We start from the raw sequence: 112,414 nt of genomic DNA, 5'->3' as shown, positions 1-112,414 counted from the left end.
GAACGGATGTCGATGGCCATGCGGGCATCGGGCGCGATGGTGTTCACCGAGGTGCCGCCGCCCACGGTGCCGACGGTGAAGGTGGTCTTGGGAAAGCTGGGCGTGCGGACTTCCGCGATCTTGGCAATGGCGCGGCCCATGCCGTGGATCGCGCTGGGCACCTGGCCGAACGCGGCAAAGCTGTGGCCGCCCGGGCCCTTGAACGTGACTTCGTAGCGGTGGCTCGCCGTGCCGAGGACCAGCACGTTGCCGTCCGGCGAAGGCTCCAGTCCCACCATGCCGTCGATGTCGAGGTGGTCGCGGAAGATGGCCTTCATGCCGCGCAGGTTGCCGAGCTCTTCCTCGCCGACATTGGCAACGAAGAGCAGGTCGCCCGCGGTCTGGATCTTGTTGTCGTTGAGCACCTTGAGCCACGACAGCAGCACCGACAGGCCGCGCGTATCGTCCGCGATGCCGGGCGCGTGGAGCTTGCCGTCGCGCTCCTTCACCTTCACATCGGTGCCGGCGGGGAACACGGTGTCCAGATGGGCGGAGACCAGCAGCTTGGGGCCGTTGCCGGTGCCCTTGCGCAACCCGATCACATTGCCTTCGGCATCGATCTTCGCGTCGGCGAGCCCGAGCGCCTTCATGCGCGCAAGGAAGGCTTCGGCGCGCTTGCTTTCCTTGAACGGGGGCGCTTCGATCTCGGTCAGCATCTTCAGGTCTTCGACCGAGCGCTCATGGTCGGCCTTGACCGCGTCGAGCAGCTTCTGGATCGCGGGCGCCGCCATCAGCTGCGTGAAGGTCTTTTCCACCTCGGGCGCGACCTGCGCCGGCGTGGGAGCCACCGCGGTGTTCTGGGCCTGCGCGCCCGGTACGGCGCAGAGCAGGGCCAGAACAAGGGGCGCGAGGGGGGCGAGCCGGAGGGCGCGTGGCGAACGAGGCATGGCGTGGAGATCCTTTTCTTGTGATGGGGATGGGGTGGGCGGGCCGTTGCGGAAAGCGCCGCTCAAGGGCCGGCGAGCAATACCAGTGCGGCAAGCGCCGCGGTTTCGGCGCGCAGCACGCGCGGGCCGAGCGTGACCGGCGCAAAGCCGCATGCCAGCGCTTCCTGCTCCTCGGCGCTGCTCAGGCCGCCCTCGGGTCCGCTCAGCACCAGCACGCTGCGATCGGCCGGCGCCGAGGCGGTGGCATCGGCCAGGCGCCGCGTGCCTTCGGCAAGGCTCAGGACAAGGCGCAGCGGGGCGTCGCCGGCATTCGCGCCGAGCCAGGCCGCGGGGCTCGAGAATGGCCGCACCGGATGGATCCGCGGCACGCGGTTGCGGCCGCATTGCTCGCAGGCGGCAATGGCAATCGCTTCCCAATGCGCCCTCTTCTTCTCGGCGCGCTCGCCCGAAAGGCGCAGCACGCCGTGGGCCGTGGCCAGCGGCTGGATGCTCGCGACGCCCAGTTCGGTGGCTTTTTCGACCAGCCAGTCCATGCGCTCATTGGCTGGCATGCCGACGGCCAGGTGCACCGCGCGCATGGCTTCGCGCTCTGCCGGTGCATGGGCGCCGACCGACACCGACACATCGCTGCGTCCCATGCGCTCCACGGTTGCCGCATATTCGCCGCCCGAACCGTCGAACAGCGTGAGCGCGTCGCCGGGCTGCATGCGCAGCACCTGAACGTGGCGCGCCGCGCCGGGTGGCAGTTCGAGTGTGGCGCCCGCGCTCAAAGGCACTGAACAATGGAAACGGGGCATCTAGACCCTGCCGTAGGCAAAGCCGGTCAGCGCCGAAGTGCCTTCGATCTCGTCGATCACGCGCAGCAGCGGCGTCAGCTCCATGTAGCGGCTGGCAGTGGAGCGGATGTAGGCGATGAAGCGCGGCGTGTCCGCCAGGTAGCGCGGCTTGCCGTCGCGCAGCGTGAGGCGGGCGAAGATGCCGGCCACCTTGAGGTGGCGCTGCAGCCCCATCCATTCGACGGAGCGATAGAAGGCGCCGAAATCGGCATCGACCGGCAGCCCGGCCTTGCGGGCGGCTTCCCAGTAGCGGATGGTGATGTCGAGCACGAATTCCTCGTCCCAGCTCAGGAACGCGTCGCGCATCAGGCTCGCGATGTCGTAGGTGATCGGACCGTAGACCGCGTCCTGGAAGTCGAGCACGCCCAGATCGGCAGCCGAGCCGCCGCCGGGCCGCCCCAAGGCGGCGAGCGCCCCCTCGGGGGGCAGCGAGGACACGCCAGTGCCGAGCGTGGGGGCCACATTGACCATCAGGTTGCGCGGCATGAAGTCGCGGTGTACATAGACGCTCGGCGAAGCCAGGTTGCTCTCGACGATGAGCCTGAAGCTGCGTTCCAGCCGCTCCTTGAGCTGGCCCTCGACCGCGATGCCGCGGTGGCGCCCGATGTACCACTCGGGAAAAAGCGCCAGTTCGCGCTCGAGCAATGCACGGTCGTAGGGCGGCAGCACGCCCGGCCTGGAGGCCAGCTGCCAGCGGATCAGCGCATCGATCGCCTGGTCGTAGAGCGGGCGGCTGGCGTCGGGCCGGGCCGGGTCGATCACGTCGAGCATGGTCTCGCGGCCGAGGTCGTCGAGCAGCAGGAAGCCGTGGCTCCGGTCCCACTCGAGCACCTGCGGCGCGGTCACGCCGGCCTCGGCCATCAGGCGGGCGACCTGCACGAAGGGCTCGCTGTTTTCCTTGTCGGGCGGCGCATCCATCACGATGCGGCTGGCCGCGTTCCCCGTGGCGTCGATGCGGAAGTAGCGGCGAAAGCTCGCATCGGCGGACGCAAGGCGCACCGTTTCGGGCAGCAGGCCGTGCGCGGCGCCGATGCCGGTCAGCCAGTTCTGGAACGCCGCGGCCCGCTGCGGATCTGCCCAGAGAATGGCGGTGGCGGAGGGTGTGGGCTCGGAGGCCGGGAGCGGGGGTGCTGTCATGGATAATCGATTCTACAAATCCGCCTGGCGCGGCAACTCCTGCGGTCCTCCCTGGTCGAACCGAGTTGCCGCCGGCTCCTGCAACCTGCCGGCCTGCCGCGCCGTCCTCCCGACGATCCTTCGTTCCTGACCGATGCCTACGACCCAAAGCCCCCACGCTTGGCACCCTGTGCACTCGCAGCCCTCCTCGGGAAGACTGCGGACCTTCTCCGGAACGATGCGGCGGGAGGCCTGATGAGGCGGCGCGTTGCCTTGCGGCGTTCCGGCCCGCCCCTGCCACTGGCCCTGTTGGCGCTGGCGCTGCTGCATGCGCACGGCGCCTCGGCCCAGCCGGCCGGGGGCCTCGATGGCCCGCTCACGCTCAAGCGCACGCCGCAGCTGACCGAAACGCTGCCGCCCGCCGAACGCAGCCAGTTGCCCAGCCTCATCACCGGCGACCGCCTGTCGGGCCGCCAGGACCTCGAGACCGTGGTCGAAGGCCATGCCACGCTGCGCCGCGGCGAAGTCGCCATCACCGCCGACCGGCTCGAGTACTACCAGCCCGACGACCGCGCCAGGGCGCGCGGCAACGTGCGCGTCAACCAGGCCGGCAATGTGTACGAAGGCCCCGAGCTCGAACTCAAGCTCGAGACCTTCGAGGGCTTCTTCAACAACGTGCGCTACTCCTTCCTTGCCACCGGCGGGCATGGCGAGGCGCAGCGCATCGATTTCGTCGACAGCAACGTGTCGGTGGCCCGCACCGCCACCTACACCACCTGCCGCCGCGAGGACTACCCGGGCTGGATGCCGGCCTGGCTGCTGTCCGCAGCCACGCTGACCACCGACACCGAGGAAAACGTCGGCGTAGCCACCGACGCGCGGCTGAGCTTCATGGGCATCAGCACGCCGCCGCTGCCGAGCGTGAGCTTTCCGCTGTCGAACGAGCGCAAGAGCGGCCTGCTGCCGCCCACGATCGGCATCGACAACACCAACGGCATCGAGATTTCGCAGCCGTACTACTGGAACATCGCGCCCAACCGCGACGCCACCTTCACGCCCACGCTGATGAGCAAGCGCGGCCTCAACCTGGGTTCGGAATTCCGCTACCTCGAGAAGGAATACAGCGGCAGCATCCGGCTGGACCTGATGGGCAGCGACCGCCTGGTGGGCCAGCGCTACAACGAAACGCGCGCCGCGCAGCTGCAGCAGCTTGCCAACGGGGAAATCCAGGCCTCGGCCCTGAGCTTCGGGGCGCCGCCCAGCAGCAAGCGCTGGGGCATCTGGGCCAATCACCACCAGGACTTCAACGCCAAGGCGCTCGGGCTCGATTCGCTCTCGGCCAGCATCAACATCAACCGGGTCAGCGACAACGACTACTGGCGCGACTTCACGCGCACGCCCACGCTGGCGCAGCGCCAGCTGTCGAACGACGCCTCGCTCAACTGGAGCAAGGGCGACTGGAACGGCGGCATCCGCGCGCTGCGCTATCAGACCCTGCAATACAGCCTGTCGCCGATCGTGCCGTCCTATGACCGGATGCCGCAGATCACGGCCAACTACAACAAGTACGACTGGCACGGCTTCGATGTTTCGCTGAACCTCGACTACACGCGCTTCCGCGTCAACACCATCCTGGCCGGCCAGCCGGGCTTCGACGTCAACCAGCAGTCGCAGCCCGACGGCGACCGCGCCCTGGCCATTGCCACGATCAGCCGGCCGTTCATCACGCCGAGTTCCTTCGTCATCCCGAAGCTGCAGCTGAACACGGCTTCGTACAACTACTACCTGCCGCAGTCCGACGTTCCCAGGCTCACCGTCAACGGGACCCAGTACGTCAACGGCGTGCCCTACAACCCGAACGCGCTGTATTTCTTCCCGACTTCGAGCAACCGGACGGTGCCGACCTTCAGCCTCGACAGCGGCCTGATCTTCGAGCGCGACGCGAACTACTTCGGCCGCGCCTTCCGCCAGACGCTGGAGCCGCGCGCCTACTACGTCTACACGCCGTTCCGCAACCAGAGCATGCTGCCGAACTACGATTCGGCGGCCAACGACTTCAGCTTTGCGACCATCTACACCGAGAACGCCTTCTCGGGCAACGACCGCATTTCCGACACCAACACGCTCACGCTCGGCGTGACCTCGCGCCTGATCGACCCCGACACCGGCGTCGAGGCGGCGCGCTTCGGCGTTGCGCAGCGGCTGCGCTTCAGCGACCAGAGGGTCACGCTGCCGGGCGGCACGCCGGTGACCGACCGTGCGAGCGACCTGCTGCTGGGTGCCCAGATCAACTGGACGCCCAAGTGGAGCCTGGACACGGTCGTCCAGTACAACCCCGACACGCGCAAGTCGGAGCGCTCGGCCATCACCGCGCGCTACAACCCGGGTCCGTACCGCAACCTGAGCGCGGCCTTCCGCTACCAGGCGCCCACCACTCCCCTCGCCACCGACGGCAACAAGTCCTTCGACGTGGGCTGGCAGTGGCCTCTCAACGACCTGTGGGGCGACAAGGGCAAGGACCTCGGCCCGGGCAAGGGCCAGGGCGGCGGGCGGTGGTACGCGGTCGGCCGGCTCAACTACAGCCTGCAGGACAAGAAACTCACGGACGGCGTGCTCGGCTTCGAGTACGACGGCTGCTGCTGGATCGGGCGCGTGGTGCTGCAGCGCATCACGACCGGCACGGTGACGGCCAACACGCGCATCATGTTCCAGCTCGAATTCGTCGGGTTCTCCAGCATCGGCTCGAGCCCGATGCAGACCTTGCGGACCAACATCCAGCGCTACCAGCCCCTTCGCCAGCCCACCGAAGGGCCGAGCCGCTTCACCAATTACGACTGAGACGATTGAGCAACGCCATGAAACACATCCGTTCCATCCTGACCCTGGGCTGCCTCGCGGCGCTGGCCGCAACCTCGGGCGCGCAGGGCCTGCGTCCCGGTGGCGGCAGTGGCATCACCGACATCATGCGCGCCGGCCCCCGCCTGGCGCCGCCGGTGCCGCGCACCGCGCCTTCCACCGCTGCTCCGGTGCAGCGCGCGGCCGAATACATCGTTGCACTGGTCAATTCCGAGCCCATCACCAACACCGAGGTGCAGTCGCGCGTCACGCGCCTGATGCGGGAAAATGCCGAAGCCGAGCGCGTGCCGCGCGCCGAACTCACGCGCCTCGTGCTCGAACGCCTGATCTCGGAGCGCGCACAGCTCCAGCTGGCCAAGGAAAACGGCATCAAGGTGGACGACGTTGCCATCGACCAGGCCGAGCAGACCGTGGCGCGCCAGAACCAGGTCAGCGTCGAGGAACTGCGCCGCCGCGTGGTGGCCGAGGGCCTCTCGCTGCGTGAATTCCGCAACGACCTGCGCGACCAGCTGCTGCTCACGCGCCTGCGCGACCGCGAGGTCGAGTCCAAGGTCAAGATCAGCGACTCCGAGGCCGACGAATACCTGCGCGACCAGCGCAACGCCCCCACCAAGGACGCGGCACTGCAGAACATCAACCTCGCGCACCTCCTGGTCGCCGTGCCCGAGAACGCCACCGAGGCGCAGGTCGCCACCTTGCAGCAGCGGGCCCAGGGCCTCGCACAGCGCGCCCGCTCGGGCGAAGACTTCGCCAAGCTGGTGCAGGAAAACTCCGATTCGCCGGACCGCGCCAATGGCGGCGCCGTCGGCATGCGCAGCGCCGACCGCTATCCGTCGCTGTTCGTCGAAGCCACGCAGTCGACGCCGGTCAACGGCATTGCCGGCCCGATCCGCTCGGGTGCGGGCTTCCACGTGCTCAAGGTGCTGGCCAAGGCCCAGATCGGCGCCGCCGACGCCACCGTGACCCAGACTCAGGTGCGCCACATCCTGCTGCTCAACGACCCGAGGCGCACCACCGCGCAGGCCGTTGCGCAGCTCGCGGAATTCAAGCGCCGCCTGCAGGCCGGCAACGCCGACTTCGCCGGCCTGGCGCGCGACAACTCGCAGGACGCCAGCGCCAAGGAAGGCGGCGACCTGGGCTGGTCGCGCCCGGGTCAGTTCGTGCCCGAGTTCGAGGAAGCCATGGACCGCCTGGCGCCCGGCCAGATCAGCGATCCCGTGGTGTCGCGCTTCGGCGTGCACCTGATCCAGGTGGTCGGCCGGCGCGAGTCCAAGCTCACCCAGGCCGAGCAGCGCGAAGCCGCGCGGGCCGTGCTGCGCGAGCAGCGGGTCGAGGAAGCCTTCAGCACATGGGTGCAGGAAGTGCGCGCGCGCGCCTACGTCGAATACCGCGAGGCGCCCCAGTCCTGATGGCACACATCGCCAGGAAGCGGTTCGGGCAGCACTTCCTGTCCGACGGCGGCATCATCGATGCGATCGTGCAGGAGATCGCGCCGCAGCCTGGCGACGCGATGGTCGAGATCGGTCCGGGCCTGGCGGCGCTCACCCAGCCGCTGGTCGAGCGGCTCGGGCGTCTGACCGTCATCGAGCTCGACCGCGACCTGGCCAAGCGGCTGCGCGAGCATCCGCAGCTCGATGTCATCGAGTCCGACGTGCTCAAGGTCGATTTCGCCGAGTTGGCCGCCAGGTTCGCGGCGCCGCTGCGCGTGGTCGGCAACCTGCCCTACAACATCTCGACGCCCATCCTGTTCCATCTGCTGGGCTTCGCGCACCTGATTGCCGACCAGCACTTCATGCTGCAGAAGGAAGTGATCGACCGCATGGTCGCGCGGCCCGCCACGTCCGACTACAGCCGCCTGAGCGTGATGCTGCAGTGGCGCTACAGGATGGAAAACGTGCTGTTCGTGCCGCCCGAGAGTTTCGATCCGCCGCCGCGCGTCGACAGTGCCGTGGTGCGCATGGTGCCGCTGGCCGAGCCGCCGGCCGTCGATGCCGCCCGCCTGGGCGAGATCGTGCAGGTCGCCTTCAGCCAGCGCCGCAAGATCATGCGGCACACGCTGGGCAAATGGCTCGACGAACACGGCTTCGAGGGCCAGTTCGATGCCCAGCGCCGGGCCGAGGAAGTGCCCGTGGCCGAATACGTCGCCCTGGCCCAGGCCGTCCCTCCGCGCCCATGAAAAAGCCCGCCTTGGCAAAGGCGGGCTTTTGGATTTGATTCGTGAACACCGCGGAACCGGCTTTGCCGGGCCGCAGGTGTTGCCCCCTCGAGGGGGAGGCGGCTACACGAAGTGAGCCGCTTCGGGGGTGGGCTCGTTCAGGCCGCCGCGAGCCAGTAGCCCGCGTTGAAGGGGCTGCTCATGCGCAATGCGAGCGGCGAGACGTCGACCAGTTTGTCGGTCGGCATCTTCTCGCCTTCGGGTTCCGTGCCGGCTGCCGCATTGGCGGTGTTGCCGTTGATTTCGATGCCATCGAGTGCTGCGCCGTTCGGCTGAGCCTCGTTCGCCCGTTCTGCTTGGCTGGTGTGTGCAGAACGGGCTACAGAAAAGAATAGAAGCAGCGGAACGGGACTTTTCGGTCGCCCCAGTAGTCGGAGGCGTCGCGGAAGATGTCGAGCAGCTGCTCGCGCGCTTCCTTGTCGAACTTGGCGTTGGCCGGGATCTGCTCGAGCACGATCACGAAGCCGGGCTGCGGGCCCGATTTATGCAACGGGTCGGTCATGCAGTCGTACAGCGCGTCGAAATTCTTGCCGAAATGCGCCGGAAAGGTGAACTGCTGGGCGATCAGGTCCAGAACGTCCTGCTTGGTCTGGGCATTCCCCAGATTGGCGTACAGGAAATGCTGGCCCGCGGCATTGGCGGCTTCCTGCAGGTCGTTCACGCGGAACGCACGAATCGACTGCACGATGTTCGGGCGTACGGCACGAAGGGATAAAGTCATCTCCGCTGGTCTTTCCATAGTCATCATCATTTCTTCGGGGCGCTTCGGGGCCCCGCTCAAGTCTTTGTCATCGCTCATGGTGCAATCCGTCTGAAACTCGCGTAGTGGTCTGCCGTGTACCAGCAGGCCTCGGGTGTGGTGCGCTGTTCTCCGCCGCAGACAATGCGCCGTGCACCGCGATCGCGCGAGCCGGGCGTTGCCACCGTGTACTCGCGGTAGTGACCGCGCCGCGCGGGCGGCAAAAGACGCTCGCGGTTGCCAAATACCGTGCCGTCCTTTTCGTATCGGAAGGGGCCGCCACTCAGGATGGCTTCGTAGGTTCGCTGGCCCTGAACCGGCAAGTCGGACAGTGCGATCGATTCCTGGGCGGGCTTTCCGGTGCCGAACCATCCGCGGGCCTCGGCCCCCGTCGCCAACGCCGCCAGCATCAAGCCGGTGAGCGCAAACTTAGTGACAGAGGACGTGATCGAGGCGTAAGCCGCCATGGGGCACCACAAGAAAAGAGCGGGGTTCCGAATTGGCAGCCAACCCTGGGGTTAACCCGCAAATTCAAGCCCGCGAGTGTGCACCACGCTGGCGAAAATAGCAAGCGACTGCCCAAAGTTTGAGCAGTCGCAAGGGGATCGAGTGGCGCTTTAAGTTGGCGGCCACTCTCGCCAAATGGCTTATCGCTCTGCGTTTGCGTCGGCGACTGTCAAAGCTGTCATGTTCACGATGCGCCGAACTGTTGCGCTGGCCGTGAGAATATGCACAGGTTTGGCGGCGCCGAGCAGCACCGGGCCGATCGCGATGTTGCCGCCGGCCGCGGTCTTGAGCAGGTTGTAGGAAATATTGGCTGCGTCGATGTTCGGAAAAACCAGCAGGTTGGCGTCGCCCGCCAGCGCGCTGTGCGGCATCACGACTGCGCGCTGCTTGCTGTCGAGCGCCACGTCGCCGTGCATTTCGCCGTCCACCTCGAGCCAGGGCGCCTGCACGCGCAGCAGGTCGAGCGTCTTGCGCATCTTGATGGCGCTGGGCTCGTTGCTGGTGCCGAAGTTGGAATGCGACAGCAGCGCGGCCTTGGGCTTGAGGCCGAAACGCATCATTTCCTCGGCCGCCATGGTCGTGATCTCGGCCAATTCCTCGGGCGAGGGGTCGTAGTTGACGTGGGTGTCGACCAGGAACACCTGGCGGTCGGGCAGCAGCAGGCCGTTCATGCAGGCGTACACCGGCACGTCCTGCGGCGTGCTTTCGCAGCCGCCGGGGCGCTTGCCGATCACCTGGTCGATGTAGTGCAGGTGGATCAGCGTGGTGCCCCAGGTGCCGCAGATCATGCCGTCGACCTCGTCCTTGTGCAGCAGCATGGCGCCGATCAGCGTCAGGCGGCGGCGCATCTCGATCTTGGCGGTCTGCACCGTCTGGCCCTTGCGTTCCGTCATGCGGTGGTAGGTCTGCCAGAAGTCGCGGTAGCGGTGGTCCTGCTCGACGTTGACGATGTCGTAGTCGAGCTCTTCCTTCAGGCGCAGGCCGAACTTCTCGATGCGCTGCGCGATGATGGCCGGGCGGCCGATCAGCGTGGGGCGCGCAATGCCCTCGTCGACCACGATCTGGGCGGCGCGCAGCACGCGCTCTTCCTCGCCCTCGCAGTACGCCACGCGCTTCTTCTGCGCGCGCTTGGCGGCGTCGAAGATCGGCTTCATCGTGGTGCCCGAGGCGTAGACGAAGCTCTGCAGGCGGTCGCGGTAGGCGTCCATGTCCTTGATCGGGCGCGAAGCCACGCCGCTTTCCTCGGCGGCCTTGGCCACTGCCGGCGCGATCTTCATCATGAGACGCGGATCGAAGGGCTTCGGAATCAGGTATTCAGGCCCGAAAGTCAGCTTTTCGCCAACGTAGGCGGCAGCAACGCGCTCGCTCTGCTCGGCCTGGGCGAGATCGGCAATGGCACGCACCGCGGCAATTTCCATCTCGTCGGTGATCGTGGTGGCGCCCGAATCGAGCGCGCCGCGGAAGATGTACGGGAAGCACAGGACGTTGTTGACCTGGTTCGGGTAGTCGGTGCGGCCGGTGGCCATGATCACGTCGGGGCGCACGGCGTGGGCGTCCTCGGGCGAGATTTCCGGGTTCGGGTTGGCCAGCGCGAAGATCACCGGGCGCGGCGCCATGCGGGCCACCATGGCGGGCTTGAGCACGCCGCCGGCCGACAGGCCCAGGAACACGTCGGCGCCCTCGATCACCTCGGCCAGCGTGCGGGCCGTGGTTTTCTGCATGTACTGGCGCTTGTCGTCGTCCATGAGCTCTTCGCGGCCTTCGTAGACCACGCCGGCCAGGTCGGTCACGAACACGTTCTCGCGCTTCAGGCCCACCTTGAGCAGCAGGTTCAGGCAGGCCAGCGCCGCGGCGCCTGCGCCCGAGGTGACCAGCTTGACCTCGCTGATGTCCTTGCCAGCCACCTTGAGGCCGTTGAGCATGGCCGCCGCCACGGTGATGGCCGTGCCGTGCTGGTCGTCGTGGAACACGGGAATCTTCATGCGCTTGCGCAGCTCGCGCTCGACGTAGAAGCAGTCGGGGGCCTTGATGTCCTCCAGGTTGATGGCGCCGAAGGTGGGCTCCAGCGAGGCGATGATCTCGACCAGCTTGGCCGGGTCTTTCTCGTCGATCTCGATGTCGAACACGTCGACGCCGGCGAACTTCTTGAACAGCACGCCCTTGCCTTCCATCACCGGCTTGGAAGCCAGCGCGCCGATGTCGCCCAGGCCCAGCACGGCGGTGCCGTTGGTGATCACCGCCACCAGGTTGCCGCGCGCCGTGTACTTGAAGGCGTTGGCCGGGTCCTTGACGATTTCCTCGCAGGGCGCGGCCACGCCGGGCGAATAGGCCAGCGACAGGTCGCGCTGGTTGACCATCTGCTTGGTGGCGGCAATGGCAATCTTGCCCGGCACCGGAAGCTCGTGGTACTCGAGGGCGGCGCGCCGCAATTCGGCGCGCTTGTCTTCGGGCGTGGGGGTCGATGAGATCGTCGAATCGGACATGGGCCGTTGCTCCTGGTGGCGCTTCTTCTGGGGGCGCCGATTGTAGACCTCGGCCCATGACGCCATAGGCCGCATGGCGGAGATCGGCCATGCCAAAAGCACGAAGACCCGTCAAGACGATGTGGCAATATGCACAGTCCGGAAAAAAATCGACGAGGAGCGGCCATGGCCCTGATGGATTTCATCAAGAAACAGTTCATCGACATCATCCAGTGGACCGAGACTGGCGACGGCACGCTGGCCTGGCGCTTCCCGATGGCGGAAATGGAAATCCAGAACGGCGCCTCGCTCACCGTGCGCGAGTCGCAGGTGGCGGTGTTCGTCAACGAAGGCCAGGTGGCCGACGTGTTCGGCCCCGGCATGTACAAGCTCACGACGCAGACGCTGCCCGTGCTCACGTACCTGAAGAACTGGGACAAGCTGTTCGAGTCCCCGTTCAAGAGCGACGTCTACTTCTTCAGCACGCGCCAGCAGGTCGACCAGAAGTGGGGCACGCCGCAGCCCATCACCATCCGCGACAAGGACTTCGGCGCCGTGCGCCTGCGCGCCTTCGGCAACTACAGCTTCCGCATCGGCGATGCCAAGCTGTTCCACACCGAGATCTCGGGCACGCGCGACATCTACGGCGTGGCCGACCTCGACGGCCAGCTGCGCGGGCTGGTGCTGCAGAACATCAGCAACGCCATCGCGTCCAGCGGCGTGCCGTTCCTCGACCTTGCCGCCAACCAGATCCAGTTCGCCCAGGCATTGGCCGCGCAGCTGGTGCCCGAGTTCGAGAAGATCGGCATCAAGCTCGAGAACATCACGGTCCAGAACGTCTCGCTGCCCGAAGAGCTGCAGAAGATCCTCGACCAGAAGATCGGCATGGGCATGGTCGGCAACGACATGGGCAAGTTCATGCAGTACCAGACTGCGCAGGCCATTCCCAAGTTTGCCGAAGGCGCGGGCGGCGGCAGCGGCATCGCGGGCGATGCCATGGGCCTGGGCGCCGGCGTCGCGCTGGGCCAGGTGCTGGCGCAGAACCTCGCGCAGGGCCTGAGCCCGAGCGCGGCAGCGCAGGCCGCGGCGACCCAGCAGCAGCCGGCCGTGGCCGTGGTGAGCCCGGCCGACGTGATGACCACGCTCGAGAAGCTCGGCGAGCTCAAGACCAAGGGCATCCTCACGCAGGAAGAGTTCGACGCCAAGAAGGCGGAACTGCTCAAGAAGCTGGTCTAAGCACCGGCAATGGCTGAGCAAGCAGGCGCCCAGCGCGCCTACCGTGCGCCCTGCCCTGGCTGCGGCGCACCGGTCGAATTCAGGTCCGCGCAGTCGGCCTTCGCCGTTTGCCCCTACTGCCAGAGCACCGTCGTGCGCCAGGGCGAGACGCTCGCGCGCATCGGCAAGATGGCGGAGCTGTTCGACGATTTCAGCCCGCTGCAGCTGTTTGCCGCGGGCCGCATCCAGAACCAGCCGTTCACCATCGTCGGCCGGCTGCAATACAGCAACCCCGGCGGGCGCTGGACCGAGTGGATCGCCGCGCTCGATGGCGACCGCACCGGCATCCTGAGCGAGGACAACGGCGCCTACGTCTTCGCGCTGCCCTTCGAGCTGCAGCGCACCGCGCCGCCGCCCACGGACCTGCGCGTGGGTGCCACCAGCGCATTCAACGGCCAGGGCTACACCGTTTCGTCGAACGAACAGGTGGCGCTGCTGTCCGCGCAGGGCGAACTGCCGCACCTGCCCGAGCTGGGCCGCCCGTTCCCGATGGTCGAGCTGCGCAGCGACAAGGGGCTGGTGCTCAGCATCGACTACGGCACCGAGCCGCCCGGTGCCTACCTGGGCCGCTCGGTGCAGCTCGAGGACCTGCAGCTCACGGGACTGCGCGACGAATCCGCCAAGGACGAAAAAGGCCGCGCCTTCAACTGCCCCAACTGCGGCGCGCCGGTCACGGTCAACCTGTCCGACAGCAAGAGCATCACTTGCGGCTCGTGCAACAGCATCATCGACCTGTCGCAGGGCATCGGCGGCGAGCTGAAGCACGCGGAGCAGAACGAACCCGTTCGACCGCTCATCGCCATCGGCAGCATGGGCCAGCTGCAGGGCGCGCAATGGCAGGTGGTGGGTTTTCAGCACCGCATGGGCGTGGAGCCCGGCGACGACGAGCACTTCGGCTGGAACGAATACCTGCTGTACAACAAGAAGCGCGGCTTCAGCTTCCTGGTCGATGCCGAGGACGGCTGGAGCATGGTCAAGCCGACCACCGGCGCGCCGGTGATGGCCGAGAACGGCAGCAGCGCCAGCTACCTGGGCAAGCGCTACACGCAGCAATACGCCTACAACGCCGAAACCACCTACGTGGCGGGCGAGTTCTACTGGCAGGTGGAGCGCGGCCAGAAGACCTTCAACCGCGACTTCGCGAACGGCAGCGCGCTGCTCTCGATGGAGCGCTCGGCCAACGAACTGACCTGGTCCTCGGGCAGCAAGCTCGACAGCGGCCTGGTGTCCGCCGCCTTCAAGCTCGACGACAAGAAGGACATGTTCGTGCGCGGCGATGCGCTGCCGGTCAGCGCCGCATCGGGGCTGGGTTGCGGCACCATCATCCTCATCGTGATCTTCATCATCGTGCTGCTGGTCATCCTGAGCACCTGCAGCGGAGGGTCGTCCGGCGGGTCGCGTGGCTACGGCGGCTCCTACGGCGGCTACTCGAGCGGCGGCGGCCACAAATGAAGAAGAGCACGACAGCTCCGCTGATGTCACTTATCACTACTGCTACTACGACTGGAGGTCCCCATGGGATTTGAATGGCTGAAACCGGGCGTGGTCCTCGGATCGCTCGTGTATGCGCTGCTTGGCGTGCTGATCTTCTGGCTCTGCTTCCTGATCATCGACAAGCTCACGCCTTATGACCTCTGGGGCGAGATCGTCGAGAAGCAGAACGTGGCGCTGGGCCTGGTGGTGGCCGCCATGAGCCTGGGCATCTGCGTCATCGTCGCCGCAGCGATCCATTGAGCGGGGAGGCGGCCGTGTCCGCGCATTCCGCCGATGCGCGCGGGCCGCAGCCGGTCGAGATCGCGCTGCTCGCCAGCGTGTTCGTGGTCGCGGCCTGCGGGCTGGTCTACGAGCTGACCGCGGCCGCGCTGAGCTCCTACCTGCTCGGCGACTCGGTGCTGCAGTTCAGCACCATCATCGGCACCTACCTATTCGCCATGGGCGTGGGCTCGTGGCTCTCGCGCTTCTTCGAGCGCCAGCTGCCGGCGCACTTTTTGCGCATCGAACTGCTCGTGGCGCTGGTCGGCGGCGCGCTGCCGGCCATTCTTTTCCTCGCGAACGCCTACGTGCCCGGCGCCTTCCGCCTGCTGCTCTACGGGCTCGTGGTGGTGGTCGGCACGCTGGTGGGGCTCGAGATCCCGCTGGTGATGCGCATCCTCAAGCGCAACATCCAGCTCAAGAACCTGGTGTCGCAGGTGCTCACCTTCGACTACCTCGGCGCGCTGGCGGTGTCGGTGGCCTTTCCGCTCATCCTGGTGCCGCAGCTCGGCATGATCCGCACCGGCCTGCTGTTCGGCATCATGAATGCGGCGGTGGCCGTGTGGGCGCTGTGGCTGTTCCGCCATGAGCTGCGCCGCATCGGCGCGCACGCGCTGGCCTGCTTCCTCGCGCTGGCCGCGCTGGTGGGCGCCTTCGCCGGGGCCGGCCACATCACCACGCTGGCCGAAGACAGGTTCTACCAGGACCGCATCGTGTTCAGCGCCACCTCGCCCTACCAGCGCATCGTGGTCACGCGCGGGCAGCTCGGGCACCGGCTGTTCCTGAACGGCAACCTGCAGTTCGCCGAGCGCGACGAGTACCGCTACCACGAGGCGCTCGTCCATCCGGTGATGGCCGCGCAGGGCGCGCCGAAGAAAGTCGCGGTGCTCGGCGGCGGCGACGGCATGGCGGTGCGCGAGATCCTGAAATATCCCTCGGTCGAATCGGTCACGCTGGTGGAACTTGACCCGAACATGACCCAGCTCTTCACAGCGCACGAAACGCTGGCGGCGCTCAACGGCCATGCGCTGTCTTCGCCGAAGGTGAAGATCGTCAATACCGATGCGTTCCAGTGGTTGCAGGAGGCCGGGGACTTTTTCGATGTGATCGTGGTCGACTTCCCCGATCCCACCAACTTCGCGATCGGCAAGCTCTACACCAACAGCTTCTATGCACTGCTCGAGAAGCGCCTTTCGGCGAGCGGCTACGCGGTGATCCAGACCACCTCGCCGCTGGTCGCGCGCAAGAGCTACTGGACCGTGGCGGCGACCATCGAGTCGGTCGGCCTGCGCGCGACGCCCTACCACGCGCATGTGCCGAGCTTCGGCGAATGGGGCTTCATCATCGCGAGCCGGCGGCCGTACCGCATGCCCGATGCGCTGCCTTCGGGCCTGCGCTTTCTCTCGCCTTCCACCTTGCCGCTGATGTTCGACTTTCCGCTCGACATGGCGCGCGTGCCGGCCGAAGTGAACCGGCTGTCGAACCAGACCCTTGTCACCACCTATGAGCAGGAGTGGGGCAAGGTGATCACGACGCACTAGGGCCTGTTAACGCTATGGAAGGGGTCGCGAAGCTCGCCACAGCCCGCCCGTCAAGGCGCGTGACGCCGTGCGTGCGTGCGCACGCACAAGGAGCGCAACGCCGAGGGGCGGGCTGTGGCGAGCTTCCCTTCCATAGCGTTAACAGGCCCTAGGGACGGCATGCAGCGGCGCGATTTCCTCGGCGTGGCCGGTGCGGCGGGTGCCCTTGCGCTCGCGGGCTGCGAGGCCCCGCCGCCGCCCATCGAAGGCGGCTTCACCGGCATCGATGTGGCGCGCGGCCATGCGCTGCGCGACGGCACGCTCAAGAGCTCGTCTCCGGCAACCGCCAAGCGCACGCGGGTGGTGATTGCCGGCGGCGGCGTCGCAGGTCTCGCCGCCGCGCGCGCACTGCGGCTCGCGGGCATCGAGGACTTCGTGCTGCTCGAACTCGAGGATGCGGCAGGCGGCAATGCGCGCGCCGGCATGGTGGGCGGCATTGCCTGTCCGCTCGGCGCGCACTACCTGCCGACGCCCGGCGACGATGCGCGCGAAGTGCAGGACCTGCTCGAGGAACTCGGCCTGCGCCGGCGCGTGGCGGGCCGCTGGGAATACGACGAACGCCACCTTTGCCACAGCCCGCAGGAGCGGCTGTTCTTCCAGGGCGAGTGGCAGGACGGCCTGCTGCCCATGCACGGCGTGGGCGCCGAGACGCACGCGCAATACCGCAAGTTCGCGCAGCGCATCGACGCCTTGCAGCACGCTGCGCACTTCGCCATTCCCGCGCAGAGGGCCGCGGTCACGCCCGAGCTGCTCGCGCTCGACGCCCTCCCTTTCGCGAACTGGCTCGACGGCGAGGGCTTCGGCGATGCGCAGCTGCGCTGGTACCTCGACTACTGCTGCCGCGACGACTACGGCGCGGGCGTCGAACAGGTCTCGGCCTGGGCCGGCATCCACTATTTCGCAAGCCGGCACGGATTTCACGCGCCGGGTTCATCGAGCAGCGGCGCCGATCCGAACGCCGAGCGCGACGGCGTGCTGACCTGGCCAGAGGGCAACGGCTGGCTCACGAAGCGGCTGGCCGAGCCGCTGGGCGACCGGCTGCATACGGGCCAGGCCGTCACGCGCATCGCCGAGCTTCGCGGCGGCGTCGAGGTCGACGCGTGGGATGCCGCGTCGAAATCGCTGGTGCGCTGGCAGGCCGAGCGCTGCATCGTTGCGCTGCCGGTGTTCATTGCCGCGCGCGTCGTCGAGAACGGGCCGGAGGTGTTGAAGAACGCCGCCGCGCACCTGCGCTATGCCCCCTGGCTCGTGGCCAACGTGCACCTGCGCGGACCGCTTGCGGATCGCCCCGGCGCCGCGCCGAGCTGGGACAACGTGATCTACGGCACGCGCGGCCTCGGCTATGTCGATGCGCGCCATCAGGCACTCGACCCCACGCCGCGCGGCACCGTGCTGAGCTGGTACCGCCCGCTTGGCCCGAGCCGCCACGACGGCGCCGATGGCCGCCGCCTGCTGCTCGACCGCCCCTGGACCGGCTGGCGCGACGACCTGCTCGCCGAGCTCTCGGTGCCGCACCCCGACCTGCCTTCGCTCGCGACGCGCATCGAGATCACGCGCTACGGACACGCCATGTCGATCCCACGGCCGGGCCTGCTCGCGCAGATCGGCGCGCATGGCGATCGCGTGGCTGCGGGCCGGCTATCGTTCGCGCACGCCGACTGGTCGGGCTACTCGATCTTCGAGGAGGCGTTCACGCGCGGTCACGTCGCGGGCGCGGCGCTGGCCTGAAGGCGCCGGTGCCTTCATGTCATGGCCGCGTCACGCGTGGTCGGCATGGTCTCGCGTTTCGACACGGAACCCTCTTTTCCAATGACGCGTCCTGCCTCTTTCTTCTTCTGTTCTTCCTTCATCGCGCTGGCCGCCGCGCTCGCCTGCGGCCACGCCGCCGCCCAGACCGCCTTCCCCGCGACACTCGCGGGCCATGCCGTGCTGCCCGCGCAGAGCTTCGTTGCTGCGCCCAAGGATGCATCCGCCGACCTGCAGGCCAGCGGCAAGTTCACCTCGGGCAAGCGCGTGGAGGCATTGGGCACGGTGGAAGGTCTCTCGGCCGGACGCGGCACCGGTGTCTCGGTGCCCTTCAAGGGCCAGCCGTTGCAGGGCCACTCGGGCATCAAGAAGATGGACGATGGCTCGTTCTGGATCCTCACCGACAACGGCGCCGGTGCCAAGGCCAACTCGCCCGATTTCATGCTCTACCTGAACCACTACAAGGTGGACTTCAAGAGCGGAAAGTTCAACCGCCTGAACACCATCTTCCTGCACGATCCGGACAAGAAGGTGCCGTTCCGCATCGTCCATGAAGGCACGAAGCAGCGCTACCTGACCGGCTCCGACTTCGACCCCGAGAGCTTCCAGTTCGCCGGCGGCGCATTGTGGATCGGCGAGGAGTTCGGCCCGTTCCTGATCAAGGCCGACCGGAAGGGCAAGGTGCTCGCGGTGTTCGACACGCAGGTCGACGGCAAGGCCGTGCGCTCGCCCGACCATCCGGCGGTCACCACGCCGGGCGCACCGGGCGGCGCGGTCGATTTCCAGGTCAAGCGCTCCAAGGGCTTCGAAGGCATGGCCGCGTCGAAGGACGGCAGCAAGCTCTATGCGCTGCTCGAAGGCCCGGTGTGGAACGCCGAGGCGAAGGACTACGAGAAGCTGGATGGCAAGGAAGCGCTGCGCGTGCTGGAGTTCGACGTGGCGTCTGAAAAATGGACCGGCCGTCATTGGAAGTACCCGCTCGAAGCGAATGGCCACGCCATCGGCGACTTCAACATGATCGACGCGACCACCGGGCTGGTCATCGAGCGCGACAACGGTGAAGGCAGCAGCGACAAGGGCTGCCCCGAAGGCCAGAAGCGCAGCGACTGCTTCCACGACATCGCGAAGTTCAAGCGCGTCTACAAGATCGAGCTGAGCGACGCCAACGTGGGCGGCGCGGTGCGCAAGATCGGCTACATCGACCTGCTGAACATGGCCGACCCGGCCAAGCTCGCGCGCAAGCCGCTGAACGACGGCGTGCTCAAGTTCCCGTTCTTCACGATCGAGAACGTCGACGTCGTCGATGCCACGCACATCGTGGTGGGCAATGACAACAACCTGCCCTTCTCCAGCAGCCGCGAGCCCAACAAGGCAGACGACAACGAGCTGGTGCTGCTGGAGGCGGGCGCGCTGTTGCAGGCCAGGTAGGCAGCGCCGGCGCGAGCCGCCGGCGGAAGCGCGTCCTCATAATTCGCTCATGTCCCCCGACCTGCTCCCCGCGATCGCCGCCTTCGCACGCGTTGCGCACCACGCCAGCTTCACGCGGGCGGCGCAAGAGTTGGGCGTATCGCCCTCGGCCCTGTCGCAGACCGTGCGCACGCTCGAGGGGCGGCTGGGCGTGCGCCTGCTCGACCGCACCACGCGGCGCGTCGGCGTGACCGAGCTGGGCCAGCAATTGCTCAAGGGCGCGCAGCCGGCGCTGGCCGCGCTCGCGCAGGCGGTCGAAGGCCTCGACGAGGCGCGCGACAAGCCGGCCGGGCTGCTGCGCCTGAACGTCGCGCGCGTGTCGGCCGAATTGCTGCTGAATCCGCACTTCGCGGACTTTGCCGAGGCCTATCCCGACATCACGCTGGAGCTGGTCTGCGACAACCGCATGATCGAACTGGTCGAAGGCGGTTTCGATGCCGGCATCCGGCTCGGCGAAAGCCTGGCGCAGGACGTGGTGGCCCTGCCGGTGGGTGGGCCGCAGCGCATGGTGACCCTGGCGTCGCCGCGCTACCTGGCGGGGCGCAGGCCGCCGAAGACGCCCGAGGACCTGCGCGAGCACCAGTGCCTGAACTATCGCCTGACCACGGGCGCCCTCTATCGCTGGGAATACGCGCAGGACGGCCGCGTGCTCGATGTCGAAGTGGCCGGGCCGCTGATCAGCAACGACGGCGATGTGCTGCTGGCCGCCGCGCGCGACGGCGCGGGCATCATGGTGGCCTTCGAAGGCATGGTGCGCGGCGATCTGGAAAGCGGGGGCCTGGTGCCGCTGCTCGAGCCCTGGTGGCCCACCTTTCCGGGGTTCTACCTGTACCACCCGAGCCGCGCGCAGATGCCGCGCAAGCTCAGGGTGTTTATCGACTTCCTCCAGGCGCGGCATGCGCCGCCGCCGGTGTCGCAGCGCGCCGTCAAGCTCGCATCAGCGCCTCGATCTCGTCCGCCTTCACCGGCACGCCGCGCGAAATGAGTTCGCAGCCGGCACAGCGGCCCCTGCGCGCACTCAGTGGACGATCTTCCACCCGATGATGAAATACGTGGCGAAGGCGGTGGCAATCCAGATCCACGCCAGCGTACGCTGCTCCCGGTCAAGAGGGGCGTGCAAGGATCGGCTGCCTGCAGGAGCGGCCAGGCGGGTCGTAGGCGAACCTGGGTCGATCCCGACCGCCTGCAAGGTGGCGGCCGACCATTCGCCCGGCCGCCGCCGGAACTCGGCGAGGGCGTGCATCCATTGCGGCGGCAGCAGGAAAGGCGCGGCCAGCGCCATCAGCACCGCGCAGCAGGCGCGCACATTCCTCGAGGTGCTTGCGCGAGGACCGGCGAAAAAATCCAGCGTGTGAGCCAGGTCCAGGAACAGCCGTTCACGGTCCTTCGCTGGCGTTCGCCAGCGGGTGGCAGGCAACGATGCGCGGCCGTCGCGCATGAACACCGCAATGAAGTCGAGGACAGCCTTGCGCGCTTCGGTGTGGGGATCGTGCGATCGCGTGCATTGATGGCCGACTCGCCAGGCGGGCAGCGTGAAGGCCAATGGTTTCGTCCCCTGCGGCGATGTGCAGACGAGTGAATCGTCCTTGTCCAGTACCAGCAGGCGCAGAGCCTCGACGCTTTCCGTCCCCGGGAAGCCGGGGCGATGGACGACGCGGATCCGGTCCCACGCCACCCACTGTTCCTTCGTGCCGTCGTGCCACCACAGTCTCTGGTTGAGCCGGTCGAACAGGAAGCCGACGCTCAACCGCGTGGGGGCCAGCAGTTCCTTGAAAGTCGCGAAAATCCAGAGCGCCCCGAAAGCGACGGCACACAGCCCCATACAGACCAGCCAGAGGGCGAGCAGCGCGCCCCAGAGGGACTGCGGCATGTCTGCGTAGAACAGCAGCGCCACCATCGGCGCCGCGGCCAGCAGGCCGAACCAGATCGCATAACCAGAAAAGGCGGACTCGGGCTCCCGCAGTTCCAGTGCGGTATCGCCGATCCGCGAGATCACGCCTTCCGCGCAGGCCGAGGACTGCGGCGGGCCCTTGGTCTTGTGGATGTCGTAGATGCGGTACTCATGCCCATCGAAACGACCAGACTTCCTGTGATGCACCAGCCATTGCTGCATCCAATACGGTGGGCGGTCCTCCACCGGGTTGGAAGGCCGCTTGCGGACGGCGCTCACGCGCGCATCAGCGCCTCGATCTCGTCCGCCTTCACCGGCACGCCGCGCGAAATGAGTTCGCAGCCCGTGGCCGTGACGATCGCGTCGTCCTCGATGCGGATGCCGATGTTGTGGAACTGCTCGGGCACGCCCTCGGCGGGGCGCACGTAGATGCCGGGCTCCAGCGTCAGCACCATGCCGGGGTGCAGGATGCGGCTCGGCCGGTTCTTGATGAGTTCGTTCGACAGCGGGTCCTTGCGCTCGCTCACCTCGCCCACCTGCGTGGGCTCCACGTAGTTGCCGCAGTCGTGCACGTCCATGCCGAGCCAGTGGCCGGTGCGGTGCATGTAGAACTGGAAGTAGGCGCGCGAGTCGATCACGTCGTCGACGCCGCCCACCTTGTTGGCATCGAGCAGGCCCAGGTCGAGCATGCCCTGCGCGAGCACCTTCACTGCCGCATCGTGCGGATCGTTGAAGCGGTTGCCGGCCTTGGTGGCCGCGGCCGAGGCGTCCTGGCTGGCCAGCACCAGGTCGTACAGCGCGCGCTGCGGCCCGCTGAACTTGCCGTTGGCCGGAAAGGTGCGCGTGATGTCGCTCGCGTAGCCGTCGAGCTCGCAGCCCGCGTCGATCAGCACCAGTTCGCCATTGCGTACGGGCGCCGCGTCGGCGCGGTAGTGCAGCACGCAGGCGTTGGCGCCCGCCGCCACGATCGAGCCGTAGGCCGGGTATTGCGAGCCGCCCAGGCGGAACTCGTGCAGCAGTTCGGCGTCGAGGTGGTATTCACGCACGTCCTTGCCTTCGCGCAGCATGCGCGCCGACAGCTGCATCGCGCGGATGTGGGCCCGCGCGCTGATCTGCGCGGCGCGCCGCATGATGTCCTGCTCGTGCGCGTCCTTCACCAGGCGCATTTCGTCGAGCGGGCCGCACAGGTCGTGCAACTCCTCGGGGCACAGCGCGCCGTAGCGCACGCGCGCGCGCACCGATTGCAGCCAGCCGTCGACGCGGGTTTCGAGCCCCTTGTGGATCGCGAACGGAAACCACACGGTCGACTTGTTCTCGAGCAGCTTCGGCAGCCGGGCGTCGAGCTCGTCGACCGAGAAGGCCTCGTCCACGCCAAGCGCCGCGGGGGCCGCATCGGGGCCCAGGCGATAGCCGTCCCAGATCTCGCGCTCCAGGTCCTTGGGCGCGCAGAACAGCATGCTGCGGCCGTCGCCCGCGAGCACCAGCCAGGCGTTCGGTTCGGTGAAGCCGGTCAGGTAGTAGAAGTAGCTGTCGTGCCGGAACAGGAAGTCGCTGTCGCGGTTGCGCTGGCGCTCGGGCGCGGTCGGGACGATGGCGATGCCGTCCTTGCCCAGTTGCGAGGCGAGGCGCGCGCGGCGCTCGGCGTAGATCGTGGTGTCTTCTGAGGTCATCTTGGCGTGTTCAGTTGAAGAAGCCGTTCGGGCGTTCCCACGTCGGTCCAGGGACCGGTGTAGAGCTCGGCGCTCACGCGTTCATTGTCCATCGCGGCGCGCAGGATCGGTGCCAGCGGGGCTTTGGCGCCCGCCGGGTTGCCGGCCGGGATGCCGCAATAGGGCGGCGCGAAGAGCGCGGCGCGGTACAGGCCGATGGTCGAGAAGGTGTACTTCTCGGGCGCCGAATTGAGTGCCAGGCCTTCCGCGGAAATGCCGAAGTCGCCCTTTGGGTTGTGCGCCGGGTTCGGCACCAGCCACAGGTGCGCCAGCTTGCCGCTGGCCGCGAAGCGGTCCACTGCGGCCTGCGTGAAGGCGAAATCCGGCGCGAACACGTCGCCGGCCGCCACCCAGAAAATCTCGCCCAGCTGCGGCAGCGCGCGCACGATGCCGCCGGCCGTCTCCAGCGCTTCGCCGAAGTCATGGCCTTCGTCGGAGTATGAAATCGATAGCGCAGGGTGCCCATCCAGCAAGGGATTGGGGCCGAAGCGGTTTGATATCTTCTCGCCGAGCCAGGCAGTGTTGACCACCAGCTCGGTGAAGCCGCCGGCGGCCAGCGCCTCCATCGGCCACTGCATGAGCGGCTTGCCGCGCACTTCGAGCAGCGGCTTGGGCGTGGTGTCGGTCAGCGGCCGCATGCGTTCGCCGCGGCCTGCCGCGAGGATCATCGCCCGCACCGCAGAAAAAGAAGACGCCACCGGCTTCAAGCGGCCACCCGGCCGCGCAGCAGCTCGTTGCGTTCGCTGTGGCGCGGCTGGAAAAGCGCGACCAGGCATTCCATCAGCGCATGCGCCTTGGCTGAATGGTCGCCGCCGAAGTTGCACACATACACGTCGAGCGTGGCGCCGCGCTGCTCGGGCCAGGTGTGGATGCACAGGTGCGATTCGGCCAGCAGCACGGTGGCCGTGACCCCGCCCGGCCCTTGGGGTGTGGCCGGAAAACCATGGACCAGCTTGCCCACCGGCTGCAACCCGGCGGCCGTTGCCGCCTTGAGGCAGACGGCGCCGAGCGCCTCCTTGTCGGTGAGCCATTGCATGGCGCATTGGCAGTCGTGGAGATCGGCGGTGAGGTGCAGCCCGTGCATGGGTGGCAACTCTAGCAGTCCGCGTGTCGCCAAAGAACATCAGTCGGGTGTTCGGCCCGTATCGGAGGGGGTTGGAGCGAGCCCGGTAAAATCGCGGGTTCCCCCCAATCCACATTCCCCGAAAGTCCACCGCCCATGGCAAACCAAGCCCTGATGGCCAACGCGATTCGCGCGCTGGCCATGGATGCCGTCCAACAAGCAAACTCCGGCCATCCGGGCGCACCGATGGGCATGGCCGACATGGCCGTCGCACTCTGGGGCGAACACCTGCGCTACAACCCCGCGAACCCGCACTGGTTCGACCGCGACCGCTTCGTGCTGTCGAACGGCCACGCCTCGATGCTGCTGTATTCGGTGCTGCACCTCACGGGCTACGACCTGCCCCTCGGCGAGCTCAAGAACTTCCGCCAGCTGCACAGCAAGACCGCGGGCCACCCCGAGGTCGACGTGACCCCCGGCGTGGAAACCACCACCGGCCCGCTGGGCCAGGGCATCACCAATGCCGTGGGCTTTGCGCTGGCCGAGAAGCTGCTCGCGGCCGAGTTCAACCGCAAGGACCACGCCATCGTCGACCACCACACCTACGCCTTCCTGGGCGACGGTTGCATGATGGAAGGCATCAGCCATGAAGCCTGCGCGCTGGCTGGCGCCTGGCACCTGAACAAGCTGATCGCGCTGTATGACGACAACGGCATCAGCATCGACGGCCAGGTGAAGCCCTGGTTCATCGACAACACCGAAGAACGCTTCAAGGCCTACGGCTGGAACGTGATCGGCCCGATCGACGGCAACGACGCCAAGGACGTGTCCAAGGCCATCGCCAAGGCCAAGAAGGAAGATTCGAAGCCCACCCTCATCATCTGCAAGACGCAGATCGGCAAGGGCAGCCCGAACCGCGCCAACACCGCCAAGGCGCACGGCGAGCCGCTGGGCGCCGACGAAATCGCGCTCACCCGCGCCGCGCTGAACTGGCCGTACGCGGCCTTCGAAGTGCCGCAGGAAGCCTACGCCGACTGGAACCACAAGGAAGAAGGCGCCCGCGCCGAAGCGGCCTGGAACGACAGCTTCGACGCCTACGCCAAGGCCTACCCCGTCCTGGCCGCCGAGTTCACCCGCCGCATGAAGGGCGAGCTGCCGAAGAACTTCCACCAGGTGGCGTTCGACACCGTGGTGGCCGCCCACACCAAGGGCGAAACCGTGGCCAGCCGCAAGGCCAGCCAGCTCGCGCTCGAGGCCTTCACCGCCGCACTGCCCGAAATGCTCGGCGGCAGCGCCGACCTCACGGGCTCCAACCTCACCAACACCAAGAGCACCGCCGCGCTGCGCTTCGACGCCAAGACCGGCGCCGTGGTGCAGAACGCGCCTGTCGCGACGCAGCCTGCGCAAGGCGCAGAAGACGAAGCCGCGCAGGGCGCAGCCGTCGAGCCGCCGCATGGCGAGATCGGCCGCCACATCAACTATGGCGTGCGCGAGTTCGGCATGGCGGCCATCATGAACGGCGTGGCGCTGCATGGCGGCTTCATTCCCTACGGCGGCACCTTCCTGACCTTCAGCGACTACAGCCGCAACGCCATCCGCATGGCCGCGCTCATGAAGCGCCGCGTGGTGCACGTGTTCACGCACGACTCCATCGGCCTGGGCGAAGACGGCCCCACGCACCAGTCGATCGAGCACGCCGCCTCGCTGCGCCTGATTCCGAACCTCGACGTCTGGCGCCCGGGCGACACCGCCGAGACCGCCGTGGCCTGGGCCGTGGCGCTGCAGAACCAGTCGCGCCCCACGGCGCTGCTGCTGAGCCGCCAGAACATCGCCTATGCGCCCAAGGGTGACCTCGGCGACATCAGCCGCGGCGCCTACGTGCTGTCGGAGCCCGAAGCCGTCGGCCTCAAGAGCAAGAAGACCGCCGCGGTCATCATCGCCACCGGTTCCGAAGTGCAGCTGGCACTGGCCGCGCAGAAGCTGCTGGCCGAAAAGAAGATTGCCGTGCGCGTGGTGTCGATGCCCTCGACCACCACCTTCGACCGCCAGGACGTGGCCTACAAGAAGGCCGTGCTGCCCAAGAAGCTGCCGCGCATCGCGGTGGAAATGGGCTGCACCGGCGGCTGGTGGAAGTACGGCTGCGCGGCCGTCGTGGGCATCGACAGCTACGGCGAGTCGGCCCCGGCACCGGCGCTGTTCAAGCACTTCGGCTTCACGGCCGAGAACGTTGCCGCCACGGTCGAAGCCGCCCTGCGCGGCTGAGTCCGGCCAAGCGTTTTTCTTTCTGTTCGATCAAAAAGTTTTTCAACCTTAGGAGCAAATCAGATGGCTATCAAACTCGGTATCAACGGCTTCGGTCGCATCGGTCGCAACGTGCTGCGCGCAGCGGTGCAGAACTTCAAGAACGACATCGAGATCGTCGCCATCAACGACCTGCTCGAGCCCGACTACCTGGCCTACATGCTCCAGTACGACTCGGTGCACGGCCGCTTCAAGGGCGAAGTCACGGTGGAAGGCAACACGCTGATCGTCAACGGCAAGAAGATCCGCCTCACGCAGGAGCGCGACCCGGCGCAGCTGAAGTGGAACGAAGTCGGCGCCGACATCGTGCTCGAATCCACCGGCCTCTTCCTCACCAAGGAAACCTGCCAGAAGCACCTCGACGCGGGCGCCAAGAAGGTGATCATGTCGGCGCCGTCGAAGGACGACACCCCCATGTTCGTCTACGGCGTGAACGACAAGAAATACGCCGGCGAAGCCATCGTCAGCAACGCCAGCTGCACCACCAACTGCCTGGCGCCGCTGGCCAAGGTGCTGAACGACAAGTGGGGCATCAAGCGCGGCCTGATGACCACCGTGCACGCCGCCACCGCCACGCAGAAAACCGTGGACGGCCCGAGCAACAAGGACTGGCGCGGCGGCCGCGGCATCCTGGAAAACATCATTCCCTCGAGCACCGGCGCTGCCAAGGCCGTGGGCGTGGTGATTCCCGAGCTCAACAAGAAGCTCACGGGCATGAGCTTCCGCGTGCCGACCTCCGACGTGTCGGTGGTCGACCTCACGGTGGAGCTCGAGAAGGAAGCCACCTACAAGGAAATCTGCGCCGAGATGAAGTCGCAGAGCGAAGGCGCGCTCAAGGGCGTGCTGGGCTACACCGAGGACAAGGTGGTGGCCACCGACTTCCGCGGCGACCCGCGCACCTCGATCTTCGACGCCGAAGCCGGCATTGCGCTGGACGGCACCTTCGTGAAGCTCGTGAGCTGGTACGACAACGAATGGGGCTACTCGAACAAGTGCCTCGAAATGGTGAAGGTCGTGGCGAAGTAAGGCTTCGCGGACTCGACAGCAAAAACGCGCCCTCGGGCGCGTTTTTTCATGGGCGAGGCACCGGGCGTTTCAGCGCAGCTTCTCGTTCCTGCGGATCTCGCTGCTGAGCTGCGAAGTCAACCGCGTGGCGGCGCGCCGGGCGGCGAGCCCGTAGTCGCCGTTGAATTCGCCGAACTCCGCCGTGCCGTTGCCGACCGCGCGCACCCGCGTGACCTCGGCACCGGCGGCATCGCTCACCACGCAGCTCACCTCGGCGGTGAACGAGGTGGGCGGCCAGGTGATCCAGGAGGACGAACTCGAATCGGTCTTGATCTGCGGCGTGAACACCAGCGACACGCCCGCTGCCTCGTTGGCCCTTGCGTCGCCCGCGGTGCGCAGCACGACCACGTCGCGGTAGACCGCGCGCAGCGCATCGCGGATCGACTTCTCGAGGTCGCGGTACGGGTAGTAGCTCACGCGGTCGCCGCTGCCGCCGGCCGTGGTCACCTGCTGGTCGCGCTGGGCGTCGGTCATCACATAGGCCACCTTCTTGGGAAGGAGGCGCGCCTGCGATCGCGGCGGCGCGGTTTCCGTGATCATCGTGATCGGATGGGCGCAGGCTGCGAGCAAGGCCGTCAGGACCGCAGCGGCCAACAGGCGAGCGGCCGAAAAAGAAAAAGGCATGGTGCGGTTTCTCCAGCGCTGGCTGTGGCTAGGGCGCAATGGCCGCAATGAATTGCGGATCGGCATACACCTGCCGCAGCAGCGCGCGCACCAGCCTCGGATAGGCGGCCTGTCCGGCGGGCACGGCCACGATGTTGGCGTAGCTCGAATCGAAGGCAAGCTCGCCGCGGTAGGTCTTGCGCAGCCTCTGCGCGGACGCGCGCGTCACGACCACCTCCACGTCCATGCGGCCCGTGCCGTTGATCACGCCAAGGTCGAGCTCGTTGACGAGTATCCGCGCCGCGATGCGGGTCGGGGCCTTGGGATCGTAGGCCGATATCTCCCCCAGGTCGCGCATCAGCGCGTCTTCCAGGTACTGCGCGAAGGTGCCGCTGGGCGAAAGCAGCTTCGCGCGGCGCAGGCGGAGGGTGTTGACACTGTCGTTCGGGTCGGTCGGCTGCACCTTGGCGACCGCCACCATGCCGGGGCGCGCGGCTTCGAGCCGGTCGAGCGCCTCGTAGTCGGCCGCATAGGGCGGCGCGGCCAGCTGCGCGCAGCCGGACGCCAGCACCAGCGCGGCCGATGCGAAGAGCGTTGCGGTGAAAGCGCGCAAGCGCACACCCTGCGGTCTGAAGAAGATCGCCATACCTTGTGTCCCTCCTCGGGATGCCTGATCCCGGCGCGAGGGTAGCAGGCATTGCGCCGCGCGCGAAGGCCGATCTTTCAGACCGGCTCGAGCACGTGGATCAGCTTGCTCTGGACCAGCTCCTTCGTCTTGGCGCCGTGCGCCGCCATGTGCGGTGCCACCGCATGGGCCTGCAGATGCGCCAGCGTTTCCCATTTCTCGATCACCACGAAGGTGTCGGGCCCGAAGCTGGCCTTCGATGCCGGCACGCCCGCGGCGTCGACCGTGGCGCCGTATTCGATGCAGCCCTCCTCGGCCAGCACGGCCGCGCGGTTGGCGGCAAAGGCTTCGAGCAGGCTGGCGCGCTGGCCCGGCTTGGCGGTGATGACGGCGACGACGTGGATCATGGAAAAAAGCTCCGTAGTTGCATGTGTGTGGAAGGGGACCGCCGAATCTAAAAGACCGGCCGCTCGGCCAGCGGTCCCGCGCGCGACCCTATCATCGCCCGCATGTTCTTTCCCCTGCCCCGCACGGCCACCGCGCCGTTCTGTCCCTCCGAAGTCAAGGGCAGCGTGGCGGTCCCGCAGGACCTGCCCTTCGGCAAGAAGCTGCTGCGCTATGCGGGCCCAGGCCTGCTGGTATCGGTGGGCTACATGGACCCGGGCAACTGGGCGACCGACATCGAGGCCGGTTCGCGCTTCGGCTACGGCCTGCTCTTCGTGGTGCTGCTCGCGAGCCTCGCGGCCATGCTGCTGCAGACGCTGTGCGTGCGGCTCGGCCTGGTGGCGCAGAAAGACCTCGCGCGCGCCTGCCGCGAGCACTATTCGCCGCGCGTGAGCCGCTTCCTGTGGCTGGGCGCGGAGCTCGCCATCGTGGCCTGCGATCTGGCCGAGGTGCTGGGCAGCGCGCTCGCATTGCACCTGCTGTTCGGTGTGTCGATTCCGGTCGGCATCGGCATCACGGCGTTCGACACCTTGCTCGTGCTGGGGCTGCAGGGCGCGGGCTTCCGGCGCGTGGAGGCGATCGTGCTCGGGCTGGTGGGCACCATCGCGGGCTGCTTCGTGGTGGAGCTCGCGATGTCGCAGCCCAACTGGTTCGGCGTGGCAATGGGCTTCGCGCCCAGCTTCGAGCGGCTGCAGCAGCCGGGCGCGCTGTACCTTGCGATCGGCGTGGTGGGCGCCACCGTGATGCCGCACAACCTGTACCTGCATTCGTCCATCGTGCAGACCCGGCTGGTGGCCGACAGCGATGCGGCGCGGCGCGAGGCGGTGCGCTTCTGCACCTTCGACGCGGTGTTCTCGCTCTCGCTCGCGCTCCTGGTCAACGCGGCCATCATGGTGCTGGCGGCCAGTGCCTTCCACAGCACCGGCCATGTGGAAGTGACCGAGATCGACGACGCCTACCGGCTCATCGAACCCATCGTGGGCAGCGCGGTGGCGGCCACGCTGTTCGGCATTGCGCTCCTGGCCTCGGGCCAGAGCTCGACCTTCACCGGCACCATCGCGGGCCAGATCATCATGGAAGGTTTTCTCGACCTGAAGATCCCGTGCTGGCAGCGCCGCCTGATCACGCGGGGGCTGGCGCTCGGGCCGGCGTTCCTGGGTGTCTGGTGGTTCGGCGATGGCGGCGTGGGCAAGATGCTGGTGCTGAGCCAGGTGGTGCTGAGTTTTCAGCTGCCCTTCGCGATGTGGCCGCTGATCCGCTTCACGAGCAGCCGCGCGCTGATGGGCGGCTTTGCCAACGGCACGCTGGTCAAGCTGCTGGCCTGGGGCCTGTTCGGCGTGATCAACTCGGCCAACGTGTGGCTGGTGGCATCGACGGTGCTCGGCGGCCTTTGATTCGCTGAAGAAGACGAAGCCTCAGCGCTCGGCCGCGTCTTTCCAGAGGTGCACCAGCGACTCGGGCGCCTCGTTCTCGGGCACCTCGAAGCTGACCGAAGAACCTGTATGGGAAGTGGCGCTTTCCACCACCACTTCCACGCGGTAGAAGCGCTGGTCGCCGCCCGGCGAACCGGGGCCTTCGCGCGGCTCTGCGTGGGGCGCGGCGCTTTGCAGCGCTTCGCCGATCTGCTGGCGCAGTTCCTCGCTGCAGTTGCCCAGCTGGTAGCTGCGCGGGCGCGACAGGCCCGGCACGTAGGCCACGCCGCCCTCGCGCGTCACGCGCACGACGGAGGCCTGGTCCAGGGGCGGAAGCTGAATCATGATGGTGTGACTCCCACGGTGTTCCATGCGGCGCCAACGGCCTTGTGCGCCGCGCTGTCGGCGCCGAAGCGCCTGGCCGCATTTTCCACGCTGAGCTGTGCGAAGGCCAGGAAATCGGCGTCCTGGCGCAGCCGCCGGTCGCACACCGTGTCGTACCAGACGCGCCCGGCCGTCTCCCATGCCGGGCCCTGGATGGCCGTGGCAGCAAGATGGAAGGCGCGGTTCGGAATGCCGGAGTTGATGTGCACGCCGCCATTGTCCTGCCGCGTGTCGACAAAGTCCTTCATGTGGGCAGGCTGCGGGTCCTTGCCCAGCACCGGGTCGTCGTAGGCCGTGCCGGGTTCGGCCATCGAGCGCAGCGCGCGCGCCTTGACCTTGTCGGTGAAGAGCCCCGCGCCCACCAGCCAGTCGGCCTGCTGCGCCGTCTGCTTGAGCAGGTGCTGCTTGACCAGCGCGCCGAACACGTCGCAGATCGACTCGTTGAGCGCGCCCGGCTGCCCCTGGTAGACCAGGCCCGACTCGTGGTCGATCACGCCGTGCGTGAGCTCGTGGCCGATGATGTCCACCGCGATGGTGAAGCGGTTCATGACCTCGCCGTCGCCGTCGCCGAACACCATCTGCCTGCCGTTCCAGAAGGCGTTGTCGTAGTCGTTGCCGTAGTGCACGCTGCCCGTGAGCGGCAGGCCCGCACCGTCGATGGAATCTCGCTCGTAGATGTCGTGGTAGAGGCGGTAGGTCGCGCCCAGGTAGTCGTAGGCCTCGTCGGCGGCGATGTCGCCGATGGCGGCCTGCCCTTCGGCGCGCACCAGCCGGCCCGGCAGGGTCATGGTGTGCTGTGCGTCGTGGATGGCGCGCGCGGACGAGCCGCGCCGCAGGTAGCTGGGCGCGGGGCCCGACGACACGCCCTGCCCGGCCACCGCCTCGCGCAGGCCGCGGTGCTGGCGGTCGATCATCAGCGTCTGCGCCGCCTTCGCGCTGGCATGCGCGCTGGCATGTTGCGCCAGCCGGTCCAGCAGGTACGGCGGTACGAAGCTGGGCGGCAAAAGGCCCGGCGAGCGAAGCGGCATGGGCGACTCTCCTTTGCAGCTGAGGGCGACAAAAAAGACGGTATCAGAAAGCCGTAAAACCTGGATCACTCCGTTACTTCTGGTCATGAGATGGCCGCGTTCCAGGCCATACGATCGGAGCCTTCCGATCCACTTGCCGCCGCTGCCATGTTCATCGTCACGCTCACCTACATCCGTCCGCTTGAAGAGCTCGATGCGTTGATGGATGGGCACATGGCGTGGCTGCGAAAGCACTACCAAAGTGGTCTGTTCCTGGCCTCGGGCCGGCAGGTGCCGCGCAAGGGCGGCGTGATCTTCGCGCGCTCGGGCGACCGCGCCGCGCTCGATGCGGTGCTCGCACGCGACCCGTTCGTGCAGAGCGGTGTGGCCAGCACGCACGTGATCGAGTTCGTGCCCAGCATGACCGCGCCCGCGACCGAGATCCTCAAGGCGCTCTGAGGCCGCGGGCCCGCGTGGTTCAGGCCGCCGGCTTTTCCTCGCGCCCGCCGGGGTGCCGCGCAAAGCGCTCCGCATCGCGGTCATGCACCGGCGCCGGATCGCTCCACGGCCAGCCGCCGAACTGCGTGCGGCGGTAGTCGGCCAGCGTCTGGCTGATCTCGGCCTGCGTGTTCATCACGAACGGACCGTACTGCGCCACCGGCTCGGCAATGGGACGTCCCTGCAGCAGCAGGAATTCGCCCGCTTCCTCATCGCCATTGCGCAGCTCGACGGCCGCGCCGGCGCGCAGCTCGATGGCGGCCGGGCCTTCCACGCGCCGGCCCGCAATGGTCGCCGCAGCGCCCTTGAAGAAGTACAGCATGCGCCGCGTCCCTTCGCCCGTGGCGGGCGGCAGCGTCCATTGCGCGCCGGGCGTCATCTTGAGCGTCCAGATCGCGACGTCGGCATCGGCCTGCGCAGCCCATGAATCAGGCGGCGGCGCCAGCGGACGAATCGGCGACTGGGTGCTGTCCGCGGTTGCGCCGCCGAACTGGCCCGCGACCACCGCGATCTCGGTGCGGCCGCCCGCCGCGTCGTCGGACGCAAGGTGCGGAATGGCTTCCGACCAGAACATCGTGAAGTGCGGCTCGGCCATCTTGCTTCCGGCCGGCAGGTTGAGCCAGATCTGGAACAGCTCGAGCGGATTCGGCGCCTTTGCATCGAGCAGCGGAAACATCTCCGAATGCACGATGCCCTTGCCGGCCGTGAGCCACTGCACGTCGCCGCCGCCGAAGCGCGCGGTGGCGCCCAGCGAATCGGAATGGTCGACCAGTCCCTTGCGCACGATGGTCACCGTCTCGAAGCCGCGGTGCGGGTGCGAGGGAAAGCCCGGCACCGTGTCGCCGTGGTACATGCTCCAGCCGTCCTTGCGGCTGAAGTCCTGGCCGATCTGGCGGCCCGCGAGCGGGGCATCGGGCCCCATTTGCGCGTTGGCCTTCGGATAGGCGTCGTCGTGATAGACGCAGAACAGGAACGGGTCGATCGTCTGCCACGGGAAGCCGAGCGGGCTCACCTGCAGCACGGGGCTGCTGCTGTCGTTGTTGCTGGACACCTCGGTATTCCTTTCGTTTGGGTGCGCCGCCGCTGAATGCGCGGCGGCGCTGCTTTCTGGAATATCGGGGCGCACCTGCTTCAGGGAAGGGGCCTTCCGCGCAACAGTGAGGAGCGCATATGGAACGATGGGCATCGTCCTGGTCCGCTGTGGCGGAACCTCACTGCGCCGGCATTTCGGCGTTCGGGTCCATGTACATCAGCTCCCACAGGTGGCCGTCGATGTCCTGGAAGCCGTGGCCATACATGAAGCCGTAGTCCTGCGGTTCGCGCGGCACCGTGCCGCCCGCGGCCACCGCCTTGGCCACCATCTCGTCGACCTCGGTGCGGCTTTCGCACGACAGGCACAGCAGCACCTCGGTGCTCTTGCTGGTGTCGGTGAGGCTCTTGCTCGTGAAGGTCTTGAAGAAGTCTTCCACCAGCAGCATGGCGTGGATGCTGCCCTCCTGGATCACCATGCAGGCGGCATTGGCGTCCGTGAACTTCTCGTTGAAGGTGTAGCCCAGCGCGGCAAAGAACGCCTTGGACTTGTCGAGGTTCTTGACGGCGAGGTTCACGAAGATCTGCTTGTTGGCCATGGTTGTTTCCTATATCGATGAAGAGTGGATCGGAGGTTTGCCGGTGTGTTGTGTACACCGTCCACAAAAGATACCAAAGAAAATGTACGGCGTCCACATTATTTTTTCAAACCGCACCTCCTGTCAGCAAAAACTGGCCAGGGCGAGGGTGCTGCGGTCCTCGAAATACGGGCCGACGATCTGCACGCCCAGCGGCAGTCCACCGGCCGTGAAGCCCGCGGGAGCAACTGTAGCGGGCAGTCCGCCCAGGCTCGCGAGCCCGGACCAGGCGGCCAGCGCGCTATAGGGCGTCGGCCTTCCGTCGATAGTGAGCGTGCGCTTCTCGAAATCGGGCCCGGCCACATGCTCGAAGGCCGCGCAACCCACCGCCGGGCACAGCACGGCGTCGAATTGCGTGAACAGCGTGCGCAGCTGCGCCCGGATGCGCGTGCGCGTGGCCAGCAGGTCGAACCAGCTGCGCAGCGGCATCGACGAGCGGCCGCCGGGCTCGGCATGCGCGAGCACGGTCTGCACGATCTGGCCGTAGGTGTCGCCGACTTCGGCCAGGTCGGGCAGCAGGTCCGAGGCCTGGGTCACCGAGGCGCCGGCCTTTGCCAGCCGCTGCCCGGCGCCTTCGACGGCGGCGCGCACGTCGGCCGCCACCGCGGCCTGCGGATGCGCGGTGACCACCAGCACGCGCCAGTCCTTGGCCGCCGCATGGCGCGCCGCCGGCAGCATGAACCGGCCTTGCGCCGCAGGGGCCGCGTCGGGCCCGGCCAGCACATCGAGCGCCAGCGAGAGGTCGTCCGCGCAGTGGCCGATCGGCCCGATCACCGAGGGCAGCCCGGCCGGCGCCTCCTCCGTGCCCGGAAACGCGAAGCCGCGCGTCGGCAGCAGGCCGTGGCTCGGCTTGTGCGCGTACACGCCGCAAAAGCTCGCGGGAATGCGCAGCGAGCCCATCAGGTCGCTGCCGAGCTCCAGCGCCACCATGCCGGTGGCCACCGCCACCGCGCCGCCGCCCGAGGAGCCGCCGGGCGTGCGCCCGGCATCGAGCGGGTGCACCGTGCGGCCGTACACCGGATTGGCGCATTGCCAGTCGGCCAGCGCGGGCGGCACGTTGGTCTTGCCGAGAATCACCGCACCCGCCGCCTTGAGGCGCGCCACGGCGACGGCGTCCTGCTGCGGCACGAAATCGCGGAACGGCGGCAGGCCCCAGCTGGTCGGCAGGCCCGCGACGTTGAAAGCCTCCTTCACCGTCATCGGCACGCCCAGCAGCGGCCGGCGCTCGCCGCGCGCGAGGGCCGCATCGGCTTCGGCGGCCTGGCGGCGCGCCCGGTCGAAGTCGCGCACCACCACCGCGTTGAGCGTGCCGTCGAGCGTTTCGATGCGGGCGATGGCGGCTTCGCACAGCGCCGCGGCGCTCAGCTGGCCCGCGGCCAGTGCCCTGGCCGATCGGGCGGCGCCCGCAGCCAGCAGGGCGGTGGGATCGAGCGGTGCGGTCATGGCGAGCCCTTCTTCCTTTTTTCTTGACGCCGCAGCGGCAGACGCAGAACCGGCTGCGCAATGGAAAAGACCGGGCATCATGGCCGGCATGGAAATCGAGTTCAAGTTTCATGTTCCCGCACAGCGCCTGAAAGCCGTGGAGGCCGCCATGCGGCGCGGCGCCGTGGTGCGCACGCGGCTGCAGGCGCGCTACTTCGACACCGCGGACCAGGCGCTGGCCGCCCAGGGCATCGTGCTGCGCCTGCGCAAGGAGGGCCGGCGCTGGGTGCAGACCGCCAAGGCCACCGGCGACAACGCGCTGCAGCGGCTCGAACACAACGTCGACCTGGGCGCCGCGGCGGCGGGCGGGGCCACGCCGGCCATCGACCCGCAGCGCCACCAGGGCACGCCGGTGGGCGAACGGCTTGCCAAGGCGCTGGCCGCGGGCGGCGCCGCGCTGGTCGAACGCCAGTCCACCGACATCGTGCGGCTCACGCGCGACGTGCGCACCACCGGCGCCGGCGCGGCCGTGGTGGAGCTGGCGCTCGATGTCGGCAAGGTCATCGCCCATGCGGGCACGCCGGACGAGCGCGAATCGCCCGTGTGCGAGCTGGAACTCGAACTCAAGCGCGGCGACGTGCAGGGGCTGGTCGCGCTCGCGCGCCGCTGGTCGCAGCAGCACGGCCTGTGGTTCAGCACCGTGTCCAAGGCCGAGCGCGGCGCGCGCCTGCTGGCGAAGCTCGACGTGGTGCCGGCCGTGAAGGCCGAGGCGCCGCGCTTTGCCGAAGAGAAAGAAAAGCCGGGCGGCCGCGCCATCCAGCAGGCCGTGGTCGCGTCATGCCTCGCGCAGATGCTGCCCAACGCGAGCGAGATCGCCGCGGGCAGCACGGATGAAGAGCAGATCCATCAGCTGCGCATCGGCATCCGGCGCCTGCGCACCGCGCTGCGCGAACTCGCGGGGCTCGACCCGCGCACCGGTCTTTTCAACGGCGCCGAATGGGAGCCGCCGCTGGCCGAGGCCTTCCGCGCGCTCGGCGCCCTGCGCGACCGCGAGCAGATCGTGAAGCTGGCCCAGCCGCAACTGCGCGATGCGGGGGCGCCGGAGTTCGATCCCTTGGCTGGCGACGATGCGGCGGCCGAGCCGCCCTCGCCCGGCGAGGTGGTGCGCGCGCCGGCGTTCCAATCGGTGCTGGTTTCGCTGATCGGCTTCACCGCGGCCACCGCTGCGCAAGGCGATGTCGACGAAGCCGGGCAGCCCTCGTCAGCGCTGGCGCCGCTCGATGCCGGAGAGGCGCGCCGCCATCTGCGAAAGCGCCTGCAACGCCTGCATGAACAGGCGGTGCGCGACGGCCGACGTTTCGAATCGCTGGCCACCGAAGACCAGCACCGCACGCGCAAGCGGCTCAAGCGCCTGCGCTACCTGGCCGAGTTCGTGGCACCGCTGTTCGCCGATGCGGATGAAGAAAAAATGCCAGCCGCCGAGCGCTACCTGAAGCGCCTGCGCCCCGCGCAGGACGCGCTGGGCGAGTTCAACGACGAAGCCGTGGCGCGCGCGCTCTATCGCGAAGCCACGGCGCGCGATGCCCGCGCATGGTTCGCCGTCGGCTGGTTCAGCGCGCGCCATGCGGCGCACGCGAAGGCCTGCCGCAAGGCACTGGGCCGGATCGGGAAGGCGCCGCGGTTCTGGAAAAAGAAGAACTAGAACGGCCGGTCCGCCGGACCCGATCGGTCAGTGATGGTGCCCATGCGCACCATGCACGTGCCGATGCTCGATCTCCACCGGCAGCGCCGCGCGCACGTCCGTCACCTGGAGGCTGAACTTCAGCGCCTTGCCGGCCCACGGGTGGTTGCCGTCCAGCAGCACGACCGGGCCCTTGATCTTCATCACGGTGAAGAGGTGCTCGGTGCCATCGTCGAGGCGCCCCTCGAGTTGCCCGCCCACCTTCACGCCCGGCGGAAATTCGGACTTGGGGATGCTGCGCACCAGCGACTCGTCGCGCAGGCCGAAGGCGTCTTCGGGCGCCAGGTTCAGCGTGGTCTGGAAGCCCTTTTCCTTGCCATCGAGCGCTTCCTCGATCTTGGGCAGCGTGTTCTCGTAGCCGCCATGCAGGTAGGCCATCGGCTCGGGGCTGGCTTCGATGAGCTTGCCCTGGGCGTCGGCAACCTTGTACTTGAGGGTGACGACTGTGTCTTTTTCGATTTTCATGGGGGGCGATTCTCCCGCAGGGGCGAAGCGGCCGCACACGGCCGGCGAGCGCCCTCGTGAGGAGACATGGCATGGACTTTGCGTGGATAGTACAACTCCCGATTGTCGATTGTTCGACAATCCATACCATTGCATGCCATGACAGCCGCCCCGCCGCCCGTTCTCCGCATCCAGGCCCTGCACAAGCGCTACGGCAGCCACCACGTGCTGCGCGGCATCGACCTCGACGTGCTGCCCGGCGACCGCATCGCCATCATCGGCGCGAGCGGCTCGGGCAAGAGCACGCTGCTGCGCTGCCTCAACTTCATGGAAATGCCTTCCGCCGGGCAGGTGGTCCTCAAGGGACGCGCCGTGGGCAGCCCGGCGGCGGGTTCCGACGTTCGGCGCTACAGCGAGAGCGAACTCAGCGAGGTGCGCAAGCAGGTCGGCATGGTGTTCCAGCAGTTCAACCTGTTCCCGCACATGACGGTGCTGCAGAACGTCATGGAGGGGCTGGTGACCGTCAAGCGCCTGCCCGCGGCGCAGGCCCGCGAGCGCGCCATGGCCCAAATCGCCAAGGTGGGCCTGGCGGAAAAGGCCGCCGCCTACCCGGGCCACCTGTCCGGCGGCCAGCAGCAGCGCGTCGCCATCGCCCGCGCGCTGGCCATGGAGCCCGAGGTGCTGCTGTTCGACGAGCCCACGTCCTCGCTCGACCCCGAGCTGGTCGGCGAGGTGCTCGGCACCATCCGCGCGCTGGCCGACGAAGGCCGGACCATGCTGCTCGTGACGCACGAGCTCGGCTTTGCCTATCACTTTGCCAACAAGGTGGTGTTCCTCGCCGACGGACTGCTGCACGAGAGCGGCACGCCTGACGAGGTGCTCAAGCACCCGAAGCAGGAGCGCACGCAGCGCTTCATCGAGCGCTTCACCGCCTTCCACTTCTGATCCCAGGACCCTTATTCATGCACGCCGACAGCGCCCCCTCGAAGACCAGTTCCCAGGCCTACGCCCCCGATGCACGCAACGACGAGGTGCTCGTCTACGTGAACGGGCAGTTCGTGCCGCGCCACCAGGCGGTGGTGTCGGTGTTCGACGCCGGCTACGTGTGCGGCGACGGCGTGTGGGAAGGCGTGCGCCTGGTCGACGGCCGCATCGTGTCCTTCGACGCCCACATCGACCGCATGTACGAGGGCGCGAAGTCGATCGCGCTGGACGTCGGCATGACCAAGGCACAGACGAAGCAGGTGGTCGTCGACACCTTCCTGCGCAATGGCATGCGCGACGGCGCGCACGCGCGGCTCATGGTCACGCGCGGCGTCAAGAAAACGCCCAACCAGGACCCGCGCTTCATCATCGGCGGCGCCACGGTGGTGTGCGTGGCCGAGCACAAGGTGGTCACGCCGGAGGCCAAGCGCAACGGCCTGAAGCTCTTCACCTCGACCCTGCGCTGCAGCGGGCCGGACGTGTTCGACCTGCGGCTCAATTCGCACAGCCGCCTCAACCTGATCCAGGCCCTGATCCAGGCCATCCAGGCCGGCGCGGACGAGGCGCTGATGCTCGACCCCCACGGCTTCGTCTCGAGCTGCAATTCCACCAACTTCTTCGCGGTGCGCAACGGCGCACTGTGGACCTCGTCGGGGCGCTACTGCTTCAACGGCATCACGCGCGCCACCGTGGTGCGGCTCGCACGCGAGGCGGGCATCCCGGTGCACGAAGGCGACTTCACGCTGGCCGAGGTCTACGCGGCCGACGAGGCCTTCGTCACCGGCACGCTGGCCGGGCTCACGCCGGTGTCGTCGGTCGACGGCCGCGCGCTGGCGCCGCTCGGCCCGCTCACGCAGCGGCTCGACGCGCTCTACCGCGCCTACATCGCCAGCGCGAACGAGGCCCATGGCGCGCTGCCCGCAGCCGCCTGAACACCGCCACACCGCCTGTTCCCTTCAACTCCAGTCCACGGAAAGCCATCCCATGAATGCCACCACTCCCTTCCGGCGCCTGCGCCGTGCCGTCGCCCTGGCGCTCGCCGCCTCCCTGTCGCTCGGCAGCCTTGCCGCCGGCGCGCAGACCAACACGCTGCAGAAGATCAAGCAGAGCGGCGAGCTGCGCATCGGCGTTGCGCCCGGCGATCCGTGGTACTTCCGCGATCCCGCCTCGGGCACCTGGACCGGGCTCGGCGTGCTGCTCGGCGAACAGGTCGCCAAGGAGATGGGCGTGAAGATGACGCCGGTCGAAACCACCTGGGGCAACAGCGTGGCGGCGCTGCAGGCCGGGCAGATCGATGCCATGTTCGTGCTCGATGCCACCGAAGAGCGCAAGAAGGCCATCGACTTTCCGGCCAGCCCGCTGCTCTGGTATGCGCAGGGCGTGCTCGCGAAGGACGGCCTCGTCGCCAAGAACTGGGCCGACCTCGACAAGCCCGAAGTGCGCATCGGCGTGGCGCTGGGCACGGCGACCGACCGCGACCTGACCACGCGCCTGCCGAAGGCGAAGATCGAGCGCTTCACCAACACCGACGAAACCGTGGCGGCCTTCATGTCGGGCCGCGTCGACGCGATCGGCTTCTATCACCCGGCGCTGGTCATCGCGTACTCGAAGATCCGCAAGGGCAAGGTGCAGGTGCCGCAGCCGGTCGTCGCGCTGCCGACCAGCGTGGGCATCCGGCGCGAGGCCGATGCGGGCTTCCGCAACCAGCTCGACGGCCTGATCGGCAAGCTCTACGCCTCGGGCCAGACGCAGGCGCTGTACGGCCAGTACCTCAAGACCAAGGGCATCGACCCGGCCACCGTGCCCGGCGTGATGAAGGAAACGCTCGGCCAGTAGGCCGGGACGCATCGAACCGGCGGGCGGGCGCACATGAACTACGAATGGGACTTCAGCGGCGTCTGGGCGCACCGCGACATGCTGCTCGCGGGCTTCGTCGGCACGATGAAGATCGCCGCCGTCGCCATTGCGCTGGGCGTGGTGTTCGGCGTCGTGCTCGCGGCCCTGCGGCTGTCGGGCAGGGCGTGGCTCGCCAGGCCCGCGCTGTGGGTGATCGAGTTCTATCGCAACACGCCGCCGCTGGTGCATTTCTTCTGGGCCTTCTACGCACTGCCGGTGCTCATCGGCGTGAGCCTGGACCCGTACGCGGCGGCGGTCATTGCGCTGTCGACGCAGTCGGGCGCATTCTTCGCCGAGGTGTTCCGCGGCGGCCTGGTGTCGATCGAGCGCGGGCAGTGGGAAGCGGCGCGCGCCGTCGGCATGCGCTCGCACCAGGCCTTGCGCCGCGTGGTGCTGCCGCAGGCGCTCGCGCGCATGCTGCCGCCGTTCATCGAGCGTTCGTTCGAACTCATCAAGACCACCGCGCTGGCCTCCACGCTGGCCTACTCCGACCTGCTCTACCAGGCCATGCAGGTCAACTCGATCACCTTCCGGCCGCTGGAGGTGTACACGGTGGTCGCGGCCATCTTCTTCCTGGCGCTGTTCTCGCTGAGCCTCGTCGCACGCGTGGCCGAGCATCGCCTGGCCATTTCCACCCGCGCTGCAGGAGCCTGACGATGGATTTCACCTGGGACTTCTCGGCCGTGTTGCAGCACTGGCCCGTGCTGCTCAAGGGCGTGGGCGTCACGGCCGGCCTGTGGGCCGTCGCCTTTCCCTCGGCCATGGCGATCGGCCTGCTGATCGCGCTGGGCGCACGGTCGAAAAGCCGCCTCGTGGGCGCCGCGACGCGCGGCTACATGGAGCTGTTCCGCAACATCCCGATCCTGATCCAGCTGGTGTGGTTCTTCTATGCGTTTCCGATCCTCACGGGCTGGCAGCTCACGCCCTATGTGGCGGCGCTGCTGGCGCTTTCGCTCAACGCATCGGCCTACTGCTCGGAGATCTTCCGCGGCGGCATCGCCTCGCTGCCGGCGGGCCAGTGGGAGGGCGCGCGCGCCCTGGGCATGCGGCGCGTGCAGGTGCTGCGCCGCGTGGTGCTGCCGCAGGTGCTCAAGCGCATGCTGCCGGCCTTCACCAACCGCGGCATCGAGCTGGCGAAGAACACGTCCATCGCGTCCGTCATCGCGGTGCACGAGCTCATGTACCAGGGCCGCGCGCTGAGCGCCGCCTACTACCGGCCGCTGGAAATCCTGACGGCCGTGGCCGTGGTGTACTTCGTGCTCATCTACCCTGGCGCCTATGCCGCAAGCCGCCTCGAAAAGCGCCTGGCCCTGCGCAGCCATTGACGTCCACCGCCCACGCCCCGACACCCGACCCGCCGCGATGAAGACCCTCCCCGATTTCGCACCCGCCCCCTCGGCCACGCGGCGCGACTACGTGGCGCAGACCCTGCGCGACGCCATCCTCACCGGCAGGATCGCGCCCGGCACGCAGCTGGTCGAGAGCCACTTCGCCACCCAGTTCGGCGTCAGCCGCGGCCTGCTGCGCGAGGCGATCCGCGAGCTCATCGAGACCGGCCTGCTCGTGAACAAGCCCTACGCCGGCACCTACGTGACCGACATCAGCGAAGAAACCATGAGCGACGTGTACGAGGTGCGCCGCATCATGGAAAGGCAGGCGTTCATCCGCCTGTGGCCGCAGCGCGACGAAGCCTTTCGCGCCGAGATGACCGCGCGCTACGAGGCATTGGCCGAAGCGGCCTCCAGCAGCGAGCTGCATCGCGAGAGCGCGGCGGAGGCCCACTTCCACGGCCTGGTCTACGAGCGCTGCGGCAATCAGCTGCTGCTCGATGTGTGGCGCCAGATGACGCAGAAGATCCAGCTCGGCTTTGCGGTGTGCCGCCTGACGCATGCGCCCAAGCCCGACTTCGCGGAGAACCACCACCTGTTCCTCGAACTGGCCATCGGCAGCGACCTCAACGCGATGCTCGAAGAGCTCGATGCGCACCTGCTGCGCGGCCTGTCGACCATTCGGCACGCGCTGCGCAACACGGCCCCGCGCGGCTGAGCATGGGTCATGAAATCCGGTCGGCCCGCAACATCTCCGGCAGCGCCTCCACCGCGCTGAGCTTCTCCATCACCATCCCGATGAAGGCCGACACCGCCAGCGGCAGGTGCTTGCGGCTCGGGTAGAGCACGCTCAACCCTTGCCCGGTGCGCTGGTACTGCGGCAGCACCGGCACCAGCCGGCCGGCCTCCAGGTCGAGCCTGGCCATGGTGGGCGGCAGCAGCGCGATGCCCAGGCCGGCGAGCGCGGCCTTGCGCAGCGCCTGCGCGGTGTTGCCGCTGAAGCGGCCCGCAACCTGCACTTCTTCTTCCGCGCCGCCGGGGCCGGCCAGGCGCCAGAGCGTGCGGCCGCTCGGATGGGGCGAGATGACGCAGTCGTGCTCCGCCAGGTCCTGCAGGGTGGCGGGCGCGCCGCGCGCGGCGATGTAGGCGGGGCTCGCGACCATGCCGTCGGTCCGGGCGCCCAGGAGCTTGCGGCCGACGTAGCCGGAGTCGGGCAGCGCGCCGCCGCGGAACGCGATGTCGATCTGCTCGGCGATCAGGTCGGCCCTGGCGTCGCTCAGAACGAAGTCGACGCGCACCAGCGGATGCGCGGCCAGGAAGTCGGCCACCCACTCCATCGGGAAGAAATCGAAGAAATCGGCCGTCGCCGCCACGCGCACCAGGCCGCTGGGCTGCTGGCTGCCGGTGATCAGCGCCTGCCCGGCCTCGACCAGCCCGTCGACCGCGCCCGCGCAGCGCTCGTGAAACGCCTGGCCCGCGCTGGTCAGCGTGAGCCTGCGGGTGGAGCGCTGCATGAGCCGCGTGCCCAGCTGCGCCTCGAGCTGCTGGATGCGCCGGCTCACGGTGTTGGGCGGCAGGCCCAGCCGGCGCGCTGCCCCGGCAAAGCTGCCGTGGCGCACCACCTGCACGAACACGGCGATGTCGTTGAGGTCGAGCATGGCGGGATTCCTTCTATTGATGGACGAGTGCGATCCGATTCTGCCGTCTAGTCGATCAATGGGTGCCGCCCTAACCTTGTGCCCATGACTTCCACATCTCCCATTTCCACTTCCTCCACAACCCAGCGCCGCATCGTCTGGGGCGTCCGCATTCTTTTGGCGCTGGCCTTCGGTGCCGCCGGCCTCGCCAAGCTGGCCGGCGTGCCGCAGATGGTCCAGGTGTTCGAGGCGGTCGGCTTCGGCCAGTGGTTCCGCTACGTGACGGGCGTGGTCGAGGTCGGCGGCGCGGTGCTGCTGCTGGTGCTGGTGCCGGCGACCGGCTTCATCGGCGGCCTGCTGCTGACCGCGACCATGGCCAGCGCCGTGGCCACGCACCTCGTGCTGATCGGCGGCAGTCCCGCGCCGGCCGCGGTGCTCATGCTGCTGTCGGCCTTCGTGGCCTGGCGCCTGCGGCCCGCACCGGCGGCCAGCGCGGCCTGATCCTTCTTCCATCGATTAAAGGAGCTTCCCATGACCACCGCCGTTGCCACCACCACCGAAGCCCGCGCCATCGTCTACCGCACGCGCGGCTCGCAGCACGGGCCGATCACGCGGCTCATGAGCCCGGGCGACCTGGGCGAATTCCTCAAGCCTTTCGTGTTCCTCGACCTTTTCGGCTTCGACACCTCGGGCGGCCGCAAGGGCTTCGGCATGCACCCGCATTCGGGCATTGCCACGCTGACCTGGCTGATCGACGGCGACACGCTGTACGAAGACACGACCGGCGAACAGGGCGTGCTGCCGGCCGGCGGCGTCGAGTGGATGCGCGCCGGCAACGGCGTGTGGCACGACGGCGCGCCCGCGCCGGGCACCAAGCGCGTGCAGGGCTTCCAGCTCTGGGTGGCCCTGCCGGCCTCGGAAGAAAACGCGCCGGCGCAGAGCATCTACCTGTCGCCCTCGCAGGTGCCGCGGGAAGGCCCGGCGCGGGTGCTGCTCGGGCGCCATGGCGCGGCGCAAAGCCCCATTCCGGCCCCGGCGCCGATCAACTACCTGGCCGTGCAGCTGAAGGACGGCGAGCACTGGCGCTACACGCCGCCCGCCGGCCATACGGTGGGCTGGATCGCGGTCGACGCGGGCCGGCTCGATGCGGGCGACGGCGAACCGGTCGCCGCCGGCGAGCTCGCGGTGTTCGAGGAGTCGGGCGCGGACATCGGCTTCGTGGCCCACGGCGACACGTCCTTCGTGCTGGGCTCGGCCGCGAAGCATCCGCATGAACTGGTGATGGGGCACTACTCGGTGCACACCAGCAAGGCGGCGCTCGAGCAGGGCGAGGCCGAGATCCGCCGCATCGGCGCGCGGCTGCGCGAGGAAGGCCGCCTGCGCTGAGTGCATTTCAGCGCTGCACCCTGGTGCAGCCGGCGCCTTCATCGCGCAGCCAAGCCGCCCCAGAGGCACCGTCCGGCCCACGCGCCGCGCGCACTTTCCCCAGTGCGCGCGGCGTTTTTCCTGGCGCCCGCCCTTTGCCGGCGCGCCTTTGCACGCTTCCAGCCGCCTCACCAAGGGCTTACCCCATCACGCAGGCCTGCATATTGCTTAAGACTGTCGTCGGTTGACTGTCGACAGTTTGCACAGTCGATCCCGATGAACCCCGAACATGGCGCCGGCGGCCTCCCGCCGGGCCTGATAAAGGAACGCGACATGCAATTGCAGGCAGTGGGCCGCCAGGCCCCATCCGTTTCCGATGCCGAGCGCCAGGTGCGCGAAGACCTGGCCGCGGCCTACCGGCTGGTGGCGCACTACGGCATGGACGACAGCATCTACACGCACATCTCCGCGCGCGTGCCGGGCACCGAGGACCAGTTCCTGATCAATCCCTTCGGCATGCTGTTCAAGGACATCACGGCCTCGTCGCTGGTGAAGATCGACCTGGACGGCCGCATCCTCGACGACTCGCCCTGGGACGTGAACCCGGCCGGCTTCACCATCCACAGCGCGGTGCACTCGGCGCGCCACGACGCGGCCTGCGTGCTGCACACGCACACGGTGGCGGGCGTGGCGGTGTCGTCGCTGGCGGGCGGGCTGCAGCCCTGCAACCAGTGGGCGCTGCAGTTCTACAACCGCGTGGTCTATCACGACTTCGAGGGCATCGCGCTGGATGCCGACGAGCGCGAGCGCCTGGTGGCCGACCTGGGCCCGACGGCGCGTGCGCTGATCCTGCGCAACCACGGCCTGGTCACGCTCGGGCGCACGGTGTCGGAGGCTTTCATCCTGATGCTGAACCTGGAACGCGCCTGCCGCGTGCAGGTGGCGATCCAGTCGAGCGGCCTGCCGGTGCATCCGGTGCCGGCCGAGGTCTGCGAGAAGACCGCGCAGCAATACGAAAGCGGCGACAGCGTGCGCCAGCCGGGCCAGCCCGACCCCAACACGCGCGAATGGCGCGCACTGCTGCAGCGCATCGACCCGCTTCCCGCCACGTCCTACCGCGACTGAACGCGGCGGTGCCGCCATCTGCGGCGCCCGCGTTCTTGCGTTCCCCGTTTCTTCGTCCCCACCCGCTCGCACAGAGCCACAAGGAGTTTCCGCACATGAAACGTCGCAACCTCATCCAGATGGGCGCCGCCTCGGCCGCCGGATTGACGCTGGCGGGTGTCCCGCTGCACCTGCTGGCGCAAGGCAAGAAGGGCGGCGTGATCAACGCCGTGGTGCAGCCGGAGCCGCCGGGGCTCATGCTAGGTATCACGCAGAACGGCCCCACGCAGATGATCTCGGGCAACATCTACGAAGGCCTGCTGCGCTACGACGAGAAGATCAACCCGCTGCCCTCGCTGGCCACCTCGTGGACCGTCAACAAGGAAGGCACCCTCTACACCTTCAAGCTCAAGCCCGGCGTCACCTGGCACGACGGCAAGCCCTTCACCTCGGCCGACGTGGTGTTCTCGGCCGACGTGTTCCTGCGCAAGACGCATGCGCGGCTGCGCGCCAACCTGGCCGCGGTGGAGAGCATCAAGGCCGTCGACCCGCTCACGGTCGAGTTCAAGCTCAAGTACCCCTTCGGTCCCTTCATCGGCATCTTCGAGGTCGGCAGCATGCCGATGATCCCGAAGCACATCTACGAAGGCACCGAGTTCGCGACCAACCCGGCCAATGCCACGCCCATCGGCACCGGCCCGTTCAAGTTCAAGGAATGGGTCAAGGGCTCGTACATCCAGCTCGTGGCCAACGACAAGTACCACGTCAAGGACGTGCCGCTGGTCGAGAGCGTGTACTTCCACATCATTCCCGATGCAGCCTCGCGCGCGGCGGCCTTCGAGTCGGGCAAGGTCGACCTGGTGCCGGGCGGCGCGGTCGAGTACTTCGACGTGCTGCGGCTTTCCAAGCTGCCGGGCGCGGCGGTCACCACCAAGGGCTGGGAGTTCTTCGCGCCGCATTCGTGGCTGTGGCTCAACAACCGCAAGGCGCCGATGGACAAGCTCAAGTTCCGCCAGGCCGTGATGTACGCGATCGACCGCGAAGCCATGGCCAAGATCGCCTGGCAGGGCTTCGCCAAGCCGGCGACCGGGCCGTTCAACAGCAACATCAAGTTCCACAGCACCGACGTCGCCAAGTACCCGCGCAACGTGGCCACCGCCAAGAAGCTGCTCGAAGAAGCCGGCTACAAGGGCGAGACGCTGCGCCTGCTGCCGCTGCCCTACGGCGAAACCTGGACGCGCTCGGCCGAGATCCTGCGCCAGAACCTCGCGCAGGCCGGCATCAAGGTCGAGCTCGTGGCCACCGACGTGGCCGGCTGGAACCAGAAGCTCAACGAGTGGGACTACGACCTTGCCTTCACCTACGTCTACCAGTACGGCGACCCGGCGCTGGGCGTGGCGCGCAACTACACCACCAGCAACATCGCCAAGGGCTCGCCCTTCAACAACGTCGAGGGCTACTCGAATCCGAAGGTCGACGAGCTGTTCGATGCCGGCGCCAAGGAGAGCGACCCCGAGAAGCGCAAGGCCATCTACCTGCAGGTGCAGAAGATCCTGCTCGACGAAGTGCCCGTCGCCTGGCTGCACGAGCTCAACTTTCCGACGCTGTACCGCACCAAGCTGGGCAACCTGATCACATCGGGCATCGGCCTGAACGACAGCCTGGGCACAGCGACGCTCGCATGACGGCCAGCCCGCAGCACATGCAACGCAACAGGAGCCGCCGATGAAACGTACGCAGTTCATGCTGGGCCGCGTGATGCAGGGCCTGCTGGCGATCCTGCTGATCGCCACGGTCAACTTCATGCTGGTGCGCGCGGCGCCGGGCGATCCGGTGTCGGTGCTGGCGGGCGAGGCGGGCGCGTCCGATCCGCAGTTCGTGGCGCAGCTGCGCGCGCAGTTCGGGCTCGACCAGCCGATCACGACGCAGCTCGCCACCTACGTCGGCAAGGTGGTGCAGCTCGACCTGGGCTTCTCGTACCGGCAGCAGCAGCCGGTGCTGAAGCTCATCATGGACCGGCTGCCCGCGACGCTGCTGCTCACCGGCACGGCGTTTGCGCTGTCGCTGCTGTTCGGCATCACGCTCGGAGCGCTGGCCGCGCGGCGGGCCGGCAGCTGGGTCGACAGCTCGATCACCGTGGTGGCGCTCATCTTCTATGCCACGCCGCTCTACTGGCTCGCGCTGATGGCGGTGCTGGTGTTCACGGTGCAGCTCGACTGGCTGCCGGGTTTCGGCTTCAGCACCGTGGGCTCCGGCGCCACCGGCCTGGCGCTGGCCTGGGACATCGCGGGCCACCTGGTGCTGCCGGCGCTGACGCTCGCGCTCTTCTACATGGCGGTGTATGCGCGCATGACGCGCGCCGCCATGCTCGAGGTGGCGCAGATGGACTTCGTGAAGACCGCGCGCGCCAAGGGCGTGAAGCCCGGCCGCATCCTGCGCGCGCACGTGCTGCGCAACGCGCTGCTGCCGGTGGTCACGCTCGCGGGCATCCAGGCCGGCGGAATGATCGGCGGCGCGGTGCTGACCGAGACCGTGTTCGCCTGGCCCGGCATCGGCCGCCTGATGTTCGACGCGCTGCTGCAGCGCGACTACAACCTGCTGCTCGGCGCCTTCCTCGTGACCGCGGCCATGGCCGTGCTGTTCAACCTCATCACCGACCTCGTCTACACGCTGGTCGATCCCCGGATCGAGCTATGACCCTGCTGCAAAGTCCATTCTGGCGGCGCTTCTGCCGCAACAAGGGCGCCGTGCTCGGCATGGCGGTGCTGGTGCTGGTGGCCGTCGTCGCCATCATCGGCCCGTGGGTCGTGACCAACGATCCGTGGAACATGGTCGAGCAGCCGTTCCTGCGGCCGTGGACCGAGCCGGGCTTTGCGCTCGGCACCGACACGCTGGGCCGCGACATCCTCTCGGGCGTGATTTATGGCGCGCGCATCTCGCTGCTGATCGGGCTGGTGTCGACCGTGGTCGCACTGCTGATCGGCGTGACGCTCGGCGCCATTGCCGGCTACTTCGGCGGCTGGATCGACGCGGCGCTGATGCGCTTCACCGAGCTGTTCCAGGCGGTGCCGAGCTTCGCGCTCGCGATCGTGCTGGTGGCGATCTTCCAGCCCTCGGTCAATTCGATCGCGGTGGCGATTGCCATCGTCTCCTGGCCGCCGGTGGCGCGGCTGGTGCGCAGCGAATTCCTCACGCTGCGCCAGCGCGACTTCGTGCAGGCCGCGCTGCTCGCGGGCCAGTCGACGCCGCGCATCATCCTGACGCAGATCCTGCCCAACGCCATGTCGCCCATCATCGTGATGGCCTCGCTCATGACGGCCACGGCCATCCTGCTGGAGTCGAGCCTGAGCTTTCTCGGCCTCGGCGACCCGAACCAGATGAGCTGGGGCTACATGGTGGGCGCCGCGCGCACCGTGCTGCGCCAGGCCTGGTGGATGGCGCTGTTCCCGGGCCTGGCCATCGTGCTGACGGTGCTCGCGCTCAACCTCGTGGGCGAAGGCCTGAGCGACGGGCTCAACACGCGGCTCGACGGGAGGGGCAAATGAGCGCCACCGTCACGCCCATGAAGCCGGTGCAGCCGGTGCTCGACGTCGTCAACCTGGGCATCCGCCTGCCCAAGGGCGCGGACCGCGCGCTGGCCGTCGACGGCGCCACGCTGTCGGTGCTGCCGGGCCAGACGCTGTGCGTGGTCGGCGAATCGGGCTCGGGCAAGTCGATGATCGCCAACGCCGTGATGGGCCTGCTGCCGCGCCCGCACGTCGAGCCCGTGGCCGGGCAGATCTTGTTCGAGGGCCGCGACCTGCTGCAGCTCACCGAGCCGCAGATGCGCGAGCTGCGCGGCCGGCGCATCGGCATGGTGTTCCAGGAGCCGATGACGGCGCTCAACCCCGTGATGCGCATCGGCGAGCAGATCGGCGAAGTCTTCGATGCGCACGGCAGCGTGCCCGCGGCCGAGAAGCGGCGGCGCATCCTGGCCGCGCTGGCCGACGTCGGCCTGCCCGACCCGGAGCTGCTGATCGATGCCTATCCGTTCCGTCTCTCGGGCGGCCAGCGCCAGCGCGTGATGATCGCCTGCGCGCTGGTGCTCGAGCCCGTGCTGCTGATTGCCGACGAGCCGACCACCGCGCTCGACGTGACGACGCAGGCGCAGATCCTCGCGCTGATCCGCGAGCTGCAGCAGCGCCGCGGCACGGCGGTGCTGTTCATCACGCACGACTTCGGCGTGGTGTCCGAGATTGCCGACCAGGTGGTCGTGATGCAGACCGGCCAGGTGGTCGAGGCCGGGCCGGTGCGCCAGGTGCTCGATGCGCCGCAGCACCCCTACACGCGCAAGCTGATCGCCGCCATTCCCACCGGCACTGCCGAGCGCGACACGCCAAGCGGCGAGGTCGTGCGCGTGCTGCAGGTGCAGGACCTGTGCAAGACCTACAGCTCGGGCAACGGCCTCTTCAAGCGCGGCCGCTCGGTGCAGGCCGCGAAGAACGTCAGCTTCGAGCTGCGCCGCGGCGAGACGCTGGGGCTGGTCGGCGAATCGGGCTCGGGCAAGTCGAGCGTGGGCCGCTGCCTGGTGGGGCTCTCGCCGTTCGACAGCGGCCGCATCCTCTTCAAGGGCCGCAGCCTGTCGCAGGGCCCGGCCTTCCGCCGCGAGGCCGCGGGCAAGATCCAGATGGTGTTCCAGGACCCGTACGCATCGCTCAATCCGCGCCACCGCGTGGGCGCGGCCATCGCGGGCGGACCGATCGCGCAGGGCGTGGGCAAGGCCGAAGCCATGGCACGCGCGATGGAGCTGCTGAAGCTCGTGGGCCTGGGCGCCGACGCGGCCGAGCGCTATCCGCACGAGTTCTCGGGCGGGCAGCGCCAGCGCATCGGCATTGCGCGCGCGCTGGCCATGCAGCCCGAACTGCTGGTGGCCGACGAGCCGGTGTCGGCGCTGGACGTGTCGGTGCAGGCGCAGGTGCTCGAGCTCTTCGCGCAGGTGCGCGAGCAGTTCCAGCTTGCCATGGTCTTCATCACGCACGACCTGCGCGTGGCCGGCCAGATGTGCGACCACATCGCGGTGATGCAGCGCGGCGAGGTCGTCGAATACGGCGAGACGCACAAGGTGCTCGGCGATCCGAAGCACGCCTACACGCGCAAGCTGATCGAGGCGGTGCCGCGGCTGGTGTCCGCCGCGTCGCCGGCCGAGGCGCTGGTCGCGTGATGGCGGCGTACGACAAAGGCGGCACGCCCTGCGTGGCGATCCTGAGCGAGGTGCTGGACATGGAATACCTTGCCGCAGCCTTCCGCGAGGCCCATCCGGGCATCGACCTGCGCCTGGGCGAAGAACTCGGCGTGCTCGACCAGATCGACGCGGCCGTCTGCTGGTTTCCGCCGCACGGCCTGCTCGCGCAGATGCCGAAGCTGCGGCTCGTGCAGTCGCTGGCCGCGGGCATCGAGCACATCACGGCCGACGCGGAGCTGCCACGGCAGGTGCCGCTGTGCCGCATTGTCGACACCGGCATGGCGGCCGGCATGAAGGCCTATGTCTGCTGGGCCGTGGTGCAGCAGCACCGCGGCATGCGCGCCTACGTCGCGAGTTCCGCGGCCCGCCAGTGGGAGGAGCAGCCGATCGTGTCGCCGCGCCACCACCGCGTGGGCATTGCGGGCCTGGGCACGCTGGGCATGGCCTGCGCCGAGGCGCTCGCCGCCATCGGCTACCCGGTGCGCGGCTGGAGCCGCAGCAAGAAAGAAGCGCTGCCGGCCGGCGTCGCAGGCTTCCACGGCGCCGCGCAGCTCGATGAATTCCTTGCGGGCTGCGACACGCTGGTGTGCCTGCTGCCGCTCACCGCCGAGACGCACGGCTTTCTCGATGCCGCGCTGTTCGCCAGGCTGCCGCGCGGCGCGCACCTGATCAACGTCGGCCGCGGCGACCACCTGGTCGAGGCCGACCTGCAGCCGGCGCTCGACGCGGGCCGGCTTTCGGCGGCCACGCTCGATGCCTTCTCGCAGGAGCCGCTGCCGCCGGAGCATCCGTTCTGGGGCGACCCGCGCATCCTCGTCACGCCGCACATCGCCACGCGCACCGACAGCCTCGTGATCGCGCGCCAGACGCTCGACAACCTCGCGTCGCTGCGCCAAGGCCGGCGTCCCGCGAACCAGGTCGACCTGGCGCGCGGCTATTGATCGAACTCCCTCCACAACGGAACCGCCTTCATGAACGCCAGCACGCACGCAGAGAACGCCGCCAACGACATCGCCGCGCATCTGCACCCCTTCACCAACCTTGCGACGCATCCGCAGCTCGGCCCGCTGGTGATCCAGCGCGGCGACGGCATCTTCGTGGAGGACGACCAGGGCCGCCGCTACCTCGAAGCGATGTCGGGCCTGTGGTGCGCCTCGCTGGGCTTCAGCAATGCACGCCTGGCCAAGGCCGGCAGCGAGGCGCTGCACGGATTGCCGTACTACCACACGTTCAACGGCCGCTCCAACCCGGCCGCCATCGCGCTGGCCGAAAAGCTGCTCGCGCTCGCGCCGGTGCCGATGTCCAAGGTGTTCTTCGCCAACTCGGGTTCGGAGGCCAACGACTCCGCGGTCAAGCTGGTCTGGTACTACCACAACGCCATCGGCAAGCCCGAGAAGAAAAAGATCATCGCGCGCCGCAATGCGTACCACGGCGTCACCGTCGCAGCTGCGAGCCTGAGTGGCCTGGTGCCGAACCACCGCGACTTCGACCTGCCGATCGACCGCATCCTGCACGTCGACTGCCCGCACCATTTCCGCTACGCCGAAGCCGGCGAGAGCGAGGAAGACTTCGCGACGCGGCTGGCCGCTGCGCTCGAGCAGCGCATCCTCGACGAAGGCCCCGAGACGGTCGGTGCCTTCATCGCCGAGCCCGTGATGGGCGCGGGCGGCGTGCTGGTGCCGCCGGCCACCTATTTCGACAAGGTGCAGAAGGTGCTGGCGAAGTACGAGGTGCTGTTGATCGCCGACGAGGTGATCTGCGGCTTCGGCCGCACCGGCCAGATGTTCGGCTCGGCCACCTTCGGCCTCAGGCCCGACATCCTGACCGCAGCCAAGGCGCTGTCCTCGGGCTACGTGCCGATCTCGGCCGTGATGGTCAACGAGAAGGTGCATGCGGCCGTGGCCGCCAACAGCGGCAAGATCGGCACCTTCGGCCACGGCTTCACCTACTCGGGCCATCCGGTGGCCTGCGCCATCGCGCTCGAGACGCTCAAGGTCTACGAGGACGAGAACATCCTCGCGCATGTGCAATCGCTGGTGCCGCAATTCCAGCAAGGGCTGCAGGCCCACGCCGGTCGCAAGCATGTCGGCGAGGTGCGCGGCGTAGGGCTCATCGGTGCGATCGAGCTGTATGCCGACCCGGCCAGGCGCGCGCCCTTCGATCCCGCGCAGAAGGCCGGCGCACGCCTTGCCGAGCTCGCGCTGGCGCAGGGGCTCATCGTGCGCGCGATGGGCGATTCGATCGCCTTCTGCCCGCCGCTCATCATCACGGCCGAACAGGTCGACGACATGTTCGCGCGCTTCGGCCGGGCCATGACGGTGTTCGAAGAAACCTTCGCATGAAGGCCTTCTTCACCGACGAGCAACTGCTGCACGATCCGCAGCAGTTCATGCGGCTGGGCCGCATCTGCAAGCCGACCGACTTGCCGAGCCGCGCGCATGCGCTACGCGATGCGCTGGCCCTGCGCGGCATTGCGCTGGCCGAGCCGCGCGACTACGGCCGCGCGCCGCTCGAAGCCGTGCACAGCACCGACTACCTCGATTACCTGGAAACCGCCTACGCGCTGTGGCGCGAGCTCGAGGTGCCCGGCGTGGAGCCCGGCATCGAGGTGCTGCCGAATCTTTCGCCCTACGACAACGGCATGCCGGGCGTGGCGCGCGCGCCGTGTCCCTCGCCTTCGCTGGTGGCGCGCACGGGCTACTACATCAGCGACCTTTCGTGTCCGCTCGGCCCGCACACCTGGCGCTCGATCCTGCGCTCGGCCCACACCGCGGTGGCCGCCGCCGATGCGGTGCTGGAAAGCGGTGACGCGGCCTATGCGCTGTGCCGCCCCTCGGGCCACCACGCGCACCGCGACCGCGCGGGCGGCTTCTGCTACATCAACAACAGCGCCATTGCGGCGCAGCGCCTGTGCGAGCGGCACGGCCGCGTGGCGGTGTTCGACGTCGATGCGCACCACGGCGACGGCACGCAGAACATCTTCTATGCGCGCGGCGACGTGCTGACCGTGTCGACGCATGCCGATCCCGCGGGCTACTACCCGTTCTACACCGGCTACGCGCACGAACGCGGCGTGGGCGCGGGCGAAGGCTTCAACCTGAACCTGCCGCTCGCGCACGGCGCGGACAACGCGGTGTTCCTCGAGGCGGTGGACCGGGGCGCGGCCGCGCTGCGCGAATTCGCACCCAAGGCGCTGGTGCTCGCGCTCGGTTTCGACAGCTACAAGGACGACCCCATCAGCGTGCTCGAGCTCGACCTCGACGCCTACCGCCACATCGGCGAGCGCGTCGGCGCGCTGAAGCTGCCCACGGTGGTCGTGCAGGAAGGCGGCTACATGGTGGAAGCCATCGGCCCCGCGCTCGACAACTTCCTGCGGGGCTTCCAGGCCGCGCGATGAGCACTGCCGCCACGGCTCTCGCACTGCGTCCGGCGGGCTCCAGGCGCGCCGGCGTGGCGCTGTTCTTCTGCGCGCTGGTGGCATTTGCCTCCTACGACGCGTTCTGCAAGTACATGCTGCAGTTCTACCCGGCGCCCTTCGTCAACGTGATGCGCTATGTCGCGGTGAGCGGCATTGCCTTTGCGATGCTGCTGCGCCATGGCGACCTGCGCATGTGGCGCACGCAGCAGAAGCCTCTGCTGCTGCTGCGCGGGCTGATGCTCGCGACGGTGGCCACCTGCTTCATGACGGCGCTGATCTGGATGCCGCTGGCCGAGGCCACGGCCATCTACTTCACCGCGCCGCTGCTGATGGTGGCGCTGTCGCCGTGGCTGCTCGGCGAACAGGTGCGGCGCAGCCGCTGGGTGGCGGTGACGGTCGGCTTCGGCGGCATGCTGCTGATCGTGCGGCCGGGCGCCGACCTGCCGCTGCTCGGCACGGTGCTGATGGCGGTGGCCGCCGTCTGCTACGCGATCTTCCAGCTGCTCACGCGGCGGCTCGCGGGCCTGGTCGCGGGGCCGGTGCAGTACGCCTGGACCGCGCTGGCCTGCTTCGTCGTCACGCTGCTGCCCGCGCCCTTCTTCCTGCCCGCCCAGCAGCCGCCCTGGGGCGACGTGGCGCTGCTGCTCGCGGGCGGCGCCTGCAGCGCGGCGGCCCAGTGGCTGCTGCTGGCCGCGTTCGAGCGTGTGGAAGCCTCCACGCTGGCGCCGCTCAACTACTTCCAGCTGCTGCTGGCCGTGGCCTTCAGCACCTTCTGGTTCCGCCGGCCGCCCGACGCGATCGCAATGGCCGGCATCGCGCTGATCATGGCGGCGGGCATCTACCTGGCGCGCGCGGGGCGGGGCCTGAAGACCGTGCCGGCCAACCCGGGGACAGCGGATGCCATCCGGTGAAGAATCGCCCCTGGCGCACACCAATGACGAGACAAGCAACATGGCAATTTCCACAATTTCTCCTCCTCCTCCTGCTGCCGATGCGGCCCTGTTCGAATCGGTCGAGTCGACCGACCTCGTCGGCCTGGTCGAGGCCCAGCTGACGCGCGCCATCGTCGAAGGCCGCCTGGCACCCGGCAGCCGCATCGTCGAGGCCGACATCGCACGCCGCATGGGCGTGAGCCGCGCGCCCGTGCGCGAGGCGGCGCGGCGGCTCGAGCGCCAGGGCGTGCTGGTGGCCAAGCCGCGCCACGGCTTCGCGGTGCGGACCATCAGCGTGCAGGAGATCGACGACCTGTTCGAAGTGCGCCTGAGCCTGGAGCTCACCTCCATCGAACTGGCCTGCCGCAAGGCCGACGACGCGGGCATCGCGCGCGTGCAGGCGCTGGTCGAGGCCATGGTGCGTGAGGCCAACACGCAGCCGCAGCACCACCGCATCGCCAACGACCTGGCGCTGCACACGCTGATCTGCGAGCTCTCGGGCAACGCGCACCTGCACCGCATCTTCATGAACACGCAGACCGAGATGCAGATGATCATCGCGCTGATCGATGCGGTCTACCACGACCCCACCGCCATGGCCGAGACCCACCGCCCGATCGTCGATGCCCTGGTGCGCCGCGACCCCGAGGCCGCCAAGGCCGCGATGCGCGTGCACCTGGAAGACGCCTGGCAGCACGTGCGCGCGCTGTTCGTGAAGCAGCACGGCGCCGCGCCCCTTCCCGCCAATGCCTGAGACCGGAGAAGCACACCGATGAAAGTCGTCTACAGCGACACGCACAAGGACCACGACCCGCAGCTCTTCATGGTGCGCGGCAAGCTCAAGCGCAGCAACGAGCAGCCCGAGCGCGCATTCCGCCTGCTCGAGGCGGTGCAGCGGGAGGGCCACGAGATCGTCGCCACGCGCGACTTCGGCGCCGGCCCGCGCGCCGCCATCCACACGCCCGAGTACCTGCGCTTTCTAGCAACGGCCTACGCGCGCTGGCAGCTGCTGGACGATCCCTCGGAAGAAGTGATGCCCAACATCCATCCCTTCCCGGGCCAGCCCTGCACCTACCCCGACAGCGTGGTCGGCCAGGCCGGCTTCCACATGGGCGACAACGCCTGCTCGATCGGCGCGCGCACCTGGGAGGCCGCCATCGCCTCGGCGAACATGGCGACGCATGCGGCGCAGCTCGTGCTCGACGGCGAGCGCGCGGCCTATGCGCTGTGCCGCCCGCCCGGCCACCACGCCTATGCTGACCGCGCCAACGGCTTCTGCTATCTCAACAACGTGGCCATTGCGGCGCAGCACCTGCGCGGCGTGCACGACCGCGTGGCCATCCTCGACATCGACGTGCACCACGGCAACGGCACGCAGGGCATCTTCTACCGCCGCGCCGACGTGCTGACCATCTCGCTGCACGGCGACCCGCGCAACTTCACGCCCTTCTTCATCGGCCACGCGCACGAGCGCGGCGAAGGCGAAGGCCTGGGCTACAACATCAACAAGCCGCTGGCGCTGGGTACCGACATCGACGGCTACCTGCCCGCGCTGCGCGATGCCTGCGACAGCATCCGCGCCTATGCGCCCGGCGCGCTGGTGGTGGCGCTGGGGCTCGACGCCCACGAGCGCGATCCCTACAAGGGCATGAAGATCCAGACCGCCGGGTTCGCGCTGCTGCTGGCCGAGATCGCGCGCCTGGGGCTGCCCACGGTGCTGGTGCAGGAAGGCGGTTACCTCTCCGACGACCTGGGGCCGAACATCGCGAGCGCGCTGCGCGGCTTCGAGAGCGTCGCATGACGCCAACTGCCGACTTCGCCGACGCGCAGGTGCTCAGCGAAGCCTCGCCCGCGCTCGACGACGCCTGGGTACGCCAGCTCGCATGCGAGCGCTACGGCATCGAGGGCGAGATGAAGCCGCTGACCGGCGAGCGCGACCGCAACTACCGGCTCGAGCGCGCCGCCGACGGCGCCCGCTTCATGCTGAAGCTCTCGCACCCGGCCGAGACCGCGCTCGTCGCCGACTTCCAGACCCAGGCCCTGCTGCATCTCGCGGCCGCCGACCCGGGCCTGCCGGTGCAGCGCATCGTGCCGACGCGGGACGGCGCCGCCTCCTTCGTCTGCGACCCGGGCGACGGCCTGCCGCGCGTGGTGCGCCTCTTCAGCTACCTGCCCGGCCTGCCGCTGCCCGAGGCGCCGCGCACGCCGCTGCAGCAGCAGAACCTTGCGCGCATGCTGGCCCGGCTCGACCTCGCGCTCGCAGGCTTCGACCATCCGGCCGGCGACCTGCCGCTGCCCTGGGACCTGCAGCGCGCCGACAGCGTGCGCGGCTTGCTCGCCCACATCGCCGAGCCGGAGCGCCGCGCGCTGGCCAGCGCCGCGCTCGACCGCTTCGAGCGCGATGCCAAGCCGGTGTTGCGCACGCTGCCCGCGCAGCCGATCCACAACGACTTCAACATCTACAACCTGCTGGTCGATCCGGCCGACACCGACCGCATCGCCGCGATCCTCGACTTCGGCGACATGGTGCGCGCGCCGTGCATCAACGACCTGGCCGTGGCCGCCGCGTACCAGGCCGGCACCGGCGACGATCCGCTCGCGGCCATCGTGCCGCTGGTGGCCGCCTACCACGCGGTTCGGCCGCTGTCGCCGGCCGAGGCCGGCGTGCTGTTCGACCTGATCGCCGCGCGGCTGGTGATGGTGGTGGCCATCAGCGGCTGGCGCGCCGCGCGCTATCCCGAGAACGCGCCCTACCTGCTGCGCAACAACCCGCTGTCGTGGGCGCGGCTGCAGGCCTGCGAGCGCGTCGGCAGCGCCGCGGCAACGGCCGCCTTCCGCCGCGCGCTGAACCTCTGAGAGATCGCCCATGACTTCCCTCGCCCCTTCGACCCAGGCCCTCGTCGAGCGCCGCGCGCGCGTGCTCGGCCCGGCCTACCGCCTGTTCTACGAGACGCCGTTGCACCCGGTGCGCGGCGAGGGCGTGTGGCTGTACGACACCGAGGGCCGGCCCCATCTCGACGCCTACAACAACGTCGCTTCGGTCGGCCACTGCCACCCGCATGTGGTCGAGGCCATCGCGCGCCAGGCCGGCGTGCTCAACACCCACACGCGCTACCTGCACGAGGGCGTGCTCGACTACGCCGAGCGGCTGCTCGCCACCATGCCGGCCGAGCTCGCGCACGCGATGTTCACCTGCACCGGCAGCGAGGCCAACGACTTGGCGATGCGCATCGCACGCTCGCACACCAGGGCCGAGGGGCTGATCGTCACGCGCTTCGCGTACCACGGCGTCACCGCGTCGATCGCCGAGGCCTCGCCCTCGCTCGGCAAGTTCGTGCAGCTCGGCGATGCGGTGCGCACGGTGCCCGCGCCCGACAGCTACCGCATCGCGCCCGGCGAACTGGGCCGCGCGTTCGCGAACGGCGTGCGCGAGGCCATCGCGGACCTCGAGGCGCACGGCATGCGCCCGGCCGCGCTGATGGTCGACACCGTGTTCTCGAGCGACGGCATCTTCACCGACCCGCCGGGCTTCATGGCCGAGGCGGTGGACGCGGTGCGCGAGGCCGGCGGCCTCTTCATCGCCGACGAAGTGCAGCCCGGCCTGGGCCGCACCGGCGACGCGTTCTGGGGCTTCCAGCGGCATGGCGTGGTGCCCGACATCGTCACCATGGGCAAGCCGCTGGGCGCCGGCCATCCCCTGGCCGGCCTTGCGGTGCGGCCCGGGGTGCTGGCCGCCTTCGGCCGCGAGTGCCGCTACTTCAACACCTTCGGCGGCAACCCGGTGTCGATGGCCGCGGGCATGGCGGTGCTCGACGTGGTCGAGCGCGAAGGGCTGATGGCCAATGCGCAGCGCGTCGGCAGTTACCTGCGCGCGCAGATCGCGAAGCTCGCCGAGCGCCACGCGCTGATCGGCGACGTGCGCGGCGCGGGCCTGTTCGTGGGCGTGGAGCTCGTTACCGACCGCCGCACCCGCACGCCCGCCACGGCGGAAACCGCGCGCGTCGTCAACGGCCTGCGCGAGCGGCAGGTGCTGCTGAGCGCCACCGGCGAGCACGCCAACACGCTCAAGATCCGCCCGCCGCTGGTGTTTTCCGAGGCCCATGCCGACCTGCTGGCCGAGACGCTCGGCCAGGTGCTGGCCGGCCTCTGACGCATCGCCTGCTCGCTGCCACGCATGGCGCCGCGCGCCGCCTTGCGCCAGAATCGTTCGCCCCCACGACCCCTGCTTGCCACCATGAACATCGTCGATTCCTTTGCCGCCCACGCCTCCCGCTTCGTCGATATCCGGCGCGACATCCATGCCCATCCCGAGCTCGGCTTCGAGGAGCACCGCACTTCCGAAAAGGTGGCGGGCCTGCTCGCCGAATGGGGCATCGAGGTGCACCGCGGCATTGCCGGCACCGGCCTCGTCGGCGTGCTGCGCAAGGGCACCGGCACGCGCACCATCGGCCTGCGCGCCGACATGGACGCGCTGCCGCTGCACGAAGCCAACGCGTTCGCCCACAAGTCCACGCATGCGGGCCGCATGCATGCCTGCGGCCACGACGGCCACACCACCATGCTGCTGGCCGCCGCCTGGCACCTGTCGCAGCAGGGGCCCGATGACTTCGACGGCACCGTGCATTTCATCTTCCAGCCCGCCGAGGAGATGGGCAAGGCCGGCGCGAAGAAGATGATCCAGGACGGCCTGTTCGAGCGCTTTCCGTGCGACGCGGTCTTTGCGCTGCACAACTTCCCGGTCGGCGACGTGGGCCGCTTCGCGCTCAACGAAGGCGCGCTGATGGCCTCGAGCAACACCTACAAGATCACCGTGCGCGGGCGCGGCACGCACGCCTCGATGCCGCACACCGGCATCGACCCGGTCGCCGCGGTGGTCACGCTTGCGCAGCAGCTGCAGACCATCGTGCCGCGCACCATTCCGAGCACCGAGCGCGCCCTGCTCGCGGTCACGCAGCTGCAGGGCTCGGATGCGCCCAACGTGATTCCCGACGTGGCCACGGTCGGCGGCACCATCCGCACCTTCTCCATCGAGGCCATCGACAAGATCGAGGCGCGCCTGCGCGAAGTGGCCGCCGGCGTGGCCGCGGCGCATGGCTGCACGGCCGAGGTCTTCTTCAACCGCTCCTCGCCGCCGGTGGTCAACCACGTGGCCGAGGCGCGCTTTGCCGCCGGCGTGATGCGCGAGGTGGTGGGCGACGGCATGGTCACCGACAACTTTCCCGCCGTGATGGGCGCCGAGGACTTCGCCCACATGCTGCTCGCGCGCCCCGGTTGCTATGCGTTCCTCGGCAATGGCGACGGCGACCACCGGCTCGACGGCCACGGGCCCGGCCCTTGCATCATCCACAACACGTCGTTCGACTTCAACGACGAGATCATTCCGATCGGCGCCAGCTACTTCGTGAAGCTGGTGCAGCGCTGGCTGCCCTCGGGCGGCTGAATTTTTTCACTGCCAACGATGATGATGAAAGCGGCCAACCCGATGACCTCCACCCTGTTCACCCGGCGTTCGCTGGCTGCCCTTGCAGCCGCCACGGCGCTCGGCGCGTTCGCGCCCGTGCATGCCCAACAGCGCGTGATCCACATCGTCGTGCCCTTCGGCACCGGCGCGGTGCAGGACACGGTGGCGCGCGCCTTCAACGCCGAGTTGGGCGCGGCGCTCAACGCCAGCGCCATCGTCGAGAACCGCGCGGGCGCGGGCGGCACGGTGGGTGCGGCCGTCGTGGCCAAGGCGCCACCTGACGGCAACACGCTGGTGCTCGCGGCCGCGAGCCACAACATCGCGGGCTTCCTGTACAGCAAGCTCTCCTACGACCCGCTGAAGGATTTCGTGGGCGTGGCCAGCATCGGCAACGCGGGCTACGCGCTGGCGGTGTCGAGCGGGCTCAACGTGTCGAGCACGGCCGATTTCATCAAGGAGGTCAAGGCCAATCCGGGCAAGTACAACTACGCCTCGGCCGGCAACGGCAGCGCCACGCACCTGGCAATGGCGTCGTTCCTTGCCAAGGCCGGGCTGCAGATGACGCACATCCCGACCAAGTCGACCGGCGAGGCGGTCAACGAGGTGCTCGCGGGCCGCGTGCAGGCGGTGATCTCGTCGAGCATCGGCGTGATGGGCTTCCAGGCCGATCCGCGCATGAAGCTGCTCGCATCCACGGGCCAGGCGCGCAGCCCGTTCTTGCCGAGCCTGCCGACGGTGGCCGAGAGCGGGCTGCCGGGCTATGCCTTCGATTCATGGATCGGCCTGCTCGCCCCGGCCGGCACGCCCAAGGCCGAGGTCGAGCGCCTCAATGCGGCCACCAACAAGGTGCTGTCCGATCCGGCGATCCAGGAGCGCTTCAAGCGCCTGGGCGTGGAGCCGCGCATGCAGAGCGCCGAAGAGTTCCAGAAGCTGCTGCGCGCGGACTGGGACGCGATGGGGGCGGTGGTGAAGGCTTCGGGGGCGAAGATCGACTGATCTTGTGCTGTTGTTTTTGGCGCTGTCGTTCTTGTTCAGGGCGCGTGCACAGGCCACCGGGTACTCCCCTCCGCGAATGTCCCCCGGCCTTCGGCCTCCTCCTTAATTTCGCTGCGGGGAGCACCCGATGCCCTGTGCACGATGAGCGCAGCGCTTGTGCCGGCCGATCAACGACCGCTCTGAATAACGCTCCCGTCGGCGGGAGCGCGCCCTGAATAAAGCGCCCGAATATCACAGAAGAACCCGACTCGGAAGAGCGCCCAACCCACGCATATCTTGACGATATATCGCTAATATATTTAAATCAGGACCCTTCCCCACCGCACATCCAGGAGCGCTCACGTGACCCAACCCCGCTGGCAAGGCATCTTTCCCGCCATCACCACCAAATTCCACGCCGACGAAAGCATCGATGCCGAAGGCACCGCGCGGCACATCGACTTCCAGATCCGCAACGGCATCCACGGCCTCGTTACCTGCGGCTCGCTCGGCGAAGCCAGCACGCTCTCGCTCGAAGAAAAGCTGCAGGTCGCCAAGATCGCGCTCGAAGCCGCCGACGGCCGCATCCCGGTGCTGGCCAATGTGTCGGAAACCAGCACGCGCGAGGCGCTGCGCTACGTGGACGGGGCCAACAAGCTCGGCGTGGCCGGCTTCATGGTGATGCCCTCGGTGATCTACGTGGCCGATGCGCGTGAAGCCATGCTCAACGTGCGCACCATCGCCAACGCGGCGCAAAAACCCATCATGGTCTACAACAACCCGGTGGCCTACCGGGTCGACCTGAAGCCCGAGCACATGCTCGAGCTCGCGGACTGCGAATGGATCGCGGCCATCAAGGAGAGCTCGGACGACATCCGCCGCATCACCGACCTGCGCAACACCGTGGGCGATCGCTACCAGCTGTTCCTGGGGGTGGACGACCTGGCCTACGAAGGCCTGGCGCTGGGCTGCGACGGCCTGCTGGCCGGGGTGGGCTGCGCGTTCCCGCGCGAGACGGTGGCGCTGTACGACCTGATGAAGGCCGGCCGGTTCGCCGAGGCGCTGAAGCTCTACCAGTGGATGACGCCGATGCTGCACCTGGACGTGTCGACCAAGCTGGTGCAGAACCTCAAGCTGATCGACGTGCTGGTGGGCGTGGGCAGCGAGCACATGCGCCGCCCGCGGCTGCCGCTCATCGGCCAGGAGCGCGCGGCCATCGAGGCCATCGTGAACAAGGCGCTGGCCACGCGGCCTGCGCAGTACCAGTCGGTCGTGTAATAACGCGCGCTCGCACTTTTTTCATCGTCCTTACCTGGGAACAAGCATGAAGTCCAAAGCACACATGATTCCGTTTCTCGGCCTCATGGCGGCCATCGCCATGGCAGGCCATGCGCATGCGCAGCAGGAGCAGGTCGTCAAGATCGGCCACAGCGGGCCGCTCTCGGGCCCCAATGCCTTCGCGGGCAAGGACAACGAAAACGGCGTGCGCCTGGCCATCGAGGAACTCAACGCGAAGAAGATCACGGCCGGCGGCAAGACGCTGAAGTTCGAGCTGGTCTCCGAAGACGACCAGTGCGACGCCAAGTCCGGCGTCAGCGTGGCGCAGAAGTTCGTGGACGACGGCGTCAAGTACGTGATGGGCCCCTACTGCTCGGGCGTGGCCATCCCGGCGTCGCGGATCTATGCCGATGGCGGCACCATGGTCTCCACCGTGGGCACCAACCCGAAGGTCACGCAAGGCGGCTACAAGAACCTCTTTCGCATCATCGCGAGCGACAACCAGATCGGCTCCAGCATGGCGGTGTATGCGGCCAAGGTGCTCAAGGTGACGAAGGTGGGCGTGATCGACGACCGCACTGCCTTCGGCCAGGGCCTGGCGGAAGAATTCACCAAGGAAGCGAAGAAGCAAGGCCTCACCATCGTGGGCCAGGAGTTCACCACCGACAAGGCCGTGGACTTCACCGCGATCCTCACCAACATGAAGGCCAAGGCGCCCGAAGCCATCTTCTTCGGCGGCTATGCGCCGCAGGCCGCACCCATGGCGCGCCAGATGAAGCAGCTCGCGGTGCCCGGCAAGCTGCTGGGCGGCGACACCGTCTGCAGTCCGGCCACCGGCAAGCTCGGCGGCGACGCGGTCAACGACCTGGTGTTCTGCGCGCAGGGCGGCTCCATCCTTGAAAAGGCGCAGAGCGGCCCGGCCTTCAAGGCCAAGTTCAAGAAGCGCTTCAACGTCGATGCGGATGCGTATGCCGCCTCGTACTACGACCAGGTGCTGTTCATCGGCGAGTCGATGCAGAAGGCCAACTCCATCGACCCCGACAAGGTGGGTGCCGAGCTCTACAAAACCACCTACAAGGGCGTGGCCGCCACCTACAGCTACGACGACAAGGGCAACATGAAGCAGGCGCCGATCACGGTGTTCACCTTCAAGAACGCCGCGCCCGTTCCCCTCGCGAGCTACTGAAGCCGAAGGACGACATGCACCGCATCCAGGTCATCGATTCGCACACGGGCGGCGAGCCCACGCGGCTGGTCGTCGGCGGCTTTCCCGACCTCGGCGGCGGCACCATGGGCGAGCGCCGCGCGCTGCTGGCGGAGCGGCACGACCCATGGCGCGCCGCCACGGTGCTCGAGCCGCGCGGCAGCGACGTGATCGTGGGCGCGCTCTTGTGCGAGCCGGTGTCGAAGGACGCCGTGGCCGGCGTGGTCTTCTTCAACAACACCGGCTACCTCGGCATGTGCGGCCACGGCACCATCGGCCTGGTGGCGAGCCTCGCGCACATGGGGCGCATCGGCGCCGGCGAGCACCGCATCGAAACGCCCGTGGGCACCGTCACGGCCACGCTGCATGCCGATGGTTCGGTCAGCGTGCGCAACGTGCCGGCCTACCGGCACCTGCACCAGGTGGCGGTCGAGCTGCCCGGCCATGGCACTGTGCATGGCGACGTGGCCTGGGGCGGCAACTGGTTCTTCCTCGTGAGCGAGCACGGCCAGCGCGTGGCCAGCGACAACCTCGCCGCGCTGACCGGCTACACCGCGGCCTTGCGCCGCGCGCTCGCGGCGCAGGGCATCACGGGCGCCGAGGGTGCGGAGATCGACCACATCGAACTCTTTGCCGACGACAGCGAAGGCGCCGACAGCCGCAACTTCGTGCTCTGCCCCGGCAATGCCTACGACCGCTCGCCGTGCGGCACCGGCACCAGCGCCAAGATCGCCTGCCTCGCGGCCGACGGCAAGCTCGCACCGGGCGAGGTGTGGACGCAGGCCAGCGTGATCGGCAGCCGCTTCGAGGCCAGCTACACGCTGGAAGACGGCGGCAAGGTCATTCCGACGCTGCGCGGCCGCGCGCACATCAGCGCCGAAGCCACGCTGCTGATCGACGACAGCGATCCTTTCGGCTGGGGTATCCGGATATGAAGCTCGCCCCCAGTCTTCGCGCACTTCGTGTCGCTCCGCCAACCCGGCAACACCAGCGGCCCGGCAAAGCCGCTTCCGCGGTGTTCCGCGAAGTGCAATAGGCCGTGCACGCCGAAGTCATCGTCATCGGCGCCGGCATCGTCGGCGCCGCCTGCGCGCAAGCGCTGGCGCAGGCCGGCCGCCGTGTGCTGGTGCTCGATGCGCGCATCGGCGGCGCCACCGGCGCGGGCATGGGGCACCTCGTGGTGATGGACGACAACCCGGCCGAACTTGCATTGAGCCGCCATTCGATCGCGCAGTGGCGCGCCCTGGCGCCCCGCATGGACGAGGACTGCGCGTACAGCGCCTGCGGCACGCTCTGGATCGCCGCGAACGAAGAAGAAATGGCCGAGGCCGAGCGCAAGCAGCAGCGGCTGCATGAACACGGCGTCGACAGCCGCCTCCTCGATGCGCCTGCGCTCGCGCGCGCCGAGCCCGCCTTGCGCAAGGGCCTTGCAGGCGCGCTCGAAGTGCCCGGCGACGGCATCCTCTATGCGCCGAACGCGGCGCGCTGGCTGCTCGCGCAGGGCGGCGCTTCGATCCGCGTCGAGCATGCGAAGGTCGCAGCGATCGAAGACGACGGCACGCTGCAGCTCGCGGACGGCAGCCGCCGCAGCGCGCCACAGGTCGTGCTGGCCAACGGCATCGAAGCCACGGCGCTCTGCCCCGAACTCCCCATCCGCCCCAAGAAGGGCCACCTGCTGATCACCGACCGCTACCCGGGCACGGTGCACCACCAGCTCGTCGAGCTCGGCTACGTGACGAGCGCGCACCACAGCGACGGCGATTCGGTGGCCTTCAACGTGCAGCCGCGGCCCACGGGCCAGCTGCTGATCGGCTCCTCGCGCCAGTTCGACACCACCGATCCGGCGGTCGAAGCGCCGATGCTCGCGCGCATGCTGCAGCGCGCGCTCGGCTACCTGCCGGGGCTCGCGGAGCTCAACGCGGTCCGCTCGTGGACCGGCCTGCGCGCGGCCACGCCCGACGGGTTGCCGCTGCTGGGCAAGCACCCCTGGCGCGAGAAGCTCTGGCTCGCGGTCGGCCACGAAGGCCTGGGCGTGACCACCGCGCCGGGCAGCGCGCACTTGCTCGCGGCGCTGATGACCGGCGCGGCACCCGGGTTCGATGCGGCGCCCTATGCGCCGCGCGGGCTGCTGGAGAAGCGCGCATGAGCGGTGAGACCTTGCTGCACATCGACGGCCAACCCGTCCGCGTGAAGGCGGGCAGCTCGGTCGCCGCCGCATTGCGCGTGGCCGGCGGCATGGGCGTGGCGCGCAGCTCCGTCACGGGCCAGCCGCGCGCGCCCTTCTGCGGCATGGGCGTGTGCCAGGAATGCCGCGTGCGGATCGATGGCCGGCAAAGGCTCGCCTGCCAGGCGGTCTGCGCCGAAGGCATGCGCGTGGAGACCTCGGCATGACGGCCATGGCGCTGGAGCACTGCGACCTGCTGATCGTCGGCGCGGGCCCGGCCGGCATGGCCGCGGCGGTGGCAGCCGCGCCGAGCGGCGCATCGATCGCCGTGATCGACGACAACCCCGCACCCGGCGGGCAGATCTGGCGCGACGGCCCCGGCGCATCGCTGCCTGCGGCTGCCCGCACCTGGCGCGATGCGCTCGAACGCCACGCCAACATCCGCGTGTGCAGCGGCACGCGCGTCGTCGCGGCGCCTGCGCGCGACGAACTGCTGCTCGAAGATGCCGAACGCGGCTGGCGCATGCGGTGGAGCAAGCTGATCCTCTGCACCGGTGCGCGCGAGCTGCTGCTGCCCTTCCCGGGCTGGACGCTGCCCGGCATCACGAGCGCAGGTGGATTGCAGGCGCTCATCAAGGCGGGGCTGCCGGTGGAGGGCGAGCGCATCGTGATCGCGGGCAGCGGGCCTCTGCTGCTCGCCGCTGCTTCAACAGCGCGCGCGGCGGGTGCCAAGGTCGTGCGCGTCGCCGAGCAGGCCTCGTTCGCGGCAGTCGCGGGCTTTGCCGCCAGCCTGCTGAGATGGCCGGGCAAGGCCGTGCAGGCGGTGGCGCTGGCCGATGGGCAGTACCGCACTTCGTCGCGCATCGTCTCGGCGCAGGGCGGCGCGCAGGTCGAGTCGGTTCGGCTCCTGCAGGGCGAGCGCGAGGTGGAGATCGCCTGCGACCGCATCGCCTGCGGCTTCGGCCTCGTGCCCAACACGCAGCTCGGCCGAATGCTGGGCTGTGCGCTCACGCCTGCCGATGGCGGAGCGCAGGCGCTGGCCGTCGATGCGCTGCAAGCCACCAGCCTGCCCGGCATCTACGCGGCCGGCGAATGCACCGGTTTCGGCGGCAGCGAGCGTGCGCTGGCCCAGGGCACCATCGCCGGCCACGCGGCCGTCGGCAACGGGCGCGCAGCGAGGTCGTACGAAGCCGGGCGCGCCCGCTGGAATGCCTTTGCCGCGCAGCTGCACCGCAGCTTCGCGCTAGCCCCCGCCATCAGGCAGATGCCGCAGCCCGACACCCTCGTGTGCCGCTGCGAAGACGTGCCCTTTTCGGCGCTCGCGGATTGCAGCGGCTGGGCCGATGCCAAGCTCCATCGTCGCTGCGGCATGGGCGCCTGCCAGGGCCGCGTCTGCGGCGATGCGGCGCAGTTCCTGTTCGGCTGGACGCCGCCCGCGCCGCGGCCGCCGCTCTCGCCCGCGCGCATCGCCACGCTGGCCGGCCTCGCGCGCCCGGATGGCGATGTGGACCGACAATGAAGCCGAAGTAGCAGCAGCACCAGCAGCAAAAGAAAACAATGGCCCCCCCGAAGACCGTGCCCCGCCCCCAGCCCAAGCGACGGGCCGCCGACCTCGCCTACGACGCGATCGAAACGCTGCTGTCCACGCTGCAGCTGGAGCCCGGCAGCCAGATCGTCGAGGCCGACCTCGCCGAGCGCACCGGCCTCGGCCGTACGCCGGTGCGCGAGGCGCTGATGCGCATGGTGTCCATCGGCCTCATCGTGCAGCAGCCGCGCCGCGGCCTGCTGGTGTCGACCATCGACCTGGCCGACCACCTCGACGTGATCCAGACCCGGCGCGTGCTCGAACGGCTGATCGCGGCCTGCTCGGCGCGCCGCGCCACCGCGCTGCAGCGCAAGGAGATCGTGCGCTGCGCCGAGCTGATGGTGAAGGCCGCCCATCGCGGCGACCTGAACGACTACATGCAGGCCGACCGCGCGCTCGACCTCGTCAACCACCAGGCGAGCCACAACGACTCGGCGGTGAAGGCCGTGATCCCGCTCATCGTGCAGTGCCGCCGCTTCTGGTACGCCTACCAGCATGAAGGCGAGATCGTCGAAGGCGCCAATGCGCACCTCGAACTCGCGCAGGGCATCGCGACCGGCGACGAGGCCGCGGCCGTTGCCGGCGCCAACCGGCTGATGGACTACCTCGAGCTGTTCGCCCGCAAGGTGATCGACAACTGAGGCCCCGGGGAATTCCGCGTGCCGCGGCCGGGCCATCGGCGCATACTGGCCCGATGGCCGTCGCCCCCCGCGCCCAACCCGAGGACTTCTTCTCCACCGAAGAGTGGCAGTCGCTCACCACCCGCTCTTCATGGAAGGGCCTGTGGCTGGTGGCGCACTGCTGGGGCGTCATCGGCGCCGCGATGCTCGTGGGCATTGCTTGGCCGTGGACCGTGCCGCTCATGGTGCCGATCGTCGGCGCGCGGCAGCTCGGGCTCTTCATCCTCATGCACGACGCCGCGCATGCGGGCCTGCACCGCAGCCGCAGGGTCAACGACTGGATCGGCTACTGGCTGTGCTCGTCCACGCTGCGCGACTACCGGCCCTATCACCTGCAGCACCACCGCTTCGTGCAGCAGACCGAAGACCCGGACCTCGTGCTGTCCGCGCCCTTCCCGATCACGCGCGATTCGATGTGGCGCAAGGTCGTGCGCGATTTGAGCGGCCAGACCTTCTACAAGCAGCGCTTCGGCCACATCGCCGAAGGCATCCGCCGTCGCGCACCCGGCGAATCGGCGCTGAAGGCATTCGGGCGCGAGCTGGCGAAGGACCGGCGCTTCCTTGCCGGCAACGGCCTCGGCTTCCTGGCCTTCGCGCTGGCCGGGTATGGATGGGCCTGGCTTTTGATGTGGCTGCTGCCGATGGCCACCTGGCTGCCGCTCGTGAGCCGCGTGCGCAACATCGCCGAGCATGCGCTGGTGGCGCAGAACGAGGCCGATCCGCTGCGCCAAGCACGCACCACGCATGCCGGCTGGCTCGAACGCGCGCTGGTGGCGCCCTACTGGGTCAACTACCACTGCGAGCACCACATGTTCACCAGCCTGCCCTGCTGGAGCCTGCCGAAGGCACACCGCCTGCTGCAGCGCCGGGGCGCCACCACGCGCATGGAAGTGCAGCCCGGTGGCTACCTGGGCCTGCTGAAGCGCGCCGCCCCGGCGGCCCGCTCCGCCTAGGGCCTTGCCAGCACCGCGGCCGGCGCGCCGCGCTGCGCATGCTGGCTGAGCCAGATGCTCGCGATCACCACGAGGATGCCCACCACCTGCAGCACCGACAGGCTCTGCCCCAGCAGCGCCCAGCCGAGGATCACGGCCATGACCGGGCTCAGGAAAGTCAGCGGCGCGATCGCCGACGATTCCAGCCGGGCCACGCCGCGGAACCAGACGATGTAGGTCAGCGCGGCACCCACCAGGCCGAGCCAGGCGAAGCCGATCCAGTTCGCGGCGCTGAGCGTGGGCAGCGGCGGCTCCAGCCACAGCGCCACCGGCAGCAGCAGCAGGCCGCCCGCGGTCAGCTGCCATGCCGTGAAGGCCAGTGCCGAGACCGGCGGCTGCCAGCGCCGGCTGAGCACCGTGCCGAAGGCCATCGACACCGCGGCGGCAAAGGCCGCGGCAATGCCGAGCGCATCGAGCGCGGCGTTCGGCGTGAGCACCAGCAGCGCAACCCCGCCGATGCCCACCACCGCGGCCGCCACCGAGAGCGCGCGCACCGCCGAGCCCAGGAAGAAGCTCGCCAGGAACACCACGAAGAGCGGCTGCACCGAGGTGATCGTCGCCGCGACGCCGCCCGGCAGCCGGTAGGCCGCAAGGAACAGCATGGCCCAGAGGATCGAGAAGTTCAGCGCCCCCAGCACGAGGATGCGCCCCCACCATGCCCGTTCAGGCAGCTGGCGCACGATCAGCAGCAGCAGCAGGCCCGCCGGCAGCGCGCGCAGCAGCGCGACCGTCAGCGGGTAGTCGGCCGGCAGCAGCTCGGTGGTCACGATGTAGGTGCTGCCCCAGATGGCGGGCGCGGCCGCGGTGAGCAGGAGGTCGGTGGTGCGGCTGGTCATTCGATGAATGTAGCCAGTTGCCCCGTCGGGCGCCTGCGCTTCAGTCTTCGGCCGGCGCCGGCTCAGGGCCGGGCCAGCCCAGCAGCTCGGCCAGCCGCTGCACGATCCAGCCGGCCTCGGCCGCCGACACGCCGGCTTCGGGCATCGCGAGCCCGGCATGGATGCGCCGCAGGATCTCGCTCTCGACCGGCACCTCGGTGTGGTGCTGGATCTGTGCGTGGCCCACGAGGTGGCTGGCCAGGTCCTCGCAGATCTCGTAGCGCTCGCGCACCACGCCGATCGGCTCGCGCAGGCGCTGGCGCGCATCGCTGTAGACCGCGAAGAACGAGGGCGGGATGTAGATCTGGTTGTCGTCGGACATGGCGCTTGTTGTAGCGGGCCCAATGACAAAACGCGCCCGTGGGGCGCGTTCGTCGTGGCTCCGAAGAAAGAGCCGCGGGGGCTGGATCAGCCGCCCTTGGTCGGGCGCTTGCCCGGGTTCTTCTTGCTGCGCGTGGCGGTGCCGCGCTCGAGGCTGACCTTCTGGCCGCCACCAGTGCGAGGCGCGGTGTAGCCGGGCATGGGGGTCGGCTTCGGGCTGGCAAGACGGTCGGCTTCGGTACGGATTTTCTTGGGCATGGAAAGCTCGGATAAAAAGGATGTTCGACCCCCGATTAGGCCACATCGGCAGATTTCATCTGCCAAGCGCCGAAACGACGGGCCATGGGAGGGATGTCAGGTGGACTGCGGTGTCAGCAGGCGCACCCTGACGCTCTTGCCTTTCACGCGGCCGTTGTCGAGCTTGCGTGCGGCTTCTTCGGCAATGCTGCGGTCCACCGCAACATAGGTCGAGTACTCGTTGACGTTGATCTTGCCAACCTGCTCCTTGGCATAGCCGCAGTCGCCGGTCAGCGCGCCCAGCACGTCGCCGGCGCGGATCTTCTCCTTGCGCCCGCCCACGATCTGCAGCGTGGCCATGGGCGGCGCGAGCGGCGCGCCCTTGGCCGGCGTGAGCTCGGCCAGCGGGTGCCATTCGGATTCGCGGCCCTGCAGCTGCTCGATCTTGCCGACGCTGCCCATCTCGTCCATGCTCGCCAGGTTCAGCGCGAGGCCCTCGGCGCCGCCTTGCTGGCCCACGCGGCCGGTGCGGCCGATGCGGTGGATGTGGATTTCGGCGTCGGGTGTCACGTCGACGTTGATCACGGCTTCGAGCTGCGCAATGTCGAGCCCGCGCGCCGCCACGTCGGTGGCCACCAGCACCGAGCAGCTGCGGTTGGCAAACTGCACCAGCACCTGGTCGCGCTCGCGCTGCTCCAGTTCGCCGAACAGCGCCAGCGCGCTGAAGCCCTGGCCCTGCAGCACCTCGACGAGGTCGCGGCACTGCTGCTTGGTGTTGCAGAAGGCCAGCGTGCTCACGGGGCGGAAATGGTCGAGCAAAAGGCTCACGGCATGCAGCCGTTCGCTTTCCTTCACCTGGTACCAGCGTTGGCGGATCTTGCTGCCTTCATGCTGCGCCTGCACCGTGATCTGCTCGGGGCTCTTCATGAACTGCTGCGCGAGCTTGGCGATGCCTTCGGGGTAGGTGGCCGAGAACAGCAGCGTCTGGCGCTCCTTGGGGCACTGGCGCGCCACCTTCACGATGTCGTCGAAGAAGCCCATGTCGAGCATGCGGTCGGCTTCGTCGAGCACCAGCGTGTTGAGCGCCTCGAGATTCAGGTTCTCGCGCTCCAGGTGGTCCATGATGCGGCCCGGCGTGCCCACCACGATGTGCGCGCCATGCTCCAGGCTCGCGATCTGCCCGCGCAGCGCAACGCCGCCGCAGAGCGTGACCACCTTGATGTTCTCTTCCGCGCGCGCCAGGCGGCGGATTTCGGTCGTGACCTGGTCGGCCAGCTCGCGCGTGGGGCACAGCACCATCGCCTGGATGGCGAAGCGGCGCGGGTTCAGGTTGGAGAGCAGCGCGAGGGCAAAGGCGGCGGTCTTGCCGCTGCCGGTCTTGGCCTGCGCGATCAGGTCCTTGCCGAGCAGCGCCGGCGGCAGCGCGGCCGCCTGGATCGCCGTCATCTGCGTGTAGCCCAGCTGCGTCAGGTTGGCCAGCATCTGGGGCGAGAGCGCCAGCGTGGCAAAACCGTTGCCGGCTGGCGGGCCGCCGGCGGTGGAAGGGGATGTGGTCATCGTTTTGCAGCCGGGCGGCCGCAACAAAAACAAAGGCCTTGCCAAGCGCCCGCGCGGGGCGCTTGCAAGGCCCTTCGTCCGTCGCGGATCAGCGGCGAGGTGCGTTGTTGTTGCCGGAGTTGGTCGGCGGCGGGCCGCGACGCTCCAGGTGGCGGAAGGTGATACGGCCCTTGGTCAGGTCGTAGGGCGAGAGTTCGAGCGACACCTTGTCACCCGCCAGGATGCGGATGTGGTGCTTGCGCATCTTGCCGCCGCTGTAGGCGATCAGCTGATGGCCGTTGTCGAGCGTCACGCGGTAGCGCGAGTCGGGCAGGACTTCGGTCACTGCGCCGTTCATTTCGATCAGTTCTTCCTTGGGCATGTGTGATTACCTCTGAATTCTCGTTCGATGTGTGTTGGAGATGAAGATGGGCGTAATTGTTTCAGCCCGCGCACGGCAAAGCGAGCGGCGCGCTGCGGGGGTGGCGTTCGCGCACCCAGCCGAGCCCTTGGGCAACGGCATAGCGTGCCGCGGCGGCGTGGCTGGCAAAGCGCGGCGTGAAACGCATCACGCGGTCGTGCATGCCGCTGCCCCGGCCGGAGCGGATCGAGACGGACGCGGCAAAATTGCCGTCGTCCTGGTGGCGGATGAGCGGGGAAACAAGGTACTTGCCCACCGCGATACTGTGTTGAATGATGTCCATGAAGCCTTGGCACCCTGCGCGAAAAGTGTGCGCAAGATGCCAGAAAAATAATTGAAAACGGGCGTGGGCCGGCCGGAATGGCGCGGCGGACGCGCTATTCGCTTCAACAAGAACGAAGGCAGTGGTGGCAATCATGGGCGCCCGGTCTGGCGCTCCAACACACTGTGAAGCCGGCTTGGGGGAAAGAGGCCTGAAAAATCCAAGGGACAGTGCAGGTCAGCCGGCGGAGTGACGAAAAGTGCTTCGTCGTGGTATCGAAACGAACCCGGCATTATAGCCCGCGGGGCATGACAGTTGCTTGTCTTAAAAACAACGCATTAATGAATTCGGCGCCAAACACCCGCCACCCACGCGTTCGATGCTATCAAAAATATAGCTGAAAAGCACCTCAGCCGATCCCCAGCATCCGCTTGTTGGCCGCCACGTCCACGCCGCCCGCCGCAAAATCGTCGAAAGCGCGCTCCGCCACCCGGATGATGTGGTCGGCAATGAAGGCCGCGCCCTCGCGCGCGCCGTCCTCGGGGTGCTTGATGCAGCACTCCCATTCGAGCACCGCCCAGCCCGGGAAGTCGTACTGCGCCATCTTCGAGAAGATGGCGCTGAAATCGACCTGCCCGTCGCCCAGCGAGCGGAAGCGCCCCGCGCGGTTGATCCAGCTCTGGAAGCCGCCGTACACGCCCTGCTTGCCGGTCGGGTTGAACTCGGCATCCTTCACGTGAAAGATCTTGATGCGCTCGTGGTAGTGGTCGATGTAGGCCAGGTAGTCGAGCTGCTGCAGCATGAAGTGGCTCGGGTCGTACAGGAGGCAGGCGCGCGGATGGTTGTTCACGCGCTCCAGGAACATCTCGTAGCTCACGCCGTCGTGCAGGTCTTCGCCTGGATGGATCTCGTAGCCTACGTCCACGCCCGCCGCGTCGAAGGCATCGAGGATCGGGCGCCAGCGGCGCGCGAGTTCGTCGAAGGCCTCCTCGATGAGTCCCGGCGGGCGCGGTGGCCACGAATAAAGGTACGGCCAGGCCAGCGCGCCCGAGAAGGTGGCGTGCGCCGTGAGCCCCAGGTTGGCCGAGGCCCTGGCCGCGAAGTGCAACTGCTCCACCGCCCACTGCTGGCGCCGCACCGGATCGCCGCGCACCTCGGGCGCCGCGAAGCCGTCGAAGCCCGCGTCGTAGGCCGGATGCACCGCGACCAGCTGGCCCTGCAGGTGGGTCGACAACTCGGTGATCTCGAGGCCGTGCACGGCCAGCGTGCCCTTGACCTCGTCGCAGTAGGTCTTGCTCTCGGCCGCCTTCTTGAGGTCGAACAGGCGCGCGTCCCAGCTCGGGATCTGCACGCCCTTGTAGCCCAGTCCGGCGGCCCAGCCGGCAATGGCGTCGAGCGAATTGAACGGGGCTTCGTCCCCGGCGAACTGGGCCAGGAATATGGCCGGGCCCTTGATCGTTTTCATGGCTTGTCTTCCTTCTTGGTCGTGGCGGCGTTGAAAGCATACTTGGCGTGTCGTCCGACCCCGTGCGAGAGGCCAAAGCGCCACAATGGACTTTCCTTTTCGCACAGCACGCCCTGCTCGTCCCGCGATGCCGCAACCAGTTTCCGCCCGGCTCAAGATCGGCTTGTCCGCCTGCTTTTCCCATGCCGACCCGGCGCGTTCGCTCTTCACCAACAAGACGCTGCAGTACGTCGAGCAGTCCATTGCGCACTGGCTCATGTCGGCCGGTGCCATGGTGGTGATGGTGCCCTGCCCCACGGGCGAAACCGCACGCGGCGACACCAAGCTCTCGCACTACGCCGAATGGCTCGACGGCGTCGTGATGCACGGCGGCGCCGACGTCTGGCCCGGCAGCTACGGCGAGGTGCCGCTCAAGGATGCCTGGGTGGGCGACCGCATCCGCGACCTGTACGACCTGGCGCTGGTCGAGGCCTTCGAGCAGGCCGGCAAGCCCATCTTCGGCGTCTGCCGCGGGCTGCAACTGATCAACGTGGCCTTCGGCGGCACGCTCTACCAGGACATCGAGGCGCAGCACGAGCATCCTGAAGCCGTGCGGCACCGCGACCCGGTGACCTACGACCAGAACTTCCACCAGATCGAGATCGTGGAGGGCACGCGCCTGGCCAAGCTCTACCCCGAGGTCAAGACCGCCAAGGTCAACAGCATCCATCACCAGGGCGTGAAAGACCTCGCGCCGGGTTTCGAGATCGAGGCCTGGAGCCTGCCCGACCGCGTGCCCGAGGCCATCCGCCGCAGCGCCGACAGGGGCCGCAGCTACATCGCCGCCACGCAGTGGCACCCCGAATTCCACAAGTACGGCAGCACCGAGACGGTAGACGACACGCCGATCCTGCACGACTTTCTGTGGGCCTGCGCCACCGCGAAGGTGGCGCCGCGTACCGTGCCCGATGCCGGGCACGGCCGGATCCGCGACCGCGCGGCGCGGGTGCTGCGCCAGGCGCTGCTGCGGCGCTGACGCCCCGGCCGGCTTAGCGCCGCTCGGAACGGTTCGAGCTGCCGCTGACGCTCGCGTCGATGGTGCCGAACACCGTCACGCCGCTGCCGGACGACGAGGCGGCGCGGTCGCCGCTGCCGGCCGACCCCGTGCCGGCGCAGCCCGCCGCCAGGGCGCCCATCGCAATGGCAAGAACAGCTGCAATGAATGGCTTCACGTAAAACTCCAGGCAATGGTGGGAAGACTTGCGGCCACTATAGGCCCGGTGCCTTCCGGCCCTGCCGCAACACACGCGCCGGCGGCAGGGTTGTTGTTGTTGCCGGTCAGCGCGGATCGGTGGCCAGCAGCATGGCCACCATCGACTGCAGGTCCTGCCGCAGCCGCGCCGCGCCGTCCTCGTCGAGCGCCAGCGTGGCCTCGTCCATGTAGAGCTTGCGGTTGACCTCGACCTGGATGCTGTGCCGCTGCCCGGCCGGCCGGCCATGCCGGCGCACCAGTTCCACGCCCTTGTAGGGATGGTTGTAGTCCACGCTGTAGCCGCGCGCGCGCAGGTGCTCGCGGATCCTTTGCGACAGCGCCGGGTCGGCGGTGCTGCCGTCGCGGTCGCCGATCACGAAGTCCGCATGCACGAGGCCCGGAAAATCGGTGGCATGGCTGCCCGCCACCGCCGGCATCGAGTGGCAGTTGATGTGGATGCTGTAGCCGTGCCGCGCATGCGCCGCGTCGATGGCCTCGGCCACCGCCGCATGGTAGGGCCGCCAGCAGTTGTCGATGCGCGCGCGCACCTCGTCCACGCCGAGCAGCCGGTCGTAGATCGGCAGGCCCTCGTCGGTGAGCTTCCAGACCAGGCCCTTGCCGAGGCGCACCTTGGCGAGCACGCGCGGGTCGGCCGAAAGGGGCCCGGTCCACGGGCCGTCGAGCAGCGCGGTGTCCAGCTCGGTGGTGTCGCGGTTGGCGTCCAGGTAGCTGCGCGGAAAGTGCGCCTCGATCCACGCCGCGCCCATTTCGGGCGCAAAGGCGTAGAGCTTCTCGACGTGCGTGTCCTCGGCCCGGCGCAGCGTGGCCAGGTCGCACGCGGGCCGGAAGTCCTCGGGGTAGACGGTGCCGCTGTGCGGCGAGTCGAGCACCAGCGGCGTGTGCCCGGCGACGCTCGTCACCTGGGCGCGGGTTTGGATCAGTTTCAGGACAGGATGCATAGGCAAATCAGGTCAGTCCAATCGGATGCGGGCGAAGGCGGCGACTTTTTTCATCTTCTCGATCTCGCTGTCGATCTGCTTGGCGAACTCGGCCGGCGTGGTGCCCGACGCATAGAGCCCCTGCAACGCCAGGCGTTCGCGCACCGAGCTGTCCTTCAGCGCGGTGGCCACCGCCTGCTGCATGCGCAGCGCGATGTCGGCCGGCGTGCCGGCGGGCGCCACCAGCCCGAACCACGACGGATCGTTGTTGGCCGGATAGCCGAGTTCGCGGTAGGTCGGCACTTCGGGCAGCACGTCGAGCCGGCTGCTCCAGGACACGGCCAGCGCCTTCAGCTTGCCCGCCTTCACGTGCGGCAGCGACGAGGCCACCTGGTCGAAGTACACCGGCACCTCGCCCGCGAGCACGTCGTTGATGGCCGGGCCCGCACCGCGATAGGGGATGTGCACCATCGAGGTTCCGGTGCTGCTCTTGAAGAGCTCGCCCCACATGTGGCCGATGGTGCCGTTGCCCGGCGAGGCGTACGACACCTTGCCCGGATTGGCCTTCAGGTACTTCACGAGTTCCGCGAAGCTCTGCACCGGCAGCACCCGCGGGTTGATGACCACCACGCCCGGGGCCTTCACCAGCTCGGTCACGGCGACGAAGCCCTTGACCGGGTCGTAGGGCAGCTTCTGGTAGACGGCCGGGTTCACGCCGTGCGTGGAAAGCGTGGCCACGCCGAAAGTGAGGCCATCCGGCGCGGAGCGGGCCACCTCGGCCATGCCGATGGAGCCGCCGGCGCCGGCGCGGTTGTCGATGACCACAGGCTGCTGGAGGATCTTGGCCAGCGGCTCCGACAGCACGCGCGCCGTGATGTCGGTGGCACCGCCGGGCGGGAAGGGCACGATCATGCGGATCGGCTTGCCTTGCTGGGCAAAGGATATTCCAGGCGCGACAGAAACAGCAGCCAGGGCGGAAAGAAGATGACGACGTTGCATGGGGGTTTCTCCAATGAGACGGAAGTAATGAAGCAAAAGTTGCTGCGTTACTTGAAGCAAAGGATAGACCAGCTAACATTCTGATCTGGAATGTTTTAATGGGCATCCAGCCATGTCGCTCCGCCGCCTCAACCCGCCGCTGAACCTGCTGCGCGCCTTTTCCACCGTGGTGCGCTTCGGCGGCGTCTCGCGCGCCGCCGAGGCGCTGCACCTCACGCAGGGCGCGGTCAGCAAGCAGGTGCAGGAGCTGGAGCGCTGGATCGGCGTGCCGCTGTTCGAGCGCAGCCGCAAGCGCCTGGCGCTCACGCCCGCGGGCGAGCGCTACGAAAAAGCCGTGCGCGCCGTGCTCGCGCAGCTGGAGGCGGCCACGCTGGAATTCATCACCAGCGGCGACGGCGGCGGCGCGCTGCACCTGTCCACCCTGCCCACCTTCGGCGCCAAGTGGCTGATTCCGCGCCTGCCCGACTTCCAGCGCCTGCATCCCCAGATCACGCTGCATTTCGTGCCCTTCGTGCATGGCTACGACTTCGAGCGGCCCGAGCTCGACTGCGCGATCCTCTTCGGCGACGGCCACTGGCCCGGCGCGCGCTCGCACTACCTGGCCGGGCGGGACGTGGCGCTGATCGCGCCGCGCGCGGGCCTGGCCGAAGCCGCCATCCGCACGCCGCAGGACGTGGCGCGCTGCACCCTGCTGCGCCACGTCACGGTGCCGCAGTCGTGGCTGCAATGGAGCGAGGCGCATGGCGTGCGCGGGCTCGATCCGCTCGCCGGACCGCAGTTCGACCAGTTCCAGACCATGATCCGTGCGGTGATGGTGGGCATGGGCGTGGCGCTGGTGCCGCGCTGCCTGGTGCAGGACGAGATCGCCTCGGGGCTGGTGGACGAGCCGCTGCCGGGCGGCGGCTACCGCGGCGACCAGGGCTACTGGTTCTGCTACCCCGAAGGCCGCGGCCAGCTGGCCACGCTCGACCACTTCCGCCGCTGGCTGCTGGCGGACGCCGATCGCAGCGCGGAGGAGCAAGCGCCGCCGGCCCTCGCGTGACCGTGGCGGCGGGCTACTCGGGCTTGGCGCCCGACGCCTTCACCGCGCCGCCCCAGCGCTGGATTTCGTTCGCCACGAAGCGGTCGAACTCGGCGCCCGTGGTGGGCGCGGGCTCGGAGCCCCGGTCGCGGATGAAGCGCGCCATCTGCTCGCTCTTGAGGATGTCGGTCACTTCCTGGTTCAGCCGCGCCGTGATCTCGGGCGGCGTGCCGCGCGGTGCCATCAGGCCGAGCCAGCCCACGGCCTCGAAGTCCCTGGTGCCGGCCACGCCGCTTTCGCGCACGGTGGGCACGTCGGGCAGCTGCGACGAGCGCTTGGCCGAGGTCACCGCCAGCGCCACCGCCCTGCCCGACTTGATGTGAGGCAGCGCTGCCGTCACCGAATCGACCATCAGCGGAATCTGGTTGCCCAGGAAGTCCGACTGCGCCGGCCCGCTGCCACGGTACGGAATGTGGGTGATGAAGACGCGTGCGGCCGACTTGAACATCTCGCCCGACAGGTGCTGCGTACCGCCGATGCCGGCGCTCGCATAGCTCAGCCGGCCCGGTTCGGCCTTGGCGCGCGCGGCCAGGTCGGCCATGCTGCGGATGCTGCTTTCGGGCGTGGCCAGGAACACCAGCGGCACCGTGGCGATCAGCGAGATGCCCACCAGGTCCTTGCGCGGATCGAAACCGGGTTTGGCGTAGAGCGTCTGGTTCACCGCCATCGCGCTGCCCGCCACCACGAGCGTGTAGCCGTCGGCCGGCGAGCGCACCACGAAATCGGTGCCGATGTTGCTGCCGGCGCCGGCCTTGTTGTCCACGATCACCGGCTGGCCCAGCCGCTTGCCGAGCTGTTCGGCAAGCGCGCGCGCGAAGATGTCGGTGGCCTGCCCGGGCGGGAACGGCACCACCAGCTTCACGGGCCGGTCGGGCCACGCCGCGGCCTGCGCGAGGCCGGCCGCGCCGGCAAACAACACCGCCGCGCCGGCCGCCAGGCCGGTGGCGAAATGCCTGCGCCCCGCCTTCATGGCGCCGACAGGTGCTTGCCCACGATGCCCGCGAGCTCGAACATCGTCACCTGGTCCTTGCCGAACACCGGCTTGAGCTTGGCGTCGGCATTGATCGCGCGCTTGTTGGCCGCGTCCTGCAGGCCGTTGGCCTTGATGTAGTCCCAGAGCTTCCTGATGACCTCGGTGCGCGCCACCGGTTCGGCGCCGATCACCGCGGCCAGCGAGTCGCTGGGCTTCAGGCCCGCGCCGGGCTTGCGCGGCGCCGCGGCCTTCTTCGCGGCCGGTGCCTTCTTGGCGGCGGGCGTCTTCTTTGCCGCCACCTTCTTGGCGGCCGCGGTCTTGCCCGCCGGCGCGGCCTTGCCGAAGGTCTTGCGCGGCGGGAACTTGCTGCCGCCTTCGCGCGGCGCGAATTCGAAGGTCACCTTGCCCTCCTCGGCGTTCCAGGTCAGGAAGGCCTTGAAGGCGCGGCGCGTGCGCATGCTCACGAACTTGTCGAGCAGGTCGGTCTTGCCGGTGGCCAGCAGCTTTTCCATCTGCGCGCGTTCCACCGGCTGCTGCAGGATGATCTTGCCGGTCTTGAAGGTGCAGCTCGGCGTCGGCTGCGCAGTGGTGGGCACCGACTTCTCGCAGACGTAGTTGCTGCCGTGCTCGAACACCGGCGCGCCGCAGATCGGGCACGGGCCCACCGTGTCCTGCTCGCTGAAATCGACGATCTCGCCGGTGTCGGCGTTCTTGTCGTCGCCGAAGTCGAACTCCAGCTTCCAGTTCTTCGCCTCTTCGTCGTACTTGAGGACGATCTCGGACGTGAAGGGCCAGCCGGCCTTGGAGCGGAAGCCCTCCAGCGGGCCGATGTGCTTGTCGCGCAGCAGCACTTCCGCCTCGGCCACCTCGAAGGTGCGCCCCGCCGGCGACTTGCCGAACGAGAAGCCGCAGGGTTCCTGCCCGGCCTTGCCGGTGCAGCTGTAGCGGCGGTAGTTTTCCTTCACCACGCCGCCGCAATTGGGGCACGGGGTCGACAGCGTCGTGTAGTCGCCCGGCACGGTGTCGCGGTCGTATTCCTTGGCCTTCTTGACGATGTGCTGCGTCATTTCGGCGATCTCGCGCATGAAGGCGTCGCGGCTCAGCGCGCCCTTCTCCATCTGCGCGAGCTTGTACTCCCACTCGCCCGTGAGCTCGGCCTTGGAGAGTTCCTCCACGCCCAGGCCGCGCAGCAGCGTCATGAGCTGGAAGGCCTTGGCCGTGGGGATCAGTTCGCGGCCTTCGCGCAGCATGTATTTCTCGGTGATCAGGCCTTCGATGGTGGCCGCGCGCGTGGCTGGCGTGCCCAGGCCCTTTTCCTGCATGGCCTCGCGCAGTTCGTCGTCGTCGATGGTCTTGCCGGCGCCTTCCATCGCGCCCAGCAGCGTGGCTTCCGAATAGCGCGCGGGCGGCCGGGTCTTCAGCGCCTTCAGGTCGGCCGATTCGGTCTTCACCGTTTCGCCCGGCTTCACCACCACCAGGTTCTTGCCGTCCTTCTCGTCGTCGTCGCTGATGGCTTCCTTGCCCCAGATCGCGAGCCAGCCCGGCTTGACCAGCACCTTGCCGTCGCTGCGGAAGGGGTACTTCTTGCCGCCGGCCTCCACTGTGCTGATGCGCGTGGTCACCTGGAATTCGGCGCTCGGGAAGAACACCGACATGAAGCGGCGCACCACGAAGTCGTAGAGCTTCTGCTCGGCGTCCGAAAGGCCGCTCGGCGCCTGCAGCGTGGGAATGATGGCGAAGTGATCCGACACCTTGGCGTTGTCGAAGATGCGCTTGTTCGGCTTCACGTAGCTGCCGTCGACCGCCTGCTGCGCAAAGGGCGCGAGGTGCTTCATGCCGCTGTCGGCGAGCATCTTCATGGTGTCCTTGACCACCGGCAGGTAGTCCTCGGGCAGCGCGCGCGAGTCGGTCCGCGGATAGGTCAGCGCCTTGTGGCGCTCGTACAGGCTCTGCGCCAGCGCCAGCGTGGTCTTGGCCGAGAAGCCGAAGCGGCCGTTGGCCTCGCGCTGCAGCGAGGTCAGGTCGAACAGCATTGGCGAAGCCTGGGTGGTGGGCTTGCTTTCCTCGGTCACGGTGGCGGGCTTGCCGCGCGCCGCATCGGCGATCTCGCGCGCCTCGCGCTCGCTCCACACGCGGTCGGCGCGGATCTCCGCGTCGGCCGTGCCGTCGGGGCCGGGCGGCGGCTTCTTGAAGTTGGCGTCGAACCACTTGCCCGGGTACTGGCCGGCCTCGGCCTGGAACACGCCGTGGATTTCCCAGTAGTCGCGGCTCACGAACTTGCGGATCTTTTCCTCGCGCTCGACCACCACCGACAGCGTGGGCGTCTGCACCCGGCCCACGGTCGTCAGGAAGAAGCCGCCGTCGCGCGAATTGAAGGCCGTCATGGCGCGCGTGCCGTTGATGCCCACCAGCCAGTCGGCCTCGGAGCGCGAGCGCGCGGCGTCGGCCAGGCCCTGCATCTGCTTTTCGGTGCGCAGCGCGTCGAAGCCGTCGCGGATGGCCTGCGGCGTCATCGACTGCAGCCACAGGCGCTTCACGGGCTTGTTCAGGCCGGTCTTTCCGCCCGCGTATTGCTCGATCAGGCGGAAGATCAGCTCGCCCTCGCGGCCCGCGTCGCAGGCGTTGATGAGTTGCGTCACGTCCTTGCGCTTGGCCTGCTTGACCACGGCGTTCAGGCGCGTCTTCGTCTTGTCGACCGGCTTCAGGTCGAAGTGAGGCGGAATCACCGGCAGGTTCGCGAAGCTCCACTTGCCCCGCTTGACGTCGAACTCCTCGGGCGCCTGGATTTCGACCAGGTGGCCGACAGCACTGGTCACGACATAGCTGTCGTTCTCGAAATGCTCGTCATGCTTGTCGAACTTGCCGGCCACCGGCGTGAGTGCACGGACGATGTCCTGTGCCACCGACGGCTTTTCTGCGATTACCAAGGTCTTCATCAACAAATTCCTAAAAGAGTTCTCAGGCCGCCGCCGAGCCGCCTCAAGGCGGCCTGCGGCCCCCTCGGGGGGCAGCGACGACACGCAGTGCGGGAGCGTGGGGGCCACATACAATCTGCGGCTTCCCGCGTGTGCGCACGCGCACACGCGCATGTGTGCATATTCAACCTAACAGACTTCGGCGATGCCTTCCAAATCCCCACAATTCGCCGGCCGCCGCATCCAGATGCGGCGCTCGGATGTCCACGGCAACGGCGTGTTCGCCGTGGACGACCTGGCCGAAGGCGAGACGCTGATCGAATACAAGGGCGAGGTCATCAACTGGAAAGAGGCGCTGCGCCGCCACCCGCACGACCCGGCCCAGCCGAACCACACCTTCTACTTCCACATCGACGACGGGCGCGTGATCGACGGCAACGTCAAGGGCAACGACGCGCGCTGGATCAACCATTCGTGCGAGCCGAACTGCGAGGCCGACGAGATCAATGGGCGCGTTTATATCAAGGCGCTGCGCAACATTGCTGCAGGAGAAGAGCTCAACTACGACTACGGCCTGATCATCGACGAGCCCTACACGCCGAAGCTGCTGTCCGAGTTTCCCTGCTGGTGCGGCTCCGAGAATTGCCGCGGCACGCTGCTGACGCCCAAGGACGAAGACGAAGAAAAGAAAAAGAAGAAAAAGGCCAGGAAGAAGGCCGACAAGAAAAAGGCCGAGAAGAAGGAAGCCAAGAAGGCGGACAAGAAAGCCGAAAAAAAGGCCGAAAAAAAGGCTGAGAGCAAGGCCGAAAAGAAACCGGAAAAAAAGAAGTCCAAAAAGGACGACGGAGCCGGCAAGGGCTGAACATGGGTACCCAGGCCGCCTGGTTCGAAGACCGGATCGCCGCGGCGGTGGCGCCGCTCTTGCCCGGCTTCACGGTCGAGGCCGTGGCCGAGATCGATTCGACCAACACCGAACTGATGCGCCGCGCGCGTGCCGGCCACACCCCGCCGGTGCTGCTGGTGGCCGAGCGCCAGACGGCAGGGCGCGGCCGGCTCGGCCGGCCCTGGCAGAGCGCGCAGCAGGGCGAAGAACAACAAGGCGCCGCCTCCCTCACCTTCTCGCTCGGCCTGCCGCTCGCGCCGCGCGACTGGGCGGGCCTCTCGCTGGCCGTGGGCGTGAGCGTGGCGGAAAGCCTCGATCCCACGGGCGCGGCCAAGGTCGCGCTCAAGTGGCCCAACGACCTGTGGGTGGAAGACCGCAAGCTGGCCGGCATCCTGATCGAAACCGCCATGCCGCATGCGGGCCGCGCCGATGCGCCGGCCCCGCCGCGCTACCTGGTGATCGGCATCGGCATCAACATCGGCCCGCGCGAGGGCGATGGCATGCGCACCCCGCCGGCCTGGCTGCGCCAGTGGCGCCCCGATGCCACCGCGCCCGAGGTGCTGGCCGAACTGGCCGCGCCGCTGGTGCGCAGCGTGCAGGCCTTCGAGGCGCAGGGCTTCGGGCCGTTTGCCGAACGCTTTGCCGCGCGCGACGCCTTGCGCGGGCGGCAAGTCCAGCTCAGCGACGGCAGCTTCGGCCTGTGCGAGGGCGTGGCCTGGGGCGGCGAGCTCCAGGTGCGCACCGCCGACGGGCTGCAACTGGTCTCGAGCGACGAAGTCAGCGTGCGCCCGAGCGGCATGGCGTTCTGAGGCCGGCCACCATGAAGCTGCGCCTGGTGCTGATCGCCCTGCTCGTCGCCAACCTGGGCTACTGGCTGTGGTCGCGCGGCGACCTGGCCGGCTTCGGCCTGGCGCCCGCGGGCTTCAACGAGCGCGAACCGCAGCGCCTCGCGCGCCAGGTGCATCCCGAGTGGCTCCAGATCCGCAAGGACGCCAAGGGCACGCCCTGACGACCCCGCTGCCGCGCCTCGTCAGGACGCGGCTTCTTCGCCCTCGAAGCGCACCGTGAAACGCGCCCCCGGCGGCTGCCGGCCCGGATGCGCGTCCTCCAGCTTCACCTGCGCGTGGTGCTGGTTGGCGATCTCGCGCACGATCGGCAGGCCCAGCCCCGAGCCGTCGGCCTCGTTGCCGAGCACGCGGTAGAACGGCTCGAACACCAGTTCGCGGTCGGCCTCCGCGATGCCCGGCCCGTTGTCCTCCACCTGCAGCAGCACCACCTGGCCGAAGGGGTCGGCCAGCACGCGCGCAGTGATCACGCCGGGCCGCCCGGCCGTCGACGAGGTGTAGTTGAGCGCGTTGTCGACCAGGTTGCGCACCAGCTCCTTCAGCAGGGTCGGGTTGCCTTCGATCACCACGCCGGGCGCGCCCGCCTCGGCGCCGTCGTAGCCCAGGTCGATGCGCTTCTCGATCGCGCGCGGCACCGCTTCGCGCACCACCTCGATGGTGAGCCGCGCCAGGTCGCAGGGCTGGCGGCCGGTGCCGGCGCCGGTGCTTTCGGCGCGCGCGAGCGAAAGCAGCTGGTTCACCGTGTGGGTGGCGCGCACGCTGGCGCGGCCGATCTGCTTGAGCGACTGCTTGAGCTCGTCGGCATTGGCGCCCTCGCGCTGCGCCAGGTCGGCCTGCATGCGCAGGCCCGCGAGCGGGGTCTTGAGCTGGTGCGCCGCATCGGCCAGGAAGCGCTTTTGCGTGTGGATCGAATCGTTGAGCTTGTCGAGCAGCTCGTTGACGGACGACACCAGCGGCACCACCTCGAGCGGCACCGACGATTCGTCCAGCGGGCTCAGGTCGCCCGGGCGGCGCTCGCGGATGCGCGCCTCCACCACCGACAGCGGCTTGATGCCGCGCACCAGCGCCAGCCAGATCAGCAGCACGGCCAGCGGCAGGATCGCGAACTGCGGCAGCAGCACGCCCTTGATGATCTCGGTGGCCAGCACCGACTGCTTCTCGCGCGTTTCGGCCACCTGCAGCAGCGCCGGCTCCGCGTCGCTGTCGGGGCCCGCGAGCCAGAGCGAGGCCACGCGGACCGACTTGCCGCGCATCTCGCCGTTGCGCAGAGTGACCACGCCGGGAACCGGGGGCTCGTCGGTGCTGGGATGCGGCACGTCGGGCTCGCCGCTGAGCAGCGCGCCGTGGCTGTCGAGCACCTGGTAATAAACGCGGTCGGCGCCGTCGGCCCGCAGGATCTCGCGCGCCGGCTGCGGCAGCACGAACTGCGTCTGCCCCTGCTGCACCGTGACCAGCCGCGCCAGCGTCTGCACGTTGTATTCGAGCGCGCGGTCGAAGGGGGCATTGGCAATGCCCTGCGCCACCAGCCACGTCACGCCGATGCTCACCGGCACCAGCAGCAGGAGCGGCGTGAGCATCCAGTCGAGGATCTCGCCGAACAGGGAGCGCTGCGCGCGCTGGAAGAGTTTCAAGGCAGTGGCCCCCGGGGGTCTTCGGGCACTACGCGTGGCGGCGCGTCAAGGAATCTTCTCGAGGCAATAGCCGAGGCCGCGGACCGTTGCAATGCGCACCGGCCCCTTCTCGATCTTCTTGCGCAGGCGGTGGATGTAGACCTCGATCGCGTTCAGGCTCACTTCCTCGCCCCATTCGCACAGGCGCTCCACCAGCTGGTCCTTGCTGACCAGGCGGCCGGCGCGCTGCAGCAGCACCTCCAGCAGGCCCAGTTCGCGCGCCGAGAGCTCGACCATCTTGCCGTCGATGGTGGCCACGCGGCCGGCCTGGTCGTACACCAGCGGGCCGTGCCGGATCGTGTTGCTGGTGGCGCCCATGCCGCGCCGCGTGAGCGCCCGCACGCGCGCCTCGAGCTCCTGCAGGCTGAAGGGCTTGGCCATGTAGTCGTCGGCGCCGTGGTCCAGGCCCTTGACGCGTTCCTCCACGCTGTCGGCCGCGGTGAGCACCAGCACCGGCAGCTGCGAGCCGCGCGCGCGCAGCCGCTTCAAGATCTCGATGCCATGCAGGTTGGGCAGCCCCAGGTCGAGGATCAGCAGGTCGAACTCGCTGTGCGTCATGAGCGCGGTGTCGGCCTGCGATCCGTTCGCCACGTGGTCGACCGCCGCGCCCGAGGTGCGCAGGCTGCGCAGCAGGGCATCGGCCAGCACCTGGTCGTCTTCGGCAATCAGAATCCGCATGAGCCACCTCCGGCCGGTTCGGGCGCCGCTCCGGCGCCGCGTTCACATCTGTCTCTTCGCCGAGTCTAGCCCGCTGTGTAGGCTTCGAGTCCGATGGTTACCACGGTGGCGACGTCGTTGCCCACGCTGGCGCGGAACTCGCGCTCGGCCTGCGTCACCGCGCTGCGGAAGGCGTCCAGCCAGGCCAGGCCGTCGGCCGTGAAGAGCACGCGCCGCGCCCGTGCGTCGAGCGGATCGGGTCCGCGCGTGACCAGGCCCCAGGCCTCGCACTGGTCCACCAGCGCACCCATCGCCTGCTTGGTCATGCCGGCGCGCCCGGCCAGTTCGGTCAGGCGCGAGCCCTCGCGCGCCAGGTGCCGCGTGATGTGGATATGCGCGGCGCTCACCTGCGCGCGCGCGGCAAGGTTCGACAGCGCCAGCGGCACGTCGACGTCGTGCGCCATGAGTTCGAGCACGCGCTCGTCGAAGCGACGCATCGCGTGGCCCAGCAGGCGGCCCAGGTGGGTCTGCCGCCAGGCGTCCGGGTCGGTCGGAAAAGCGGTTTCGGCCATCGGCTAGATGGTAAAGCAAACTGACCAAAAAATGGGTTTACTCAAACCAACGAGCCTCTACACTACTGTTCAAGCATCCAGCCTGTGATTAAAAGCAGATGGACCGCAGTCACACACAAACCGTTGATTTTCAAGGAGATTTCTTCATGGACGCACTCGTCAAAGGCACCAGCATCTCGGTCGCAGGCAGCGAAAAGGCCAAGGCGCTGCAGGCCGCGCTGGCCCAGATCGAAAAGCAGTTCGGCAAGGGCACGATCATGCGGCTTGGCGAGGGCGAGGCGCTCGAAGACGTCCAGGTGGTCTCCACCGGTTCGCTCGGCCTGGACATCGCGCTGGGCGTCGGCGGCCTGCCGCGCGGCCGCGTCATCGAGATCTACGGCCCTGAATCCTCGGGCAAGACCACGCTCACGCTGCAGGTCATCGCCGAGATGCAGAAGCAGGCCGGCACCTGCGCCTTCGTCGATGCCGAGCATGCGCTCGACGTGCAGTACGCCCAGAAGCTCGGCGTGAACCTGTCCGACCTGCTCATCAGCCAGCCCGACACCGGCGAGCAGGCCCTTGAAATCGTCGATTCGCTGGTGCGCTCGGGCGCCGTCGACCTGATCGTGGTCGACTCGGTCGCCGCCCTCACGCCCAAGGCCGAAATCGAAGGCGAAATGGGCGACTCGCTGCCCGGCCTGCAGGCCCGCCTGATGAGCCAGGCGCTGCGCAAGCTCACCGCCACCATCAAGAAGACCAACTGCATGGTCATCTTCATCAACCAGATCCGCATGAAGATCGGCGTGATGTTCGGCTCGCCCGAAACCACCACCGGCGGCAATGCGCTGAAGTTCTACGCCTCGGTGCGGCTGGACATCCGCCGCATCGGCACCATCAAGAAGGGCGACGAGGCCATCGGCAACGAAACCAAGGTCAAGGTGGTGAAGAACAAGGTGTCGCCTCCGTTCAAGACGGCCGAGTTCGACATCCTGTTCGGCGAGGGCATCAGCCGCGAAGGCGAGATCATCGACATGGGCGTGAATGCCAAGATCCTCGACAAGTCGGGCGCCTGGTACGCCTACAACGGCGAAAAGATCGGCCAGGGCCGCGACAACGCCCGCGAGTTCCTGCGCGAGAACCCCGGGCTGTCGCGCGAGATCGAGAACAAGGTGCGCGAGTCGCTGGGCATTCCGCTGCTGGCGGCCGATGCCAGCGCTCCCGCCACGGAAAAGGCCGAGAAGCCCGCCAAGGCGGCCAAGGCCGACAAAGCCGACAAGGGCGAGTAAGCCGGCGAGCACGCGCGAAGGCAGCGCATGGCTTTCGGCGCCCCTTCCCTCAAAGGCCGCGCACTGCGGCTCCTGAGCCAGCGCGAGCATTCGCGCGCGGAACTGGAGCGCAAGCTGGCAAAGCACGAAGAAGCACCCGGCGAGCTGGCCCGTGCGCTCGACGAGCTGGCCGCCAAGGACTTCATCAGCGAGCCGCGCGTGGTGGCTTCGGTGCTGAACCAGCGCGCCGCCCGCTCGGGCGCGCTGCGGGTGCGGCAGGAGCTGCAGTCCAAGGGCATCGCGCCCGAGGCCATTGCACAGGCCGTGGCCAGCCTGCAGGACACCGAAGTGGAGCGCGCCACGGCCCTGTGGCGCCGCCGTTTCGACGCACCGCCCGCCGATGCGAAGGAGCGCGCCAAGCAAACGCGCTTCCTGCTGGCGCGCGGCTTTTCGGGCGCGGTGGTGGCCAAGGTGCTCCGCAGCGATTTCGACGAAGACTGACGGCCGGGCGCGCGGCCCCGGCCTGCCAAGAACGGCTCAGCAGCGGGCGCTCAGAGCGCCAGCATCAGTTTCAGGTTCTGCACCGCGGCGCCGCTCGCGCCCTTGCCCAGGTTGTCGAGGCGCGCAATCACCACGGCGTGGCGATGGTCCTCGTTCGGGAACACGCGAATTTCGAGATTGTTGGTGTCGTTGAGCGCCAGCGCGTCGAGCTTGCCGTCTTCCGTGGGCGGCAGCACCTTCACGAACTGTTCGGGCGTGTTGCTCTTCGCGTAGTGCGCGGCCAGCGCCTCTTGCAGGTCGCCGGCCTTCGGCTTGCCGGGCAGCAGGTCGAGGTGCAGCGGCAGCTGCACCAGCATGCCCTGCTTGAAATTGCCCACCGAAGGAATGAAGACCGGCCGGCGGGTGAGGCCGGTGTACTGCATGATTTCAGGAATGTGCTTGTGCTTGAGGCCGAGCGCGTAGGTCTCGAAAAGCGGCGCCTTGCCGTTCTCGTAGTCTTCGATCATGGCCCGCCCGCCGCCCGAATAGCCGCTCACCGAGGGCAGCGAGATCGGAAAGTCGGCCGGCAGCAGGCCGGCGTCGACCAGCGGCCGCACCATGGCGATGGCGCCCGTGGCATAGCAGCCCGGGTTGCCCACGCGGTCGGCCGCGGCCACGGCCTGCCAGTGGCCGGCCACCAGTTCGGGAAAGCCGAACACCCAGCCGGGCGCCACGCGGTGCGCGGTGGAGGCGTCGATGATCTTGGGCTTCTTGCCGGGCAGCTGGTCGATCAGCGCGACCGATTCGCGCGCCGCATCGTCGTGCAGGCACAGCACCACCAGGTCGACGCCGGCCATCAGCTCGCGCTTGGCGGCCACGTCTTTTCGCAGCTCGAGCGCAATGCTCACGAGTTCGATCTGCGGCATCGTCTGGAGCCGCTCGCGAATTTGCAAGCCGGTGGTGCCGGCTTCGCCGTCGATGAAAACCTTGGCCATATCGGAGTATGCGTAGAGGGGCTAGAAGAAAGTACGTATTGACCGCAAGGCCACGTCGAGTATTGGTGCGCCGCACCATGATACAGTCCGCGGTTGTTCGCCGCCCCCAGCCGTCAGGCTGCCGTCGCCCGCGAGCAACAGAGCCAAAGACGCCTCAGACCCCAGATCCCCCGTTCTCAACCTCCTCCTTCCGAGAGACATCCCTCATGAAGATTCACGAGTACCAAGGCAAGGAAATCCTTGCCAAGTTCGGCGTGCCGGTGCCGCGCGGCATTCCGGCCTATACGGTTCAGGAGGCGGTCGAGGCCGCCCAGAAACTTGGAGGCCCGGTGTGGGTCGTCAAGGCCCAGATCCACGCGGGTGGCCGCGGCAAGGGCGGCGGCGTCAAGGTCGCCAAGTCGATCGAAGACGTCAAGAAGCTCGCCGGCGAGATCCTCGGCATGCAGCTCAAGACCCACCAGACCGGCCCCGAAGGCCAGAAGGTGCGCCGCCTCTACATCGAAGATGGCGCCGACATCAACAAGGAATACTACGTCTCGGCCGTGACCGACCGCGCGACGCAGAAGGTCGCGTTCATCGCCTCGAGCGAAGGCGGCATGGACATCGAGGAAGTGGCCCACTCCTCGCCCGAGAAGATCATCACGGTCTTCGCCGACCCTGCGGCCGGCCTGACCGACGCGCAAGCGAAGGAAATCGCCGACGGCATCGGCATGCCGGCCGACTCCACCGCGCAAACGGTCGACATCCTCAAGAAGCTCTACACCTGCTACATGGAGACGGACGCCTCGCTGGTCGAGATCAACCCGCTCAACCGTGACAGCAAGGGCAAGGTCATGGCGCTGGACGCCAAGTTCAACTTCGACAGCAACGCGCTGTTCCGCCACCCCGAAATCGTGGCCCTGCGCGACCTCGACGAAGAAGACGCGGCCGAAGTCGAAGCCTCGAAGTTCGACCTCGCCTACATCTCGCTGGACGGCAACATCGGCTGCCTGGTGAACGGTGCCGGCCTGGCCATGGCCACCATGGACACCATCAAGCTGTTCGGCGGCGAGCCGGCCAACTTCCTGGACGTGGGCGGCGGCGCCACCCCCGAGAAGGTCACCGAAGCCTTCAAGATCATGCTGAAGAACAAGAACGTGGAAGCCATCCTCGTCAACATCTTCGGCGGCATCATGAAGTGCGACACCATCGCCACCGGCGTGATCGCAGCCTGCAAGGCCGTGAACCTCCAAGTGCCGCTGGTCGTGCGCATGAAGGGCACCAACGAAGTCGAAGGCAAGAAGCTGCTGGCCGATTCGGGCCTGCCGATCATCAGCGCCGACACCATGGCGGACGCGGCCCAGAAGGTCGTCGCAGCAGTCAAGAAGGCCTAAGGAACAAGTCATGTCGATCTACATCAACAAAGACACCAAAGTCATCACGCAAGGCATCACCGGCAAGACCGGCCAGTTCCACACCGAGAAGTGCCAGGAATACGCGAACGGCAAGAACTGCTTCGTCGCGGGCGTGAATCCCAAGAAGGCCGGCGAGTCGATCTTCAACATCCCGATCTTCGGTTCGGTGAAGGAAGCCGCTTCGCAGACCGGCGCCACCGTGTCGGTGATCTACGTGCCGCCGGCAGGCGCGGCCGCCGCCATCTGGGAAGCCGTCGAGGCCGACCTGGACCTGGCGATCTGCATCACCGAAGGCATTCCGGTTCGCGACATGCTCGAAGTGCGCAACAAGATGAAGGCCAAGGAAGCGGCCGGCGGCAAGAAGACCCTGCTGCTGGGCCCGAACTGCCCCGGCCTCATCACGCCCGACGAAATCAAGATCGGCATCATGCCCGGCCACATCCACCGCAAGGGCCGCATCGGCGTGGTCTCGCGCTCGGGCACGCTCACGTATGAAGCCGTGGCGCAGCTGACCGAAATCGGCCTCGGCCAATCGTCGGCAGTCGGCATCGGCGGCGACCCGATCAACGGCCTCAAGCACATCGACGTGATGAAGGCCTTCAACGACGATCCCGACACCGACGCCGTCATCATGATCGGCGAAATCGGCGGCCCCGACGAAGCCGACGCGGCCCGCTGGTGCAAGGAACACATGAAGAAGCCGGTGGTCGGCTTCATCGCCGGCGTCACCGCTCCTCCCGGCAAGCGCATGGGCCACGCCGGCGCGCTGATCTCGGGCGGCGCCGACACGGCCGATGCCAAGCTCGCCATCATGGAAGAGTGCGGCTTCACCGTGACGCGCAACTTCTCGGAACTCGCAAAGCTGCTCAAGGCACAGCTCTAAACCAGCCCCAGGCAGTTTCTCGCGAACCACGCAAAAAGAAAAAGCGCCCGCAATCTGGATTGCGGGCGCTTTTTCACTACAACACAGTGGAACAAGAGACATGGAACTCCTTCAAGGCGCCGATTTCTGGATCGGTCTGATCAAGATTGTCTGGATCAACATCATTCTTTCGGGAGACAACGCCGTGGTGATTGCCATGGCGGCCCGTGCGCTGCCCCCCGCGCAGCAGCAAAAAGCCGTTCTGCTCGGCTCGGGCGCGGCCGTGGTGCTGCGCATCGTGCTCACGGTGGTGGCGGCCAGGCTGCTCGCGCTGCCCTACCTGCAGATCGTCGGCGGCCTGCTGCTGCTGTGGATCGGCCTGCAGCTGCTCCGCGAGGAAGAAGACGATGACGGCGGCGAAGCCAGGGAATACGGCGGCATGATGGCGGCCGTGCGCACCATCCTGCTGGCGGACCTGGTCATGAGCCTGGACAACGTGATTGCCGTGGCGGCCGCCGCGCAAGGCAACATGCCGCTCCTGGTGCTTGGCCTGGCCATCAGCATTCCGCTGGTGATCTTCGGCAGCACGCTCATGATCAAGCTGATGGAACGCTTTCCGATTGTCGTCATGCTGGGCGCCGCCCTGATCGGCTGGGTCGGCGGCGAAACAATGGTGAGCGACGTCTCGCTGCGCGAGGTGCTGGCTGACAATCCGTGGCTCCTCCATGCGGCAGCCGCCGCCGGTGCCTTCTTCGTCGTTGCCGTGGGCCGCCTGCTCCAGCGGCGCGCGCAAGCCGGCGCGAGGCGCTGAAACCGTCGCGCGTCGACATTTCTAAAAACATATGGCGAGTGTCGGCGCGTCCCTTTTCTCCACCCGGCCCCAGCTCTCCTGGGACTTTGCGGCGCTGACCGACGTCGGCCGCGCACGGGCCCACAACGAGGACGACCTGCACATCGACCCCGCGCTCGGCCTGGCGGTGCTGGCCGACGGCATGGGCGGCTATAAGGGCGGCGAAGTGGCCAGCGCCATGGCCGTGTCGCTGGTGCACGCGAGCTTCGCGCGCTGGTTCGCACAGGCCGGCCTGCAGGCACCCGCGCGCGTGGTCCGGCGTGCCTTGCAGGCGGCCACCGACGAGGCCAATTCCGCCATCCTCGAAGCCGGCCTGGCCAATGCCGAACTCCACGGCATGGGAACCACCCTGGTGCTGGCCGCGTTCCGGCCCCAGCGCGTGCTGGTCGGCCACATCGGCGATTCGCGCTGCTACCGCCTTCGCAACAACAAGCTCGAGCAGCTCACGCGCGACCATTCGCTGCGCCAGCAGCAGCTCGACGCCGGCGCCATCACGGCCGAGGAAGCGCTGATCTCCCCGCACCGCAACCTGGTGACGCGCGCCATGGGCGTGGAGCCGCAGGTCGTGCTCGAGATGCACGAGCACACCGCAAGGCCCGACGACCTCTATATGCTCTGCTCCGACGGGCTCAGCGAGATGGTCCCGGATGCGCAGCTTTTCACGCTTTTGAATCACGATGTCGAGCTTCAGCAGAAAGCATCACTTCTGGTGGCCGTTGCCAACGACAATGGCGGCCGAGACAATATTTCAGTTGTCCTGGCCAGGGCGCGCGTTGGCAGTGCGCCTGAATAAAAACATGCATTCAGGGAGTCGGCAATGCCGAAGATGATCATTTCGATCGATGGCACTGTCATCGGGCAAATGGCGCTTGCCAAGGACCGGACCACGCTGGGGCGGCGCGCCTACAACGACATCGTGCTCGACAATCTCGCGGTCAGCGGCGAGCATGCCGTGCTGCACATGCGCGGTGGCGAAGTCGAAATTGAAGATCTCAACAGCACCAACGGCACCTACGTCAATGCGATCGTCGTCCAGAAGCAGCAGAAGCTCAAGGACAACGACGTCATCGAAATCGGCGGCTGCCGCCTGCACTTCCGCGCCCGCAGCAGCGCGGCCGCCAATGCCGCTTCCACCCGCGCCGCGCAGGGCGGCTACGCGGCTTCCGTTCCGCTGTCGGCCGCGCCCACCGAAGCCGGCGCGCTGCTCGAACTGGGCGTGCCCGTGCTGCGCGTTCTCTCGGGCACCGACCTGGGCCAGGAAGTGCCACTGCAGAAGGTGGTCACCACCATCGGCAAGCCCGGCGTTGCGGTGGCGGTCGTCACGCGTCGCCGGCAGAGCTACATGGCTTCCACCATCATGGGCGGCGTCACGCTCAACGACGCACCGCTCGGCGCCGAGCCCGTCGGGCTGCAGGAAGGCGACGTGCTCGAGCTCGGCGGCGCCACGCGCATGCAGTTCGTGCGGGTCTGATTTTCGCGGCGCGGCGCCAAGGGTGCGCTGGTGACGGCCATGAGGCGCCACGGACTGCGCATTGCCATCACCCTGCTGCCGGTCCTGCTCGCGCTCGCGCATGCCACCGGCCTCTGGCGGCTGGATGCCATCGACCGGCTCGACCACCTGATCTACGACACCCGCCTGCGCGCCACCATGCCGGGCACGCTCGATCCGCGCATCGTGATCGTCGACGTCGACGACGCCAGCCTCACCCGGCAGGGCCAATGGCCCTGGTCGCGCGACAAGCTGGCCCGGCTCACCCGGGAGCTCACCGGGCGGCAGCAGGCGGCGGCGCTGGGCTTCGACGTGATGTTCGTCGAACCCGACCGCAGCTCCGGCCTCGACAAGCTGCGCCAGATCGCACGCGGCCCGCTGCGCGAAATGCCCGGCCTGGCCACCGAAATCGACCGGCTCGCCCCCACGCTCGACAACGACGCCATCTTTGCCGCCGCCATGCAAGGCCAGCGCGTGGCGCTCGGCTACTACTTCACGCGCACCGAAAAGCCCGGCGCCAAGGGCCAGCTGCCGCCGGCCCCCGTGCTGCAGGCCGAGGCCTTTCCGCCGGGCCGCGGCTATGCCACCGCCTGGAACGGCTTTGGCGCCAGCCTGCCCGTGCTGGCCGCTGCCGCGCCGGCGGCGGGCTTTCTCAACACGCTGGTCATGTCGAATGGCGACGGCGTCATCCGCGCCGTGCCGCTCATCGCCCGCTATGAGGGCGACCGGGCCCGGCCGGGCTACTACGAATCGCTGGGGCTCGCGGTCTACCGGCTGGCCAGCGGCGCGCCGCCCGTGCGGCCGGTCTTTGCATCGGACGGCGCCGCGCCGCCGCTCCAGTCCTTGCTGGTCGGCGGCCTGCGCATACCCGTCAACGAAGCCGCTTCCATGCAGGTGCCGTTCCGCGGCCCCGGCGGCGCGCAGGGCGGGTCGTTCCGCTACGTGTCCGCCGGCGACGTGCTCGAAGGGCGGCTCGCGCCCGGCGAGCTGAAGGACCGCATCGTGCTCGTCGGCGCCACCGCGCCGGGCCTGCAGGACCTGCGCGCCACCCCTGTCGGCGCTGCGTTCCCCGGTGTCGAAGTGCATGCCAACATCGTCTCGGCCATGCTCGACCACCGCCTGCTCGCGGTGCCCGACTACGCCCCCGGCTACGAAGTGCTCAGCGTGCTGGCCGCGGGGCTGGTGCTGGCGCTGGGCCTGTCGCTGCTGCCCGCCCCGCGCGCGGTGGTGCTGGCCATTGCCACCGTCGCGGCCCTGGTCGGCGTCAATGCCTGGCTCTACCAGCGCCACAGCCTCGTGCTGCCGCTTGCCTCAGCACTGGCCATGGCGGCGCTCGCCTTTGCCTTCAACATGGGCTGGGGCTACTTCATCGAGTCGCGCGCGCGCCGCGGCCTGATGCGGCTCTTCGGCACCTACGTGCCGCCGCAGCTCGTCAACGAAATGCTCGTCACTCCCGGCCGCTACAGCATGCGCGCCGAGAGCAAGCAGATGACCGTCATGTTCTGCGACATGCGCAACTTCACCCGCCTGTCGGAGCAGATGGCTCCGGCCGAACTGCAGGCCTTCTTGAACAACGTGTTCAACCGGCTCACCAGCGTCATCAGCACGCACCGCGGCACCGTCGACAAATACATGGGCGACTGCGTCATGGCCTTCTGGGGCGCCCCCATCGACACCCCCGACCACGCCACCCTGGCCGTGCGCGCCGCGCTCGACATGGTCGAGGCCGTGCGCGACATCAACAACATCCACCGCACCCTCGGCCGGCCCGAGATCAGCGTGGGCATCGGCATCAACAGCGGCGTCATGAGCGTGGGCGACATGGGCTCGGCCGCGCGGCGCAGCTACACCGTCGTCGGCGATGCGGTCAACCTCGCCTCCCGCCTCGAAGGCCTGAGCGTGCATTACGGCGTGGAGATCGTCGCCAGCGGCGCCACCCGCGAACTCGCGCCCGGCTTCGTCTGGCAGGAGCTCGACAGCGTGCTCGTCAAAGGCCGGGCGCAGGCCGTGGCCGTGTTCACGCCGCTCGGCGCCATCACGCAAGCAGAGGCCCAAACCCCTGCCGCACTGCAGCAATCCGCCCAGCTGCAGCGCTGGGCCGAAGTGCTGGCCGCCTACCGCCGCCAGGACTGGGCCATGGGCCGGAACTTGCTGGATCCGCTGCTGGCCGCGGATGCCAAAAAAGTCCTTTACCAGCTCTACGCACAACGATTAGCCTCCATGGCGTTGCGGCCCCAAGACCCCGAGTGGGACGGCGCAACCCGCTTCGAAACCAAATGACGGCAGAAGACACAAGCAGAGGGTCTCTCACAATGCAGGTTCGCGTGCTGGGTTGCTCGGGCGCCATTGCCAAGGACTGCCGGACCACCTCGTTCCTGATCGACACCGACCTGCTCGTCGATGCGGGCACCGGCGTGGGCGACCTCACCCTCGACGAAATGGCCGGCATCGACGACGTGGTGCTCACCCACTGCCACCTCGACCACATTGCTGCGTTGCCCCTCATGCTCGACGCCGTGGGCGGCCGCCGCACCCGATCCTTGCGCGTGCATGCCCTGCGCGCCACCATCGAGGCGCTGCGCGCCCACGTGTTCAACAACGTCATCTGGCCCGACTTCGAGAGCATTCCCAGCCCCGAGGCCCCCTTCGTGAGCTTTCACGACATTGCCGTGGGCCAGGTGCTGCAACTGGGCAGCGCCGCCCCCAAGCGCATCGAGGTGCTGCCGGCCGTGCACACCGTGCCCGCCTGCGGCTTTGCCGTGAGCCGCGCCGAGGGCGGCGCCAACTGGGTCTTCACCGGCGACACCGAGCGCAACACCCCCTTCTGGGACCGCCTCAACGCCCTGGACGTGGCCATGCTCGTCATAGAGACGGCATTCAGCAACCGCGAGCAGGCCCTGGCCGAACGCAGCCTGCACCTGTCGCCCCGCGCCCTGGCCGACGAATTGGCGCATATCGATCCGGGCAAGCAGTTTCCGATCTACATCACCCACACCAAGCCGGCGGAAACCGAAGAGATCATGTGGCAGATCGAGCACCTGGCCGGGCACCAGGTGGCGGGGTTGGCACAGCGGGATATCCGGTGGTTGAAGGCGGATGGGGTGCTGACTTTTTGAGTCAGTGGGCCAACGAGGGCTGACAAATTTGTCACGCTCTGTAGCATCTGGAAGCAGTTTCTGTCACTCGATGTAACAGAGTTGAGTGCAAAGTGCTCGGTTTCGACGTTGCGAGGCTAGCAAACGGGGTGGCACAGATGCTGCGGAAGGTACTGCGCTCCGGGCTTGGTTCCCGGGCTCTACAAACCAACCTGGAGTTTTTGAATGAACCGTCGTTTGATCGCACGCAACGTGCAAAAGGGTTTCACCCTTATCGAATTGATGATCGTTGTGGCGATCATCGGTATCTTGGCTGCTGTGGCTCTGCCGGCGTATCAGGATTACACCGTTCGTGCACGCGTCACGGAAGCGCTTGTGATTGCGTCCGGTGCCAAGGCCAACATTGCCGAAAATGCGGCTAATGGTGCATCGCTCGATGCTGGCGTTGAGGCAATTAACGCCGCTTCTGGCCTGAAAAATCTCTCGACCATGAGCACCGCGGCTGCGACAGGCACCATCACGCTTGTGACGACTGCTGCAGCAAAAGGTCTGACTTTGACGCTCACGCCTACGTCGAACGGCGCTGCCTTGCAGAGCGGCACCCTGCCGCCTGGTCCGGTTAAGTGGACTTGCGCTGTCACCGGAGCTGGGAACAACAAATACGTGCCGACAGAGTGCCGTATTTAAGTAGATTTGCTAAAAAGAAGAGCCCCGAAAGGGGCTTTTTTGTTTTTCAAAAATAGTGCGGTGAATTCTCTCTCGAAAATTTCATTAGCTCCCCTCTGGGGGGTGATTGGCGCTGCATTACTCTCCCTTTGTTGGCTTCTTCCCAATCATACTCAGCCATGGACGTCATTTCATTCTGATGCTTGGGCGGCGAGCTTATGGGCAGTCGTCGCCTGCATCGTGTTGTGTCGGGCACCAAGTAATTTTAAATGGCGTGGATTGCCGCTCTTTGTGGCTTTGATAACGACAATTCCTGGATTTCAATTCTTCAGCGAAATCTTGCCATTCTCCGGGCAGGCTTGGATTTCCACTGCGTATTTGCTGGGCTTTTTATCGGCACTATGGCTGGGTGAGCAATGGAACGCATGGCGGCCAACCCATCTAGGAAATTTTTTGTTCTTAGCCGTCGGCATTGGTGCCACCTTATCAGTGGGTTTGCAGCTTCAGCAGTGGTTAGGAGTCGCGCGAGATGGCACCTTGGACGTCTGGGTAGCCAGTAGCTCAGTCGGTGCGCGACCATATGCAAACATGGGACAAGCAAACCAACTCGCTACCTTGCTGCTTTGGGGGCTGCTTGCTTGCGGTTGGGCTCAATGGCAGAGATACATCAGATCTTCTATCGCGATCTTATTGGCCATGCTTTTGCTTTTCGGCTTGGCGCTAACTCAATCTCGTAGCGGTGCCTTAGGGGTGCTGGCAGTGGTTATCGCCACTTGGCTGTGGCGTGGATTATGGTGCGAGAAGAAAAAAATCATTCCGGTCGTGGCTGCTGCATTGGCGGGCCTCTACGTGCTTTTCTTATTGCTGATCCCACTTCTAAGTCAAGAGCTAATGTTCGATGCTCCTGCTGCCTTAATAGACAGAGCTAATGGTGAGCTTAGACCAAAATTATGGTTACTACTTTGGGATGCAGTTCTACATCATCCTTTTTCAGGATACGGATGGAATGAAGTCGTTCGTGCACAGTTGCTAGTTGCCAACTCGCATCCTGCGCTCGGATATCCATTTTTTCAGTCCCATAATTTGTTTTTTGATTTTCTAATTTGGACGGGAATTCCGGTAGGGGCGTCAATAAGCATTGTAATATTGACTTGGATCGGAACTGTAGCGCGACGTATAAACAAGCCTTCGCAGTTGTTCTACTTTATGATGATTCTCGTGGTTGGAATCCATGCGCTCTTCGAATTACCCCTCCATTACGCATATTTTTTACTACCGGTGGGCGTAGCAATGGGGGCGTTGAACGGCGGGCTGAGAATATGGGAACTGAAACTGCCAGTGACCCTGGGGAAATTTCCAATTGTGATTGCCCTGGGGCTGAGTGTTGGCTTGCTCGCTGCAGCCATAAAGGATTACTTCGAAATCGAAGAAACTCATCTGTCGATGAGGCTTGAGCGGTCGGGCATTGTGAATGCGAGAGGTCCACGGTTGCCGGACGTCTGGATTTTGAATCAACTAATGGAGACTCAACGATTCATTAGATTTGAACCCTACGTTGGCGCGTCGGCGGAAAAATTGAAGTGGGCGGAAGATATGGTGGCGCTTGTGCCTAGTCCGCGGGGATTTATGAAGGTCGCGATATTATTTGGAATTAATCAAAGACCAGAGGAATCAAAAAAATGGTTGCAACGAATGTGTCGAGTGGTCTCCCGGGAGCAATGTGCTGCCGGGCCGCAGAAATGGGCGAACGAGAAGAGTAATTATCCCCAGTTAAAAAATATTGACTGGCCTAGCTAATGACGCATGTCGCTAAGCGGATTTCGAGGAAGCCAAGATCGCGAAGAGCGGAGATGGATTTGAATTTTACTGAAATTCTTGATTGGTCTCGCTCCAAAAAGCGGGCCACGGTAATTTTGCTGGATATATTTCTGGCGTTCTTTTCCATGTGGCTTGCCTTTACTCTGCGGCTCGACGCGCTTCATTTGCCAACTGGGATCGACTGGGCTGCCTACATAATATCGCCAATGCTTGCGGTGCCAGTTTTTACAAAATTTGGCTTGTATCGTGCAATTTTTCGTTATACGGGTATGGCTGCTATCCTTGCTACCAGTAAGGCAGTGGGAGTTTACGGATTGGCACTTGCGCCATGTATTTGGACGCTATTTTATTGGGAGGGTCTTCCGCGAAGCTTGATTGTGCTGCAGCCCCTAATTTTTCTGTTGCTCGTCAGTGCGAGCCGCGCGCTTGGCTGGCAATGGCTGCAAGGTATGAATAAATATCCGGGAAGTGGTTTGTTGATTTATGGAGCAGGCGTTGCGGGGGCGCAAACCGCAGCCGCCTTAGTGGGAGCGCAGCAGTACGTCCTAGTCGGCTTTATCGACGATGACCCTGCCAAGCATGGGAGGACTATAAACGGCGTGCCAGTTTTTCCCTTGGCTAAGGTCGAGCGGGTTGTCGAGGAAAATTCCATCAGCGATATTCTTTTAGCGCTCCCTAGTGCAAGTCGTCAGAGACGTAATCAGATTATTGGGCAACTGCAAGCACTGCCGGTTCGTATTCGTTCCCTGCCTGGTCTTGCAGATCTCGCAAGTGGACGTGTGTCTGTAGATGATTTTCGCGATTTGGATATCGAAGACTTGCTGGGGCGTGAGTCTGTTCCCGCGGATATAGAAGCAGAAGCGCGGGCTTTTAGTCTTTCAGGCTGCGTAGTGCTCGTAACCGGAGCAGGTGGCAGCATCGGCGGAGAACTCTGCCGACAGATATCTCTTTCCAAGCCTAGCAAGCTCTTGCTCGTCGACCATAGTGAATTTGCGCTTTATCGCATTCATCAAGAACTGTCTAACTCAAACCTCCAAAAAGGAGGGGAGATTAAGATTTTGCCGTTGTTGGCCAATGTTTGCAATTTTGAGCGCATGGACGCTATATGTCGCATACATAAACCATCTGTTGTCTATCACGCTGCAGCTTACAAACACGTACCATTGGTCGAGGCGAACGCGAGTGAAGGTGTGACCAATAACGTCCTCGGGACCCTGAATATGGCGCATGCCGCCATTAATTCAAAAGTCGAGCGTTTCGTTCTAATATCCACCGATAAGGCAGTCCGTCCGACCAATGTGATGGGCGCCAGCAAGCGCGTTGCAGAGATGGTCCTGCAGTCAATTGCCGACACGGGTGGCCACCCTTTTCACGAACTAACCAAAAATCAGCCCGTCGTTGCGGCGAAGCGCTGTAATACATGTTTCTCGATGGTTCGTTTTGGTAACGTGCTGGGCTCGAGCGGCAGTGTTGTTCCGCTTTTCCGGCACCAGATTTCTGAAGGCGGGCCCATCACGGTTACGCATCCGGAGGTCACACGTTACTTTATGACCATTTCGGAAGCCGTTCAGTTGGTCCTTCACGCAGGAGCCATGGCCGAAGGGGGCGATCTCTTTGTACTTGATATGGGTCAGCCGGTCAAAATTCTCGACTTAGCTGCTCGAATGATTGCGCTGTCTGGACGCACGATACGCAATGCCGCCCGTCCGACCGGCGATATTGCTATTACGTTCACCGGTTTGCGTCCAGGAGAGAAGCTGTTTGAGGAACTGCTAATTGGAGAAAATCCATTGCCCACCCAACATCCTCGAATCATCCGCGCCCGGGAAGATTTTATGAAGTGGCCCGCCCTTAGGCAGCACTTGCAGGAACTGCTGAATGCCGCCCGAGATGGAAACCTTGAAATTATGAAAGATGCCTTGTGTACTTTGGTGCCCGGCTATGCTCACGAGGGAGTTTAAATTGAATAGCGCAAGCTCAACCGAAATCAAATTGGCGATCATTGGCCTAGGGTACGTTGGCCTTCCGCTCGCCGTTGCATTCGGTAAATTGATGCCTGTTCTCGGTTTCGATGTGGACACCCGTCGTATTGAGGACCTCCGGGCCGGCTATGACAGGACGCTCGAAACCGAGGTCTCAGACCTCAGCGCGGCGGAACTCTTCACGCCGACCTCGGATGTGGCTGATCTCCTTGGGTGCAATGTCTTCATTGTTGCGGTTCCCACCCCGGTCGATAGCGCCAACCGACCCGACTTGGGTCCGCTGCTGAGGGCCAGCGAGACTGTTGCGAGAGTTATGCCGTCGGGTGCGATCGTCATCTACGAATCGACCGTGTATCCCGGCGCGACCGAGGAAGTTTGCGTGCCGGTGCTTGAAAAAGCTTCGAACAAAGTCTTCAATCGCGATTTCTTCTGCGGCTACAGCCCCGAGCGCGTAAACCCGGGGGACAAGGTCAACACGCTGACTAAGATCAGAAAAATCACGAGCGGGAGCACTCCAGAGATTGCCGACGTTGTCGATCGCCTCTACAGCCGTATCGTCACTGCGGGGACTTACAGGGCTGGCAGTCTCAAAGTTGCCGAAGCTGCAAAGGTCATCGAAAACACGCAGCGCGACTTGAACATTGCGCTGATGAATGAACTCTCCGTACTCTTTGAGCGGCTGGGCATCGACACCCTCGAAGTGCTCGAAGCCGCAGGCAGCAAATGGAACTTCCTGCCATTCCGTCCAGGCTTGGTCGGCGGCCACTGCATCGGCGTGGATCCCTATTACCTCACATACAAAGCGGAGCAGGTCGGCTACATCCCTCAAATCATTTTGGCAGGCAGACGTATCAACGACAATATGGCGCGTTATACGGCCCGCAATACCATCAAGCTGATGCTGCGGGCGGGTATGGATGTAGCGCGCTGCAAGATTGGTGTGATGGGCATCACTTTTAAGGAAAACTGTCCCGACATTCGAAACAGCAAGGTCGTCGACTTGGTACGCGAACTCCAAGCATGGGGCGCGCAAGTTGTCGTGGCCGATCCGTGGGCCAACGCAGAGGAGGTGCAAGCTGAATACAGCTTGAAACTCGATGTCATCGACGAGCACAACCCCGTCGATGCCTTGGTGGTTGCGGTGGGGCACGCCGAATATCGGGAGCTTTCGCCCGAGCTCTTGCGCCGCTATTGTCGGCACGATGCACCGGTACTGACCGACGTCAAATCGCTTTATGACCGACACGAGGCCGCACGCGCAGGCTTCATTGTGTTCAGGCTTTGAGGACTACATGAAAAGGAACTTCGCACTGATTGGCGCTGCGGGCTACATCGCGCCGCGGCATATGCACGCGATCAAGGAAACGGGTAACACCCTCGCTGTTGCTTATGACATCAACGACTCGGTTGGCATCATCGACAGTCTCGCACCTGATGCGGCATTCTTCACGGAGTTCGAATCGTTCTATGAGCATGCCCATTGCTTGCAGCGCAAGCAGGCGACGGCGCTGGACTACGTCTCGATCTGCTCTCCAAATCACCTGCACCATCCGCACATCGCAGCGGGATTGAGGTTGGGATGTGACGTAATCTGCGAAAAACCACTGGTACCGACGCCTGGCCTGCTCGACGAACTCTCGCTCGTCGAAAGCGAAACAGGGAAAAGCGTGTTTACAGTGCTTCAACTGCGTCACCATCAGGCCATCTTAAAGCTGCGTGACAAGGTTGCGAGCGCGCGGGCCGATACCAAGTTTGACGTGGACCTTAGCTACATCACCTCTCGTGGAAAATGGTACGCCGCTAGTTGGAAGGGAGATCCACGCAAATCATTCGGTGTGGCCACAAATATCGGTGTGCACTTCTTCGACATGCTGCATTTCATCTTTGGGAAGCAGCAAGCTAGCGTGGTGCATTACAACGCTGAGCACAAGGCAGCCGGGTTTCTGGAATACGAGCGAGCGAGGGTGCGATGGTTTCTCTCCATTGACGCCAGTGACCTGCCAGCGGAAGTCAAAGGCAAGACCACTTATAGGTCCATCACGGTGGACGGCGAAGAACTGGAGTTTTCCGAAGGGTTCACGGACCTTCATACCATGAGCTACGTCGAGATCCTTGCGGGACGGGGATACGGTCTTGCCGATGCGAGGCAAGCGGTCGAAGCAGTGAATGCTATTCGCAACTCCAAGCCAAATCCGTCGCATGCAGAAAGACATCCTTTCACACAGAGGTTGCTCGCGTGAACTTGATCCATGCGACGGCTATCATCGACGCTGGAGCGCAAATCGGGACGGGGACCCGTGTCTGGCATTGGGTGCACATCAGTGCAAGTGCAGTAATCGGAGATGACTGTTCGCTGGGACAGAGCGTCTATGTAGGCAACGATGTGCATATTGGCCGCAACGTCAAGATCCAGAACAACGTCAGCGTATATGACGGAGTGACACTGGAAGACGAGGTGTTCTGCGGTCCGAGTATGGTGTTCACGAACGTCTACAACCCTCGTTCAGGAGTGAGTCGCAAGAGCGAATATCGAAAGACGCTGGTGCGACGAGGTGCGACGCTCGGAGCGAACTGCACCATTGTCTGTGGGGTGACTATCGGCTGCTATGCATTCATCGGTGCTGGCGCTGTCGTGAACCGCAACGTGCCTGACTTTGCGTTGATGCTCGGCGTGCCTGCGCGGCCAGCAGGGTGGATGAGTCGTCACGGTGAGCGATTGAAATTCGTCGGTAGCACTGCAACCTGCGCCACTACCGGGGAGAAATACATGTTACGTGAGGGCCTGTGCATACTGGTCGAGGCTTCACAATGAGAGAGAAGATGGAGTTTGTGGACCTCAAGGCCCAGTACAAGGCACTGAAAGTCCAGATCGACGAGCGTATTCAACGCGTCCTCGATCATGGGCAATACATCATGGGCCCCGAGGTCGCCGAACTGGAGGGCAGGCTTGCCGCGTTCACCGGTGCCAAGCATTGCATTACCGTGGCCAGCGGAACCGAGGCGCTCCTGATCTCGTTGATGGCATTGGGTCTGAAGCCCGGTGATGAGGTGATCACCACGCCATTCACTTTTGCCGCGACTGCCGAGGCAATTGTGCTGTTGGGAGGCAAGCCGGTATTCGTGGATATCGAACCGGACACTTGCAACATTGATGCACAACTCATCGAAGCAAAGATCACGCGACGCACGCGCGCCATCATGCCGGTGAGCCTTTATGGGCAGTGCGCCGACATGGACGAGATCAATGCCACTGCCGCGCGCCATGGCTTGGCTGTGATCGAAGATGCCGCTCAAAGCTTCGGAGCCAACTACAAGGGGCGCAAGAGCTGCAATCTCAGCACTGTCGGCTGTACGAGCTTCTTCCCGAGCAAGCCGCTGGGCTGCTATGGCGACGGAGGAGCAATCTTCACGACCGATGATGGGTTTGCGCAGGCATGCAGGGAAATCCGGGTGCATGGGCAGAGTGCGCGATATGTGCACACTCGAGTGGGTGTTGGTGGGCGAATGGATACGATCCAGTGCGCGGTGGTGCTCGCGAAACTCGAGCGGTTCGAATGGGAACTACAACGTCGTCGCAAACTGGGTGAGCGCTACAACGCCTTGCTTACCAGCTCGGCCGTTGACTTGTTATCCGTTCGACCCGATCGCGACTGCGTCTGGGGTCAATACACGGTGTTCGTTGAGAAGCGAGCTGAAGTGCAAAGCGCGCTATTCGAGCGCGGTATCCCAACGGTGATCCACTATCCCAATCCGCTTCACACACAGCCGGCATACGCAGAGTACCGAACTGGGGAAGATGACTTTCCACATAGCGTCTCTGCGGGCTTGCGTGTCATGAGCCTTCCGATCAGTGCAGATTTGGACGAGGTAGATCAGCATCGAGTGGCGCAAGCCCTGATCGACGCCTCGTGGCGATGAAAAACTCTCCACGGTCAAAATCTTTTGTGCGCTCGACGCCTTTCGGGTGTGTGCTTGACTGATATGGCTTCGCGGCTGCGAGTCGATACTGCCTTGTACGGGACCGCGGTTCTTACAGATCGATTGATGGGGTTTCTGCTCCTGCCGCTGCTCACTGGTGGGATGAGCCCGTCCGATTACGGGGCTTGGACTCAGACCGCGGTCGCTGCTGGTCTGCTAGTTCCTTTAGTTCTATTTGCGAGCCCAACGGTCGCTGTGCGCTACTTCTCCGGGCAAGCGCTGGCGGCTGCGCGATGGCGGTTTTTCTTGCAGCTTGGTGCATTTGCCCTTTTGCTGCTCGCTGTATGCGTTGTCACGGGGTTTGCATGGCCGGCAATTTGGTCATCAATCGTCTTTGGCGGCTTCGAACATCAAAGTCTTGTACCCGTTCTCTTGACGTTACTAGCGGCTGAGGCGGCTATGGAGTTCAGTATTGGCTGGTTGCGTACGATTGGGCGGATCGGAGTGGTGGCGGCAGCGTTGGTCCTTCGGAGCGTGACACGTTACTTGGTCGTGTTTCTGTTGGTCGATGGTACGCGGGGGGCGCTGATCAATTGGCTAGGTAGCTACGCGATCGTTCAACTAGTGTTAGCGTCGACGGTGTTGGCCGCGACTGCATGGATCCTTCGATGCTCGCCTGGCATTGCACCGAAAGTTGCGCGATCACCGAAGCTCGGGGAAGTATTGACCTTTGCCGGTCCGCTAACTGTTCTTGCACTGTTCACGTCGCTCAATAGCCTTCTCGATCGCTTCGTTCTGGTTCGATGGCTCGGCTTGGATGGTGTGGCCATTTATGCCGCCGCGGTTTCACTCTGTACGATCCCCGCGGCGTTCTATAGCATCCTAGGCTTTACTCTTTTTCCAGAACTTTCCCGCCAGTGGCATGGCCGGCGTCTCGAGGATGTGTCTAAGCTAGTGACACTGGCACTGCGCGTATTTCTGTTCTTTTGCCTCCCGGCTGTCGCTATGCTTTTCGTTGGGGGTAGTTGGGCCCTACAGCTTTTGACGAATGAAGCATATCAGGCACCGCTCGAAGTGTTCCTATTTTTGGGATTGGCAGTCAGTGCATTTGGTATCTATCAAATTCTTCTCTACGTGTTGCTATTGGATGGAAGGAGCCTGCAGATACTGTTGCTGGCAATACTAGCTACAGTTATCAACTTGGCATTAAATTACCTTTTGGCCAGTCGCTGGGGAATGTCCGGTGCCGCAGCGGCTGCCGCTACGTCGAATATTGTGATGGTCGTTGTAGCGATACACATTACTCGAAAGATCCTTCCGTGGAGCTTCCCGTGGCCTGATATTTTAGGGATCGGAACAAGGGCTGTATTGGCTGCGACGCCATTTGCTGGATTTGCATTTTATGCTGTTCTTTCCGATTTTTTGGGCATGATCGCCATCATGCTAGGGGCGTTGTGTTATTTGATCTTTGATTGGATTCACCCCGCCTCGATAGTACGTGGCGTGTTGCGCCGATAAACATTCTTCCACTTATCCAATGATTCGCGACGCTTACGCTGAGCAGTTCAATCTGACACGACATGATTACCTCGCTAGCCTCGACATGGTGACTTGGCTTCGGCACTATCACGTAGTGCGCGATCTACTAGCCGCTGCTCCGAAAGCAGTACTAGAGGTGGGGGCCGGCGATGGTGTAGTTCGGCGTTGCCTCCTACCGATGGTGGAGTCTTACACGGTGTTCGATATCAATGCGCGGCTTCAGCCTGACCATGTTGGGGATCTGAAAATCGGAGATCCCACATTGACGCATCGCTTCGATGCAGTGGTCGCGACAGAAGTCATGGAGCATCTCCCATTTTCCGACTTTCCCGCTTGTCTCGCCAATCTGCATGCTTGGCTCCAACGCGACGGCAGGGCTTTCGTATCCTTGCCGCACAGACAAAGTAGCTTCGCCGTCCTTACGCCCCGACAAAAATTTCGAACATGGCGATTTCCAAATGGGCTGTTAAGCCTGAGCGAGGCGTACAACCGGTTTATTCGTCGCCGCATCTGGATCGATCCGCACCATTGCTGGGAGATTGGTGACGGCCGTGTGAAATTTTCGGACGTGGAGCGATGTTTCGTTGAGGCCGGCTTCAGGCCTTTGAAATGTCTGGCTTTGCCCTATTGCGACTATTGGATTCTTGCTAAAGCTGAAAGGGTATCTAGGTGATGGAGCGCCCAGATCTCCATGTTTTAATGCTCGCATATTTTTATCCGCCGTTGGGTGGGGCTGGTGTTCAGCGTTCTCTTAAATTCAGCAAATACCTTCCCCAATTCGGATGCTATCCCAGCGTTATCAGCAGCGAAAGTGGAGCGTATATGAACGATCCAAGTCTGCTCGCTGAAGTGCCGTCAAGCGGCACGATAATCCGGCTGCCCCATACACCCATCGTGACGAGGCTCATAAAATGGAGGCAACGATCTGACAGAGGCGGGCAATCGTCAAACCAACCCTCGTCTGGCTCTGCTCCCGTTTCGTCTGACAGTTGGCGTCAAGCTTGGCGAGACACTGCGTTGAAGACGATTGGCGCTCTTCAGTATCCGGATGACAAAGCGGCATGGGGTGGTCAAGCGCGTCGGGTCGCAATGGAGTTGATTAGGAAAAATCCTGTCGACCTGATTTTCTCAACTTCACCGCCAATTTCCGCTCACTTGGCCGCGATGCGCATTGCCAAGTGCGCCAATTTACCATGGGTGGCAGATTTTCGCGACCTTTGGACATCTAATCCAGCCTACGACATGCCTGCGTGGCGTCGCTCCTTAGATATACGACTCGAGAAGAAGTTGTTGGACTCGGCAAATGGTGTCATCACTGTGTCAGAGCATTTGGCGTCTATGCTTCGGGTTCGTCGTCCGTCCAAGAATAAGGATACCGTTTTAGCGATAAGCAATGGCTATGATGAGGCCGATTTTTCGCATGCATTGCCATTACCTGGGAAATCAGAGGAATTTCGAGTGGTGCATGCTGGCACTTTCTATGGGCATCAATCCCCAGATGAATTTTTGAACGGCGTAGAACGGCTTTTTCAACTTGAGCCGGAGGCACGCAAGCGACTTCGACTTCGATTCGTCGGAAATGTTGGAGCTAGGTTCGAACGGACGCTAAGGGAATTCAAGGCACGTCATCCTCAAGTGCTAGAGCTCACCGGGTACGTTGAACATCCTCGAGCGATTGCCGAGATGTTGGCCGCTGACGCTCTCTTGCTGGTCATCGGAGGAGATGCAAAATTAACGGAAGGGGTGATGACTGGAAAGTTATTTGAGTACCTTCGTGCGGGACGGCCGGTACTCCAGGTTGGTGCGGTCAACGGAGAGGCTGCGCGACTTCTACAAAATACCGGCGCAGGAATTGCCGTAGCCGCGGACGACGTTGCAGAAATTGCAGCTGTTATTTCGCGCTGGTTGGCCGGCGCTGCGCCTAAGCCCCAACCCGCAAATGCCATAATTTATGAAAGAAGAGCCCAAACTGCTCGGCTGAGCGAATTTATGGCCACCGTTCATGAGCGTTTTCATGGACGAAATTGAACGAATTAAAAGCCGATACGAAGAGCGCGATGCGAGCGCCACGCTAACCGGTTTTTGGTCGATTAACAATCCAGCAATATTGCATATCGCGCAGGAACGAGAACGAAGGGTGTTATCCATGCTGAGTTCTCATTCGATTGATCTTTCTCCAATGCGCGTGCTTGACGTGGGATGTGGATTTGGTATCGAGTACCCGAACTATCTGCGGTGGGGTGCTAGGGCCGGAAATATATGGGGGGTCGATCTCAGCCTTGCGCGATTGCGGCATGCGCACCAGCGTTTAGGCATGCCAGTGGTGCAAGCATCAGGTGCTCGGCTTCCTTTTCCGGACAGAAGCTTCGATCTGGTCGTGCAGAGCGTAGTGTTCAGTTCCATCGTTGACGACTCCATTCGGCGGGCAACCGCAGAGGAAATGGTTCGCGTGGTACGGCCCGGAGGCTATGTTCTTTGGTACGACGCATTTCGATCACGAGCCAGGGACCCACATTTTCGATGTGTGGCTCGCAAGGAAATTGCGAATCTCTTCTTGGGTATTGACTGGTCCTTTGCCACGTTGACTAGCGATGTTGGCATAAGTAATCGAGCGCAACGTTGGCTCGGGGGGTGGTCTTTATCTTTAATCGATGCCTCCCGATTATTGAGAACGCACCTGCTCGGACTTGGGAAGAAAAAGTGAAAACGCATCTCTGCTTGATCGGAGATGCCGGAAGTGTCCATTTACGGCGCTGGGCTCAAGCGATGGTTCAGCGTGGTTTTCGTGTCAGCGTCATAAGCACGTCGGTCGCGTCGATCGAAGGGGCGGAGATCATTGTGTTGCCCCTCCCTCGGCGAGCTTGGGATTGGTTTCTGCGACTGGGTGCTCTGCGACATGCGGTACGTTCGCTTGCACCAGATATCGTTCATGCGCACTATGTAACTAGCTATGGATTGTGGGGCGCCGCCAGCTCTGGACGGCCCTTGGTGCTTACCGCATGGGGTAGTGACATACTTGTTACGCCCCGTCGAGGTCGTGCCTTGCGGATGCTGACAGGCTGGATTTTGAGGCAGGCTTCGCTGATTACCGCGGATTCCCGCGATGTTCTAACTGAGATTAGACGGTATCGGCCAAGCGGGTCATTGCACGAGATTTTTTGGGGTGCTGATGTCACGCAGTTCCATCCGACCCCATCAGATCGCCGACCCGGATTTCATGTTGCGAGTATGCGAGCCTGGGAGGCCAACTACCAAATCGATGTGATAGTCGAGGCGTTTTCTAGATTCCTAGCGAAATCCCCACAGTGTGATGCGACGTTGCACCTGTTCGGGGGAGGTAGCCAAGAAAATAGTTTGCGCTCTTTGGTCGAAAGGCTTGGGATCAGCGAGCACGTCATCTGGCACGGACTTCTTCCCCCGCACGCCTTAGCGCACGAACTTGCACTTTGTGATGTATCAATATCGGTCCCCCAAAGCGATGCGACATCGGTGTCCTTGTTGGAATCGATGGCCTGTTCGTTGCCGGCGATCGTCTCCGACCTTCCCGCGAACCGGCAGTGGATTGATGCTTCTGGGGGCTACGTCGTGCCGGTAGGTGATGTGGATGCCATAGCCACGTCGCTATGCGAGGTTTTTGAGAACCCTGCCATGCGAAAACAAAAGGGCGCATTCAATCGGAAGAAAATTGAAGAAGTCGGCTCATCGAATCAACAAATGGATCTGATGGCGGTGCTGTATGCCGGTCTTGGTCGGTGTCGAAAAAACGAACGCGTTACATCGGCTTCAGGAAATCGATGAACTCCTTGAGTTTCAACTCTCGGATGCCGTCTGCATATGTGCAGCGGTGCGAGCTAAGCCAAGCTGATGCTCGCTCTACAAGTATGGGACCGGGGTTGTTATTGTGAGAATTCTCTTGATCAATCACTATGCGGGCTCTCCTCTGCATGGCATGGAATACAGACCCTACTATCTAGCAAGAGAGTGGGTCAGGGCTGGTCATGACGTGTGTGTGGTCGCCGCTTCCCATTCGCACGTGCGCAGAGTACAGCCGCCAGTGGACGAAGGCGCTGTTGATCAGTTGATTGACGGGATACGCTATTGCTGGCTGCCCACCCCAGCCTACGTGGGAAATGGTGTCAGCCGCCTTCGAAATGTCGGGTCTTTCGTGCGGCAGTTGTGGCGCGATGCCGCCGACTGGGCAACTAAAGTTCGACCTGATGTTGT

General features: G+C 66.5%; 109 protein-coding genes (2 of these 109 only partly in view). 73 read left to right on the top strand and 36 right to left on the bottom strand.

What is annotated here, in order from left to right:
• From RZE77_RS27560 to RZE77_RS27550, 3 genes are all read right to left on the bottom strand, one after another.
• Window positions 1–926, bottom strand: partial view of a M20/M25/M40 family metallo-hydrolase gene (locus RZE77_RS27560; RefSeq protein ID WP_319440116.1) — the 5' portion only. Its footprint begins 439 nt before the window's first position; only the first 926 of its 1,365 coding nucleotides appear in the window; it begins with the start codon at window positions 924–926; its stop codon lies off the left edge, out of view.
• 62 nt (window positions 927–988) lie between these two features.
• Window positions 989–1,723: a 16S rRNA (uracil(1498)-N(3))-methyltransferase gene (locus RZE77_RS27555; RefSeq protein WP_319440115.1), complete on the bottom strand. Its 735-nt coding sequence runs from the start codon at window positions 1,721–1,723 to the stop codon at window positions 989–991.
• Window positions 1,724–2,899, bottom strand: a complete 1,176-nt coding sequence (locus RZE77_RS27550; protein ID WP_319440114.1) for an aminoglycoside phosphotransferase family protein — start codon at window positions 2,897–2,899, stop codon at window positions 1,724–1,726.
• 234 nt (window positions 2,900–3,133) lie between these two features.
• On the opposite strand from RZE77_RS27550, the gene RZE77_RS27545 reads away from it, so the two are divergent.
• Genes RZE77_RS27545 through rsmA form a run of 3 tightly spaced genes read left to right on the top strand, consistent with a single transcriptional unit; the run spans window position 3,134 to window position 7,910 of the window.
• Window positions 3,134–5,716, top strand: a complete 2,583-nt coding sequence (locus RZE77_RS27545) for an LPS-assembly protein LptD (RefSeq protein WP_319440113.1) — start codon at window positions 3,134–3,136, stop codon at window positions 5,714–5,716.
• A 17-nt stretch (window positions 5,717–5,733) separates the two neighbouring features.
• The gene (locus RZE77_RS27540; protein WP_319440112.1) at window positions 5,734–7,143 is read left to right on the top strand and encodes a peptidylprolyl isomerase; all 1,410 of its coding nucleotides are present in this window, start codon (window positions 5,734–5,736) and stop codon (window positions 7,141–7,143) included.
• Window positions 7,143–7,910, top strand: a complete 768-nt coding sequence (gene rsmA, locus RZE77_RS27535) for a 16S rRNA (adenine(1518)-N(6)/adenine(1519)-N(6))-dimethyltransferase RsmA (RefSeq protein WP_319440111.1) — start codon at window positions 7,143–7,145, stop codon at window positions 7,908–7,910. The genes RZE77_RS27540 and rsmA overlap by 1 nt, the downstream gene beginning before the upstream one ends.
• Before the next feature lie 358 nt (window positions 7,911–8,268).
• Here the strand turns inward: rsmA and RZE77_RS27530 are convergent, their stop codons facing one another.
• The 3 genes from RZE77_RS27530 to RZE77_RS27520 all read right to left on the bottom strand — a co-directional run bounded on the left by RZE77_RS27530 (window position 8,269) and on the right by RZE77_RS27520 (window position 11,678).
• Window positions 8,269–8,694 (bottom strand): barstar family protein, encoded by a 426-nt coding sequence (locus tag RZE77_RS27530; protein ID WP_086012221.1) that lies wholly within the window; start codon window positions 8,692–8,694, stop codon window positions 8,269–8,271.
• Between the two features lie 50 nt (window positions 8,695–8,744).
• Complete coding sequence (locus tag RZE77_RS27525) at window positions 8,745–9,155, bottom strand: guanyl-specific ribonuclease (protein ID WP_319428284.1); 411 nt, start codon at window positions 9,153–9,155, stop codon at window positions 8,745–8,747.
• 180 nt (window positions 9,156–9,335) lie between these two features.
• The gene (locus RZE77_RS27520; RefSeq protein ID WP_319440110.1) at window positions 9,336–11,678 is read right to left on the bottom strand and encodes an NADP-dependent malic enzyme; all 2,343 of its coding nucleotides are present in this window, start codon (window positions 11,676–11,678) and stop codon (window positions 9,336–9,338) included.
• A 165-nt stretch (window positions 11,679–11,843) separates the two neighbouring features.
• On the opposite strand from RZE77_RS27520, the gene RZE77_RS27515 reads away from it, so the two are divergent.
• The 7 genes from RZE77_RS27515 to RZE77_RS27485 all read left to right on the top strand — a co-directional run bounded on the left by RZE77_RS27515 (window position 11,844) and on the right by RZE77_RS27485 (window position 20,462).
• Complete coding sequence (locus tag RZE77_RS27515) at window positions 11,844–12,893, top strand: SPFH domain-containing protein (RefSeq protein WP_021013152.1); 1,050 nt, start codon at window positions 11,844–11,846, stop codon at window positions 12,891–12,893.
• 9 nt (window positions 12,894–12,902) lie between these two features.
• The gene (locus RZE77_RS27510) at window positions 12,903–14,384 is read left to right on the top strand and encodes a DUF4178 domain-containing protein (protein ID WP_319440109.1); all 1,482 of its coding nucleotides are present in this window, start codon (window positions 12,903–12,905) and stop codon (window positions 14,382–14,384) included.
• 63 nt (window positions 14,385–14,447) lie between these two features.
• Window positions 14,448–14,666: a DUF350 domain-containing protein gene (locus RZE77_RS27505; RefSeq protein ID WP_015868006.1), complete on the top strand. Its 219-nt coding sequence runs from the start codon at window positions 14,448–14,450 to the stop codon at window positions 14,664–14,666.
• A 14-nt stretch (window positions 14,667–14,680) separates the two neighbouring features.
• A complete protein-coding gene (locus RZE77_RS27500) occupies window positions 14,681–16,225 on the top strand; it encodes a polyamine aminopropyltransferase (protein WP_319428281.1) in 1,545 nt (514 codons plus the stop codon).
• Between the two features lie 159 nt (window positions 16,226–16,384).
• On the top strand, window positions 16,385–17,992 hold the full coding sequence (locus RZE77_RS27495) for an FAD-dependent oxidoreductase (RefSeq protein WP_319440108.1): 1,608 nt from the start codon (window positions 16,385–16,387) through the stop codon (window positions 17,990–17,992).
• Window positions 17,993–18,073: 81 nt separating this feature from the next.
• Entirely contained in the window at window positions 18,074–19,438 is a 1,365-nt protein-coding gene (locus RZE77_RS27490; RefSeq protein ID WP_319440107.1) for an esterase-like activity of phytase family protein, read from the top strand.
• Window positions 19,439–19,487: 49 nt separating this feature from the next.
• A complete protein-coding gene (locus RZE77_RS27485; RefSeq protein ID WP_319440106.1) occupies window positions 19,488–20,462 on the top strand; it encodes a LysR family transcriptional regulator in 975 nt (324 codons plus the stop codon).
• A 33-nt stretch (window positions 20,463–20,495) separates the two neighbouring features.
• Here RZE77_RS27485 and RZE77_RS27480 read toward each other — a convergent pair whose 3' ends face one another.
• The 4 genes from RZE77_RS27480 to speD are packed head-to-tail and all read right to left on the bottom strand — an operon-like array spanning window position 20,496 to window position 24,161.
• Window positions 20,496–21,647 carry a hypothetical protein gene (locus tag RZE77_RS27480; protein ID WP_319440105.1) on the bottom strand — a complete coding sequence of 384 codons (1,152 nt, stop codon included), beginning with the start codon at window positions 21,645–21,647 and terminating at the stop codon, window positions 20,496–20,498.
• On the bottom strand, window positions 21,644–23,038 hold the full coding sequence (locus RZE77_RS27475; RefSeq protein ID WP_319440104.1) for an aminopeptidase P N-terminal domain-containing protein: 1,395 nt from the start codon (window positions 23,036–23,038) through the stop codon (window positions 21,644–21,646). Before RZE77_RS27475 ends, RZE77_RS27480 begins: the two co-directional genes overlap by 4 nt.
• The gene (locus RZE77_RS27470) at window positions 23,035–23,745 is read right to left on the bottom strand and encodes a nucleotidyltransferase family protein (protein WP_319440103.1); all 711 of its coding nucleotides are present in this window, start codon (window positions 23,743–23,745) and stop codon (window positions 23,035–23,037) included. The genes RZE77_RS27475 and RZE77_RS27470 overlap by 4 nt, the downstream gene beginning before the upstream one ends.
• A gap of 35 nt (window positions 23,746–23,780) precedes the next feature.
• Entirely contained in the window at window positions 23,781–24,161 is a 381-nt protein-coding gene (gene speD, locus RZE77_RS27465; RefSeq protein ID WP_124959209.1) for an adenosylmethionine decarboxylase, read from the bottom strand.
• A gap of 135 nt (window positions 24,162–24,296) precedes the next feature.
• Here speD and RZE77_RS27460 point away from each other — a divergent pair, with 135 nt between their 5' ends.
• Together RZE77_RS27460 and gap are read left to right on the top strand one after the other, a co-directional pair.
• Entirely contained in the window at window positions 24,297–26,402 is a 2,106-nt protein-coding gene (locus RZE77_RS27460; RefSeq protein ID WP_319440102.1) for a transketolase family protein, read from the top strand.
• 63 nt (window positions 26,403–26,465) lie between these two features.
• A complete protein-coding gene (gene gap, locus RZE77_RS27455) occupies window positions 26,466–27,467 on the top strand; it encodes a type I glyceraldehyde-3-phosphate dehydrogenase (RefSeq protein ID WP_015867997.1) in 1,002 nt (333 codons plus the stop codon).
• Between the two features lie 69 nt (window positions 27,468–27,536).
• Here gap and RZE77_RS27450 read toward each other — a convergent pair whose 3' ends face one another.
• The 3 genes from RZE77_RS27450 to RZE77_RS27440 all read right to left on the bottom strand — a co-directional run bounded on the left by RZE77_RS27450 (window position 27,537) and on the right by RZE77_RS27440 (window position 29,141).
• Entirely contained in the window at window positions 27,537–28,130 is a 594-nt protein-coding gene (locus tag RZE77_RS27450; RefSeq protein WP_319440101.1) for a hypothetical protein, read from the bottom strand.
• Window positions 28,131–28,158: 28 nt separating this feature from the next.
• Entirely contained in the window at window positions 28,159–28,728 is a 570-nt protein-coding gene (locus RZE77_RS27445; protein WP_319442426.1) for a hypothetical protein, read from the bottom strand.
• A gap of 104 nt (window positions 28,729–28,832) precedes the next feature.
• The gene (locus tag RZE77_RS27440; protein WP_015867994.1) at window positions 28,833–29,141 is read right to left on the bottom strand and encodes a putative quinol monooxygenase; all 309 of its coding nucleotides are present in this window, start codon (window positions 29,139–29,141) and stop codon (window positions 28,833–28,835) included.
• Between the two features lie 102 nt (window positions 29,142–29,243).
• Between RZE77_RS27440 and RZE77_RS27435 the strand changes: the two genes are divergently transcribed.
• Window positions 29,244–30,572 (top strand): Nramp family divalent metal transporter, encoded by a 1,329-nt coding sequence (locus tag RZE77_RS27435; protein WP_319440100.1) that lies wholly within the window; start codon window positions 29,244–29,246, stop codon window positions 30,570–30,572.
• A gap of 21 nt (window positions 30,573–30,593) precedes the next feature.
• On the opposite strand, the gene RZE77_RS27430 is transcribed toward RZE77_RS27435, so the two are convergent.
• Together RZE77_RS27430 and RZE77_RS27425 are read right to left on the bottom strand one after the other, a co-directional pair.
• Complete coding sequence (locus RZE77_RS27430; protein WP_319440099.1) at window positions 30,594–30,935, bottom strand: protealysin inhibitor emfourin; 342 nt, start codon at window positions 30,933–30,935, stop codon at window positions 30,594–30,596.
• Window positions 30,932–32,002, bottom strand: coding sequence for a M4 family metallopeptidase (locus RZE77_RS27425; RefSeq protein WP_319440098.1), 1,071 nt, complete (start codon window positions 32,000–32,002; stop codon window positions 30,932–30,934). The genes RZE77_RS27430 and RZE77_RS27425 overlap by 4 nt, the downstream gene beginning before the upstream one ends.
• 147 nt (window positions 32,003–32,149) lie before the next feature.
• Between RZE77_RS27425 and RZE77_RS27420 the strand changes: the two genes are divergently transcribed.
• Window positions 32,150–32,440, top strand: coding sequence for a YciI family protein (locus RZE77_RS27420; RefSeq protein ID WP_021013135.1), 291 nt, complete (start codon window positions 32,150–32,152; stop codon window positions 32,438–32,440).
• 19 nt (window positions 32,441–32,459) lie between these two features.
• Here RZE77_RS27420 and RZE77_RS27415 read toward each other — a convergent pair whose 3' ends face one another.
• The 3 genes from RZE77_RS27415 to RZE77_RS27405 all read right to left on the bottom strand — a co-directional run bounded on the left by RZE77_RS27415 (window position 32,460) and on the right by RZE77_RS27405 (window position 35,589).
• On the bottom strand, window positions 32,460–33,614 hold the full coding sequence (locus RZE77_RS27415) for a pirin family protein (protein ID WP_319442425.1): 1,155 nt from the start codon (window positions 33,612–33,614) through the stop codon (window positions 32,460–32,462).
• A 76-nt stretch (window positions 33,615–33,690) separates the two neighbouring features.
• Window positions 33,691–34,107: a VOC family protein gene (locus RZE77_RS27410; protein WP_319440097.1), complete on the bottom strand. Its 417-nt coding sequence runs from the start codon at window positions 34,105–34,107 to the stop codon at window positions 33,691–33,693.
• Window positions 34,108–34,230: 123 nt separating this feature from the next.
• A complete protein-coding gene (locus RZE77_RS27405) occupies window positions 34,231–35,589 on the bottom strand; it encodes an amidase family protein (RefSeq protein WP_319440096.1) in 1,359 nt (452 codons plus the stop codon).
• Window positions 35,590–35,668: 79 nt separating this feature from the next.
• Between RZE77_RS27405 and RZE77_RS27400 the strand changes: the two genes are divergently transcribed.
• Window positions 35,669–37,270, top strand: coding sequence for a CYTH and CHAD domain-containing protein (locus RZE77_RS27400; RefSeq protein ID WP_319440095.1), 1,602 nt, complete (start codon window positions 35,669–35,671; stop codon window positions 37,268–37,270).
• A 27-nt stretch (window positions 37,271–37,297) separates the two neighbouring features.
• Here RZE77_RS27400 and RZE77_RS27395 read toward each other — a convergent pair whose 3' ends face one another.
• Window positions 37,298–37,774 (bottom strand): FKBP-type peptidyl-prolyl cis-trans isomerase, encoded by a 477-nt coding sequence (locus RZE77_RS27395; RefSeq protein ID WP_015867985.1) that lies wholly within the window; start codon window positions 37,772–37,774, stop codon window positions 37,298–37,300.
• Between the two features lie 138 nt (window positions 37,775–37,912).
• Here RZE77_RS27395 and RZE77_RS27390 point away from each other — a divergent pair, with 138 nt between their 5' ends.
• Genes RZE77_RS27390 through RZE77_RS27365 form a run of 6 tightly spaced genes read left to right on the top strand, consistent with a single transcriptional unit; the run spans window position 37,913 to window position 42,679 of the window.
• Window positions 37,913–38,698: an amino acid ABC transporter ATP-binding protein gene (locus RZE77_RS27390; protein WP_319440094.1), complete on the top strand. Its 786-nt coding sequence runs from the start codon at window positions 37,913–37,915 to the stop codon at window positions 38,696–38,698.
• Between the two features lie 17 nt (window positions 38,699–38,715).
• Complete coding sequence (locus tag RZE77_RS27385) at window positions 38,716–39,669, top strand: aminotransferase class IV (RefSeq protein WP_319440093.1); 954 nt, start codon at window positions 38,716–38,718, stop codon at window positions 39,667–39,669.
• A 52-nt stretch (window positions 39,670–39,721) separates the two neighbouring features.
• Window positions 39,722–40,573, top strand: a complete 852-nt coding sequence (locus RZE77_RS27380; RefSeq protein ID WP_319440092.1) for a transporter substrate-binding domain-containing protein — start codon at window positions 39,722–39,724, stop codon at window positions 40,571–40,573.
• A 33-nt stretch (window positions 40,574–40,606) separates the two neighbouring features.
• Window positions 40,607–41,287, top strand: a complete 681-nt coding sequence (locus tag RZE77_RS27375) for an amino acid ABC transporter permease (RefSeq protein WP_319440091.1) — start codon at window positions 40,607–40,609, stop codon at window positions 41,285–41,287.
• A gap of 2 nt (window positions 41,288–41,289) precedes the next feature.
• Window positions 41,290–41,958, top strand: a complete 669-nt coding sequence (locus RZE77_RS27370) for an amino acid ABC transporter permease (RefSeq protein ID WP_015867980.1) — start codon at window positions 41,290–41,292, stop codon at window positions 41,956–41,958.
• A gap of 37 nt (window positions 41,959–41,995) precedes the next feature.
• Window positions 41,996–42,679, top strand: coding sequence for a GntR family transcriptional regulator (locus RZE77_RS27365; protein WP_319440090.1), 684 nt, complete (start codon window positions 41,996–41,998; stop codon window positions 42,677–42,679).
• A 7-nt stretch (window positions 42,680–42,686) separates the two neighbouring features.
• Here the strand turns inward: RZE77_RS27365 and RZE77_RS27360 are convergent, their stop codons facing one another.
• Window positions 42,687–43,619, bottom strand: coding sequence for a LysR family transcriptional regulator (locus RZE77_RS27360; RefSeq protein WP_319440089.1), 933 nt, complete (start codon window positions 43,617–43,619; stop codon window positions 42,687–42,689).
• Between the two features lie 84 nt (window positions 43,620–43,703).
• On the opposite strand from RZE77_RS27360, the gene RZE77_RS27355 reads away from it, so the two are divergent.
• The 25 genes from RZE77_RS27355 (at window position 43,704) to RZE77_RS27235 (ending at window position 69,938) form a co-directional block, all read left to right on the top strand.
• Window positions 43,704–44,099 carry a DoxX family protein gene (locus RZE77_RS27355; protein WP_319440088.1) on the top strand — a complete coding sequence of 132 codons (396 nt, stop codon included), beginning with the start codon at window positions 43,704–43,706 and terminating at the stop codon, window positions 44,097–44,099.
• Window positions 44,100–44,129: 30 nt separating this feature from the next.
• Window positions 44,130–44,984 carry a pirin family protein gene (locus RZE77_RS27350; protein ID WP_319440087.1) on the top strand — a complete coding sequence of 285 codons (855 nt, stop codon included), beginning with the start codon at window positions 44,130–44,132 and terminating at the stop codon, window positions 44,982–44,984.
• 312 nt (window positions 44,985–45,296) lie between these two features.
• Complete coding sequence (locus RZE77_RS27345; RefSeq protein WP_319440086.1) at window positions 45,297–46,088, top strand: class II aldolase/adducin family protein; 792 nt, start codon at window positions 45,297–45,299, stop codon at window positions 46,086–46,088.
• Window positions 46,089–46,183: 95 nt separating this feature from the next.
• Window positions 46,184–47,752 carry an ABC transporter substrate-binding protein gene (locus tag RZE77_RS27340; RefSeq protein ID WP_319440085.1) on the top strand — a complete coding sequence of 523 codons (1,569 nt, stop codon included), beginning with the start codon at window positions 46,184–46,186 and terminating at the stop codon, window positions 47,750–47,752.
• A gap of 40 nt (window positions 47,753–47,792) precedes the next feature.
• Complete coding sequence (locus tag RZE77_RS27335; RefSeq protein ID WP_015867973.1) at window positions 47,793–48,764, top strand: ABC transporter permease; 972 nt, start codon at window positions 47,793–47,795, stop codon at window positions 48,762–48,764.
• Window positions 48,761–49,612: an ABC transporter permease gene (locus RZE77_RS27330; protein WP_319440084.1), complete on the top strand. Its 852-nt coding sequence runs from the start codon at window positions 48,761–48,763 to the stop codon at window positions 49,610–49,612. Before RZE77_RS27335 ends, RZE77_RS27330 begins: the two co-directional genes overlap by 4 nt.
• Complete coding sequence (locus RZE77_RS27325; protein WP_319440083.1) at window positions 49,609–51,267, top strand: ABC transporter ATP-binding protein; 1,659 nt, start codon at window positions 49,609–49,611, stop codon at window positions 51,265–51,267. Before RZE77_RS27330 ends, RZE77_RS27325 begins: the two co-directional genes overlap by 4 nt.
• The gene (locus RZE77_RS27320; RefSeq protein ID WP_319440082.1) at window positions 51,267–52,229 is read left to right on the top strand and encodes a 2-hydroxyacid dehydrogenase; all 963 of its coding nucleotides are present in this window, start codon (window positions 51,267–51,269) and stop codon (window positions 52,227–52,229) included. The genes RZE77_RS27325 and RZE77_RS27320 overlap by 1 nt, the downstream gene beginning before the upstream one ends.
• 30 nt (window positions 52,230–52,259) lie before the next feature.
• Entirely contained in the window at window positions 52,260–53,630 is a 1,371-nt protein-coding gene (locus tag RZE77_RS27315; RefSeq protein ID WP_319440081.1) for an aminotransferase, read from the top strand.
• Complete coding sequence (locus RZE77_RS27310; RefSeq protein ID WP_319440080.1) at window positions 53,627–54,685, top strand: histone deacetylase family protein; 1,059 nt, start codon at window positions 53,627–53,629, stop codon at window positions 54,683–54,685. Before RZE77_RS27315 ends, RZE77_RS27310 begins: the two co-directional genes overlap by 4 nt.
• Window positions 54,682–55,617, top strand: coding sequence for a DMT family transporter (locus tag RZE77_RS27305; RefSeq protein ID WP_319440079.1), 936 nt, complete (start codon window positions 54,682–54,684; stop codon window positions 55,615–55,617). Before RZE77_RS27310 ends, RZE77_RS27305 begins: the two co-directional genes overlap by 4 nt.
• Window positions 55,604–56,392: a GntR family transcriptional regulator gene (locus tag RZE77_RS27300; protein WP_062363924.1), complete on the top strand. Its 789-nt coding sequence runs from the start codon at window positions 55,604–55,606 to the stop codon at window positions 56,390–56,392. Before RZE77_RS27305 ends, RZE77_RS27300 begins: the two co-directional genes overlap by 14 nt.
• 18 nt (window positions 56,393–56,410) lie before the next feature.
• On the top strand, window positions 56,411–57,439 hold the full coding sequence (locus RZE77_RS27295) for a histone deacetylase family protein (protein ID WP_319440078.1): 1,029 nt from the start codon (window positions 56,411–56,413) through the stop codon (window positions 57,437–57,439).
• The gene (locus RZE77_RS27290; RefSeq protein ID WP_319440077.1) at window positions 57,436–58,494 is read left to right on the top strand and encodes a phosphotransferase; all 1,059 of its coding nucleotides are present in this window, start codon (window positions 57,436–57,438) and stop codon (window positions 58,492–58,494) included. Before RZE77_RS27295 ends, RZE77_RS27290 begins: the two co-directional genes overlap by 4 nt.
• Before the next feature lie 10 nt (window positions 58,495–58,504).
• On the top strand, window positions 58,505–59,788 hold the full coding sequence (locus RZE77_RS27285; RefSeq protein ID WP_319440076.1) for an aspartate aminotransferase family protein: 1,284 nt from the start codon (window positions 58,505–58,507) through the stop codon (window positions 59,786–59,788).
• Between the two features lie 84 nt (window positions 59,789–59,872).
• Window positions 59,873–61,078, top strand: coding sequence for a M20 aminoacylase family protein (locus RZE77_RS27280; protein WP_319440075.1), 1,206 nt, complete (start codon window positions 59,873–59,875; stop codon window positions 61,076–61,078).
• A gap of 24 nt (window positions 61,079–61,102) precedes the next feature.
• On the top strand, window positions 61,103–62,095 hold the full coding sequence (locus RZE77_RS27275) for a tripartite tricarboxylate transporter substrate-binding protein (RefSeq protein WP_319442424.1): 993 nt from the start codon (window positions 61,103–61,105) through the stop codon (window positions 62,093–62,095).
• A gap of 342 nt (window positions 62,096–62,437) precedes the next feature.
• Window positions 62,438–63,352: a dihydrodipicolinate synthase family protein gene (locus RZE77_RS27270; protein ID WP_319440074.1), complete on the top strand. Its 915-nt coding sequence runs from the start codon at window positions 62,438–62,440 to the stop codon at window positions 63,350–63,352.
• 46 nt (window positions 63,353–63,398) lie between these two features.
• Complete coding sequence (locus RZE77_RS27265; RefSeq protein WP_319440073.1) at window positions 63,399–64,538, top strand: branched-chain amino acid ABC transporter substrate-binding protein; 1,140 nt, start codon at window positions 63,399–63,401, stop codon at window positions 64,536–64,538.
• A gap of 14 nt (window positions 64,539–64,552) precedes the next feature.
• A complete protein-coding gene (locus RZE77_RS27260) occupies window positions 64,553–65,491 on the top strand; it encodes a 4-hydroxyproline epimerase (RefSeq protein WP_319440072.1) in 939 nt (312 codons plus the stop codon).
• A gap of 104 nt (window positions 65,492–65,595) precedes the next feature.
• Entirely contained in the window at window positions 65,596–66,702 is a 1,107-nt protein-coding gene (locus RZE77_RS27255; protein WP_319440071.1) for an NAD(P)/FAD-dependent oxidoreductase, read from the top strand.
• On the top strand, window positions 66,699–66,947 hold the full coding sequence (locus RZE77_RS27250; protein WP_018903478.1) for a (2Fe-2S)-binding protein: 249 nt from the start codon (window positions 66,699–66,701) through the stop codon (window positions 66,945–66,947). The genes RZE77_RS27255 and RZE77_RS27250 overlap by 4 nt, the downstream gene beginning before the upstream one ends.
• Window positions 66,944–68,239, top strand: a complete 1,296-nt coding sequence (locus RZE77_RS27245; RefSeq protein ID WP_319440070.1) for an FAD/NAD(P)-binding oxidoreductase — start codon at window positions 66,944–66,946, stop codon at window positions 68,237–68,239. Before RZE77_RS27250 ends, RZE77_RS27245 begins: the two co-directional genes overlap by 4 nt.
• A 38-nt stretch (window positions 68,240–68,277) precedes the next feature.
• Window positions 68,278–68,946, top strand: coding sequence for a GntR family transcriptional regulator (locus RZE77_RS27240; protein WP_319440069.1), 669 nt, complete (start codon window positions 68,278–68,280; stop codon window positions 68,944–68,946).
• Between the two features lie 53 nt (window positions 68,947–68,999).
• On the top strand, window positions 69,000–69,938 hold the full coding sequence (locus RZE77_RS27235; RefSeq protein WP_319440068.1) for a fatty acid desaturase family protein: 939 nt from the start codon (window positions 69,000–69,002) through the stop codon (window positions 69,936–69,938).
• Here the strand turns inward: RZE77_RS27235 and RZE77_RS27230 are convergent.
• From RZE77_RS27230 to RZE77_RS27200, 7 genes are all read right to left on the bottom strand, one after another.
• Complete coding sequence (locus RZE77_RS27230) at window positions 69,935–70,813, bottom strand: EamA family transporter (RefSeq protein WP_319440067.1); 879 nt, start codon at window positions 70,811–70,813, stop codon at window positions 69,935–69,937. The two genes, RZE77_RS27235 and RZE77_RS27230, sit on opposite strands and share 4 nt — an antisense overlap.
• Window positions 70,814–70,853: 40 nt before the next feature.
• On the bottom strand, window positions 70,854–71,174 hold the full coding sequence (locus RZE77_RS27225; protein ID WP_319440066.1) for a hypothetical protein: 321 nt from the start codon (window positions 71,172–71,174) through the stop codon (window positions 70,854–70,856).
• An 86-nt stretch (window positions 71,175–71,260) separates the two neighbouring features.
• Window positions 71,261–71,431 carry a hypothetical protein gene (locus RZE77_RS27220; RefSeq protein ID WP_180288607.1) on the bottom strand — a complete coding sequence of 57 codons (171 nt, stop codon included), beginning with the start codon at window positions 71,429–71,431 and terminating at the stop codon, window positions 71,261–71,263.
• A 96-nt stretch (window positions 71,432–71,527) separates the two neighbouring features.
• Window positions 71,528–72,967 (bottom strand): ATP-dependent RNA helicase DbpA, encoded by a 1,440-nt coding sequence (dbpA, locus tag RZE77_RS27215; protein WP_319440065.1) that lies wholly within the window; start codon window positions 72,965–72,967, stop codon window positions 71,528–71,530.
• Window positions 72,968–73,055: 88 nt separating this feature from the next.
• Complete coding sequence (infA, locus tag RZE77_RS27210) at window positions 73,056–73,328, bottom strand: translation initiation factor IF-1 (protein ID WP_015867950.1); 273 nt, start codon at window positions 73,326–73,328, stop codon at window positions 73,056–73,058.
• Between the two features lie 61 nt (window positions 73,329–73,389).
• On the bottom strand, window positions 73,390–73,650 hold the full coding sequence (locus RZE77_RS27205) for a hypothetical protein (RefSeq protein WP_015867949.1): 261 nt from the start codon (window positions 73,648–73,650) through the stop codon (window positions 73,390–73,392).
• Window positions 73,651–74,038: 388 nt separating this feature from the next.
• The gene (locus RZE77_RS27200; RefSeq protein ID WP_319440064.1) at window positions 74,039–75,094 is read right to left on the bottom strand and encodes a sugar phosphate isomerase/epimerase family protein; all 1,056 of its coding nucleotides are present in this window, start codon (window positions 75,092–75,094) and stop codon (window positions 74,039–74,041) included.
• Window positions 75,095–75,221: 127 nt separating this feature from the next.
• On the opposite strand from RZE77_RS27200, the gene RZE77_RS27195 reads away from it, so the two are divergent.
• A complete protein-coding gene (locus tag RZE77_RS27195; RefSeq protein ID WP_319440063.1) occupies window positions 75,222–76,109 on the top strand; it encodes a gamma-glutamyl-gamma-aminobutyrate hydrolase family protein in 888 nt (295 codons plus the stop codon).
• Window positions 76,110–76,122: 13 nt separating this feature from the next.
• Here the strand turns inward: RZE77_RS27195 and RZE77_RS27190 are convergent, their stop codons facing one another.
• From RZE77_RS27190 to RZE77_RS27180, 3 genes are all read right to left on the bottom strand, one after another.
• On the bottom strand, window positions 76,123–76,305 hold the full coding sequence (locus tag RZE77_RS27190) for a hypothetical protein (RefSeq protein ID WP_319428231.1): 183 nt from the start codon (window positions 76,303–76,305) through the stop codon (window positions 76,123–76,125).
• Between the two features lie 106 nt (window positions 76,306–76,411).
• Window positions 76,412–77,284 carry an N-formylglutamate amidohydrolase gene (locus RZE77_RS27185; RefSeq protein WP_319440062.1) on the bottom strand — a complete coding sequence of 291 codons (873 nt, stop codon included), beginning with the start codon at window positions 77,282–77,284 and terminating at the stop codon, window positions 76,412–76,414.
• A 12-nt stretch (window positions 77,285–77,296) separates the two neighbouring features.
• Window positions 77,297–78,262 carry a tripartite tricarboxylate transporter substrate binding protein BugE gene (locus RZE77_RS27180; protein WP_319440061.1) on the bottom strand — a complete coding sequence of 322 codons (966 nt, stop codon included), beginning with the start codon at window positions 78,260–78,262 and terminating at the stop codon, window positions 77,297–77,299.
• 112 nt (window positions 78,263–78,374) lie between these two features.
• Here RZE77_RS27180 and RZE77_RS27175 point away from each other — a divergent pair, with 112 nt between their 5' ends.
• On the top strand, window positions 78,375–79,304 hold the full coding sequence (locus tag RZE77_RS27175) for a LysR substrate-binding domain-containing protein (RefSeq protein WP_319440060.1): 930 nt from the start codon (window positions 78,375–78,377) through the stop codon (window positions 79,302–79,304).
• 13 nt (window positions 79,305–79,317) lie between these two features.
• Here RZE77_RS27175 and RZE77_RS27170 read toward each other — a convergent pair whose 3' ends face one another.
• The gene (locus tag RZE77_RS27170; protein ID WP_319440059.1) at window positions 79,318–80,313 is read right to left on the bottom strand and encodes a tripartite tricarboxylate transporter substrate binding protein; all 996 of its coding nucleotides are present in this window, start codon (window positions 80,311–80,313) and stop codon (window positions 79,318–79,320) included.
• Window positions 80,310–83,252 carry a DNA topoisomerase III gene (locus RZE77_RS27165; protein WP_319440058.1) on the bottom strand — a complete coding sequence of 981 codons (2,943 nt, stop codon included), beginning with the start codon at window positions 83,250–83,252 and terminating at the stop codon, window positions 80,310–80,312. The genes RZE77_RS27170 and RZE77_RS27165 overlap by 4 nt, the downstream gene beginning before the upstream one ends.
• Before the next feature lie 184 nt (window positions 83,253–83,436).
• Here RZE77_RS27165 and RZE77_RS27160 point away from each other — a divergent pair, with 184 nt between their 5' ends.
• Genes RZE77_RS27160 through RZE77_RS27150 form a run of 3 tightly spaced genes read left to right on the top strand, consistent with a single transcriptional unit; the run spans window position 83,437 to window position 85,123 of the window.
• A complete protein-coding gene (locus RZE77_RS27160) occupies window positions 83,437–84,093 on the top strand; it encodes an SET domain-containing protein (protein ID WP_319440057.1) in 657 nt (218 codons plus the stop codon).
• Between the two features lie 2 nt (window positions 84,094–84,095).
• Window positions 84,096–84,923, top strand: coding sequence for a biotin--[acetyl-CoA-carboxylase] ligase (locus RZE77_RS27155; RefSeq protein ID WP_319440056.1), 828 nt, complete (start codon window positions 84,096–84,098; stop codon window positions 84,921–84,923).
• 11 nt (window positions 84,924–84,934) lie between these two features.
• Window positions 84,935–85,123 (top strand): sporulation protein, encoded by a 189-nt coding sequence (locus RZE77_RS27150; RefSeq protein ID WP_124959151.1) that lies wholly within the window; start codon window positions 84,935–84,937, stop codon window positions 85,121–85,123.
• 21 nt (window positions 85,124–85,144) lie between these two features.
• On the opposite strand, the gene RZE77_RS27145 is transcribed toward RZE77_RS27150, so the two are convergent.
• The 3 genes from RZE77_RS27145 to RZE77_RS27135 all read right to left on the bottom strand — a co-directional run bounded on the left by RZE77_RS27145 (window position 85,145) and on the right by RZE77_RS27135 (window position 87,858).
• Window positions 85,145–86,590, bottom strand: a complete 1,446-nt coding sequence (locus RZE77_RS27145; RefSeq protein WP_319440055.1) for a sensor histidine kinase — start codon at window positions 86,588–86,590, stop codon at window positions 85,145–85,147.
• A 45-nt stretch (window positions 86,591–86,635) separates the two neighbouring features.
• Window positions 86,636–87,307: a response regulator gene (locus tag RZE77_RS27140; protein ID WP_015867936.1), complete on the bottom strand. Its 672-nt coding sequence runs from the start codon at window positions 87,305–87,307 to the stop codon at window positions 86,636–86,638.
• A 65-nt stretch (window positions 87,308–87,372) separates the two neighbouring features.
• Window positions 87,373–87,858, bottom strand: coding sequence for a MarR family winged helix-turn-helix transcriptional regulator (locus RZE77_RS27135; RefSeq protein WP_319440054.1), 486 nt, complete (start codon window positions 87,856–87,858; stop codon window positions 87,373–87,375).
• Window positions 87,859–88,004: 146 nt separating this feature from the next.
• Between RZE77_RS27135 and recA the strand changes: the two genes are divergently transcribed.
• Window positions 88,005–89,123 carry a recombinase RecA gene (gene recA, locus RZE77_RS27130; RefSeq protein WP_319440053.1) on the top strand — a complete coding sequence of 373 codons (1,119 nt, stop codon included), beginning with the start codon at window positions 88,005–88,007 and terminating at the stop codon, window positions 89,121–89,123.
• A gap of 27 nt (window positions 89,124–89,150) precedes the next feature.
• The gene (gene recX / locus RZE77_RS27125; RefSeq protein WP_319440052.1) at window positions 89,151–89,603 is read left to right on the top strand and encodes a recombination regulator RecX; all 453 of its coding nucleotides are present in this window, start codon (window positions 89,151–89,153) and stop codon (window positions 89,601–89,603) included.
• Between the two features lie 50 nt (window positions 89,604–89,653).
• Here the strand turns inward: recX and argC are convergent, their stop codons facing one another.
• Window positions 89,654–90,577, bottom strand: a complete 924-nt coding sequence (argC, locus tag RZE77_RS27120; protein ID WP_319440051.1) for an N-acetyl-gamma-glutamyl-phosphate reductase — start codon at window positions 90,575–90,577, stop codon at window positions 89,654–89,656.
• A 206-nt stretch (window positions 90,578–90,783) separates the two neighbouring features.
• On the opposite strand from argC, the gene sucC reads away from it, so the two are divergent.
• The 20 genes from sucC to RZE77_RS27020 all read left to right on the top strand — a co-directional run.
• Entirely contained in the window at window positions 90,784–91,950 is a 1,167-nt protein-coding gene (sucC, locus tag RZE77_RS27115; RefSeq protein ID WP_319440050.1) for an ADP-forming succinate--CoA ligase subunit beta, read from the top strand.
• Window positions 91,951–91,960: 10 nt separating this feature from the next.
• Complete coding sequence (gene sucD, locus RZE77_RS27110; protein WP_015867930.1) at window positions 91,961–92,854, top strand: succinate--CoA ligase subunit alpha; 894 nt, start codon at window positions 91,961–91,963, stop codon at window positions 92,852–92,854.
• A gap of 100 nt (window positions 92,855–92,954) precedes the next feature.
• Window positions 92,955–93,644 (top strand): TerC family protein, encoded by a 690-nt coding sequence (locus tag RZE77_RS27105; RefSeq protein ID WP_319440049.1) that lies wholly within the window; start codon window positions 92,955–92,957, stop codon window positions 93,642–93,644.
• Window positions 93,645–93,675: 31 nt separating this feature from the next.
• On the top strand, window positions 93,676–94,476 hold the full coding sequence (locus tag RZE77_RS27100) for a Stp1/IreP family PP2C-type Ser/Thr phosphatase (RefSeq protein ID WP_319440048.1): 801 nt from the start codon (window positions 93,676–93,678) through the stop codon (window positions 94,474–94,476).
• A gap of 24 nt (window positions 94,477–94,500) precedes the next feature.
• Window positions 94,501–95,154: an FHA domain-containing protein gene (locus RZE77_RS27095; RefSeq protein WP_319440047.1), complete on the top strand. Its 654-nt coding sequence runs from the start codon at window positions 94,501–94,503 to the stop codon at window positions 95,152–95,154.
• Window positions 95,155–95,184: 30 nt separating this feature from the next.
• Complete coding sequence (locus RZE77_RS27090; protein ID WP_319440046.1) at window positions 95,185–97,452, top strand: CHASE2 domain-containing protein; 2,268 nt, start codon at window positions 95,185–95,187, stop codon at window positions 97,450–97,452.
• A 32-nt stretch (window positions 97,453–97,484) separates the two neighbouring features.
• Window positions 97,485–98,288, top strand: a complete 804-nt coding sequence (locus tag RZE77_RS27085; protein WP_319440045.1) for a 3',5'-cyclic-nucleotide phosphodiesterase — start codon at window positions 97,485–97,487, stop codon at window positions 98,286–98,288.
• Between the two features lie 204 nt (window positions 98,289–98,492).
• Window positions 98,493–98,954: a pilin gene (locus RZE77_RS27080; protein WP_319440044.1), complete on the top strand. Its 462-nt coding sequence runs from the start codon at window positions 98,493–98,495 to the stop codon at window positions 98,952–98,954.
• A gap of 60 nt (window positions 98,955–99,014) precedes the next feature.
• Complete coding sequence (locus RZE77_RS27075) at window positions 99,015–100,730, top strand: PglL family O-oligosaccharyltransferase (protein ID WP_319440043.1); 1,716 nt, start codon at window positions 99,015–99,017, stop codon at window positions 100,728–100,730.
• 53 nt (window positions 100,731–100,783) lie between these two features.
• Window positions 100,784–102,712, top strand: coding sequence for a polysaccharide biosynthesis protein (locus tag RZE77_RS27070; protein WP_319440042.1), 1,929 nt, complete (start codon window positions 100,784–100,786; stop codon window positions 102,710–102,712).
• 1 nt (window position 102,713) lies between these two features.
• Window positions 102,714–104,018, top strand: a complete 1,305-nt coding sequence (locus RZE77_RS27065) for a nucleotide sugar dehydrogenase (protein WP_319440041.1) — start codon at window positions 102,714–102,716, stop codon at window positions 104,016–104,018.
• A gap of 7 nt (window positions 104,019–104,025) precedes the next feature.
• Window positions 104,026–104,973: a Gfo/Idh/MocA family protein gene (locus tag RZE77_RS27060; protein WP_319440040.1), complete on the top strand. Its 948-nt coding sequence runs from the start codon at window positions 104,026–104,028 to the stop codon at window positions 104,971–104,973.
• Complete coding sequence (locus tag RZE77_RS27055; protein ID WP_319440039.1) at window positions 104,970–105,545, top strand: acyltransferase; 576 nt, start codon at window positions 104,970–104,972, stop codon at window positions 105,543–105,545. Before RZE77_RS27060 ends, RZE77_RS27055 begins: the two co-directional genes overlap by 4 nt.
• 8 nt (window positions 105,546–105,553) lie before the next feature.
• A complete protein-coding gene (locus RZE77_RS27050) occupies window positions 105,554–106,651 on the top strand; it encodes a DegT/DnrJ/EryC1/StrS family aminotransferase (RefSeq protein WP_319442423.1) in 1,098 nt (365 codons plus the stop codon).
• Between the two features lie 126 nt (window positions 106,652–106,777).
• The gene (locus tag RZE77_RS27045; protein WP_319440038.1) at window positions 106,778–108,169 is read left to right on the top strand and encodes a lipopolysaccharide biosynthesis protein; all 1,392 of its coding nucleotides are present in this window, start codon (window positions 106,778–106,780) and stop codon (window positions 108,167–108,169) included.
• Between the two features lie 19 nt (window positions 108,170–108,188).
• Window positions 108,189–108,863 carry a class I SAM-dependent methyltransferase gene (locus RZE77_RS27040; protein WP_319440037.1) on the top strand — a complete coding sequence of 225 codons (675 nt, stop codon included), beginning with the start codon at window positions 108,189–108,191 and terminating at the stop codon, window positions 108,861–108,863.
• 344 nt (window positions 108,864–109,207) lie between these two features.
• On the top strand, window positions 109,208–110,218 hold the full coding sequence (locus RZE77_RS27035; protein ID WP_319440036.1) for a glycosyltransferase: 1,011 nt from the start codon (window positions 109,208–109,210) through the stop codon (window positions 110,216–110,218).
• The gene (locus RZE77_RS27030; RefSeq protein ID WP_319440035.1) at window positions 110,205–110,894 is read left to right on the top strand and encodes a class I SAM-dependent methyltransferase; all 690 of its coding nucleotides are present in this window, start codon (window positions 110,205–110,207) and stop codon (window positions 110,892–110,894) included. The genes RZE77_RS27035 and RZE77_RS27030 overlap by 14 nt, the downstream gene beginning before the upstream one ends.
• Window positions 110,895–110,956: 62 nt before the next feature.
• Entirely contained in the window at window positions 110,957–111,988 is a 1,032-nt protein-coding gene (locus RZE77_RS27025) for a glycosyltransferase (RefSeq protein WP_319442422.1), read from the top strand.
• 103 nt (window positions 111,989–112,091) lie between these two features.
• Window positions 112,092–112,414, top strand: the 5' portion of a protein-coding gene (locus tag RZE77_RS27020; protein WP_405546688.1) for a glycosyltransferase family 4 protein. The gene runs 910 nt beyond the window's last position; 323 of the gene's 1,233 nt are visible here — the first part of the coding sequence; the start codon lies at window positions 112,092–112,094; its stop codon lies off the right edge, out of view.

The sequence above is a fragment of the Variovorax sp. SPNA7 genome (assembly GCF_033807855.1).
GTDB classification, from domain to species: Bacteria; Pseudomonadota; Gammaproteobacteria; order Burkholderiales; family Burkholderiaceae_C; genus Variovorax; species Variovorax beijingensis.
This window is presented reverse-complemented; position numbering and strand designations above follow the sequence as displayed.

Coding starts and splice junctions, on each gene's coding strand:
- RZE77_RS27525 (WP_319428284.1), bottom strand. CDS start 9,155: ATGGCGGCTTACGCCTCGATCACGTCCTCTGTCACTAAGTTTGCGCTC.
- RZE77_RS27140 (WP_015867936.1), bottom strand. CDS start 87,307: ATGCGGATTCTGATTGCCGAAGACGACCAGGTGCTGGCCGATGCCCTG.
- RZE77_RS27390 (WP_319440094.1), top strand. CDS start 37,913: ATGACAGCCGCCCCGCCGCCCGTTCTCCGCATCCAGGCCCTGCACAAG.
- RZE77_RS27105 (WP_319440049.1), top strand. CDS start 92,955: ATGGAACTCCTTCAAGGCGCCGATTTCTGGATCGGTCTGATCAAGATT.
- RZE77_RS27095 (WP_319440047.1), top strand. CDS start 94,501: ATGCCGAAGATGATCATTTCGATCGATGGCACTGTCATCGGGCAAATG.
- RZE77_RS27315 (WP_319440081.1), top strand. CDS start 52,260: ATGAACGCCAGCACGCACGCAGAGAACGCCGCCAACGACATCGCCGCG.
- speD (WP_124959209.1), bottom strand. CDS start 24,161: ATGCACGGGCTGCACCTCACCGCCGATCTCCACGACTGCCAATGCGCC.
- RZE77_RS27435 (WP_319440100.1), top strand. CDS start 29,244: ATGTTCTTTCCCCTGCCCCGCACGGCCACCGCGCCGTTCTGTCCCTCC.
- RZE77_RS27030 (WP_319440035.1), top strand. CDS start 110,205: ATGGACGAAATTGAACGAATTAAAAGCCGATACGAAGAGCGCGATGCG.
- RZE77_RS27200 (WP_319440064.1), bottom strand. CDS start 75,094: ATGAAAACGATCAAGGGCCCGGCCATATTCCTGGCCCAGTTCGCCGGG.
- RZE77_RS27080 (WP_319440044.1), top strand. CDS start 98,493: ATGAACCGTCGTTTGATCGCACGCAACGTGCAAAAGGGTTTCACCCTT.
- RZE77_RS27320 (WP_319440082.1), top strand. CDS start 51,267: ATGGCGGCGTACGACAAAGGCGGCACGCCCTGCGTGGCGATCCTGAGC.
- RZE77_RS27510 (WP_319440109.1), top strand. CDS start 12,903: ATGGCTGAGCAAGCAGGCGCCCAGCGCGCCTACCGTGCGCCCTGCCCT.
- RZE77_RS27325 (WP_319440083.1), top strand. CDS start 49,609: ATGAGCGCCACCGTCACGCCCATGAAGCCGGTGCAGCCGGTGCTCGAC.
- RZE77_RS27395 (WP_015867985.1), bottom strand. CDS start 37,774: ATGAAAATCGAAAAAGACACAGTCGTCACCCTCAAGTACAAGGTTGCC.
- RZE77_RS27420 (WP_021013135.1), top strand. CDS start 32,150: ATGTTCATCGTCACGCTCACCTACATCCGTCCGCTTGAAGAGCTCGAT.
- RZE77_RS27460 (WP_319440102.1), top strand. CDS start 24,297: ATGGCAAACCAAGCCCTGATGGCCAACGCGATTCGCGCGCTGGCCATG.
- RZE77_RS27040 (WP_319440037.1), top strand. CDS start 108,189: ATGATTCGCGACGCTTACGCTGAGCAGTTCAATCTGACACGACATGAT.
- RZE77_RS27545 (WP_319440113.1), top strand. CDS start 3,134: ATGAGGCGGCGCGTTGCCTTGCGGCGTTCCGGCCCGCCCCTGCCACTG.
- RZE77_RS27475 (WP_319440104.1), bottom strand. CDS start 23,038: ATGACCTCAGAAGACACCACGATCTACGCCGAGCGCCGCGCGCGCCTC.
- RZE77_RS27530 (WP_086012221.1), bottom strand. CDS start 8,694: ATGACTATGGAAAGACCAGCGGAGATGACTTTATCCCTTCGTGCCGTA.
- RZE77_RS27150 (WP_124959151.1), top strand. CDS start 84,935: ATGAAGCTGCGCCTGGTGCTGATCGCCCTGCTCGTCGCCAACCTGGGC.
- RZE77_RS27165 (WP_319440058.1), bottom strand. CDS start 83,252: ATGAAGACCTTGGTAATCGCAGAAAAGCCGTCGGTGGCACAGGACATC.
- RZE77_RS27180 (WP_319440061.1), bottom strand. CDS start 78,262: ATGCAACGTCGTCATCTTCTTTCCGCCCTGGCTGCTGTTTCTGTCGCG.
- RZE77_RS27290 (WP_319440077.1), top strand. CDS start 57,436: ATGACGCCAACTGCCGACTTCGCCGACGCGCAGGTGCTCAGCGAAGCC.
- RZE77_RS27355 (WP_319440088.1), top strand. CDS start 43,704: ATGACTTCCACATCTCCCATTTCCACTTCCTCCACAACCCAGCGCCGC.
- RZE77_RS27380 (WP_319440092.1), top strand. CDS start 39,722: ATGAATGCCACCACTCCCTTCCGGCGCCTGCGCCGTGCCGTCGCCCTG.
- RZE77_RS27405 (WP_319440096.1), bottom strand. CDS start 35,589: ATGACCGCACCGCTCGATCCCACCGCCCTGCTGGCTGCGGGCGCCGCC.
- RZE77_RS27285 (WP_319440076.1), top strand. CDS start 58,505: ATGACTTCCCTCGCCCCTTCGACCCAGGCCCTCGTCGAGCGCCGCGCG.
- RZE77_RS27360 (WP_319440089.1), bottom strand. CDS start 43,619: ATGCTCGACCTCAACGACATCGCCGTGTTCGTGCAGGTGGTGCGCCAC.
- RZE77_RS27220 (WP_180288607.1), bottom strand. CDS start 71,431: ATGCCCAAGAAAATCCGTACCGAAGCCGACCGTCTTGCCAGCCCGAAG.
- RZE77_RS27300 (WP_062363924.1), top strand. CDS start 55,604: ATGCCATCCGGTGAAGAATCGCCCCTGGCGCACACCAATGACGAGACA.
- RZE77_RS27295 (WP_319440078.1), top strand. CDS start 56,411: ATGAAAGTCGTCTACAGCGACACGCACAAGGACCACGACCCGCAGCTC.
- dbpA (WP_319440065.1), bottom strand. CDS start 72,967: ATGACCACATCCCCTTCCACCGCCGGCGGCCCGCCAGCCGGCAACGGT.
- RZE77_RS27550 (WP_319440114.1), bottom strand. CDS start 2,899: ATGACAGCACCCCCGCTCCCGGCCTCCGAGCCCACACCCTCCGCCACC.
- RZE77_RS27555 (WP_319440115.1), bottom strand. CDS start 1,723: ATGCCCCGTTTCCATTGTTCAGTGCCTTTGAGCGCGGGCGCCACACTC.
- sucC (WP_319440050.1), top strand. CDS start 90,784: ATGAAGATTCACGAGTACCAAGGCAAGGAAATCCTTGCCAAGTTCGGC.
- RZE77_RS27335 (WP_015867973.1), top strand. CDS start 47,793: ATGAAACGTACGCAGTTCATGCTGGGCCGCGTGATGCAGGGCCTGCTG.
- RZE77_RS27425 (WP_319440098.1), bottom strand. CDS start 32,002: ATGCCGCTTCGCTCGCCGGGCCTTTTGCCGCCCAGCTTCGTACCGCCG.
- RZE77_RS27250 (WP_018903478.1), top strand. CDS start 66,699: ATGAGCGGTGAGACCTTGCTGCACATCGACGGCCAACCCGTCCGCGTG.
- RZE77_RS27470 (WP_319440103.1), bottom strand. CDS start 23,745: ATGATCCTCGCGGCAGGCCGCGGCGAACGCATGCGGCCGCTGACCGAC.
- RZE77_RS27365 (WP_319440090.1), top strand. CDS start 41,996: ATGAAGACCCTCCCCGATTTCGCACCCGCCCCCTCGGCCACGCGGCGC.
- RZE77_RS27155 (WP_319440056.1), top strand. CDS start 84,096: ATGGGTACCCAGGCCGCCTGGTTCGAAGACCGGATCGCCGCGGCGGTG.
- RZE77_RS27265 (WP_319440073.1), top strand. CDS start 63,399: ATGAAGTCCAAAGCACACATGATTCCGTTTCTCGGCCTCATGGCGGCC.
- RZE77_RS27170 (WP_319440059.1), bottom strand. CDS start 80,313: ATGAAGGCGGGGCGCAGGCATTTCGCCACCGGCCTGGCGGCCGGCGCG.
- RZE77_RS27240 (WP_319440069.1), top strand. CDS start 68,278: ATGGCCCCCCCGAAGACCGTGCCCCGCCCCCAGCCCAAGCGACGGGCC.
- RZE77_RS27060 (WP_319440040.1), top strand. CDS start 104,026: ATGAAAAGGAACTTCGCACTGATTGGCGCTGCGGGCTACATCGCGCCG.
- RZE77_RS27520 (WP_319440110.1), bottom strand. CDS start 11,678: ATGTCCGATTCGACGATCTCATCGACCCCCACGCCCGAAGACAAGCGC.
- RZE77_RS27195 (WP_319440063.1), top strand. CDS start 75,222: ATGCCGCAACCAGTTTCCGCCCGGCTCAAGATCGGCTTGTCCGCCTGC.
- argC (WP_319440051.1), bottom strand. CDS start 90,577: ATGGCCAAGGTTTTCATCGACGGCGAAGCCGGCACCACCGGCTTGCAA.
- gap (WP_015867997.1), top strand. CDS start 26,466: ATGGCTATCAAACTCGGTATCAACGGCTTCGGTCGCATCGGTCGCAAC.
- recX (WP_319440052.1), top strand. CDS start 89,151: ATGGCTTTCGGCGCCCCTTCCCTCAAAGGCCGCGCACTGCGGCTCCTG.
- RZE77_RS27495 (WP_319440108.1), top strand. CDS start 16,385: ATGCAGCGGCGCGATTTCCTCGGCGTGGCCGGTGCGGCGGGTGCCCTT.
- RZE77_RS27515 (WP_021013152.1), top strand. CDS start 11,844: ATGGCCCTGATGGATTTCATCAAGAAACAGTTCATCGACATCATCCAG.
- RZE77_RS27350 (WP_319440087.1), top strand. CDS start 44,130: ATGACCACCGCCGTTGCCACCACCACCGAAGCCCGCGCCATCGTCTAC.
- RZE77_RS27385 (WP_319440093.1), top strand. CDS start 38,716: ATGCACGCCGACAGCGCCCCCTCGAAGACCAGTTCCCAGGCCTACGCC.
- RZE77_RS27340 (WP_319440085.1), top strand. CDS start 46,184: ATGAAACGTCGCAACCTCATCCAGATGGGCGCCGCCTCGGCCGCCGGA.
- sucD (WP_015867930.1), top strand. CDS start 91,961: ATGTCGATCTACATCAACAAAGACACCAAAGTCATCACGCAAGGCATC.
- RZE77_RS27440 (WP_015867994.1), bottom strand. CDS start 29,141: ATGATCCACGTCGTCGCCGTCATCACCGCCAAGCCGGGCCAGCGCGCC.
- RZE77_RS27505 (WP_015868006.1), top strand. CDS start 14,448: ATGGGATTTGAATGGCTGAAACCGGGCGTGGTCCTCGGATCGCTCGTG.
- RZE77_RS27185 (WP_319440062.1), bottom strand. CDS start 77,284: ATGCATCCTGTCCTGAAACTGATCCAAACCCGCGCCCAGGTGACGAGC.
- RZE77_RS27235 (WP_319440068.1), top strand. CDS start 69,000: ATGGCCGTCGCCCCCCGCGCCCAACCCGAGGACTTCTTCTCCACCGAA.
- RZE77_RS27375 (WP_319440091.1), top strand. CDS start 40,607: ATGAACTACGAATGGGACTTCAGCGGCGTCTGGGCGCACCGCGACATG.
- RZE77_RS27345 (WP_319440086.1), top strand. CDS start 45,297: ATGCAATTGCAGGCAGTGGGCCGCCAGGCCCCATCCGTTTCCGATGCC.
- RZE77_RS27085 (WP_319440045.1), top strand. CDS start 97,485: ATGCAGGTTCGCGTGCTGGGTTGCTCGGGCGCCATTGCCAAGGACTGC.
- RZE77_RS27305 (WP_319440079.1), top strand. CDS start 54,682: ATGAGCACTGCCGCCACGGCTCTCGCACTGCGTCCGGCGGGCTCCAGG.
- RZE77_RS27540 (WP_319440112.1), top strand. CDS start 5,734: ATGAAACACATCCGTTCCATCCTGACCCTGGGCTGCCTCGCGGCGCTG.
- RZE77_RS27230 (WP_319440067.1), bottom strand. CDS start 70,813: ATGACCAGCCGCACCACCGACCTCCTGCTCACCGCGGCCGCGCCCGCC.
- RZE77_RS27245 (WP_319440070.1), top strand. CDS start 66,944: ATGACGGCCATGGCGCTGGAGCACTGCGACCTGCTGATCGTCGGCGCG.
- RZE77_RS27070 (WP_319440042.1), top strand. CDS start 100,784: ATGGATTTGAATTTTACTGAAATTCTTGATTGGTCTCGCTCCAAAAAG.
- RZE77_RS27260 (WP_319440072.1), top strand. CDS start 64,553: ATGCACCGCATCCAGGTCATCGATTCGCACACGGGCGGCGAGCCCACG.
- recA (WP_319440053.1), top strand. CDS start 88,005: ATGGACGCACTCGTCAAAGGCACCAGCATCTCGGTCGCAGGCAGCGAA.
- RZE77_RS27330 (WP_319440084.1), top strand. CDS start 48,761: ATGACCCTGCTGCAAAGTCCATTCTGGCGGCGCTTCTGCCGCAACAAG.
- RZE77_RS27430 (WP_319440099.1), bottom strand. CDS start 30,935: ATGATTCAGCTTCCGCCCCTGGACCAGGCCTCCGTCGTGCGCGTGACG.
- RZE77_RS27410 (WP_319440097.1), bottom strand. CDS start 34,107: ATGGCCAACAAGCAGATCTTCGTGAACCTCGCCGTCAAGAACCTCGAC.
- RZE77_RS27025 (WP_319442422.1), top strand. CDS start 110,957: ATGGTTCAGCGTGGTTTTCGTGTCAGCGTCATAAGCACGTCGGTCGCG.
- rsmA (WP_319440111.1), top strand. CDS start 7,143: ATGGCACACATCGCCAGGAAGCGGTTCGGGCAGCACTTCCTGTCCGAC.
- RZE77_RS27160 (WP_319440057.1), top strand. CDS start 83,437: ATGCCTTCCAAATCCCCACAATTCGCCGGCCGCCGCATCCAGATGCGG.
- RZE77_RS27100 (WP_319440048.1), top strand. CDS start 93,676: ATGGCGAGTGTCGGCGCGTCCCTTTTCTCCACCCGGCCCCAGCTCTCC.
- RZE77_RS27485 (WP_319440106.1), top strand. CDS start 19,488: ATGTCCCCCGACCTGCTCCCCGCGATCGCCGCCTTCGCACGCGTTGCG.
- RZE77_RS27490 (WP_319440107.1), top strand. CDS start 18,074: ATGACGCGTCCTGCCTCTTTCTTCTTCTGTTCTTCCTTCATCGCGCTG.
- RZE77_RS27275 (WP_319442424.1), top strand. CDS start 61,103: ATGAAAGCGGCCAACCCGATGACCTCCACCCTGTTCACCCGGCGTTCG.
- RZE77_RS27310 (WP_319440080.1), top strand. CDS start 53,627: ATGAAGGCCTTCTTCACCGACGAGCAACTGCTGCACGATCCGCAGCAG.
- RZE77_RS27225 (WP_319440066.1), bottom strand. CDS start 71,174: ATGTCCGACGACAACCAGATCTACATCCCGCCCTCGTTCTTCGCGGTC.
- RZE77_RS27400 (WP_319440095.1), top strand. CDS start 35,669: ATGGCCGGCATGGAAATCGAGTTCAAGTTTCATGTTCCCGCACAGCGC.
- RZE77_RS27280 (WP_319440075.1), top strand. CDS start 59,873: ATGAACATCGTCGATTCCTTTGCCGCCCACGCCTCCCGCTTCGTCGAT.
- RZE77_RS27045 (WP_319440038.1), top strand. CDS start 106,778: ATGGGGTTTCTGCTCCTGCCGCTGCTCACTGGTGGGATGAGCCCGTCC.
- RZE77_RS27135 (WP_319440054.1), bottom strand. CDS start 87,858: ATGGCCGAAACCGCTTTTCCGACCGACCCGGACGCCTGGCGGCAGACC.
- RZE77_RS27370 (WP_015867980.1), top strand. CDS start 41,290: ATGGATTTCACCTGGGACTTCTCGGCCGTGTTGCAGCACTGGCCCGTG.
- RZE77_RS27050 (WP_319442423.1), top strand. CDS start 105,554: ATGGAGTTTGTGGACCTCAAGGCCCAGTACAAGGCACTGAAAGTCCAG.
- RZE77_RS27175 (WP_319440060.1), top strand. CDS start 78,375: ATGTCGCTCCGCCGCCTCAACCCGCCGCTGAACCTGCTGCGCGCCTTT.
- RZE77_RS27205 (WP_015867949.1), bottom strand. CDS start 73,650: ATGGACATCATTCAACACAGTATCGCGGTGGGCAAGTACCTTGTTTCC.
- infA (WP_015867950.1), bottom strand. CDS start 73,328: ATGCCCAAGGAAGAACTGATCGAAATGAACGGCGCAGTGACCGAAGTC.
- RZE77_RS27450 (WP_319440101.1), bottom strand. CDS start 28,130: ATGCCTTTTTCTTTTTCGGCCGCTCGCCTGTTGGCCGCTGCGGTCCTG.